Source organism: Bifidobacterium coryneforme, from assembly GCF_000737865.1.
Classification (GTDB): Bacteria; Actinomycetota; Actinomycetes; order Actinomycetales; family Bifidobacteriaceae; genus Bombiscardovia; species Bombiscardovia coryneformis.
The window spans coordinates 1,439,175-1,554,517 of sequence record NZ_CP007287.1 but is presented as its reverse complement, the minus strand read 5'-3'; the positions used below and the strand labels follow the sequence as shown (position 1 = coordinate 1,554,517).

Sequence of the window (115,343 nt, the reverse complement as noted above, 5' to 3'; positions counted from 1 at the left end):
GGGTTGGCCGACCGGAAGGATGCCTGGCCCAATGAACTCTCGGGTGGGCAGCGTCAGCGGGTTGCCATCTGCCGCGCGTTGATTCTCCACCCTGAAATCATGCTCTTCGACGAGGTGACCGCGGCTTTGGACCCGGAGATGGTCCGCGAGGTCCTCCAGGTCATTCTTGAGCTGGCCGACCAGGGATTGACCATGATGATCGTAACCCACGAGATGGCGTTCGCCAGAGGCATCGCCGACCACATCGTCCTCCTGGATGGGGGAAGGCTGGTCGAGGAGTCCGATGACCCCGAACGCTTCTTCACCAATCCGGCCACGGACCGGGCCAGGCAGTTCCTCTCCACCTTTACGTACGAGCGCAGGCGTGGTGACGGGAACGGGGGAGCGGACCGATAAGCAGATGAGCAAGTCGTCAGGCTTGCAGAGCCGGCGATTGCGATTTGAGATTTTCCGGAGGGCAACCTCCGGGAGCCGTCCATGAGGGCGGATGACCAATATGGAAATCAAGGAAAAGAGGGACTATGGCGGCAAAATCGGTGAGCCGGTTGGTTCGAGCAGCGGTGGCGGTCGGAGCTTCGATCGTAATGATGGCCTCGGTTGCGGCCTGCGGTCCGTCCGCATCCGCACCCAGCGACGCGAAGGGTGACGAGGGCAAGTCGGCGGGCACATCCCAGTCGGCACGATCCCTGGATGCCATCAAGAAGTCGGGCAAGCTGAAGGTTGCTGTTTTCTCCGACAAGGCACCCTTCGGGTATGTGGACAAGGATGGGAAGTACCAGGGGTATGACGTGGTTCTTGCGGAGCGGCTTGCCAAGGACCTGGGTGTGGAACCGGAGTACACCTCGGTCGATCCGGCAGCCCGTGTGGATGTCCTGTCCAGCAACAAGGTCGATGTGACCCTGGCCAACTTCACGGTTACGGACGAACGGGCCCGCAAGGTGGATTTCGCCAAGCCCTACATGAAGGTCTTCCTGGGTGTGGTCTCCCCTGAGTCGGCTCCCATCCAGAACGTCGAGGACCTGGAGGGGAAGACCCTGATTATCGCCAAGGGCACCACCGCCGAGCCTTTCTTCGAGAAGAACTACCCCAAGGTGAAGCTCCAGAAGTATGACCAGTACGCCGACGCGTACAGTGCCCTGCAGGACCACCGTGGAGACGCCCTGAGCACCGACAACACCGAGGTCCTGGCCTGGGCCAAGGCCAACAAGGGATTCACGGTCGGCATCACCAAGCTGGGCGACGAGGCCACAATCGCTCCAGCCGTTCAGAAGGGCAACAAGGCCCTCCTTGATTACATCAATGAGGAGATCGCCAAACTGGGGAAGGAGAACTTCTTCCACAAGGACTATGAGAAGACCCTGGCTCCGGTTTACGGTGAGGCAGCCAATCCCGATGACATCGTCATCGAAGGCGGAGTGGGCTGAAGCCTGAAATGACCGGTACCTGTATCCGCCTATAAGAGGATATGAAGGAGCCCGGATACGGAAAGGGCCGGAGATCCCACCCAGATTCATAGGGTGGGACCTCCGGCCCTTTATCGGTGTTGGCTGCTAAGCCGGTCCTGTCAGTATGCGGCCAGGATATCGACCACGAAGATCAGGGTGGAGTTTGCGGGTATGCCCGACTTCTCCTGATCCCCATACCCCAGATCCGGGGGAACGATGACCAGGACCTGTGAGCCTACGGTCTGGCCTGCCAGCCCCTGCTGCCAGCCCTTGACGACCTGATCGAGGCTGAAGTCCGAAGCCTGGCCCCTGTCCCAGGAAGAGTCAAACTGCTTGCCGTCGCTGGCGAGCCAGCCCGTGTAATTGGCGCTGACTGTCTGGTGCTCGCCCACCTTGGCTCCCTTGCCCTTGATCAGGGTCTGGGAGACCAGCGTATTGGTCGGCTTGTAGTTGTTCAGATCCAGGGAGGGCTTGCCTGTATTGCTCAGGCTGATTTTGGGCAGGTCGGCGGGGATGTCCTTGACCTTCTCGCCCTCGGCCCGCTTGAGGTCCTTGGTCTTGGAAACGAAGGTGAGAGCCATGATGTAACTGGACCCCTGGCTGTCCTTGCTGCTGCCCGACTGGCCGCCTTCCTGCTGGTCGTCGATGCCGATGGCGATTGTGGTGTTGATCTTCTGGCCCCGGAAGACGTCATAATAGGCGGGGATCGAGGTCTTGTCGATTACGATGGAGCACTCCGGCTTTTCCTCATCCCAGGTGGAGTTGATTTCCTTGCCGGTCTTGGAATCGATGGCAACGCTCCGGGTGCAGACCCTGTCCCCGTCCTGAATCACATCCCCGTCACCCTCCTGGATGACCTGGTGGGACTGGTTCTCCACCTTGAGGGGGGTGTCAAAGCTGATTTCGGGTTTCGAACCCGGCTTCCCCTTGGCCGAGATACCGCTCATCGTGTCGGAGGCGGACTTGGGGGCATCGGAGCTTGACGAGCAGGCGGAAAGGCCTGCACAGAGGGCCAGAGCGGTCGCAGCACAGACGAACTGGCGGATGGTGTCGCTTTTCCTGTTGAGTTTGGTCATAAGGCCCAAGTCTAGGGGGTAATGGAGATTTTGCCCCATGCAAAAAGGCGATTATAAGTCCATGACTGTAGAATGTCGATGTTATGGAGCAAGAAACTGAAGGAACCGAACGCGCATCCCGGCCTGGTAAGCCGTCGCGACGCAGCACAATCATGCGTGGGGTGATCACGCCGATCTTCGGGTTGCTGGCTGTGACCTGCATTGTGCTGGGTGTCATGAATGCCACGGTATGGAAGCCCTCCCCCCACGTTGACGCGCAGGGCAAGACGGATACTCGATATGTGGTGACCGATCCGGGAGTGCTGCCCTTGGTCGACAATCGCGTCAGTATCCGTGCCACACCTGAGCGGACCAGGGGGAAGGCCCAGGTCTGCATGGCTCTGACCACGGCCCAGGACGCAGCCGGTTGGACGGCAGGCCAGGATGTGACCCGGGTCAAGGGGCTTGATGACTGGGAGACCCTTGACCTCTCACGGGGCAAGACCGCGGCCAAGCAGGCCAAGGATGGCGCTGATGGTGTCGCTTTCGCGGATTCCGATATGTGGCGTCAGGTCAAATGTGGTGGCGCCTCGACGGTGATGACGATCGAGGCCGACAGGCCTGATTTGGTCCTGCTGGTCGATACGCAACCCGGAGCAAGTGCCGACCAGCAGGGGGCCAAGGCCTCCGCAGCCCAATCGGCCGTGAAGCTGCAGCTTTCCTGGGAACGTAGCAAATTGCCCGATTTTGCCATCCCCTTCTACTTCAGTGGCGGCCTTCTGGTCATCATGGCGGTTCTCTCCGCCACGGTCTTTGCCATGGACCCTGCCAAACGTCGTAAGAAGCAGGCTGCATCGGTGAAGGAGCAGGAGCCGGAAGTGACCGTGGCCCAGGCTTTGGGCAGCATGGTGGCACCCGGATTGGGCAAGAAGAGGAAGAGTACAGGCCGGCATCGTCGGCACGCTGTCGAAGGTTCCACCCAGGTGCCCGGCTCGGGTACCGTACCCAATGGGCAGGCGCCGCAGGTGATTGATCCTACAGCCAGGAATATGGTCGCCACTCAGACGACTTCACAGCAGGGCACGGCCAATGTTGAGGGGCAGGGCCAGAGTCAGCCCCAGGGGTGGTCTCAGGTTCCGCCCCAACCAGGGCAAACGGAACGCTCTCAAGGCTTCACCGGCAGTGCTCCGTCCCCCATGGGAGGAGAGAAGGCGGTTGCGGATTCATCTGAGACCACCCAGTCCGAAGCGTTCGAGCCGGGTAGGTCAGTCACCGGTGACCGTGGTGCGGATGACATCTCACAGACCTCGGTCATTTCCCTGGAGGAGATGAGTTCCTATCTGGCCAGGCTGGCAAATGAGGGGAATATCAAGCAGGACGGTGAGGAGCAGTCATGAGCAGGATGCAACGAGTCGTAACCAGGTCCCTGGCGGCGTTCATGTCCTTGGGGTTGCTCTCATCCCTGGCGGCTTGCCAGGGCCAGGTGCCCCAGGTTCAGAAGCCCGGTGCCGCACCCGCGGGTGTCGCCACCAGTGCCCCAAATCTGACGACCAAGCAGGAAGCCGCGATTCGCAAGGACATAGGGCAAGTACTCGACAAGGCCAACGAGTCCAAGGACCCGACTGGCCTGGATGCGCGGGTCACCGGTCCTCAGCTGCAGATCAGAACCAGTGAGCTTGAAATCGCCAGGGCGACAGGAAATCTGAATCCCAAGACGACCATTCCCACAACCATCGCCCAGACCGTTATACCGGGCGATCCGGGGTGGCCGCGTTCGGTCTTCGCCATCACGACGACCACAGAGGATCAGCAGTCTAAGCGCCTCCTGGTCCTCAACCAGGAATCGGCCCATGAGAACTACAAGCTCTGGGGGGTCGCCAGACTCTTCCAGGGGGCCCAGTTGCCCAAGTTCCCAGTGGACACCATCGGTGCCCAGATGGGCACTCCGACCGACGAGGGCCTCAAGGCGACTCCGGCCGAGGCGGTCCGTCGATATGCAGATGTGCTGCAGAATCCTGGCTCCAGCCAGTATGCCAAGGAATTCGCCCAGGATGATTTCCGCACCTCAATGGACACCCTGACCCAGGCCGTTCAGAAGGGGATTGAAGCCAATCGTGGCTCGCAGGAGCAGACCTTCGCGCCTCAGGATGGAGAAATCCGGGTCATGCACTCCTCAGAAGGCGGTGACCTGGTGGTGGCGCAGATCAACTCTGTCTGGACCCGGCGTGCGGGGGAAGGACGGGAGTCCTCTCCGGCATCGGATTCCGAGAAGGCCCTTTTTGGTGACGGAAAGGCCACCAGCACGATGAAGGTCACCTATGTCAACGTCGTAGCCCTGTATATTCCCTCCTCAACCTCCCAGGACCCGATTCGGGCGGTGGGTGCGGAACGAGAGCCCATCAAGGTGGAAGCGGTCTGAACCGGTGAGATTGCGGTGGGTGAAAGACGCCCGGACCGACTAGATTGAGTGGGAGAGACTTGACCGGGGTAGGGGTCGGAAGACTCAAGGAGATACGAACATGGTGAGCAATGACAGGCAGGGTCAGCCCGGTGTTTCACTGGCGGGTGCAGTCGATTTAGGTGCGCTCAAGCACCAGGTGGATGCCCAGCCGGGCCAGACCGGTGGGGCTCCGGCGGCTGGCGGATATGTAGTTGATACCACCGAGGCCAGTTTCCAAGCCATGGTGCAGACCTCCGCCACCTTCCCCATCCTTCTCCTGCTCTGGGTGCCGACCGATGACAGGCTGTTCCCCCTGGCTACCAAGCTCGGGCAGGTGGTCAACGCCCAGGAGGGGAAGATTCAGCTTTCCCGTATCGACATCGCCTCCAATCCGCAGATTGCCCAGACCTTCCAGGTCCAGGGTGCTCCCGCCCTCTTTGCACTACTTGCTGGACGCCCCATGCCCATTCTTGAAGGGCTGCCCACGGATGATGAGCTGACGCAGATTACCGATCAACTCATCCCCCAGGTCATCCAGATGGCTCAGCAGGCTGGTATTACAGGCACTGCGCCATACCAGGAGACCAGCCAGGAGGGATCTTCGTCCGCCGAGGACCATGGCGTACAGGAGCAGGCCATACCGTCATCCCACCAGGAGGCCAACCGATTGGCCCAGGAGGGAGATTATGCGGGTGCCGCCGCAGCCTACGCCAAGGTGATTGAGGCTGATCCCAATGATGACCTGGCGCGGCGTGAACACGCCAAGGCTCTCCTTATGGACCGTTCCTCCGCGGCTGATGTCCGCCAGGTGCGGCAGATGGCGGCTGATGCCCCTGACGACCTGGATGCCCAGTTGGCCGTGGCTGACGTGGACATGATTGGTGGTCAGATTCAGGATGCCTTCGACCGCCTTTTGGACTTTCTCGGTAGCCACCGCGACCAGATGGAGCCGATACGTCAGCGGCTTCTGGAGTACTTCACGATTCCTGAGCCTGCCGACCCCAGGCTGGCCAAGGCGCGTCGTCGGCTTTCGACGATGATGTACTGACGGCTGTTCCCCGGCGGGCCTATTCGTGCCTTTGCTGAGGGCGGGGTCTCCGCATTCAGCAGTTTCTCCGGTGGATTCCGGTAGAAGAGAGGGCACCAAACTCGCAGTTTTGTCTTCCTTGGCCACCGCATTCCTACAGGGTTGCGGTGGCCTCTGGTTTTACAGGTTCCCAGCGGTTGTGTCCGGGTATGGAAAACCCGGTCCCTGCGAACGGTGTCGGGGGACCGGGTCGGGTTGTTGATTACCGCGTTATCGAACTCTTGGAACTCTTGCGTGACCGAAGACGGGCTTGGCAGACAAGCCCGCCAAGCGCTATGGCCAGAGCTGTAAGCACCAGCCCCAGGAGTGCCGGCCCCGTGGATGCCAGGGTACCTGTCCAAGGTCCTCGTGCGATCGTGTCGGGGTTGACGGGAGTCGTTTGACTGACCGGGTTCTCCGGAATCAGGGGGTTAACGGGGGTTGGGGGTATGTCAGGGTTGACCGGCGTATCTGGGTTGACCGGTGTGCTCGGAGTATTGGGTGTGCTAGGTACCACCGGGGTTACCGGTGCTGTCACCGGTAACCACTGAGCGTACACGGTGGTGTCCTGTCCTATTTGCTGGGTGAAGTCCACGGATGTGCCGTTCTGCGCTGCGGTGGACCAGCCTTTGAAGGTGTATCCGGCACGGGTAGGGGCTGTCGGCTCCTTGGGTGCATGGTCGGCACGGACGGTCTGGGATGGCACGGCGCTGCCGCCCTGGCTGTCGAAGGTCAGGGTGTAAAGCGGGGTCCACCGCGCGGTCAATACGATGTCCTTGTTGACCCTTGTGCTGGCGAAGTCGAACGGGACTTCCTTCTGGGTGGTGTTGGTGTCCGTGGAATCGTCTTCTGCGGTGTCGTCGGAATCCGGGAGGTTCCTGGTCAGGGTATCGCCGGGGTTGGTGAGGTTCCTGGTCAGGATGTCTCCCATACCGGTGAAGTTCCGGCTAAGGGTGTCGTCCGAATCATCGGGGGTCTCGTCCGGGGTGGCGGGGTTCACCTTCATGTACCAGCCGTCGAAATCGTGCTTGTACCGGATGGGATCGGGGACCTTGCTTGCCAGATTTCCCGAGTACACCAACTGATCGGGAATCCAGGAAGACGCAGGCTCGGTACCCAGTTCGAAGCGAATCTGGTAGATGTCCCGTGCCGACAGGTCCTCGCGCGGCCGGTCGGTTACGGTTCCTTCGTAGTACCATGCGCCTTCTCGCGAGCTGTCCTCCCAGAAATCGAAGCGGTGGGGTTTGTCCAAGACCGGGACTTCCCAGACCACCTCATAGTTGCTGGCGTCGTAGTGCCCCTGGTTTACTATCCTGCTGATGTCCGACTCCGCGTATCTTCCATCTGGACGAATGGGCAAAGGCAGAGCCAGTTTGGTGCCGGGTAACTCATGCCGGTCTGTAACAATCTCCTGACCGGATATATCGATCGTGGCTGCTGATGACTCGAAAGTCTTGAGAGGGCTTGCATCGGAGATATGGTTATCACTGAGTTCGACGTTTTGCAGTGAGGGCAGGCTGCTGAGGGCCGCCAGCGGCCTGACATCAGTGATCTGATTATTGGAGAGGTCCAATTCTGCGAGCTCTTTCATGTTCGTGAAGGACTCGAATCCGTTCGGACTCTTCAACCCTGCACTATTGATGGAAATCTGCTCCATTTTTTCCAGCTTGGACAGGGGCGAGAAATCGGTGACCACGGGGGACATCGGCATATCCTCGTCAGTCATGACGTACAGCCAGAATGCTGTGGTTTCCGTAAGTGCGGAGAGGGGGCGCAGGTCAACTGCGGGCTTGTCCGTTCGAACCGACTCGTCTTGGGTGTAGTCGTAGTCCAGTGAGATGGTCTTGATGTTTTTGAGGATCTGTATGCCGTTGAGGTTCCATACGTCGTTGAGGGCGACGTCATCGTTGAACTCGCGGTCGATGTCGTCCTGGGTGAGGGTGTCCTGGGGTTCCTTGCCTGCTGCGGCTGCGAGCTGTTCGGCGAGGTTCTCGTCGGGGAAGCACTGGGTGTAGGTCGAGGTTCCGGGTTCGCAGACGACCTTCTCGAGTTCGGGGAGGGGCGTCTTGGTCTCGTCGGGGTCCGGGGTGGTGGTCCCGGTGGATCCGTTCTGGTCGTCGCCGGGGTTGTTGTCGGTGTCGCTGATCCATCGTCCGTACAGGGGGGTGTTCTCCATGACGGGTTTTCCGAAGTCGAAGCGTTCGCCTCCTATCCGGGGGGAGGTGTACCAGCCCACGAAGCGGTATCCGGGGCAGGCGGGGTCTGCCGGCTTTGTGACGGTGCGGCCCTGGGCGACCTGCTGCCCGGTGGTGGGCTGCGGGTCCACCGGCTGGTTAGGGGTGAAGGTGACCAGCCTGGGCTCGGCAGTCACCACCTCCAACTGCACGGAGCCTTCGAAGTAGTGGTCCAGGTCCTCGCCGTAATCGGTTTCGAATCTGAAGGAGCGGGTGCCGCCGGCTGCCGGTGCGGACCAGGTGAGTTCGGTGGCGGCCTGTTCCATGCCTTCCGCCGGCTCGATGTCGATCGGGGTGACGGGTGCCCCGTTTTTGCCGATCGGGAGGGGCATGCTGACGGCCTGGTTGGGGTCGTCCCGCAGGTCCTCACGGCCCAGATATATGGTCTGATCCGATACATCGAGGTCGCTGGGTTGCAGGTCTTTCAGGGGAGACAGGTCGAAAATGTGATTATTCGACAGGCTGATGTACCTGGCGTTGGTGTAGTTCCTCAGGGGCGTGATATCGGAGATTGCGTTATCGCCGAGGTCCAACTCCGTGATGTTCTGTGTCAGAACAGGGTTGCCCAAGGGGGTCAGGTCGATAATACCGCCGTCACCGAGGTTCAGCTCGGTGAGGGCCGTGAGGTTTTCGATGCCCGTCATGTTGGAAACCCCGTAGGCAGAGAGGCGCGTTAACCCGTCCACATCAGCCTGTGTCATGATATCTGTTGGAGTCTTGGCATCGGGCTTGACATGCTCTGCCACCTGTTCCGCCAGTCTACGATCAGGGAAGCAGTCGGCGAAGGTGGAGCTCCCGATTACGCAGCCTGAGGTATCGGCAGGCGCAGGTTCGGTCCCGTTCCCGTCTTCATATCCGAAGGCCGATTTGTTGGTTGCGGTCATTCCGCCGGCCAGGACAGTGGCTAGTGCCACGGCCGCCGCCAGCGGACGTAATTTGATAGAGACTGACATTTGTAATTCCCCTTTTGCCTGTTTCTCTGTTTTGGGGACGCGAAATCTGGGGTTTCGACTCGATTACACGGTCGAACCCACAATTCAACATCCCCTGTTATCCCTGCCTGTCAGAATACACGATTTCGCTAAAGGGCCCTCGCATGAGTCAATCATGTTGTTAAATCCCTCACAAAAGAGTTTTTGTTGGGGTGAGAGGCGGGGAAGTGACTGCTTGCTTCCGGGAGAATATGCGATGGTCTCGGGTTGCACCCCTTGATATACGAAACCCGGTCCCTGCGGACAGTGTCCGGGGGACCGGGTCTTTGGCTCAGGCGAATGCCTGAAGTACCGGGGCTATTCAGCCTGGATCGGATCCTTGTTTAGCGCGGCACCGAGCTCCTTCGTGACCGAGGGCGGGTCCGGCAGACAAGGCCGCAAATGGCTATGGCCAGTGTGGCAAACACCAGCCCCAGGAGAGCTGCACCCGTGGATGCCAAGGTGTCCACATGGGACCCTCGTGGTGCTGGATCAGTCGTTTGGATGATTGGGTTCTCGGGAACCAGGGGATTGCCGGGAGTCGGAGGGCTGATCGGTGTTGTTACCGGTGCCCATTGGGCGTATACGGTGGTGTCCTGTCCTATGTGCTGGGTGAAGTCGACGGGTGTGCCGTTCTGTGCTTCGGTGGACCATCCTTGGAAGGTGTACCCGGCCCGGGTCGGGGCTGTCGGCTCGTTGGGTGTCCGGTCGGCGCGGACGGTCTGGGAGGACACGGCGCTGCCGCCCTGGCTGTCGAAGGTCAGGATATAGAGCGGGGTCCACCGGGCGGTCAGCTCGATGTCCTTCTTGACCCTTGTGCTGGCGAAGTCGAACAGGACCTCATCCGCGGCGGTGCCCGAATCCGCCGAACCGCCGCCTGCGGTGCTGTCGGAGTCGCTGGAGTCGCGGAGGTTCCGGGTCAGGACGTCGCCGGGTTCGGCCAGGTTCCGTGTCAGGACGTCGCCTGTGCCGGAGCGGTTCCAGGGCCAGATCGGCATGTCGTCCTCGTCCTCGTCCGTGGGGTCGGGGGTGTTCTCCATGTACCAGCCGTCGAAGTCGTGCTTGTACCGGATGGGATCGGGGACCTTGCTCGCCAGATTCCCCGAGTACACCAGCTGATCGGGAATCCGTGAGGATGTGGGTGCGGTGCCCAGATCGAAGCGGATCTTGTATATATCCCGCCCGGTCACATCACCAATCGGCCGGTCGCTTACAGTTCCTCCGTGGAACCAACCGCCTTCTCGCTGGCTCCCATCATCGAATGAGTAACTGTGGACTGTATCCTGGACCGGGACATTCCAAACAACCCCATGGTTTTTAGGATCATAGCGGCCTTCAGCTGTAATCGTTCCGATTTGCCGCCTATCAAGGTAGCAGTTCCTGCCGTCCGGAAGCGTGGGCAGGGGCAGGGTCAGTTTGGTGCCGGGGAATTCGTGCCGGCCTACGATGATTTCTTGATCACCTACTAAAACCATGGCGATTGACTTATCCACGAATGGTATGAGAGGACTCGCGTCCAAAATACTGTTGCCGTCGAGGTTGAGCTGCTTCAGTGAGGGCAGGCCGCTGAGGGCCGCCAGCGGACCGGGATCAGTGATCTGATCATAGCTCAGCTCCAATTCCCTGAGCTCTTTCATGTTCGCTAAGGACTCGATTCCGTTCAGGCTTTTCAATCCTGCATTGCTGATGGAGAGGTTCTCCATCTTTTCCATCTTGGACAGGGGCGAGAAATCGGTGACCAGGGGGAAGACAGGCGTGTTCTTGTCGGCTGTGCCGGTCAGCAGGAACGTTGTGGTTTCGGTCAGTGCGGAGAGGGGGCGCAGATCCACCGCAGACTGGCCGTGCGTGTAGTCGTAGTCCAGTGAGATGGTTTTGATGTTTTTGAGGATTTGTATGCCGTTGAGGTTCCATACGTCGTTGAGGGCGACGTCATCGTTGAACTCCCGGTCGATGTCGTCCTGGGTGAGGGTGTCCTGGGGTTCCTTGCCTGCTGCGGCTGCGAGCTGTTCGGCCAGGTCCTCGTCGGGGAAGCACTGGGTGTAGGTCGAGGTTCCGGGTTCGCAGGCGACCTTCTCGAGTTCGGGGAGGGGCGTCTTGGTTTCGTCGGGGTCCGGGGTGGTGGTCCCGGTGGATCCGTTCTGGTCGTCGCCGGGGTTGTTGTCGGTGTCGCTGATCCATCGTCCGTACAGGGGGGTGTTCTCCATGACGGGTTTTCCGAAGTCGAAGCGTTCGCCTCCCACCCTGGGGGAGGTGTACCAGCCGACGAAGCGGTATCCGGGGCAGGCGGGGTCTGCCGGCTTTGTGACGGTGCGGCCCTGGGCGACCTGCTGCCCGGTGGTGGGCTGCGGGTCCACCGGCTGGTTAGGGGTGAAGGTGACCAGCCTGGGCTCGGCAGTCACCACCTCCAACTGCACAGTGCCGCCAAAGCGAGAGAGGCTGTCAAAGTCGCCGAATCTGAAGGAGCGGAGGCCGTTGGCTGCTGGTGCGGACCAGATGAGTTCGGTGGCGGTCTGCTCCATGCCTTCCGCCGGCTCGATGTCGCTTGGGGTGACGGGTTCCCCGTCCTTGTCGATCGGGAGGGGCATGCTGACGGCCTGGTTGGGATCGTCCCGCAGGTCCTCACGACCGAGGAATATATCTTGACCGTACGCTCTCATGGTTCTGGGATGCAGGTCTTTCAAGGGTGACAAATCGAAAATTTGGTTGCCCGACAGGTCTATGTACTCGGCATTGGTGTAGTTCCGCAGGGGAGTGACATCGGAGATTGCGCTAAGAGAGATTTCCAGCTTCGTGATGTTCTGTGTCAGAACAGGGTTGTCCAAGGGGGTCAGGTCGGGAGTAAGGCCATCTTGGATGTGCAGCTCGGTAAGGCCGGTGAGGTTTTCGATGCCCGCCAGGTTGGCAACGTCGTTGGTATAAAGGCGCGTTAGCCCGTCTATATCAGCCTGCGTCAGGATATCCGTTGGATTCTTCCGGGGCGTGATGTACCAGGCCACATCTTCCGCCAGCTCCCGATCGGGGAAGCAGTCGGCGATGGTGGAGGTTCCGATTATGCAGCCTGAGGTGTTGGCAGGAGCGGTCCCGGTCCCTGTCCCGTCTTCATCTCCCAAGGCCGATCTGTTGGTTGCGGTCATCCCACAGGCCAGGACGGCGGCCATTGCCACGGCAGCCGCCAGCGGGCGCATCTTTATGGAGACTGACACTTGTATTTTCCCCTCTTACCGGTTTCCTGTTCCGGGAATGCGAAACCTGGGGTTCCGACTCGATTGCGCAGTCGAACCCGTATTTCACATCCCCATTCCCCCATCTGTCAGAATACACGATTCAGCAAGGCGGCTCGCACGCGGCAATCTTGTCATTGAATCCCTCATAAAGAGCTTCGGCGGGGTCATGCGAGGGTGAAGTACTTCCTGCTTACGAAGGTATGTGCTGGCCTCGGAATGTGCTGCACTCCCCTATATATAGCGAAACCCGGTCCCTGCGGACGGCGTCCGGAGGGACCGGGTCTTTGGCCCAGGCGGCTGCCTCAAATATCGGGGCTTATGCGGTCTGGGTCGGGTCGTCGTTTAGCGCGGCACCGAACTCCTTCGTGACCGAAGGTGAGCCTGGCAACCAAGGCCGCAGAGCACTATGACCAGTGCGCCAAACATCAATCCGAGTAAATCGGAACCCGTGGAGGCGAGGGTACCCAGACGGGACCCTCGTGATGTCGTAATGTACTTCCCGGTAGTCATTTGACTGACCGGAGAGTCAGTGCTGATCTGACTGTTTGGGTCCTCGGAAACCAAGGGATTATCAGGGGTCGGAGGAGTACCTGGGTTGACTGGGGTGTCAGGAGTAGCGGATGCTCCCGGGTTGACCGGTGTATCCGGGGTGGCAGGTGTGTCCGGGTTGACCGGCGTGCTCGGGGTGGCGGGCGTGTCCGGTACCACGGGGGTTACCGGTGCTGTTCCGGGGGTCCACTGGGCGTATACGGTGGTGTCCTGTCCTATCAGTTGGGTGAAGTCCACGGGTGTGCCGTTCTGTGCTGCGGTGGACCAGCCCTGGAAGGTGTATCCGGCCCGGGTCGGGGCTGCCGGCTCCTTGGGAGTCTGGTCGGCGCGGACGGACTGGGAAGACACGGCGCTGCCGCCCTGGCTGTCGAAGGTCAGGGTGTAACGCGGGGTCCACCGGGCGGTCAGTGCAATGTCCTTGTTGACCCTTGTGCTGGCAAAGTCGAACAGGACTTCCTTCGCAGTGGTGCCGGAATCCGCCGAGCCGTCACCCACCGTGGTGCTGGTGTCCGTGGAACCGTCGTCTGCGGTGTCGTCGGAGCCAAGGAGGTTTCTGGTCAGGATGTCGCCCGTGCCGGAGAGGTTCCGGGTCAGGGTGTCATCGGAGTTTGCAGGGGTCTCGTCCGGGGTGGCAGGGGTTTCCTTCATGTACCAACCGTCGAAGTCGTGCTTGTACCGGATGGGATCGGGGACCTTGCTCGCCAGATTCCCTGAGTACACCAGCTGATCGGGTATCCGGGAAAGTGTGGGAGCGGTGCCTAGATCGAAGTGAATCTGGTATATATCCCGCCCGGATACGTCATCAGCAGGCCGGTCGGTTACGATTCCGCTGTAGTCCCACGAGCCTTCTTGATAACCTTCATCCCAGAATTCGTAACTGTGAACCGTGTCCTGGACCGGGACGTCCCAGACCACCTCATAGCTGCTGGGGTTATGGCGGCCCTTATCTGAAATCGAATGGATGTTGTCGTCCTCATTGAAGACGTACTTGCCATCTGGACGAATAGGCAGAGACAGAGCCAAAGTGGTGTCGGGTAATTCGTGCCGACCTACGATGATTACCTGATCAGATATCGAAATGTAGGCAGGAGACTGCTCAAATGGTTTGAGGGGACTCGCATCCAAGATACCGTTCTTTCTGAGGTCGATACCCGACAGTGCGTGCAGGCTGCTGAGGGCTGACAGCGACCTGACATCAGAGATCCGATTATTGGACAGGTCTATGTCTTTGAGCTTGGTCATGCCCGTGAAGGACTCAAATCCGTTCACGTTTTCCAATCCTGCCGTGTTGATAGTGATCGTCTCCATCTTCACCAACTTGGATAGAGGCGTGAAATCAGTGACCAGGGGGAAGGCCGTCGTGTTCTTGTCTGCTGTACCGGTCAGCCGGAACGACGTGATTTCGGTCAGCTCCGAGAGGGGACGCAGATCTACCGGAGACTGGTCTTGTGAGTGCCGATAGTCGTAATCCAAAACAATGGAATCGATGTTCTTCAGAATCTGTATACCGTTCAGGTTCCATACGTCACTTAGGACAATACCATCAGCGAACTCCCTATCAATGTCATCCTGGGTAAGGATGGCTTCAGGGCTCTTCCAGGCTCTGGAAGCAAGCTGCTTGGCAAGATTCTCATCAGGGAAGCACTGGGTGTAGGTCGAGGTTCCGGGTTCGCAGACCACCTTCTCGAGTTCGGGGAGGGGTGTTTGGTTGTCGCCCGCATCGGACCCGTCCGTTGACTCATCCTGGCTGTTGCCGGAGTCATCGGTGTCGCTGATCCACCGTCCGTACAGGGGGGTGTTCTCCACGATGGGTTTTTCGAAATTGAAGCGTTCCCCTCCCACCCTCGGGGAGGTGTACCAGCCGACGAAGCGGTATCCGGGGCAGACCGGATCGGCGGGTTTCGTGGCGGTCAGGCCATGAGCGACCCGTTGTCCGGTGGTGGGCTGCGGGTCCACCGGCTGGAGGGGGGTGAAGGTGACCAGTCTGGGCTCGGCGGTCATCACCTCCAGCTGCACGGAACCTTCAAAGTGGTGGTCCTGATCCTCGCCGTTGTCAAAGTGGAAGGAGCGGGGGCCGCCGGCTGCCGGTGCGGACCAGGTGAGATCGGTGTTGGTCTGTTTCAGACCATCCGCCGGTTCGATATCGAAGGGAGTGACGGGTTCCCCGTCCTTGCCGATCGGAATGGGCATGCTGACGGCCTGATTGGGATTGCCCCGCAGGTCCTGGCGGCCCAGATATATGTGCTGATCCGACACCTTTAAAGTGTGGGGATGCAGGTCTTTTAGGGGCGATAGGTCGGAAATGTGGTTGCATGTCAGGTCTATGTACCAGGCATTCGTGTAGTTCCGGAGGGGCGAGATATCGGTGATTTCATTCTCATCGAGTTCCAACTCCGTGATGTTCTGCGCCAGAACATGGTTATCCAAGGGGGTCAGATCGGTAATACCGCCGATGGAGATGGACAACTTGGTGAGGGCGGTGAGGCTTTCGATGCCTGCCAGGTTGGAGACCCCTTCAACACGGAGATCAGTTAGCCCGTCTACGTCAGCCTGGGTCATGATGTCTTCTGGAGTCTTGGCATCGGGTTCGGTGCTCTCCGCCACTTGTACTGCCAGGTTGTAATCAGGGAAGCAAGAGGCGAAGGTGGAGCTTCCGACTATACAGCTTGAGGTACCGGCACGGGTAGCCTTGTTCTCGTTTCCTTCTTCTCCGAAGGCCGATTCGTTGGTTGCGGCAATTCCGCAGGCCAGAACAGTGGCTACTGCCAGGGCCGCCGCCAGCGGGCGTATCTTTATAGAAACTGACACTTGTAGTATATTCCTTTTCACCGGTTTCACTGTTTAAAGGGTGAGGAACCAGAGGATTCGACTCGATAAGGTTGTTGAACCCACACTTTCAACATCCCTAATTAACCCCGAAAGTAAGAATACACGATTAAACGGAAGGCAAGTTACCCCTGGCAGCCACGCAATCTGGTTCCTTGCATCCGAGTTTGCAGGGACAACGGTTTCGGGTGGTGCCGTGGTCGCTGTTTTCAGTGGCTGTTCGGGTTTCCTTCGGTTCGGTTGTGCCCGAAATTGGTCATGAAGTGGGGGCCATTTTCTGCGAGCTCCCTATCGAAGGTATCCGCCCAGCGGCTGAAGGGTTTGTTGGCCAGGCCGTCGTTGGAGAATCTGGGATCGTCGGTGATCTCCGTCAGGCAGAAGTCGGGGATGGTCAGATCGGTGACGGGGCCGCTGCGTTCCACCTCGGCGACAACAAGCGGCGCATTCTCTCCGCCGAAGACATCCAGGTTCCACCAATCCTCATCGAGCCAGATACCGTAACGGTTCTTGACGATTGGGGATCCGCCTCTGAGCATGAGCTCCTGGGCGATGCCGATGTCGATGGCGCGTTCCGCCTCGTACCGTGTTCCACCGACTGATGGTCCCTTGGCCGTCATGGAGGCTGCGGTGAAATGGCTGCCTGCTTCCAGGAGGGTATGTAGGGCGTCGGTGTGGCTGTTCATATCAAGTGCGTGGTCGTCGGCCTGGAGGCGTATTCGGAGGGCGTAGTTGTCTTCGTGCACGTAGTAGCTCTGCACTATCAGGGTAGGGGTCTCCCCGCTTGTCAGCTTCTCCGGTAGGTTCCGGCAAAAGAAGCGACGCTCAAATTCGAAGTCCTTGTGCTCCTCGTCAAACGGCATTCCTTCATGGTACGTGGTAGCCTCTGACAGCGCCATTCACCGGCGGGATGTGGTCGGATATGGGGAACCCGGTCCCTGCGGATGGTAACCGGGGGACCGGGTTCATCGCCGAGGCGGCGGTCTGATGCCTCGGGACTCTTCAGAGTGGGCTCTGGTCAGAGACTAGCGCGGTACCGAACTCCTGCGTGACCGAAGGTGGGCCTGGCAGACAAGGCCGCACAGCGCTACGATCAGTGCGGCAAACACCAACCCCAGGAAGTCGGAACCTGTGGATGCCAGTATGCCGAACAGGGATCCCGGCACGGGCGTTCCGGGACTTTGGTCACCTTGGTTTCCGGGAGTGATGAGGTTCGCGGGGGTTGGGTTCAGGCGCCAGTGTGCGTACACGGTGGTGTCCTGCCTCAGCGGCTGGGAGAAGTCCGCGGATTCGCCTCCCTTCGATTCGGTGAACCAGCCCAGGAAGGTATGGCCGTCCCAGGTCGGATCTGTCGGTTCGTCGACCGTTTCGCCGTCGGGGACGGTCTGGGAAGGTACGGCACTGCCGCCCTGACTGTCGAAGGTCATGGTGTAGAGCGGGGTCCACCGGGCGGTCAGGACGATGTCTCTGTTGATTCTTGTGTTGTCGAAATCGAACGGGCTCTCCTCCGCAGTGCTGTCTGAGTCACTGGGTCCTTCATCCGTTGTGGTGTCCGAGCCGGTCGGACTTTTGTCATCGCTGCCGGAGTAAAGGAGGTTCCTGGTCAATACATCTCCCGGGTTGGCGAGGTTCCTGGTCAGGGTATTGCCGGAATCAACGAGGGTTCCGTTCGAATTGCCTTGGGAATCAGATTTGTTTCCGTTTGAGGAGTGGTCGGGGGTAAGGGGCTCTCCGTTCAGATACCAGCCGTCGAAGACGTGCTTGAAGCGGACGGGGTCGGATACCTTGTTCGCCAGATTTCCCGCATAAACCAGCTGGTCGGGAATCTGGGCAGGAGAGGTGCTCCCGGTGCCCAGGTCGAATTCGATCTTGTATATGTCTCGCGCCGAAGATTTGTCATCCAGGGGTCGATCCGTCACAGTCCCTTCGAATTCCCATGAGCTCTCCCGGCTTCCCTCCTCCATGAAATCGAAGCTATGGACGCTGTCAACGACCGGAGCGTCCCAAACCACCGCATAATCGCTGCGCTTGTGATAACCGTTGCCACTTATAGAGTCGATATCCTTCTCGGCATATTTGCCATCCGGGCGGATAGGAAGACTCATGGCCATGGCCTCTCCGGGTAGCTCATGTCGGGGTACGATGGCTAGCTGTTGGATGGCAGTAATCTCCGTCCGAAACTTGGAAAGCCCCTCGATAGGGGACATGTCGAAGATGCGATTGCTATCGAGAGAAAGAAACTCCATGTAACGCAGGTTTTTCAGACCGTCCAACGGAGTGACGTCGCTGATATGGTTATCTTCCAGATCTATTTCCCTCAGTTGGGGCATATCTGTAAAAGACTCGAATCCCTTCAGGTCTTTCACGCCGGCCCCGTTGATATAGATCTCTCGTAGCTCTTTCATTTTGGACATAGGTGTGAAGTCAGTGATCAGAGGATCCATTTCTGTTTCCACGTCACCTGAGGCAAACAACTCGAATGACCAAATTTCCGGCAGTTCGGCTAAGGGACGCAAATCCAGTGAGGTCTGGCCTGATTGGGGGGGCTCCTGCTCAGGATAAGCGTAATCCAGCATAATAGCCTCAGCGTTCTTCAGAATCTGTATGCCGTTGAAATCCCAGACGTCGGTCAGGGAAATTTCTCTGAACCGTTTGGCTACATCCTCCTCGGTGAGGACCGCATCAGGTTCCTTGTCAGTTGAAGATGCCAGTTGCTTGGCAAGATCAGGGTCAGGGAAACACTGGCGGTATGTCGAGACTCCGGGTTCGCAGACAATCTTCTCGAGTTCAGGGAGCTGCGTTTGGTTGTCGTCCGGGTCGGGGGTGCTCGGTTCAGGGGGGTTGGATTCGTCGTCGTTGTTGTTGTTGGGGGTATCGCTTACCCACCGTCCATACAGGGCTGTGTTTTCCAAGATGGGTTTTTCGAAGTTAAAGCGAACTCCTCCCATCCCCCGTGCGGATGTGTACCAACCCACGAAGCGGTATCCGGGACAGACGGGATCGGCCGGTTTTGGCACGGTCAGTCCCAGGCCGATCTGCCGCCCGGTCGTAGGTTGTGGGTTTACGGGATGGGAGGGGGTGAAGGTGACCAGTCTGGGTTCAGCGGTCACCACCTCCATCTCCACGGTACCTTCGAACTCGTAACTCTTGTCGTCGCTGGCCTCGCTGAAGGAGAATGACCGGGTGCCGCCGGCTGCCGGTGCTGACCAGGTGAGATCGGTGTCGGTCTGTGTCAGGCCGTCGGTCGGGTTGATTTCACTTATGGCAACTGGTTCGCCATTTCTGCCAAGCGGAAGGGGCATGCTAATGGCCTGATTGGGATTGTCTCGTATGTCCTTGCGGTCCAGATATACGGTCTGTTCCAGTACGTTCAGCTCCTTGGGATGGAGGTCTTTCAAGGGCGAAAGATCGGAAATCCGGTTGTACATCAGATCGATATACTCGGCATTGGTGTAGTTCCGTAAGGGCGAAACATCGGTGATTTCGCTCTCTTCGATTTCCAATCGCTTGATGTTCCGGCTAAGGACTGGATCGTCCAGCGGACTCAGGTCGGAGACAATACCGCCGTCGATGCTCAGATCGACGAGGGAGGTGAGGCTTTGAATGCCTTCCAGACTGGTGACCGCCCAGTCGCGGGAGTAAATAGACACTTTGGTTATCTGGTCCACATCTGCCTGAGTCATTATGTCTGCTGCATGCAGGTCTTTGCGTGGAACCGAAGCCGATACCTGTTGTGCCATGCGGTAGTCGGGGAAACAATCCAAGTAGGTGGAACTCCCCATCACACAGTTGGAGGTGCCGATTCGGGTACTTTCATTCCCGTCTTCTTCGCCGAATGCCATTTTTACGGTTGCGGTCATCCCGCAGCCCAGGAGCATGGCTACGGACAGAACCGCAGCCAGCTGTCGTATTTTCACAGAGACTGACACTTGTAGTATTCCTTTTTCCGGTTTCACCATCGTTTTGGGCGTGGAACCAGGGGATTTGGCTCAATTGCGCAGCCAAATCCAAACCCCAACATCCGTAATAACCCCACTTATCAGGATACACGATTTGGCAAACAAGTTGTTACATTCGTCACATTACAGGTTTCTAAAGTGCAGTGAGGTGAGCCAGTCCAGAAGCGCGGTGACGAATGTGAAGACCGCTTGAGGAGAGAAGGGGGAATCACTACAGTGGAACACAACCCTAGGGAAGAAATCGGGGTTAGGTGGTGACTTCGCGGGATTGTGGATGATGCAACGGCGCGTCTGAGACGATTCTGCGGAGTCCTGTCATAGCATGTCATCCGGTTCTCGTCGGTTTCCTGCGCTGACACACCGCGGGGAAGGTTGTATCGTGCGACACCAGGCCCTACGCTGGGTGCGGTTTTCGGCAAGGTGTCCTAATATGGTTCCTGTTGACCGTTTTTGAACGGTCATAATCGGGTTCGTAGCTCAGTGGATAGAGCGTCTGTCTCCGGAACAGAAGGTCGAGGGTTCGAATCCCTTCGAGCCCACTCCATTCCGTTTTTTATATCGTGTTTCTTTTCAAGCCTGGCTCGGGCATCGCTTTCGACCCTTTGTGTTACGAGCTGGCTTATCGGTGAGCCCATACTTGGTCACTGCCCGACATCCGGATTGCTGGCGGTTTATAGTTGGAGGCAATTCGGCCGGGATTCCCCGGTCGACCACTGGCCCCTGCCCGACCGCCTGCTGGACGGCGCCGGAGGGTCTGCACAGGAGGAGGACGTTCATGGACGAGGGTCTTGAAGAGATTGGCACACCGTATGCGCCCCAGGCCTTGGGTGCCTATAGCCAGGCGGTCAGGGCGAACGGGTTTGTTTTTGTTTCCGGGCAGCTCGGTATCGACCCGGAGACCGGCGATCTGGTGGAGGGTACGGCCGGTGACCAGGCAGCCCAGGCCCTGAAGAACATCAAGAGCATACTTGATGCTGCCGGTACCGGGATGGAAAAGGTGGTCAAGGCTACGGTCTACATGCGGAATGTTGAGGATTTCACCGAGGTCGACAAGGCCTATTCCCGGGTCTTCATCGGCTCCGTACGCCCCGCCCGTGTGGCCTTCGGCAACAATATGATTCCCAAAGGCGCCCTGGTCGAGATAGATGTGATTGCCCTGGCCTGAGTCCGGTCCGGGTTCGACGGCCATCTCGTCGCCAGGACCGTTAGACTTGGGGTCATGAGTCCTGAAGCACTTGCCCGTATCATTTCCTCAACCGCCGTCGAGTTGGCCCAGGCGGATCGCCTGGGTGACCTGGATGCCTCCATGGTCCCAGCCGCCGAAAACCTGGCCGTCATGCGGCCCAAGGACCGTTCCCACGGGGACTGGTCAACCAATATCGCCATGCAGTTGGCCAAGAAGGCCGGTATGAATCCCCGTGATATGGGGCAGACCCTGGCCGAGGCCCTGGCCCAGGCCGACGGAATCTCCGGTGTGGATGTAGCCGGCCCCGGTTTCATCAACATCAGTCTGGACTCGGCTTCGGCCGCCGCTGTGGTCGACACCGTTCTCAGTGAGGGCAGGTCCTATGGGGCCAACAACCATCTACAGGGTCGGACCCTGAACCTGGAATTCGTCTCCGCGAATCCCACCGGCCCCATCCACATCGGTGGAACCCGCTGGGCTGCGGTCGGCGATTCCATGGCCCGGGTCCTGGAGGCCAACGGAGCCAAGGTGGTACGTGAGTATTACTTCAACGACCATGGCACGCAAATCGACCGATTCGCCCGTTCCCTGGTTGCTGCGGCACATCATGAGCCCGTACCTGCCGATGGATACAAGGGTGCCTACATCGATGAGATCGCCCAGAGGGTGGTGGACCAGGCCAAGGCCGATGGACTGGATGTACTGGCTCTGCCCCGGGTCAGGGATGAGGACGGTGCCGAGGGTGACAGCGAGCAGCGCGAGGCCTTCCGCAGTCGGGCCGTTCCGATGATGTTCGACGAGATACGAAGGTCCATGCAGGCCTTCCGCGTTGATTTCGACGTCTGGTTCCACGAGAACAGCCTGTATGAGTCGGGTCAGGTTCAGGAGGCCATCGAAGAACTGCGCACCCGTGATGACATCTATGAGAAGGACGGAGCCACCTGGTTCCGGTCGAGCAGGTATGGCGATGACAAGGACCGCGTGGTTGTCAAATCCGATGGGAACGCCGCCTATGTGGCTGCCGACATCGCCTACTATCTGAATAAGCGCAGGCGGGAGAAGGACCCCTGTGATGAGGCCATCTACATGCTTGGGGCGGACCATCATGGCTACATCGGCAGGATGATGGCCATCTGCGCCGCATTCGGCGATACGCCGGGCGTCAACATGCAGATCCTGATTGGACAGCTGGTCAATGTGCTCAAGGACGGTCAGACCGTGCGGATGAGCAAGCGGGCAGGCAACGTGGTCACCATCGATGACCTGGTCGAGGCCGTCGGGGTGGATGCGGCCCGGTACTCCCTGGCCCGTACCGACTACAACCAGACCGTCGACATCGACCTTGACCTCCTGGCCTCCCATACCAATGAGAACCCGGTCTATTATGTCCAGTACGCCCACGCCCGGTCCAAAAACGTCGACCGGAACGCGGCCGATGCGGGCATCGAATCCGCCAAGGCCGATTTGTCCCTCCTGGACACCGAGGCGGACAACGAGGTTCTGGCCACCCTGGCCCTCTATCCAAATGTTGTGCAGACCGCCGGCGACCAGAAGGCTCCCCACCGGGTGGCCCACTACCTTGAGCAACTGGCGGGTGTGTACCATCGCTGGTACAACCTGGAGCGGGTGGTTCCCATGGAGTTGACCGGGGCGGATGATCCGGCCCGGCAGACGGACAAGAATCCCGAACCGGCCCGCGCCGCTGCCAGACTCAGGCTCAACGATGCGGTCCAGCAGGTCATTGCCAACGGTCTCGACCTCCTGGGTGTCTGCGCGCCGGACAGGATGTGACCCGAACGTCCACAGGGAGAACACGCTGCCAAGGAGGGGGTGCCGTGAGTCAACGGAAAGAAGAGGGGGCGGCCCTGGGTGATATCTGGCCGTCCGCTGTCAGGCGGGATGATGCCGGTGCAGTGGATGTCCGGAGCATCCCGGTAGAGGATCTGGCTGAGCGGTACGGCACCCCGCTCTATCTGATGGACACCTCCTTCATGGCCGACCGGGCCAGGATCTTCAGGGAGACCGCCAGCCGCAGTCTTCCCACAGCCACCACCCAGGTCAGCTACGCAGGCAAGGCCTTCCTGAGCAAGGAAGTCGTCCGGATCATGCTGGACAGGGGCCTCAACATCGATACCTGTACCCTGGGCGAGATGCTGATTGCCAAGGCAGCCGGTGCCCCCGGACGCCGCCTGGTGCTGCACGGCAACAACAAGTCCGATCGGGAGATATCCCTTGCCATAGAGGAGGGGTATGGGAAGATCGTCATCGATGCGGCCGATGAGCCGGAGCGTATAGCGGCCATAGCCCATGGCCTGGGCAGACGGGCCCGGGTCATGCTCAGGGTCACGGTGGGGGTTCATGCCGGTGGGCACGAGTACATCTCCACATCGCATGAGGACCAGAAGTTCGGCGTCCCCATGCTGGCCCCAGGGGCTGATGCCAGCCCGCTTGATCGATTTGGCGCCGGCGACGGGCAGGAATCAATGTCCCGAACAGCTGAGGCTGGCAACGGGGTCTTGTCCGCGAACTCCGCCGACCTTTTCCAAGCAGGTGCCGATAGGGCTCCGATCAATCCGGTCCTGGCCGCCGCCTTGGATACTCTGGCCAACGGTCCCGCCATCAGGGTTCTGAAGGATATCCAGGCCCATGCAGGCGACCTGGAACTGGTGGGAATCCATACCCACATCGGATCACAGATTCACGGTGACTCGGCCTTCGGGCAGGCAGCCAATCGGATGATGTTGCTCAGACGGACCTTCTGGGAGACCGACGGTTTCCTGCTGCCCGAGGTGGATTTGGGTGGCGGTTTCTCCGTTCCCTACCTGCCGGACGAGGATCGGATGGACCTGTCGGGTGCTCTTGGCGACCTGGGTCTGGCCATCGGCAGGATAAACGACCGGCTGGGTATGCCCATGCCCATCATCTCCTTCGAACCTGGCCGGTGGATTGCAGGCCCCAGCGGCATGACCCTGTATCGGGTGGGGGCGGTCAAGCCTGTACCCCTCTCGGACGGGACCGTGCGGACTTACGTGTCAGTGGATGGCGGCATGAGTGACAATATCCGCCCGGCGCTTTACGGGGCGGACTACACGGCTGTTCTGGCCAATAGGAGAGGCAGTTCGGAGACCATTCGCGCCCGGGTGGTCGGCAAGCACTGTGAGTCGGGCGATATCATCGTGCGCGATGTTTCCCTGCCCAAGGACATCCGCCGGGGGGACCTCCTCCTGGTGCCGGTGACCGGGGCCTACGGGCGGACCATGGCCAACAACTACAACCAGGTCCTGATACCGCCGGTCGTGGCGGTGGACGGGGCCGGTGACCACCTGATGCTGCGGGGGCAGGCCATGGAAGACCTGCTCGAACTGGATCAGGGCTAGAATCACACGAGCCGGAAGGCAAGGAGAACGATCATGGATGTTCGCCAGGAGTTTCTGAGGATCATGGACACGCAAAAGCTCATGGCCCTGGCCACCAGTGTCGATGGGCAGCCTGATGTGAGGATGATCGGTTTCGTCTACGACAAGGTCAACAAGGTCATCTACTTCGTCACCTATCCGAAATCGGCGAAAGTGGAGCAGATCAGGCAGAATGACAAGGTGGCTTTCACCACCCTCCCCGCAGAGAGAATCGAGTGTGTGCGGGGCGAGGGAGTGGCCAGGCCCAGTTCCCGGACCCTTGAGGAGGTGGCGCCGGTCCTTGAGGAGAAACGGCCGGGATACATGGAGCACATCAGGCCGGTCCGAGACAGGGTGGCCCTCTTCGAAATCGTCGTCGATGAGGTCAGGGTGGTCCTGTCGGATAAGCAAGACCACTTGCTGCGGGTCTGAGGTTTCGTTCATGACCGCTCCGGACCAGCAGTCTGCGGCTTAGGATGATGGATTCCGGGGGGTGGAATCATCCCCGCAGGTGTCGGATTGATTCTTTAGGATGAGGAATCACAGTACCCGGTGCCTCGGGTGCAAGCTTAAGGAGCGCACATGTCCGCGAAGCCCGAAGTCGAGTCCGATAAACCCATCCGCATAGCCCTTCTGGGGGCCGGAACCGTAGGCTCGCAGACGGCACGCCTGCTGGTAGAGGAATGCGATGACCTGGCCAGCAGGGTCGGGCGCCCACTCGAATTGGTCGGCATTGCCGTGCTGGATCCCTCCAAGGTCACGGCGGATTGGATCGACCGTTCCCTTCTGACCACCGATTCGGAGGGCCTGGTCACCCGGGCCGATATCGTCATCGAGTTGATTGGCGGCATCGAGCCGGCCAGGACCCTCCTTCTCAAGGCCATCGAATCCGGTGCCTCCGTGGTCACGGCCAACAAGGCCCTTCTTGCCCAGCACGGGCCGGAACTCTACCGGGCCGCCCAGGACCATGGTGTGGATATCTACTTCGAGGCGGCCGTTGGTGGTGCCATTCCCATCGTCCGTCCTCTGCGTGAGTCCCTGGTGGGCGACAGGATCACCAGTCTGGTGGGAATCGTCAATGGAACCACCAACTACATTCTCGACGAAATGACCACCAAGGGCCTCCAGTTCGAGGAGGCGCTGAGCGATGCCCAGGCCAAGGGGTTCGCGGAGGCCGATCCCACGGCCGATGTGGACGGTCTGGATGCGGCGGCCAAGGCCGCCATCATGGCCACATTGGCCTTCCATCGGGATGTGAGGATGGATGACGTTCCGGTTGAGGGAATCAGGTCAATCACAGCGGACGACATCGCTGCGGCCAAGGCCGAGCGTCGGGTCATCAAACTTCTTGCCGTGGCGGAGCGGACGGACCAGGGCATCTCCGCCAGGGTCTACCCGGCCCTGATTCCGGACACCCACCCGCTGGCTTCCGTCCGGGACAGCTTCAACGCGGTCTTCGTCACCGCGGAGGCGGCCGACGACCTGATGTTCTACGGACGTGGTGCCGGTGGTGCCCCTACGGCCTCCGCCGTGGTTGGTGATGTGGTCACCGAGGCAAGGCACATAGCCCAGCAGGGGATGGGACCAATCATTCCCATGTACGCCCGGATTCCCATGGCCCCGCTTGAGGCTTCGCGGGCGGCCTTCGCGGTTCGTTTCCTCATCCATGACAAGCCCGGCGTCCTGGCTGCCATCGCCCAGGTCTTCTCCCGGGAGGGAATATCCATCAACGGGGTCAACCAGGACATCAAACCCACCATGCACGATCCGGGCTACAGCGGGGAGATCCAGCAGCTCAGGGTCGTCACTCACCTCTGTGATGAAGTGACCCTGCGCCGAGTGGTCAAGCAGGTTTCCACCTTCGATTCGGTGACCGGTCAGGCATCCGTCCTGCGTGTCTTTGACCAGGATGCCCTCTGATGGGCGCGGACCGTCCCTGCGCGCGGACCGTCCGGATACGGGTGCCGGCGACCAGCGCCAACCTGGGTTCGGGATTCGATACCGTGGGCCTGGCGCTGGATTATCACGACGAGATCGTTTTCACCCGGTCGGACGACCCGGCCGACACGGGTGTCAAGGTCATCATCGAAGGGGAGGGAGAGGACACCCTTCCCAGGGATGAGACCCACCTGGTCGTCTCCGCATTCCGAAAGGCCTGCCAGGTTTTTGGCCTACCTAGGTTCGGCTTCCTCATGACTGCCCGCAATCGAATCCCGCAGGCCAGGGGCCTCGGATCCAGCGCTGAGGCCATCGTGGCCGGAATCAGCGCGGCTGCAGCCTTCGCCCACCCGGGAGGATTCTCCAGGGATGCGGTCTTCGATCTGGCTGCACGGATCGAGGGGCACCCCGACAATGTGGCGCCGGCGGTCTATGGGGGCTTGACCGTCTCCTACGATCTCATCACTGATGAGGGGGTGGGGTCACTGCCCATAGCGGGAGGGACACCCTTGACCCCCGGTTTCCATAGTCTGCGCTACCAGGTTGACCCTGCCATCAGGGCCACGGTCTTTGTGCCCGACTTCCGACTGTCCACCCAGAAGGCCCGACAGGCCCTGCCCGACCGGGTGCCTTACGCCGATGCCATTCACAACCTGTCCAGGGTCGCCCTGATACCGGGAGCATTGAACCCTTCAGGCATGGCCGACATGGGGAGTGGTCAATTCGATGGCCAGGGGAATCTCGCTGCCAGGGCCAACGCGCTCCTGTTCGCGGCCACGCAGGACCGGCTCCACCAGCCTTACCGGGCGGGACTGATGCCACCTGCGACCGATCTGATCGGCCTTTTCCGCCGGCACGGGTATGCCGCGGCGGTCTCGGGTGCCGGTCCCTGTGTCATCGTCCTTCACTACGGGGATGCTTCGGAGGACTTGAAAACCCTGGCCAAGGGTGAGCTCGAATCGGGGCATTGGCAGGTTCTGCAATTGGATGTGGACCGTAATGGGGTCCAGGTGGAGAGTGACGAGGAAGGTGACCTGATTGGCAGTTGAAACCCGGAAACCAATGGCGGCAGTACGAACCGGAGGCAACGGGGAACACGTCCCCTTCATTCTGGCCTCCCAGTCCCCTTCCCGCCAGGCGCTCCTGGTCAAGGCGGGAATCAGCCCGGTGATTCGCAAGTCCCACCTTGACGAGCCCAGGGCCTTGGAGGACGCTGCCCGGTCGCGGGGATTGAAGGCGACGGACCTGTCCATAGAGGACCGGGTCTCTGTTCTGGCAGCAGGCAAGGCGGATCTGATTCTGCATACCCTGCAGTCGGTTGTCGAAACCGAGCATCGGGTCCAGGGAGACCTGGTTGTGGTTCGGCCCCTTGATGGGCAGGCCGCTTGCCCTGCGCAGGTTCGACCCATGCAGCAGGCCGTAAGGTCCTGGTCGGGTATGGCACAGGCCAAGGTTGGCCCCCTGCTGTTGGGATGCGACTCGCTTTTCACCCTGGACGGGCGAATTCTTGGAAAGCCCCACAGGCCGGAGATTGCCATGGAGCGGCTCATGGCCATGCGGGGCCGCACCGGCACATTGGTCACCGGACACTGTCTGATTGATGTGGCTACAGGGCGTCGGGTTCAGGGTGTCAGCCGGGCCAAGGTCTCATTCGGGCACTACGACCAGGCCGACATGGAGGCCTATATCGCCAGTAGAGAGCCCTTGGAGGTGGCTGGTTCCTTTACCTTGGAGGGCCTTGGGGGTGCTTTCATCACCGGAATCGAGGGTGACCCCAGCGGGGTTATGGGGCTGAGCATGCCCACCCTGCGTTCCATGGTCGAGGAATTGGGATTGCACTGGGCCGACCTCTGGGATCCCGTCCTGGTCGGGGCCGAGGAGCCGGTGGAAACCTATGCCGATCCGGCCGGTGTAGTCCCACCCGAGGGGAATGTCCACCAACCGGGAGACGGGTGGGTGAAGTGTGCCTGCGGAAAGCAGCATTGGGGGCTGAATGGGGCGGCCGGTGTTCTCCTGGCCAGGCGTGACAAGCAAACCGGTGCGGTGACCGATGTCCTCCTTCAGCACCGAGCCAAGTGGAGCGCCGAGGGTGGCACCTGGGGTGTGCCGGGCGGGGCCATATCCGATGGGGAGAACCCCCTGGAGGGTGGCCTGCGTGAGAGCTATGAGGAGGCCGATATCCACCCGGAGGATATCCAGGTGGTCGGCTCCCACCGTGAGGATCACGGCCCATGGGGGTACACAACCATCCTGGCCTTCGAACGTCCCGGACATCGGGTGAGTCCGCATATGAACGATGACGAGAGCATTGAATTGGCCTGGGTTCCGGTCGACCAGGTCGATTCGCGTCCCCTCCTGGGTGCCTTTGGCCAGGACTGGCCCAACTTCCGTCGCCGACTCGAAGGGCTGGCTGCCCGGAACTGAACCGGTCCAGGACCCTCTACGGACTCCCGGTCGGTCTCAGCCGAGGGCGATGGCGATCAGGGCGATGACAACCGGCGAGGTTACCGTGCTGACCAGGATTCCATCCCGGGCAAAGGTGGTGCCCACGTTATACCTGGCCGCGTAGTTGTAGACGTTCTGACCGGTGGGCAACGCGGCAAGAACCACGCACCCGTAGAGCTCGGCACCGCGGAAGCCCATGACGAACCAGGCCAGGAAAAAGGCGATGAGGGGCATGACCAGGTTCTTGAGGATGACCACGGTCAGAGTGGCCCGACGGTTGGTTTCCTTGCCGAATGGTCTGGAGCCGCGCAGGGACATACCGAAGGCCATCAGGATCATGGGGACGGCCGAGGCGCCGATCATGTCGATGGGCTTGAAAACGAAGTCGGGGATGACGTAGTGCCCGACACCGGCACTGATGGCCGAGACCAGGATGCCTCCCAAAGAACCGATCAGGATTGGTTGTTTCAACGGCTGCTTGGCGATGGTCTTCAGGGAGAGCCTTCCGGTGGTCGACGCGTCCAGCACGGTCAGGCCGATGGGTGTGAAGATGGCCTGCTGCATGACCAGGATGGGGGCGACCAGGGTGGGATTGCCCAGGATGTAGGTGGCAACCGGCAGACCGATGTTGTTGGAGTTCAGATACAGCGAATTCAGGACTCCGATTGTGGTGTTCGCCGCATCCATATGAAGGGAGACGGCATTGATGATGACGAAGACGAGTCCCACGGCCGCCGCCGAGAAGAAGGCCACAATGATGCTGGGATGGAAGATGACACTGAGCCGTTGCTTGGAGAGGATGGCGAACATCAGGCAGGGGGTGGAGACGAAGAAGGAGAACTTGTTCAGCACCATCTGCGCCGAGGGGCCTCCGATATGGAATCGAGCCGCCACGTAGCCTACGGCGATGACGACACCGATGATGAAGAAGCCTTCCATGGCGCTGAGCAGACCGGGCATCTTTATTGTTCACCAACTCCCAAAATCGTGGTCGTGCGGACGATGGCAGGCAGAGGCTGCGCCACCGGGCACACCTATTCTGCCACCCGGGCACCAGGTTCGTCAGGGATGTTCCACGCACGAGAAGCCATCCAAGGCTTGGAAGCTCATTCCGCCCCGGAGCCATCTGCCTATAGCATGGTCGTATGAATACGATCCCGCAGGATAAGACACCCCACCAGTTCGGTTCACAGGTGGAGGGGCTCCTGGACGGCACCGCAAACCTGCCTCGGCAAGAGGCCCTGGCCCTGATACTGGAGCGGATGGTGGCCACGGCCTCGGTCAGCGATGAGGAGGGCCCTCTGGCGGACGCGGTCCAGTCCGCGCTCGCGACCTGCCCTGGTTGGCGGGTCGACAGGCTGGGAGACACGGTAGTGGCGAGGACCGACCTGGGTAGGGACCACAGGATCGTCATGGCCGGGCATCTGGACACGGTCCCCATCAATGCGAATATGCCTCCGCGGTGGCTGGAGCCCGGGGATTCTGAAATCAGACCCGACGTGGCCGAAGCCCACCCGGATTCCCGGGTACTCTGGGGGAGGGGCACCGCAGATATGAAGGCCTCGGATGCGGTCATGCTCCACCTGGCCGTCACAATCGACAATCCGGACTACGACCTGACCCTGGTCTTCTATGACCATGAAGAGGTGGCGGCCGAGAAGAATGGCCTGGGCAGGGTGGTGTCCGCCCACCCCGACTGGGTTCGAGGAGACTTCGCCATCATCGGTGAGCCGACCAATTGCGGAATCGAAGCGGGCTGCAACGGGACCATGCGCTTCGACGTGGTAACCCACGGGGTGTCCGCCCACTCAGCCAGGGCGTGGATGGGCAGCAATGCCATCCATGCCGCGGCCCCCATCCTGGCGAGGCTTGAGTCCTACCGGCCCCGGACCGTCACCGTGGATGGACTGGACTACCGGGAAGGCCTCAACGCCACAATGATCAGCGGGGGGACCGGAACCAACGTCATACCTGACTCCTGCAGGGTCCACGTCAATTACAGGTTCGCACCCGACAAGAGTCTGGCCGAGGCCAAGGCCCTGATGATGGGTGCCGCTGCGGGGGCGGAACTGGGCAAGGGTGAGCACCGGGCAACCGGAGGGGTCTTTGAGGGGTTCGATATCGAGATGCGCGACGAATCCCCGGCCGCCCGTCCCGGGCTTGCTTCTCCTTGGGCCCGCTCCCTGACGGACCTGATTGCCGGGGTCAATGGATCAACTCCCCGGCCCAAGCTGGGGTGGACCGATGTGGCCAGGTTCTCCGCCCTGGGTATCCCCGCCGTCAACCTGGGTGCCGGGGACCCCCTTCTTGCCCATAAGGCCGATGAACAGGTTCCCCTCGATGATTTGGTTTCACTGGAGTCAATCCTGGTCTCCTGGCTCAAAGAACGCGATTAGTTTAGTTTTGTGTCATACTAGATAGCGGTGGTTCTGCCTGACCACTTGAAGTGTAGGCGTTGATCCCCCTGCTTGGATCCTTCCGAATCCATGCAGGCGATGGTGTCCGCCCACGCCAGGAAGACTTTTTTCGAAGGCGTACCGACCTGCGCACCCCCGGGGTGGGCGGCCACAGTGAGAGTGTGGCGTGACAGGGTGTCGGAGCCGTGAGCGCGGTTCGAGTCAGCGTGCCGCAAGGAGCATAGTGCCCAGGAACAAGAACGAGGACAGTCAGGAAGACTCCTCAGCAAACTCAATGCAGACCAGTCAGCAGGCGTCCGACCAGCCTCAGGCCGAAAAGGGAACAACCCGGCGTCGCCGCAGTGGCAGGCGTGTGGTGCGCGTGGCCGGTGCGGCCGGCGCCCATGTGCCCGTCCAGGTCGAGGCCGATGAGCATGAGGAGGCGACCTCCGACAAGGGGCGTCGTCGCCGTGTCAAGGTCCAGGACGATGGTGGGGATACCCGTTCGGAGTCCGTCTCCCGTCGCCGGTCACGCAGGAATGATCCGGAACAGGAACCGGGCCTGAGCGAATCGCAGGCTTCGGACAGGGATGTGGCCGAAGAGGACGCGGAGGCACCTACCTCCCGGCGCCGTAAGGTGCAGACCAGGTCCCGCAGGTCAGCCCGCACCAAGACCTCGGAATCGACTGAATCCGGTTCCCGCAGCCGTTCCGACGCTGGCCGTGATGTCGAAGACGGGCGGGATGACCGCCAGGAACGTGCTCTGGAGGCCGTGGAATCCCTGACCGGTACCGATCCGGGGGATGATGATCAGGACCGCAAGTCCAGATCGACCAGGTCCCGGTCCCGTTCGTCTCGTTCCGGTTCGTCCCAGTCGGCACCGGCCCGGCCCATGACCTCCCTCCTCTTCCAGGAGCCGGTGATTCCGGTGGTGCAGGATGACGATGACGAGCCCGTCATGGAGGATGACGAAGAACCGGCACCCACCAGGTCATCCCGCAGGTCCAGGAGCCGCCGCTCCCGCAATGCCATCGACCATGAGCCTCTGGCAGAGGACGAGGAGCGTCCTGAATCGGGATCCCGTCGGTCGCGAAGGCTCAACGCCGAGGAGCGTCGTGCCGCCGATGAGGTGGAGCAGATCGAGGAGGACCTCGACCACGAGGGCATCACCTTCATCAACGATGAGGACGAGAGTGAGGAGGAGGTCACCTCCCGCTCTTCCAGGCGACGTCGTCGCGGCAAGAGCGAGCGCACCCATGAGGAGGAATCCGAGAAGTCCGGTTCTCGTCGCAATCGCCGCTCGCGGGACCATGAAAGCGAAGAGGAGGAAGAAGGGGGGCTGACCCGTCGACGCAGGCGGAGGCGCGGCTCCAAGTCTTCCGATTCCGAAGGTGAGGAGACCGGCGGTACCCGGCGCTCCCGCAAGCAGCAGTACATCGACGAAATCACGGATATCGAAGGATCCACCCGCCTGGAGGCCAAGAAGCAGCGTCGGCGCGACAACCGTCGCGAGCGTTCGCGCCAGTCCCAGTTGGTGGAGCAGGACTTCCTGGCCCGCCGTGAGAGTGTCAACCGGCTCATGGTGGTGCGTGAAAAGGAACAGCACACACAGATTTCGGTCATTGAGGACGACATCCTGGTGGAGCACTATGTCTCCGACATACAGGAGGTCTCCACGGTCGGCAACGTCTACCTGGGGCGGGTTCAGAACGTCCTGCCCAGCATGGAGGCGGCCTTTGTCGATATCGGACAGGCCCGCAACGGCGTTCTCTACGCGGGTGAGGTCAACTGGGACACCACCCGTCTGGAGGGGCAGCCCCGACGTATCGAGCTGGCCTTCAAGTCCGGTGATCCGGTCCTGGTCCAGGTCACCAAGGATCCGATCGGGCATAAGGGCGCCCGTCTGACCTCCCAGGTGACCCTGGCCGGACGTTTCCTGGTCCTGGTGCCCTCCGGGGGCATGACCGGCGTCAGCCGCAAGCTGGCCGACCATGAGCGCTCCCGTCTGAAGGGGATCATCTCACGCATCGCCCCCAAGGACATGGGGGTCATCATCCGCACCGCGGCCGATGGTGCCAGCGAGGAGGCCCTGACCAAGGACCTGGAGAACCTCCAACGCCAGTGGGAGGAGATCGAGTCCAAGCGCAAGGAGTTCCTGCACGGCAAGCGGCCCAAGCTCCTTCAGGGCGAACCCGATGTTGCCATCCGTGTGGTGCGGGATATCTTCAACGATGATTTCGCCAGTCTTGTCGTCCAGGGCGATCGGGTCTATGACCGGGTCGAGAACTACCTGGACACCATGGCCCCCGATCTCAGGGACAAGCTGGTGGGGTGGGACCCGTCCGAGCATGAGGGCAAGGACGTGTTCGACAAGTGGGGCATCGACAGCCAGCTGCGCAAGGGAATGGAGCGTCAGGTCTACCTGCCCTCCGGCGGTTCCCTGGTCATCGACCGTACCGAGGCCATGACCACCATCGATGTCAACACAGGACGATTCATCGGCAGGGGCAAATCCTTGGAAGAGACCGTGACCAGGTGCAACCTGGAGGCCTCCGAGGAGATTGCCCGCCAGCTGCGTCTGCGCGACATCGGCGGCATGATCATGATCGACTACGTGGATATGGTCATGCCGGCCAACCGCGACCTGGTGCTTCGCCGTCTGGTGGAGTGCCTGGCCCGGGATCGCACCAAGCACCAGGTGGCCGAGGTCACCTCTCTGGGTCTGGTCCAGATGACCCGCAAGCGGGTGGGCCAGGGCCTGGTCGAAGCCTTCTCCGAGGAGTGCCCCACCTGCCATGGGCGCGGGTTCATCCTCCATGATGAACCGACCATCTCCGCCTCCTACGACGACCCCTATGCCGTCAAGGGCGGGGATCCCTTCGTCAAGACCAATAAGCACAGCCACAATGCGCCGGCCAAGGAGAGCACGACCACCGGTTCCACCCCCGCTGTCAAGGCCAAGCTGGCCAGGATCGCGGCAGCCGCCCAGGCCGCTGCAGACGAGGACGTGCAGGACGATGACGAGATGGAGGCCACGAATCCGCTGGATGTCGGCAAGGAGTCGTAAGCTGAAACCCGTTTTGCGATCGGGTGAACGCATTTGACGATGCAGAGTGTTTGATTATATAGTAGTTAGCTGGTGTTCGGACTGAGGTTGCGGGCACGCTCAGCTTTAGACAAACAGGCAAGGTAGGGTTATGTACGCGATTGTGAAGGCCGGAGGCCATCAGGAGAAGGTCCAGGTCGGTGACCTGATCGAGGTCAACCGTCTGGGCGCCAAGAAGGGCGAGTCGGTCGAGTTCCCGGTCGCGCTGGTCGTCGATGGAGCCAAGGTGACCATGGCCGCCAAGGATCTGGCCAAGATCTCCGTCAAGGGCGAGATTGTGGACGATGAGGCCAAGGGCCCCAAGATCAACATTCAGAAGTTCAAGAACAAGACCGGTGTTGCACGCCGCAAGGGTCACCGTCAGAAGCTGTCCGTGGTCAAGATCACGGCCATTGCCTGATCAGGGTCGAAGAGCTTAGGAAAGGAATCCAGACATGGCACATAAGAAGGGCGCGTCCAGCTCTCGGAACGGGCGCGATTCGAATCCTCAATACCTGGGTGTCAAGAAGTTCGGCGGCGAGGCCGTCGTGGCGGGCAACATCATCGTCCGTCAGCGTGGCACCAAGTTCCACCCCGGTCAGAATGTGGGTCTGGGCAAGGACCACACCCTCTTCGCACTGGTGGATGGCGAGGTCAGGTTTGCCGAGCGTCGTGACCGCAAGGTCGTTGACGTCGTCACGGCCTGAGCTGGCTTCAAGACTTCAGCCGCGCCCGGTAAGGACGCGGCTTTTTTCATTATTCGGACGGCGACCGCTTGGTCGGAGAGCATAGAGGTTGGTTGGAATGAGTGCATTCGTGGATCGTGTCACCGTCCATGTCAAGGGTGGCGACGGCGGGAATGGGGCGTCCTCCATACGTCGTGAGAAGTACAAGCCACTGGCGGGACCCGACGGTGGCGACGGCGGGCATGGTGGATCGGTCATTCTGGAGGCCGATACCAATGCCACCAGCCTTTTGGACTACCGCTTCCTCCCCCACCGCAAGGCCGACTCGGGCACCATGGGTCTCGGCGGCGACAAGGACGGCAGCCGTGGCCAGGACCTGATTCTGCCGGTTCCGGTGGGCACGGTGGTGTTCACCGCCGAAGGTCGCGAGGGCGAAACCAAACATCCAGGCAAACGACTGGCCGACCTGAATCATCCGGGAGACCGGTTCGTTGCCGCCCAGGGCGGCATCGGCGGCCTGGGTAATCGGTCACTGGCCAATAAGGCCCGGCGCGCACCCGGATTCGCCCTCCTGGGTGAACCTGGTCAGGACAGGGACCTGGTCCTGGAACTCAAGTCGATAGCGGATGTGGCCCTGGTGGGCTTCCCCAGTGCCGGCAAGTCCAGCCTGGTGGCAGCCATGAGCTCGGCAAAGCCCAAAATCGCCGATTACCCCTTCACCACCCTGGTTCCCAATCTGGGTGTGGTCCAGGCCGGGGATGAGCGGTTCACCATGGCCGACGTTCCCGGGCTGATACCCGGCGCCTCGCAGGGCAAGGGTCTGGGCCTGGAGTTCCTTCGCCACATTGAGCGAACCGAGATCATCGCCCATGTGATTGACTGCGCCACCCTGGAGTCGGACAGGGACCCGATCAGCGACTACCGCGCTCTGGAGGACGAGCTGGCCAAGTACGCTGATCAGCTGGAGCTGCCCTTGGGGGTTATCCCTATCGAGAAGCGCCCCCGGGTGGTCATTCTCAACAAGGCCGACCTGCCCGAGGCCCGGGAGTTGGCGGAGTTTGTCCGCCCTGAATTCGAGCGCATGGGGTTGAAGGTCTTCGTGGTCTCCACCGCCTCCCACCAAGGGCTCAACGAACTGGGCTACTACCTGGCCGCTCTGGTGGCCCACCTGCGTGGCAAGCTCAAGGCCCAGGCCGCTGAGGAGGAGGCCAGGGTGGTCATTCGCCCCCTGGAAACCCATAAGGGCCGCAGGGGTGATGCCAACGGTGCGTTCACCGTGGAGCGGAAGCAGAACCGCAACGGGGAGCACTGGTTCCAGGTTCGTGGTGAGAAGCCGGAACGCTGGGTCCGTCAGACCAACTTCGACAACGAGGAGGCTGTGGGCTTCCTGGCCGACCGCCTGGCCGGTCTGGGAGTCGAGGACGCACTGCGACGTGAAGGCGCCCGGCCCGGTGATGAGGTCAGGATTGGACCCGGGGATGACGCCATGGCCTTCGATTGGGACCCGACCATCGCAGCCGGTGCCGAGATGTTGGACGGTACTCCCCAGATCGCCCGAGGCAAGGATATTCGCCTGGAGGAGACCGAGGGGCGCACCCGCCGCCGGACCAACAGCCAGCGACGCGAAGAGTACCACCGGATGATGGATGCCCGCCAGGCTGTGCGTGAAGTGATGGATCAGGAGCGGAAGGCCGGTCACTGGGCTGACCCCTCCGTGGCCGACGATCCCCACGATCTGGAAGGGCTCCTGGGTCGGCCTGGAGCCGACGATCGGGCGGACCAGGCCGAGGAAGAGGACTGAGCAGCCATGGCCGCGCCCAGTCAGGATGAAATCCGGGCCAGGGTGGCCCAGGCCTGCACGATAGTGGTCAAGGTGGGTTCCAGCTCATTGACCACCCCCGATGGGCACCTGGACCCCACCCGCCTGGATGCGCTGGTCGGGGCCCTGGCATCGGCCGCCAATGATGGGGCCAGACTGGTCCTGGTGACCTCTGGAGCCATCGCAGCCGGGTTCGGGCCCCTGGGTTTCCGCTCGCGGCCCGATGATGTGGCCACCCAGCAGGCCACCGCCTCGGTGGGCCAGGTACTCCTCATGGCCCGGTACGAGGCCGCCTTTGCCAGACGGGGACTGAAGGTCGGTCAGATTCTGATTACGGCCCGCGATACCACCCTGGCCGTTCAATACCGCAATGCCCGGCGGACCCTCTGCCGCCTGCTTGATTTGGGGGTCATCCCCGTAATCAACGAAAACGATGCTCTTGCCAGCAACGAGATCCGATTCGGTGACAATGACCGCCTTTCGGCGCTGATCGCCAACATCGTCAGTGCCGACGCCCTGGTTCTGCTGACCGATGTGGATGCGCTGTATACCGCTCCTCCGAGTCATCCGGAGGCCAGACGGATCGAATTCGTCCCCGACGTGGACGAGGCCATGAATCAGGTTGATGCGGCTGGGTCCTCCTCGGGCCTGGGCACGGGAGGGATGACCACCAAACTGGATGCCGCCAGAATGGCCGCTTCCTCGGGAATCCCCGTGGTCCTGGCCAGGGCCGACCAGGCCGGGCCGGCCCTGGCCGGGGATCGTGTAGGCACCCTCTTCGCTCCGATACATCGACGGGGGTCCTCGAACAGACTCTGGATTAAATACGCATCCCGCCCTCAGGGGGGGTATGTGGTGGATGCGGGCGCGGTCGAGGCAATTCGTGGTGGTCGTGCCAGTCTCCTGGCAGCGGGAACGGTCAGTGTCAGAGGCGGTTTTTCGGCCGGCGACCCGGTCTGGATATGGGACCGGTCCGGTACCCGGCTGGCAAAGGGGCTCTCAGGATACGACTCCGAGGAGGCGGAGGAGATGCTGGGCATGACCACAGCGGACCTTCGAAGAAGGCAGGGGGCGCATTTCGCCCACCCCTTGGTCCACCGGGATTCCCTGGTCCTTATCTAAGGAAACCGGGGCTTGGGCGGTACGATGGGAACCATGAGCATGGCTGAATGGCAGACCCTAAGCAACCGTATCGATTCCGTAGCGCCCAGTGCCACCTTGGCCGTGGACTCCAAGGCCAAGGCCATGAAGGCCCAGGGAATCGATGTAATCAGCTTCGGGGCGGGCGAGCCCGACTTCCCCACTCCGGACTTCATTGCCCGTGCCGCCTCGCAGGCCTGCCTGGACCCGCGCAATCACCGGTACACACCCACGGCAGGCCTGCCTGAACTTCGTCAGGCCATAGCCGACAAGACTGAACGCGACTCGGGTTATGCCGTGACGCCCGACCAGGTGGTGGTCACCAACGGCGGCAAACAGGCCGTCTACGAGACCTTCCAGATACTGCTCAATCCGGGAGACCAGGTCATCATCCCCGCCCCCTATTGGACCAGCTACCCCGAAATGGTCACCCTGGCCGGTGGGGAGCCGGTACCGGTCCTGAGCGGAGCCGATCAGGGCTACCTTCCCTCCCTGGATGCACTGGAGGCGGCGAGGACCGAGCGAACCAAGGCCATCATCGTCAATACCCCTTCCAACCCCACGGGGGTCGTTTGGGATGATGATCTGGTCAGGGCCATAGGCCAGTGGGCTTTGGAACATCGCATATGGGTCGTCAGTGATGAAATCTACGAGCACCTGACCTACGATGGCGCTCACACTCCTTATCCGGGTGCCTTGGTGCCGGAGCTGCGTGACCAGTTGATTGTCCTGAACGGGGTGGCAAAGACCTACGCCATGACCGGATGGCGTGTCGGGTGGATGGTGGCCCCGACCGCGGTATCCAAGGCGGCAGGCAAGCTCCAGGGGCACATGACCTCCAACGTGGCCAATGTCTCCCAGCGAGCCGCCCTGGCAGCCATTCAGGGTCCCATGGACGCGGTGAAGACCATGGGCAGGGCCTTTGCCCACCGCCGTAAGTCCATCATGGTCGCCCTGAATCAGGTGCCGGGGGTCGAGTGTCCTGAGCCCAAGGGCGCCTTCTATGCCTTCCCTGATGTAACAGGTCTCCTGAACCGTCCGCTTGGGCCTCATGGGACCATCAGCCGGACCTCGTCCGACCTGGCCGCCGCGATCCTGGAGGAGACCCATGTGGCCGCAGTGCCTGGAGAGGCTTTCGGGGCCCCGGGCCATCTGCGTTTCTCCTATGCCCTGTCCGACCAGGATCTGACCGAGGGGATGCGACGGTTCCAGGCGTGGATCGGAGCTTGATTCGGGGTCTTGCCGGTACGATGACGGCACGCGGTTGGACTCAGACCACCCTTTGGGCTAAACTAGCGATTTGGCGGTTTTTCTCCAATAGAGGAGGCGGTTTCGTCTCCTTCGAGTACTGTTGAGAGAAGTTCCGATAGGGAAGTGGCGCAATTGGTAGCGCAACGGTCTCCAAAACCGTAGGTTGTGGGTTCGAGTCCCGCCTTCCCTGCTAAGTGTTGCAGCCGGCAGTGCACGACAGTGAAGGACAGTAGACCATGGCAAAGAAAGAAGACAAGCCAAACTTCTTCATGCGTATCGGTCTGTTCATCAAACAGGTCATCGATGAGATTCGCAAGGTGGTCGCTCCCACCGGGAAAGAGCTCCTGGGCTGGTCCGTGGCGGTCTTCATCTTCGTCCTCCTGCTCATGCTCTTCGTGACTGCTCTGGACTTCGGACTGGGTAAACTGGTCTTCCTCATATTCGGCTGAAGCGAAACAAGGTAGAAGGTGGAGTAATCCATGAGTGATGATCTGACGACTGAGGGTCTGGGCGACGATTTGGCCCAGGAACCGCAGGATACGGTCCCGGCCGTTGCCGAGGGGGAGAGTGCTGCCCCGATTCAGGATCAGCCTGTCGACCAGTCGGCTCAGGATGATGCCGCCCCCGCCACCGACCAGGCCCAGGGTGGCCAGGCCGATGAATCGGCGCCGGAGTCCGCGGACGCGGATACCGCCGATCAGGAGGATGCCGGGCAGAAGGCCGTTGATGAGTTCTCCAAGAAGCTGCGCACGCTCGAAGGCAAGTGGTACGTTCTCCACACCTATTCCGGGTATGAGAAGCGGGTAAAGGCCAACGTCGAGTCCCGTATCGTGTCCTTCGGTCTTGAAGACCAGATCTTCCAGGTTGAGATTCCCATGGAAGAGGTCGAGAAGCACACCGACAAGGGCAAGAAGGTCGTCACCCGCGTCAGGGTTCCCGGGTACGTGCTCATCCGTATGTGGCCTGACGAGAATGCCCGCCGCATCATTCGTGATACCGAAGGTGTCACCGGATTCGTCGGCCCCAGCAAGGAGCCTGCGCCTCTGTCCCGCAAGGAAGTCGTGCGTATGATGGCCCCGATGATTGCCTCCGAGGCCCTGAAGGCTGCAGGCGACAAGCCCGAGGCCGCCAAGAAGCGTACCGTGGAGGTCTCCTACGCCGTGGGCGACCAGGTCACCGTCACCGACGGACCCTTCGCCACCATGGCCGCAGTGGTCTCCGATGTGGAGCCGACCACACAGAAGCTGACCGTACTGGTCTCGATCTTCGGTCGTGACACCCCGGTTGAGTTGGGCTTCGATCAGGTCGAGAAGATCTCCTGACCGTAATATCGGCCACGACCGGTTACGGTCGTCGGTACGTGTCATAATCAACAAGCTTGTGTGCCCCGTAGGGGGTGCATGCGGAAAGAACAAGTTGCGGGAGGAGGCTTAGGCCTCCGACATCACCGCTTCATAGAAAGAAGAACCAGCAATGGCTGCAAAGAAGAAAGTCACCGCGCTGATCAAGGTGCAGATTGAGGCCGGCAAGGCCAATCCTGCCCCGCCGCTGGGTCCTGCACTGGGTTCCCATGGCGTTAATATCATGGACTTCTGCAAGCAGTACAACGATGCCACCAAGGACAAGATGGGTCAGGTCATCCCCTGCATCATCAGCGTCTATGAGGATCGTTCCTTCACCTTCATCACCAAGACCCCGCCGGCTGCGGATCTGCTCCGCAAGGCCGCTGGCGTGGCCAAGGGTGCCGGCAACCCGCTGACCACCAAGGTGGGATCCGTCTCCAAGGCCCAGGTCCGCGAGATTGCCGAGACCAAGATGGAGGATCTCTCGGCTCGCGATATCGAGGCCGGTATGAAGATCATCGAAGGCACCGCCCGTTCCATGGGCATCACCGTCACCGACTGAAATTGTTGTGAGCGGTAGGGCATACGCTTGCCCGCACCGCGACTGCTGATAGGAGAAGCAGATGACCAAGCGTTCCAAGAAGTATCGCGAAGCGGCCGAGAAGGTCGATCGTACCAACCTGTACAGCCCCGAAGAGGGTCTGGCCCTGCTCAAGGGCATGCCCAAGCGTGGGTTTGACGAGACCGTCGAGGCCGTCTACCGGCTGAACGTCGATCCCCGTAAGGCCGATCAGCTGGTCCGTGGCACCGTGAGCCTGCCCAACGGCACCGGCAAGACCGTTCGTGTTCTGGTCTTCGCCCGTGGCCCCCAGGCAACTGCTGCCACCGAGGCCGGTGCCGACGTGGTCGGCGATGACGAGTTGGTGACCAAGGTCGCCGGCGGCTTCCTCGACTTTGATGCCGTGGTGGCCACCCCCGACATGATGGGCAAGGTCGGCCGCCTGGGCCGCGTCCTCGGTCCCCGTGGCCTTATGCCCAACCCCAAGACCGGCACCGTCACCATGGATGTGGCCAAGGCCGTCTCCGAAATCAAGGCCGGACGTATCGAGTTCCGCGTCGACAAGAACGGCAACCTGAGCTTCCCCGTGGGCAAGGTCTCCTTCGACGAGAAGGCCCTGGCCGAGAACTTCCACGCCGTTGATGAGGAAGTCAAGCGCATGAAGCCGGCCACCGTCAAGGGCCGCTACATCACCAAGGCCACCCTGACCACGACCATGGGCCCCGGTGTTCCCCTGGACATCGCCCTGCTCTGAGTCGGGTGCTCGGGGCGTGTCCCCGGCATAGATATCGTAAGGACGGAAGGCTGTACGGCCTTCCGTCCTTTTTGTTGCCCGCCGTGTGTTTTCCGGCTCCGACCTCATCTGCTTCCGGTTGCCGACCGTGCTCGGGTGCTGACACCTGCTGTTTTGCCGAGGACTTCAGAAGGTTCACCACGGTCCTGGTGCCAAGGCGGTTAGTTCCTCCGAGTTCCTTCCCGGTCCGGAGAGCAATCGTCCTGATTGGCTCCGGCAAGGACGTGTCGGCGTTCGCAGGACATGGCCAGTATCAGGAATGGTACGACCATGGCCACAGGAAGCATGTGGCGTTCGAAATTGTTGGCCGGTGCCGTGACCATGACCCCCATGATTAGCAGGAGGGGAAGGAATTCGAGGAGGTGGCGCCATCGCCCGGCGCTCAGCCAGGCGGCAATCAGAATCAGAGCCAGAGTCACCCAGAAATTCCCCTGGGCTATCCAGCCCAGTACGGGTATGCTGGCCCAGGTTCTGGCTGCACCAGTGACACCGTTCCTCCAATCGCGGCACCAGTACTGAATCCAGGTGCTGGACTCCTGGACGTAGGAGTTGTTCAGGTAATACGACATGGCCACATAGGCCGAATCGTTGACGTCGAAGTAGCCGTAGCACTCGGCCATGAGGGCATCCAGGTAGGGAACGGCGTGCCCCTTGGCCAGGTTGAGCCAGGCCTTGTTGAACTTCTTCATCTGGTCGTCCGTGACCGTGCGCCACTTGTAGACAATCAGTTTGGGCTGGTTCCCGGATGACTTGACCCGGTCGGCCTCCCAGGGTGTGTAGTTGGAAGCGGCCGAATCCAGGTCAAGGATGGGGTCCAGATCCTGTCTGGTCTGACTGTCGATGCCAGACGGGTCCACTCTGGCTACTCTGGCCACCTGCTGGAGCTGGATGCTCTTACTCTCTATCGGGTCGCCCTTGATGACGTGCCCGGCCCCTTCCAGGCCACTGACCAGGGCCGTGAAGGCCATCGCGGGCAGGAGGAGGCAGATCAGATAGGTCTTCCAGTACCGGCGGAGCATAATCAAGGCCAGCACAATCTGGGCGATGACAATGTAGATGCCGTACTTGGCGCTGATCAGCATAATCAGGGTACTGACAGCCAGGCCGACAAGTGTTCTGGGGCTGGCGAAGGGGTGGTTGCCGGCCCCGTCCTGCCTGATGGCCTGGTACCAGATGCCGAACCACCAGACGAAGGAGAATGCGAAGAGGGGGGACTTCGTCAGGCTGATTGAGCTGAAGACGTTGAAGGGGCAGATCAGGAAGAAGAGGATGACCAGGGTCCGGGCCAGGGGTCCCGCCCGATAGGCATCGGGGTCCGTCACCGCCGTGTTCATACGGCAGCTGCTGTCGTCCGGGTGCCCTCCTGTGAAGAACCGGTTGGCTGTGACGGAACAGCAGAAGGCCCCGAAAACGAGTTGCAGGCCTGCCAGGAGAACGATTCCCGCATCATATGAACCAGTGAGTCGCTGGGAGGCCAGGGCCGTCATCCCGTAAAAGAAGGTCAGAACCAGGTTGTGCTGGTCGGTCAGGAAGGTCGGCTCGGACGGCCAGAGGTAGTGGCCGATGGGGTAGACGTCCATCTGGGTGAAGGCGTTGCCGCCGTATTGGGGCACGTCACCGCGCAACTGCAGAATCCAGTTGGAGCATTCGGCAATCTGGGCATAGAGGTCGGCTCCGTAGGCTGCCAGCAGGGTCACCAGGGCCCAGGACCATCCGATGACCAGGAGGCACATGATGGGTTTCCATCCCCGGGTCTGCCGCATGATAAAAGACCGGTAGGCCCTGCCTGCGGACCGAAGTCGCTTCCGCTCCGAGAGGGAGGCCCGAAGCTTCCCGATGGCCCTTCCAACGGCTCCATCCGATCTCCTCAACATGGACAGGGGAGACTCACCGCCGTAGAGAAGGTGTCTGACCAAGGCGACGAGGCCCAGGCAAACGGCCAAAGTGCACAGGAGAATCAGGGCATTCTGCCAGCCGAACTCGGCCATGGATCCGCTGCGGCGGTAGATAGGACCCACCGAGGTGCACCAGGCTATCCAGAGACAGATGAGAAAGGCCAGCACCCGGCCCAGAATGGTGCCGGGAGAATTCCGATGGTCACGCAGAGAGTTGGCGCTGGTGCCTGTGTCTGCTGCCAAGTGGTCCCCCTTGTGGATGGAGTGTGTGGTTCGAACCATGCAATTCTACCTTTGGACCACAATCCTGAGATGGTGGTGTCTCCCGTCGGTACGATTTGCTCAAAAGGACACATGATTTGTGAAAAAAGTATCAAATTGAATGACCGGTTTTGTTGATTCCCGGTTTTCGGTGACCGTGCATGACTTATAGTTAGGGATGTGCCTCATCAGAATACCGAGTGGCAACCATCGGCATCGCTGCGCAGTGGTGTTGTGTCTTTTATCGCGGTGCTCGATACCGTTGATTCGACCAATACCCCTCTGGCCCATGCTCTGGGAACCTGTCTGTATTCAGACGCGCGCCAACGGGTGGAGAAGCCGTTTGGGGATGACACGTCCACAACAGACGCGGGGACGGCGAAGGGGTTTGTAGTTCCTGGCACACGAGGGAAAGCCGAAGATACGCCTCGAAAAGATGCCCGCGAGGGCATTGCTACGGCTGAGAGATATGAGGGAAGAGCCGCAAGTAGAGGTACTCGGCGATGGCCCGGCACCGGGCCTTGTAATCCGCCACGTAGTGTGGTTGTTGATGTACAGGTTCGGTGCCGCGGTCGTCTCGACCGTGACAGGGGCAACCAGGCTGGTTGATTCCTTTTCTCCGTAAGTCGTGCCCCTCCCTGCCCCTTCAAGGTGTTCTACATTCAGGGACCGGCTTTTCATGGGGTGGCAGTGATGCGCAAGCACTGCCAGAGCCCGCTCCACTGGCCCATTGAATACCGCCGCTTTCATGAGGACGGTCATGGCTATACCCCCCCCCCATTCGCGTACCCAGAAAGGCTGGTACAATATTCGACGTTGCGAAGGGAAGTGTACGTGGTGACAGGATCTGGGGAATCGTCCCCTGGCCGGGTTCGAGGTTCATCGGGCGAAGTACGGAACTCCAGCTTCGAACTGTTGCGCATCCTTGCCATGTTCATGATCCTCCTGCACCATTATGTAATCCACAACCCTTTTCCCGTCTATGACGAGCCCGCTTCGGTCAACCAGTTCATATATACCTGCTTCATGCCCCTGGGCAAGGTTGGGGTAGACATCTTCTTTGGCATATCAGCCTGGTTCCTCTGTCAAAACCCTGATTTGAGCCCCAGGAAATCCCTGAAGCGCATTTGGGTGCTGGAACGGCAGATGCTCTTCTACAGCCTTCTGTTGATGCTCGGGTTTGTCCTCTTCGACCGCAAGGGCATCTCCCGGTCTCAGATTGTCTACTCCGTCTTCCCCCTGGTTTCGGACCTGTGGTGGTATCCGACCAATTACGCCGTCTTCCTCCTCTTCTACCCGTTTGTGACGGTGGGGCTGCGCAAGATGGGGCAACGTATGCATGGATGCCTGGCGGTGATTCTGCTGGTGGTCTGGGGTCTTGCCTACGGACTGACCCCAAATAACTGCGTTGGTTTCCTGCCTTCTACATTTGTCGGTTTCATCTACCAATATCTGCTTATCTCGTACTATCGGTGGTATTTGAAAAAGGCATCGAAAACCCTGGGCTGGTCCATGGTTGGCCTTGGGTCTGTAGCGATCCTTGGCCTGGTTCTGTTTGGTGATTGGATGCGGACCTTCACCCATGACGGGTTTCCTTGGATGATTCTCGATTACACCAATGGGGAGAGCAAGCTGCCCCTCCTGGTCGTCGCTTTTGGGGCGCTTCTGGTTGCCGATTGCACCCACATCAGGAGTCGGTTGATTAACTACCTCGCAAAAGGCACCTTCGGGGTTTACCTTCTGCATGACTACCCACCGGTCAGGATTCTGCTCTGGGATTGCTTCGATATTCGGAAGATATGGGGGCAAGACGCTGCCGTGGTTTACTCCCTGGCTTTGGTTCTTTTGATTTTCATGGTCTGCCTGGCCATAGATCTTATCCGCGACCATCTATTCGCCCTCACCATCGATCGTCACAAGGGGCGCTGGTTCGATCTCCTGGCCGATCGGATCCAGTCAAGTCATGCCGCACGTAGGTGCAAACAGTATCTGTTGAGTATTCACCGGGGGCAATTCCGAGTAAGTGAAACCTGATTCTGCCACCGCTCGGGTGTGGTAGCACCATCGCCGCCTTTCCCGGTCATATCATGGTGCCCAGATGGGCCGCATCGACGTTCGGCGGCTCTAGGAGAGAGGGGTAGAACATGAATGAGCAAGATGAAAAAGACCAGGTTCGGAATCCGGAAACGGTGCAGAAGGAGACCGTGGTCGTCAAGGAGGAAGTCGAGAAGCATCCCGTCAGTTCCATGGCCATCATCAGCCTGGTGCTGGGCGTGATCAGTCTCCTGGCATCGGTCTTCAAGGAGCTTGACCTGGTGGCCCTGTGTCTTGGTGCCCTGGGTGTGCTCTGCGCCCTAATAGGTTTCTTCACGGCTCGGAGTACAGGGCGGCACCGGGGTAAATCACTGGTTATCGTTGGCTTGGTCCTGAGCCTTCTGGCCATTGTCGTCGCCTTCTTCATGCATGGCGGCATCAACCAGCCCTTCGTGGTTCCCACCATCAAGTTCTGAAGGACCTGATTCGGGGTGGTTCGGCTCAGGGTCGGCGGTCGTCATTTGCATCGCCGAGTGCTCGGTCACCGAACGCCCCGACGAAACCGTATAACTGGATATTGGGTGCGGTGAGCAAAGGCCGGCGCATAGGCCTCGACCTGACACGGATACACAATCGAGGTTCCGCTACGGGCAGCCAGCCGCACCCACGTCTCCCGACGCAGCTCTTGTACAGGCAACGGTTGCACTCTGGTGCATAGCTTGGGCGGGATACTGTTTCTCTCGACAGACGTCAGGAATATCCCGCTGTGAGTAGCCGCCGATGCATTGGTGCAAAGGAATCATGTTGTTTTAGGTTTGCCTGATATAGGGAGCTCAGAGGCACAGGTTATAAAAACGCGAGGGGCAATTCCCAATACCCACAGTTCGAATCAAAATGTGGGTCCAAGTGGAGCGGGCGACGGGAATCGAACCCGCGTAATCAGTTTGGAAGACTGAGGCTCTACCATTGAGCTACGCCCGCAAAGCCGTCGGCTCGTTACAGAGCATACCACATGGCCGGACAGGGGAGGACCTTGTCGTGTTCAGCGGGGCGAAGCTGCGGCGGGTGAGGATGTCTTGATTCTGCTTCTGGTTCGGCCCGTATCCCCGGTTGCGACTGAGGCGGGCGCCACCCGCTGTACTCGATTGCGCAGGTCGGTATAAGCTGTGTGACAGTGAATCTGTAAATGAGCGGGCTTTGGGATACGGGTGGACATGACGGAGCACAATCGGCGAGATGTTGAGACAACCTCGGGGAAGGCGGACCGATCTTCGGTTTCTTCTGCGTCTTCGGCGCCTTCGACCACCATTCCGACCGCCGAACAACGTCGCTTGGCTCACCTGGATGGTCCCGAGTCCAGTAATCCGGCCTCGGCCCACCCCGAGGCCACCATCGCCGAGTCGGAGTACTCCCTGGCGGACATCGAGCGGAAAAAGGCGCGGCCCATACGCTGGGTCATTTTCGCGCTGGCCGTACTCCTGGCAATCATCCTGCCCTATGGATACGGGCGCTCGCTGGCAATCAACCACACGCAGGGGGTCCTGCACTATGCCTCGGTCATGGATCCGCGCGGTATAGCCCTGATTGCCTGGATGGTCACGGTCCTGGCCTTCATGGGGATCGGCATGTCGATCATCGAATCGCAATCCTGGTTCTGGCGGGTGGTCTTTGTGCTGGGGCTGGCCGCCGAACAGCTCATCGCCGGACTCTGCCTCCTGAAGATGAACTTCTGGTACGGTACCTTCGTCATCTACCAGCACCAGGCCGTCCTGGCCAACGCGGCCAATCTCGGCATCATCGCGGCCGGTCTTGGTGTGGCCGTCTTCTCCATCCTCTTCGTCGCCATCCTGGTCTGTGTCAAGAAGGACTCTCCTTGGAACGCCCTGACCCATAGCTGGTCGGCCCTGTCCATGTTCTTCATCATTGAACTGGTCGCCATAGCCGTCGTTCTCTTCGGGGGTATCATCACCGCAGTCTGAGGCGGCTTCGGTTGCGTCTGCCGTACATCGGTGCCGAGTGCTGCTCCCCATGAGGTCGGCGAAGTGTGTATAATTGCTCTTTGGCGTGTTTCGCCCGCGGATTCAGAGCGCTTCGGCATAGGGCCGGTGCACCGCGTAACGGAAGAAACAGAGGAGGAGCCGTGGCTCTTACGACTGAGCAGAAGCAGGCAATCGTCAAGGAATATGCGACGCACGAGGGTGACACGGGTTCTCCCGAGGTTCAGGTGGCCTTGCTGAGCAAGCGCATTGCCGACCTGACCGAGCATCTCAAGGAGCACAAGCACGACCACCATTCGCGTCGTGGCCTCCTGCTCATGGTTGGTCAGCGTCGCCGGTTGCTGGACTACCTCAAGAAGGTTGATATCAACCGCTATCGCTCCCTGGTGGAGCGTCTTGGACTGCGCCACTGAAATACACTTCCGCCCGGGCCTTGGTGCTCGGGCGCTTTTGCATGTTGGAAATGAGGATTGAAAACCGAGATGTGGATGAAGCGGTCCCAGGATGGGATCGTGACCCGGGTAACGGGCTGAGTCCAATCGGGAGCCCCACAGGATGAAACAGTGCTGGACAGGGTCCGGCAGGGGAGTCCCGGTCAGCGCGATCAGGTATATCGCGTACGGCATGCACGAGAACGATGAAGTCAGTTGATAATCAGGTAATAGGAAGTAAACAAAGGAGGAACCCTATGGAGGGTCCCGAAATCACGGCTGTAGAAGCCACGATTGACAATGGTTCATATGGCAGGCGCACGGTGCGCTTCGAGACGGGTCGTCTCGCCCAGCAGGCGGATGGGGCAGTTGCCGCCTACCTCGATGACGATTCGATGGTCCTGTCGACCACCACCGCCGGATCCAGCCCCAAGGAGAACTACGACTTCTTCCCGCTCACCGTCGATGTGGAAGAGAAGATGTACGCCGCAGGCAAGATTCCCGGCTCCTTCTTCCGTCGTGAAGGTCGTCCCTCGACTGAGGCCATCCTGGCCTGCCGGTTGATTGACCGTCCCCTGCGCCCCCTCTTCCCGCATACTCTGCGTAACGAGGTCCAGGTTGTTGAGACCATCCTGGCCCTCAACCCCGAGGATTCATACGATGTGTTGGCTTTGAACGCCGCATCCGCCTCGACCCTCATTTCCGGGCTGCCCTTCGAGGGGCCGGTCTCGGGTCTGCGCCTGGCCCTCATCGACGGCCAGTGGGTGGCCTTCCCCCGCTGGAGCGAGCGTGAGCGCGCGGTCTTCGAGCTGGTTGTGGCCGGTCGTGTGGTCGAGGACGGCGATGTCGCCATCGCCATGATCGAAGCTGGCGCCGGCAAGAACGCCTGGACCCTTATCTATGACGAGGGCCAGATCAAGCCTGATGAGGAGGTCGTGGCCCAGGGTCTGGAAGCCGCCAAGCCCTTCATCAAGGTCCTGTGCGAGGCACAGGGTGAGCTCAAGGCCAAGGCGGCCAAGCCCACCAAGGAGTTCCAGCTCTTCCCCGAATACACCGAAGAGCTCTACACCCGTATCGATCAGATTGCCCACGCTGACCTGGATGAGGCCCTCTCCATCGCGGAGAAGCTGCCCCGTCAGGACCGCATCCATGAAATCAAGGAGAAGGTCCGTGAGGTCCTGGCCAATGAGTTCGTCGAGATGGATGAGGCCGAGAAGGAGAAGGAGCTGGGCAACGCCTTCAAGGAGCTCCAGCGCCAGATCGTCCGTCGCCGTATCCTGACCCAGGATTACCGCATCGACGGCCGCGGCCTGCGCGATATCCGTACCCTGTCCGCCGAGGTGGACGTGGTGCCCCGGGTGCACGGTTCGGCCCTGTTCCAGCGCGGCGAAACCCAGATCCTGGGTGTCACCACCCTGAACATGCTCAAGATGGAGCAGACCATCGACGCCCTGTCGGGTCCCTCCACCAAGCGCTACATGCACAATTACGAGATGCCGCCCTATTCGACCGGTGAGACCGGCCGTGTGGGTTCCCCCAAGCGTCGCGAGGTGGGCCACGGCAACCTGGCCGAGCGTGCCTTGATCCCGGTCCTGCCCAGCCGTGATGACTTCCCCTATGCCATCCGCCAGGTCTCCGAGGCCCTCGGTTCCAACGGATCGACATCCATGGGTTCGGTCTGCGCCTCCACCATGTCCATGCTGGCCGCCGGCGTGCCCCTGAAGGCCCCGGTCGCAGGCATCGCCATGGGTCTGGTCACCGGTGAGGTGGACGGCAGGCCCACCTACAAGACCCTGACCGATATCCTGGGCGCCGAGGATGCCTTCGGCGACATGGACTTCAAGGTTGCTGGCACCTCCGAGTTCATCACCTCCCTCCAGCTGGACACCAAGCTGGACGGCATTCCCGCCGATATCCTAGCCGCTGCCCTGCAGCAGGCCAAGGAGGCCCGCGCCACCATCCTGGACGTGATTGACGAGTGCATCGACGGTCCGGCTGAGATGAGCCCCTACGCACCGCGGATCATCACCACCAAGGTTCCTGTTGACAAGATCGGCGAGGTCATCGGGCCCAAGGGCAAGATGATCAACCAGATCCAGGAGGATACCGGTGCCGATGTCTCCATCGAGGACGACGGTACGGTCTACATCGCCTCCGAGGGTGGCGAGGCAGCGGCCAAGGCCAAGGAGGTCATCGACCAGATCGCCAACCCGCACGTTCCCGAGGCGGGCGAGACCTTCAACGGCAAGGTCGTGAAGACGACCAGCTTTGGCGCCTTTGTCAATCTGACCCCGGGCACGGATGGCCTTCTGCACATCTCGCAGATTCGCAACCTGGCCAATGGTGAGCGCATCGATGCCGTAGAGGACGTGCTCAAGGAGGGCGATACCGTCGAGGTCATCGTCCAGGGAGTGGACGACCGCGGTAAGATCTCTCTGGCCGTTCCAGGATTTGAGGACCAGGAGTCCGGTGCAGGTCGGGACCGCGGTGGCCGTCGCGATCGTGGAGGCCGCTCCGACAGGGGCGAGCGCCGTGAGCGTTCCGACCGCGGTGAGCGTCGCGAACGTCGCGATCATCATGACCACGTCGAGCGCCCCGAGCGCGAAGATGACGACCGGTACCCGTCGCGCAGGGCCTCCAGGCCCGAGCGTGAGGACCGTTACTTCGACGAGGACGACCGCGGGGAAGCCCCCCGTCGCCGCCGTCCCCGCCGTGACGGTGGATTCGAGGGTGACGACTGGTCGGAGGACGAGGATGGTGCCTCCCGTTATGACCGTCGCCGCCGCACCGGGCGTGATGACGAGGAGGAGCGTGGTGAGCGTTCCGGACGCCGCCACTCCGATCGCCGTGAGCGTTCCGACCGTGGAGATCGCGGAGACCGTGGCGGTGAGCGCTCCGGTCGTCGTGAGCACCGTTCCTCGGGTCGTGGTGGATACCGTGGCCGCAGGGAGAACCCCCGCTATGCCGCCGATGAGCATTACGACGAGTACCGTGCCGACCGCGAAGAGCGCTCCGAGCGTCCCCGCCGTCGGGTTCGCAGGGACTTCGATCCCTTCGACAGCGAGGACTGATACAGGCGACTACAGGTCGCTGAGCCCTTCCGAGGGCTAATCGCCTTAGGGTCCCGCCTCCGGGCGGGGCCCTTTTCCATGGTCGGGGCGTTAGAATCGTCTGGACAGGAAAACGGAACATCATATTCAAGCAATACCGAGGAGTGGATGATGGCATCATCGATGAGAGCACTGGGGCCTTTTACGACCACGTCGGTCGGTCTGGGCTGCATGGGTCTTTCCATAGAGGGGAAGCCCGATGAGCAGACCGGAATCGAGACCATCCATACCGCTCTTGACGCAGGATGCCGACAGCTGGATACGGCCTGGGCCTACTATGAGTCGGGCGGCCCGGAGCAAACCAACGAGCGGCTTGTCCGTGCAGCTCTGGAATCCTGGAAGGGACCCCGTGAGGAGGTCCTGGTGGCAACCAAGGTGGGGCACTACCGTAACTTCACCGATGGTAAGCCCACCTGGGCTGTCGATGGCCGCCCCGAGAGCCTGATCAGGCATGCCAAGGAATCGGCCCAGGCGCTGGGTGTCGACACCATCGACCTTCTTTACTTCCACCGTCCCGATCCCCAGGTGCCCTACCGCGAATCCCTGGAGGCCATGGAATCCCTGGTTCAGGAGGGTGTGGCCCGGACACTGGGCGTCTCCAACGCCAACCGTGAGCAGATTGATATGGCCAGGGAAGTGATGGGTGGAGATCTGGTTGCCGTCCAGAACCAGTTCTCTCCCACGTTCACCTCCAGCAGGGATGAGCTGGAGTACGTCTCTGGCCTGGGGCTGGCCTTCGTCTGCTGGAGCCCCCTGGGTGGCTTCCGCAAGGCCAAGGATGAAACAAAATACGATCCCTTCCGCAAGGTGGCCGAGGACCGGGGTGTGTCCTACCAGTCAGTGGTCCTCGCCTGGGAACTGGCAAAGAGTGAGCATGTGTTCGTCATTCCGGGGGCCCATAGGGCGTCCACCATCGTGGATTCCCTGACGGCGGCCCGGCTTGAGCTGAGCCCAGAGGAGCTGGCGGTTCTGGGGTAGTCCGGTCTTCAAATCCGGTGTTGGTTTCCAAGCCTCCAAACGGTTTGGATGACGATAAAAGGAGTGAATCCAGTATGACCAAAGGGGCGGTGGAACCCGGGTTCGAAACGGCCGATCAGTGGTCCGATACCCACGAGGTGGTAGACAGCTCAGCCATTGCCACCCATGATGTGGACGGGGCACCCATCCCGGTCACCATACCCGTCAACCTGGCACCGGGTGTCAAGGTGGTGTACACCACCCGTCTGGGTGGAGTCTCGCGAGGCGGCTATGCATCGCTCAACCTGGGGTCCAAGGGCAATGACGATCCCGCTGCGGTGGAAGCGAACCGCCGTGGCCTGGTCCGGGAGCTGGGGAAGCCGCTTCGCCTGGTCTCCCAGGTCCATTCGGCCCAGGTCGTGGATGCGGATGGACCGAACCCCCTCGATGCCGGCATGGAAGCCTCTCCTGGCGATGCCCAGGTGACAACCCGTACCGACCAGGCACTGGGTGTGTTCGCAGCCGACTGCCTGCCCGTCCTTCTTGCCGACCCGGAGGCAGGCGTCATCGGCGCAGCCCATTGTGGGAGGAAGGGGCTGATGGCCGGGGTCATCGCCTCGGTGGTGGATGGCATGGTGTCCAAGGGGGCGGTCCGGAACAGGATCGTGGCCACCCTGGGTCCCTGCATCTGCCCGGATTGCTATCAGGTCGACGAGGAACTTGCCCACTCCTTCGATCAGCGCTTTCCCGGTACGGCAGGGGTGAGCCGGTTCGGAGGGGCATCCATCGATATCGCCATGGCGGCCCGGATGGATCTTCAGGAGGCCGGTGTTTCCGTGGTGGTCGATTCCGGTCCGCGCGTGGCCGCCGCCACCCACTATCTGAAGGACGACCAGGAATTGGAAGCCATTCGCAAGATGGACGATGGGGCCAAGCAGGCCCGCGACATCCGTGTCGACCAGGCGGGGCATTGGCTCTGCACGGTTGAGAATCCACTCTGGTTCTCGCACCGCCGATCCGTCCTGGCAGGTACCGGGGACGAGGGCCGAATGCTGGCCTTGATCATGCGCGAAGGCTGAGCGTGCATAAGTTCAGTGCAGAAATTCTATCCCCGCTGATTTCATCCACAAGGGCCGATAGCGTGTGACTATGAGCGAGATAAGAGAACCTGAGGATGGAGTGCGTGCGGATGCCCCCCGATCCTCCGCACCGGTCGTGGCAGTGATTTTGGCCGCGGGTCTGGGCGTTCGATTCGATACAGACAATCCCAAGCAGCTGTTCAAGGTGGGCGGCAAGCCGATAGTGGCCTGGTCCATCGAGGCCTTTGAGGCCAATCCGGGCGTCACCGATATCCTGCTGGTTGTCAATGACAAGGTGCGCTCGCCGATTGAAGCGATTGTGGCCGAAAATGCCTACCCCAAGGTCCGGATGGTCATCACGGGGGGTGCGGAGCGTGCTGACAGCACAGAGGCCGCCCTGCAAACCCTGGCCGAGGCCGGTATACCGAGCGATGCCAAGGTGCTGATTCACGATGCGGTCCGTCCCTTCGTCAGCCAGGAGTCCATTACGGGGTGCATCGAGGCCCTGGACGGTTTCAAGGCCGTGACGGTTGCAGTCCCCTCGACCGATACGATCCTCTATGCTCACGACCTGGGTGACCGCAAGGTGGTCCGTGACGTGCCGGACCGGGCTGATATGTTCCGCGCACAGACCCCACAGGCCTTCCGTTTCGATACCCTCCGCCTCGCCTATGCCAAGGCTGCCAGCGATCCTGAGTTCCATCCGACCGATGACACCCGCGTGGTGGTGGACTACCTGCCTGACGTGCCGGTGGCCATCGTAGCCGGCAGTGAGACCAACCTCAAGATCACCCTTGCCTCGGATATCCCCATCGCCGAGTGGATGGCACGCTCCTTCCAAGGGAAGTGAGGGGAGACCAACCCTACCCGACCTGTGTACCATGGATGGCATGGAGCAGATCAAGGTCATCGTCACCGGATACGACCGTTATCAGGGGGTTGATGTCAACCCCTCCTATCTGGTTCCCCAGGCCCTGGTGGACCGTGGCGTGGGTGGGCTGAACCGAGGTGGCACCCGGCTGGAGGATCCCCTTCTGGGAGTGGATCTGGACATCACGGCCGTCACCCTGCCCGTCAGCTTTGCCAAGGCGTGGCCCATACTCCACCAGGCCATTGAGCGGGTGGAGCCCGACCTGGTCATCTCCACCGGATTGAAACGTCACGCCCGTGGCATATCCATGGAGAGGTGTGCGGTCAACGTCAAGGCGGTTGGCGATGACCGTGCCCGCCAGGAGGGAAGCGGACATGGGCTTACCGAGCCCGTCGATCCGGATGGGCCTGCCGCCTATTGGACCCGGCTTCCCCTCCGTGCCATCCTTCAGGAATTCGGCCACTGCGGGATTCCCGCCACGCTGAGCTCGGATGCCGGTACCTACGTCTGCAACGCCCTTTTCTACAACCTGCTGGGGTGGGCCACCAAGCATCCGGAAGTGCTGGCCGGGTTCGTCAGTCTGCCCCTGGCCAATGAAAACGACCGCCAGGGGCTGGGTCTGCCCATCGAACAGCAGATCCGGGCCGTCCAGGAGGTGGTGAGGGAGACCGTGCGGTACTATCGCCAGCCCTCGTCCAGTCCCATCCTTATCGCCTGACCACAGGATCGATGTCCTTGGCGAAAGAGCCAAGCCTGCAGTGAATGCGGCGCCGACCATGCACGGAATGCGGCCGGAACAGAGTAAAGTCAAAAGGGTCCGCCCTTGGCTTCAGCCTGGGCGGGTGCAGGTACGTTTTGGTGGCAAAGAGGAGTGAATCCATGGCCGAAGATCAGTTTCCGGTGGTTCTGCGCGGGTATGACAAGGAACGGGTCGACCAGGCCCTGGCGGTCTCGCGAGAGAACCTTGGCCGCCTCCGTCAGCAAATCAAAGCTGATGATGACCGCATACTGAAGCTTGAGGCTGAGCTTCAGGAGGTCAAGGCCCGCAAGGCCGCAGTCCCTGCGGGAAACTCCTTCGCCTCCCTGGGAGCCAATGCCCAGCAGCTCCTGGCCTCGGCCGAACAGACCAGCACCGAGCTGCTGAACCGGGCCAAGCAGGATGCTGCTTCCACCAGGACCTCTGCCCAGGAGAAGGCCACGACACTGGTCAATGAGGCCAAAATCGACGCCCAGCACATTGTGGATGATGCCGAAGCCAAGGCCAAGGCCATCATCGAAGCCGCCAATGACGAGGCACGGACCGTGGCCACCACGGCCAAGCAGCAGACGGAGCAGGACAAGTCCTCATCTGCCAGGGTGATCGCGGAGCGCAGGCAGGCTCTGGACCTGGAGCTGCAGAACTCTCGCGAGGAGCATGAGAAGCGCCTTGCGACGGAGAAGGCCGCCCATGAGCGTGAGCTGGCCGATGCGAAGGCTGCGGCAACCGAGGAGATTGCCGACAAGCGCCGGAAGAACGACCAGGAGATGTCCAAGCTCAAGGCCGAGGCCAACGACCAGATTCAACAGGCCCTGGCCGAGGCTAACAAGAAGCTGGCCGATGTGCGTGAGCAGGTCTCCCAGACCCTGAATGGTGCCCGTCGCCAGGCCGGGGAGATTACCGACAAGGCCAAGGCGGAAGCCCAACGAATCGTTGATGAGGCCAACGTGACCAGCGCCCAGACCATGGCGAAGGTCCAGTCCGAGGCCGAGCAGATTCGTGCCGATATCTCCAACCAGCAGGATGAGGCCACAGCCAAGGTGAGTGCCCTGTTGAAGAGCCTGGAAGACCGGCGCGAGCAGACCGAGAGGGAATCCCAGGAACTGATAGAACAGGCCAAGGCCGCCCGGAAGGATGCCGACTCCTTCGCCTCCTTCAAGCGGGAGGAGTCCGAGCGGAAGGCCGCCGAGATTTTGGAAGAAGGCAAGGAGCGGGCCCGGGCCGAGGTGGAGAAGCGCCGTGAGGCGGCGCAGTCCGAGCTGGACGGCCTTAAGGAGCAGATAACCAAGCTCCAGCATCGTGAAGCCGCCATTACGGCCCGTGTGGATGAGCTCCGGTCCATCTTTGCCAAGTCCTTCGGCCAGTTCGACGGATTCCACGATGAAGATGCCATCCGGGACCGGGATGACACCCCGGCTCCAAGTGTGCCCGTGGTCAATGCGGTGCCGGTGGAGACGGTTGAACCGCCGGTGATGGATCCGGTCACCCCTGTCGCCCAGTCTGTAACGGAACCGATGGGAGGCAATGAGTCGGCTACCGTCACTCCCGAGACGAGGCCGGAGGTCCAGTCCGTCGACGATTCCGCCGAAGTGCCGATTCCGTCCCAGGTGACGGATGGGGCAACGACTGTAGAAAACGGACACGAGGGCGACTCCGACGCTGTCCTTGAAGGCGACGGGGTGACTGACGGCTTGCCGTCTGTAACGGCCTCATCCCCGAGTATCGATGACCAGGAAACAACCGTGATTCCTCCGATTTCGCAAGCAGGTCCATCTTCCGGGGTTGACCGGTAAGGAACTGGGGAGACGGCTTTTCGACCGGCCCGGCAGGAGGGATTCCTGCCGGGCCGGTTTTCTTTTACCGGGTCCGGGTTTCGCTGCGGTCCCACACCCTGTTCCAGGCATAGAGTCAGTGGTACTACAGGCAAGAGAGGTGGGGCGAAATGAGCAGGGGGCCAGTGCAGGACGATTCATCCGGGAAGGAGTCGGTCCATTCTGATGGATGGTCCGAGTCGGGTGGCGGGTCTCAATCGGGTGCGTATCGGCATTCGGGGAGACGGTATCGGTCGGGAGCGGAGTTCCGGCCGGAAACGTCGGCCCGGTCAGCAGGTCAGGTCGGTTCCGGTTCCTGGATCACCCGGGTCAGGAGAGCCGTCAACGAGCAGGGGTTCTATGCCCTGGTCTATCTGATTCTGGCCAACCTGATCATCTTCGTTCTGAACCTTCCGCAGGTTTCGCGATTCCTGGGGACTGCCGGTGTTCCCGGGCTCAATGATGCAATCAGTGAAGTGCTCCTGTTCCTCTTCCTCCTTGCCACCAGGTTCGACGAGGTGACCGGCAGGCGGGAGGGTGGCGTTGGCTACCATTCATCCAAGGCGCCGGGGGTCCTCTTCCTGGTGGGTGCCTTCATCCTGATGATCTTCTTCGGGAGCCTGGAGACCGGACTGACCGGTCTGGTCGACCGGGGTTCGCATGCACTGGGGTTGGTCTACAGGTCCACCACAGCCCAGATAGAGGCCACCCAGTTCGGCATCTGGGCCCCGCTCGACACGGCCATACTGGTCCCGATCGTCGAAGAGCTCCTCCTTCGCGGCGTGGTCATGGCCAGGCTTAAGTCCTATGGGCGAACCTTTGCCATCGTCACCTCGGCTTTCATCTTCGCCTGTATGCATGGCGACCTGACCCAGGGTGTCTTCACCTTCCTCCTGGGACTCCTCCTGGGCTATGTGGCCATGGAGTACTCCCTGACCTGGTCCATCATTCTCCACGTTGCCAATAACCTGATTCTGGCGGACGGAGTGATGTGGCTGACCCAGGCTCTCCCGACACCAACGGTGGGTATGGTCAACCGGATTATCGCAATATTCGGTCTGGTCGCCGGTCTGGTCGTCCTCCTCATCTGGAGGCGCCCCCTGGTCGAATATGTCAGGACCCACCGCGCAGCGAAGGGAACCTATAAGGGCTGGTTGGCCCTTGGACTGATTCTCCTCGTTCTCCTGGCCCTGGTCAGTGCGGCACAACGCTTCTCCATGGCATGATCCCCGGTCGTTCCTGCCTGAGTCCGGGCCGAATCAGGAGGTGGACCGGATTTCGGCCTGGGCTGACCGGTCCTGTCATGCAGGCTTCCCACTATGCTGGAAAGTGGTGAACGCACATATCGATGAAAGGAATCAGGGATACCCCGTATGACATCAGCATTGACACCCCTTGATCAGTCGCAGTTGAACGACCTGGGCACCGCCTTCGACCAGCGCGAGGCCAACCGTATCGCCATGAACGCCGTCACCCAGGCCGGCATCGACCAGGTGGCCCACAACTATGACCGGTCCCGTCTGGTCCAGCACCGCTTCTCCGTCAGTGTCGACAACGGCAAGGTGACCTCCCAGGCCCACTCCGGTCGCTGCTGGCTCTTCAGCTCCCTGAATGTGGCCCGGTTCGTGGCACGCAAGGCCCTGAACATCGATGCCTCCAGCCCGGCCAACCCCATGGGCGACTTCGAGTTCTCGCAGAACTACGCCATGTACTACGACAAGCTTGAGCGGGTCAACTACTTCCTCCGCGACATGGCCGCCCTGGTCCGTGCCGGGGAGCCGACCGATTCCCAGCTCATGCAGTTCCTCCTGGGTGATGTCATGGGAGATGGCGGCCAGTGGATCATGGCCATGAACATCTACAAGAAGTACGGTGCCGTCCCCAAGCAGTTCTACCCGGAGACCGCCTCCTCCCAGAACACGGGAGAGATGGATCACCAGCTGCGTCGTCTCCTCCATCAGGCCGTGGCCCATATGGTGGCTGACCCCTCCAAGATTGATCAGATCATCGCCGAGACCACCCAGGCCGGGCACCGCATCCTGACCATCCACCTGGGCACCCCGCCCACCAGCTTCGACTGGGAGTGGACCGACAAGGACGGTGTCTTCCACCGCGATGGACGGATCACCCCCCAGGAGTTCTGGAAGAAGTACGTCGATGCCGGGCTCGAGGACTACGTCTGCCTGGTCGACGATCCCCGCCGCGAACACCCCAAGGGGACCAAGATCGGTATCGAGCATCTGGGCAACGTGGCCGGTGGCGACCCCACCGAGTACCTGAACGTGCCCATGGACTTCATGAAGGACTGCGCTCGCAGGCTCATGGCCGAGCAGGGTCTGCCGGTCTGGTTCGGTGCCGACTGCCATCCGATGATGGACCGCAAGGCCGGACAGTGGGCCACCGACCTCTTCGAGTACGGCCGGGTCTACGATGTGGACTTCGACATGGACAAGGAGGAGCGCGTGCGCTTCGGCGATTCCGCCCAGAACCACGCCATGGCCTTCGTGGGTGTCGATGTGGCCGACGACGGCACCACCACCAACCGGTGGAGGGTCGAGAACTCCTGGGGTGGCGATATCGCCAACAAGGGCTACTTCACGATGAGTGATGACTGGTTCACCGAGTACGTGTACGAGGTGGCCGTACCCAAGTCCATGCTGCCTGAGGAGTACCGCAAGGCCTTCGACCAGCCGGCCCTCATGCTGCCGGCCTGGGATCCGATGGGCGCCCTGGCCTGAGCCGATAGAGAACGGCATCCGCCGCCTTCCTGCCCACATAGGGACATGGGGGCGGCGGATTCGTACCTGCCCGGGTACAGTGTGACCAATAGAGAGAAGCCCGATATGTGGTCGGGGAGGAGAACGCGATGGCAGTGATCAAGGGGCCTGGTAGCGGTCAGGACAAGGAGAGGCACAGGCTGGGGGATGAGGCCGTCTATCCAGAGACCGTCGATGTCAACATCAGCCAGCTTGATCCCATCCCGGCTCCGCGTCACTTCATCAAATCCCTGCCCCTGAATGCCGAACAGACGAGGTTGGTACTTGAGTCGCGCCAGGCCATCAAGGATGTTCTCCATGGCCGTGACGACCGGCTCCTGGTGATTGTGGGGCCCTGCTCCATTCATGACCCCAAGGCGGCCCAGGAGTATGCCCGACGTCTGGCGGCAGTGAATCGGGAGCTCAATGACCGTCTGGTCATCGTCATGCGGGTCTACTTCGAGAAGCCGCGTACCACAGTGGGATGGAAGGGTCTCATCAACGACCCCGACCTGGATGGCTCCTTCGATATACGAAAAGGCATCTGGCAGGCGCGGAAGGTCTTGACCGACGTACTGTCCGCCGGTGTTCCCGCGGCCACCGAGTGGCTGGACCCCATCACCCCGCAGTATCTCTGTGATGCGGTGAGCTGGGGGGCCATAGGGGCCAGGAACACGGAAAGCCAGGTCCATCGCGAGCTCGCCTCGGGCATGTCCATGCCAATCGGCTTCAAGAATTCCACGGACGGGAATGTGGATGTGGCCGCGGACTCTTGCTATGCCGCCGCTTTTGACCACCATTTCCTCTCCATCAACCTGGACGGGCATGTCATTTCGGCTGAGACCAAGGGGAACCCGGACTGCCATCTGATTATGCGGGGGTCCTCCAAGGGCCCCAACTATGATCGGGATTCGATTCGCCAGGCCCTGGAAGAGCTGGCCAAGTCCAAGGCAGGTCCCGATGCCTGCCCCGGACTTATGGTTGACGCCGCCCACGGCAACTGCGGCAAGGACCCGGATCGGGAGGTCGGAGTGGTCGAGGATCTGGCTGCCCGCATCGGCGGGGGAGAACGCGGCATCCTGGGCATCATGATGGAGAGTTTCATCGAAGGCGGTCGGCAGGATCCCGCCCCATTGAACCAGCTGGTCTTCGGCAAGTCCGTGACCGATGCCTGCATCGCCTGGGACAGGACCGAGGAGCTTCTGCATACCCTGGCTGATGCCATCGACCGCCGCCGTTCGTCCCGGGAAGGTGGCGTGCATCGTGAGCGGTAAGGACAGGGAAACAAGGGAAACTCCCGCGGATTCACTCAACGGGTTGCAGGATCCACCTCTGCGTAAACCGCGCAAGGCATACGAGGTGGAGCTCCTCCACAAGGCCATTGCTGAGGGGGTGGATCCCCTCAAGTCCGGGGCCGTGCCCCGGTGGGAGGATGAGGTCGGCATCGGGCGCATCGTCAATCGTCGCGTCTTTGAGCTGGACAGATTGCCCTCACCTGCCGAGGTCCTGACCAGGTACCCCCTGGATCGGGACGCCAGGAACCTGGTCATCCGTTCCAGACAGGAGATCAGAGCCTGCCTTCAGGGCGAGGACGACCGTTTCCTGGTCATCATCGGTCCCTGCTCCATTCACGACCCCAAGGCCGCCCTGGACTATGCCAGGCGCTTGGCAGCCATGAAGAACGAGCTCTCCGACCGTCTTCTGATCGTCATGCGGGTCTACTTCGAGAAGCCCAGGACCACCATCGGCTGGAAGGGGCTGATCAACGACCCCGATCTGGACGGGTCCCATCACATTCAGAAGGGACTACTCCTGGCCAGGAAGACGCTCTTGGGTGTCCTCGGGGCCGGTCTGCCCGCAGCTACGGAGTTCCTGGAACCCACGTCGCCCCAGTACATCGCAGATGCGGTGAGTTGGGGAGCCATAGGGGCCAGGAACACCGAGAGCCAGGTGCACCGTCAACTGGCTTCAGGCATGTCCATGCCCATCGGTTTCAAGAACGCCACCGACGGCAGCGTGGATGTTGCCGTTGATTCCTGCTATGCAGCGGCCCAGCGGCACACCTTCTTCGGCATCGACCACGAGGGGCAGGCCGCGGCCGTGGAGACCCTGGGCAACCCCGACTGCCACCTGGTCCTGCGAGGGTCCAAGCACGGACCGAACTATGACAAGGAATCGGTCCGGCTGGCCCTGGGAGCGAGCCGTCGGAAGATGCCTGCCGACAGTGCGGCCACCCACGGTCTGATTATCGATGCATCGCATGGCAACTCAGGCAAGGACGAACATCGTCAGATTGGTGTGATTGAAGAGCTGACCGACCGCATTGCCGCCGGGGAAGAGGGCATCACCGGGCTGATGGCCGAGAGTTTCATCAAGGGGGGCAACCAGCCTGCGGCCCCACTGGACCAGCTGGTGTATGGGCAGTCCGTTACGGACCGGTGCATCTCCTGGCCTGACACCGAGACCCTGCTCAGGCGCCTGGCCCGGGCGGTGGATGAACGACGCAGCCGACAGGGCTGAGAAGTCATACAAGGCGGCCCCTGCGGACCGTCTTGCTGTAGGCTGGACGGGCAGAGACAGTCGTGTAGCGGTGAGGAGACCCAGGATGAGCGAAGAGAACCAGCGGCAGGGTCGCGACCAGGTGGTCGCAATCATTGGTGCCATGGATGAAGAGGTGGCCCTGATTGCCAAGGGGTTGGAGGATCCGATCCATGATGAACGGTCGGGCCAGGCCAGCCTGGACGTGGTCAGGGGGAGTCTGCAGGGTGCCTCGGGCCCCATCCAGGTCGTGGCGACCGTCGGCGGAATGGGCACGGTCAACATCGCGGCTACTACCCAGTACCTGATGGACACCTATCGTCCGGATGCCGTCATCTTCTCCGGCATTGCCGGCAACCTCAACAAGGACCTGCACATCAATGACGTGGTCCTGGGGGGAACCCTGCGGTACCTGGACACCGATATGCGGATGGTGGCCCAGTTCGCTCCCGGGATGGATGAGTTCCATTCCGATCCCCACCTCCTGGATCTGGCCCAGCGGACACTCGATACGATGGGAATCAAACACCTGGTCGGCACCATCGCCACCGGGAACTACTTCGTTGATTCGGCTGAAAAGATCGCCCAGGTCAAGGAGGCGACCGGAGCCGATGCCGTGGAGATGGAGGGGGCCGCTGTCTGCCATGTGGCTGCCCGTAACCATGTGCCGGCACTGGTGATTCGTGCACTGAGCGATAATGCCGATACCGACTATGAGGTCTTCAGGGATTTCGACATCTCGGAGTATGCGGACACGGCTGCCAGGCTGGTCCTGAACATAGCCAAGGGCCTCTGAGTCAGGATTTGCGATGCGGACGGGTCACCGACCCCCGGTCTATCAGCCGGGGGTCGATGTATACGTGCTCGGTCTGCCGCGTCCTGTCGCCCATCCGCTTGGTCAGGAGGCGCAGGGCGGACTGGGCCAGATCGAACTCGGATGATCTCAATACGGTCAGGGGCCTGGTGCTGGGTGTGGTATACCCGTCGATGGAGATCAGGGAGACATCCTGGGGCACATGTTTGCCGCGCTGTTGCAGTGCCTGGGCCACGGCAATCGATAGGTAGTCGGGATGGACCAGGACCGCTGTGGCCCCTGTGCGGATGATGGCGTCGGCAATGTCATTGACGTCATCGGCTTCATAGGCCTCTCGTCCGGTCAGGAGGAAGGCCTCTTCCATCGTGTCTTCCCGGTCCTGCATCATGAGACGCCAGCCCAGTTCTATATCACCGGAGGTGGGGGTGTACCCCAGAGCCAGCCCTATACGGGTATGACCGTGGTCCCTGAAGTGGAGCAGCGCCTTGCGCACACCTACGGGATGGTTGGTATGGACGGAATCGATGAAGTGGTCGCTCCAGAGTGGGGGTTCGCGCTCCAGTACGGTGACGGGGAGGGGGGAGTCGGCCAGCCACCGCCAGGTGGCCTCGGCGATTGCCGGGTTGATGCTGGGCGCCACGATGATGCCGCGCAGATGATCCGTCTTGGACAGTTCGTCCAGGATGCCGGTTTCCGGGTAGTCCTCGTAGGAGGTCTCCCTGGCCACAATATCCATGTTGTACAGGTCCCGCGCAATCTGCCTGATGTGCTCGGTCACCGCAGGCCAGAAGAAGCTGGGCTCGGGGAGCACCACACCGATGGTTCCCCGGCTGGTCTGGCCGGAGCCGATGGCGGGGGCTCCGGAAGAGACCGACATGAGCGATCCAACGCTATACAGATCGTTATCAGGATTGCTCTCCAGCATGGAGTGGGTCGATGCTCCTCCCACCGAGGCGCCGGGTCCTTCCCGTATCGGTTTTTCCTCTGCCTCTGGTGCGGCTTCCGTGGAATTGAGTGAGAGCGCACCTCCGCGGACCCGCCTGATGAGACCGGCCTTGCTGAGTGCATCCAGGTCCCGCCGGATGGTGATTTCCGTAGTCGACATCATCCGGGCAAGGTCGGGCACCCTGACCACGTCATCGCGGAGGAGGAGGTTCAGAATCATGTCCCGGCGCTGGGCCGGCAGCCAACCCTGGGGTGGCGGCGTAGGCAGGCCTGGTTGATTCCCCGGGTTGTCTTGTTGCACGTCGCTGTGTTTGGTCATGTCTGTATACCCACCCTATGGAATCGGCAATACGCCGTCCTCTTCTGGGAGAGTTCTCCTACATGTGAGAGTACACCCGGTAACTAACTGAAACAAACTGCAACAAACCAATAGAGGCACTTTTGTCGCCCATATACTTAAAAACAACTGTTGGAAGTGATGCTAAATCAATGGGGAGTGTTCTTTCCGTTATATTTACGGTCATTTGATAGCAGTAAGGAACCGGTGGGCAGTGCTCGCCTGATTCCTCGGCGGTGTAGCCGAAGGAAAGGAAAAACAATGAAGTTCAATTCAGCATGCAAGGCCTTGGCTGTAGCATCAGCGGCCGCCATGCTCTTGGCCGGTTGTGGTGGGGGATCCGGCACGGATGCCTCCGACAAGAGCGGCGCTGGCTTCGACGAGAACGCCAAAACCACCATCTCCCTTGCGGGTTGGTCACTCGACATGACCCCCGAATTCAAGACACTGGCCGATGGGTTCCACAAGGCCCATCCCAATGTGACAATCAACATCAAGCAGTATTCCGCAGACGATTACGACAAGCAGCTGACCGCTGACATTTCGTCGGGCGCCCAGCCCGATGTATTCCCCGTCAAGACCATGGTCAAGTATGTCACCTATGCGGACTCCCAGGGTCTGGCGGACATCTCCGACATCGCCAAGGGTTTCCAGGGCGACAAGCACATCGACCTGAACGGGTACGACCACGATGGCAAGTACTTTGCCCTGCCGTATCGCAGCGATACCTGGGTGCTCTTCTACAACAAGGACATGTTCCACAAGGCCGGGGTGGAGGAGCCCAGCGCCAAGTGGACCTGGGACGATTACACCAAGGCCGCCAAGGAACTCAAGGAGAAGCTCCCGGAGGCGGGCTATGACGGCAACAGCGTCTACCCCATGTACATGCACAACTGGCAGTCCGTCGTGCAGTCCTTCGCTCTGGCCCAGTCCGGCAAGTCGGCGGACGACACCTTCCTCAAAGGCGATTTCTCCTACATGGAGCCCTACTACAAGAGGGCCTTGGAGTGGCAGGACGAGAAGTACACGATCGACTGGAACACCTCCTTTACCAACAAGGTCCAGTATCAGCCGCAGTTCGGTACTCAGAAGGCTGCCATGATGCCTATGGGCACCTGGTATGCCGCCGTCCTGGTGAATCAGCAGCAGACAGGCGAGGCCGATAAGTTCAGCTGGGGCATGGCCCCTGCTCCGCAGAACCCTGACAAGAAGCTGCCTTCGACCCCGATTACCTATGGCAGCCCCACCAGTCTGGCAATCTCCTCCAAGATTTCCGGGCAGAAACTGGCCGCAGCCAAGGAGTTCGTCAAGTGGGCCGTCGGCCAGGGCGGAGCCGTCGAGTTGGCCAAGATCTCCACCACTCCGGCCTACATCGACGACAAGGTGACCGAGACCTTCTTCTCTCCTGAGGGCATGGCCTCTGACCAGGCCTCCAAGGATGCCTGGAGCAAGCACGACAGGAAGATGGAAGTCCCGGTAAGTGCCGCATCCGACACCATCAACTCCATCCTCAAGGACACCCACTCATCGATTATGACCGGGGCAAAATCCCCGTCCGATGGGCTTAAGGAAGCAAGGCAGAACGTCAAGGATCAGGGCGTATTGGACGAGTAGCGCCCGCGGTGGTGGGGAGGCTCCGGGGAAGCAACAGGCCCTGGAGTCTCCCCGCCATCGGCCTTGTGGTTTGGCCTGGTGAGGGCACGGATGGAATGAGCGTGGCAGGTGATTTTCAAACCCATGACACGGTGACGGCAGTAAGGAGCAGGGACAGATGACGGAAGAAACCGGAGTAATCGGCAGCCGACAGGCGGTTGCGGATCGCAAAACCGGGTCCCAGGGACCCGGCGATGGGCGGCGAGCCCCAAAATCCAGACAGGGCAGGTTCAACGCCAAGGCGATTTCACGAAGGAATCTGCGCAATGGACTGATTTTCATTTCACCGAACTTCATCGGCTTCATCTGCCTGACCCTCCTGCCCACATTGACCCTTTTCTATATAGCCTTCACCAAGTGGTCGGCCTTCGGCAAACCCGTCTTCAACGGGGTAAAGAATTGGGTCAGGCTCTCCCATGACAAGATTTTCATGACCTCGGTATGGAACACCTTCTACTACTCGATAGTCCACATCCCCCTGACCCTGATTCTGGCCTTCGCCCTGGCTGTCCTGCTCAATTCCAAGCTGCGTGGTCGAGCCTTCTTCAGGACGGTGGCATTCTTCCCTTACATCACCTCCCTGGTGGCTGCTGCGCAGGTATGGGGCATGCTCTTCGACCCCAAGTCCGGCCCCATAAATTCCTTCCTCAGGCTGTTCATCAGCAACCCTCCCGGGTGGTTGGGTTCGACGGCCTGGGCCATGCCCGCCGTCATCATTGTGGGCACCTGGCGTGAGGTCGGCTATTATATGATCCTGCTTCTGGCTGGGTTGCAGACCATTCCCTCCGAGCTTTATGAGGCGGCCGAGCTTGACGGTACCAGCGGATGGCAACGCTTCTGGCACGTGACCGTCCCCATGATGCGCCCCACGCTCTTCTTCGTCATGATCACCCTGACCATCGGATCCTTCAAGATTCTCGATCTGACACTGGTCATGACCGATGGCGGTCCCGGCACCAGCACCCTGGTGCTGGCCCAGTACATCTACCGTGTGGCCTTCGAGCGTGGCGACTTCGGTTACGCCTCGGCCGTCTCCCTGGTTCTTTTGGCCATCTGCATGGTGGTCACACTGATTCAGTTCTGGTACAACAACCTGAAGGAGGACTGAGACCATGTCCACCAACACAGTGTCTTCGGCCCTTGCCTCGCCTGCCGTCGAGGAGATTCCCTGGAACAGGAAGAAGGCCTCTCCGGCCAAGATCGCCGGGACCATCATCGGGTATCTGTCCATGGTCGTCGTCTCGGCCTTCGTCCTTCTGCCCTTCTTCTGGATGGTGCTTTCCTCACTGAAGCCCAACAACGAGGTGTATGCCATTCCCATCAAATGGTTCCCATCGGTCTGGCATTGGGAGAACTACGCAACCATCTGGACCAAGTCGGATATGACGACCTGGTTGCTCAACACCGTTTTCTTCGCTGTGATTGTGACCCTCCTGCAGGTCTTTACCGGGTCCTTCGCGGCCTATGGTTTTTCGAAGATTCCCTTCAGAGGGCGCACCACTCTTTTCTTGATTTACATCGCCACCATGGCGGTGCCCTGGCAGGCCTACATGATTCCGCAGTTCAAGCTGGTCTCAGCCGTCGGCCTCTCCGATACCAGGTGGTCCATCATCCTTCTGCAGGCCTTCGGAGCCTTCGGTGTCTTCATGATGAAACAGTTCTACGACACCATACCCGAGGACTTGTCCGAAGCGGCCAGACTGGATGGTCTGAGTGAGTTCGGCATCTACTGGAGGGTCGTCCTGCCCCTGTCCGGCCCATCCCTGGCGGCCCTGGCCATCATCACCTTCACCAACACCTGGAACGACTACATGGGTCCGCTGATCTACCTGCGCTCCCAGAAGCTCTATACGATCCAGCTGGGTCTGAAGCTCTTCATTTCCCAGTACAACGCTGATTTCGCAATGATCATGACGGGTTCGGTCATTTCGGTCCTGCCCATCCTGATTGTCTTCCTCCTTGGGCAGAAACAGTTCATAGCCGGTATCGCCACTTCCGGCATGAAGGGCTGAGCTTCATACGCGGAGACAGCGAATCAAGCAAGGGCGGACCAGAGATTGGGGCATGGCGTGAGCGTTCGTGATAACCGTGACAGTGAGACCGCAGGTTCGAAGGGGCATGCCATGCGTGCCCTCCTGGGGGTGACCAATTCCGTTGCGGTTGTACTGGGTTCGGGGTTCTGCACCCTCATCGGCATGCTCCCCCTGGTTCTGGTCCTGGTGTTCATGCAGAGTCCGGAGTATTACCCTGCCTGCATTCTGGCCTGTGTCCTGAGTGCGCCTGGGCTGGCGGCACTCTTTGCGGTTTTCCGGGATCATCCCGGTCTGGCCTCGTCCTCCACGGCCATCCGGTTTCATGTTCTGGAGACCATGGAAGAGGAGGGGCGGAAGTTGCCCGATTGGATTGCCCGGCCATACGTGGACCAGTCGGTTACATCAGGGTTCTTCACCTATTACTTCAAGGCGTACGCCCGACTGGCCGTCCGTTCCTGGATGGCGTGGCTTCCTCTTGGCATCATCGCCTTCGCCCTGGTATATGATCTGCAGATTGCCGCGGTGGTCTCATGGGGAGGGCTGCTCTGGCCTTTGATTGTGGTCTGCCTGGTCCTTCTGGTGCAGACGGCCTTCGTCTCCCTGGTTCTGGTCGTGGAGTATCCCAAGGCCGTAATTCGGCGCCTCCTGGTCAACGCCCTACTCCTTTCGGTCAGGCGTTTCTACATGTTGCTGGTCTCCATCCTGGCTCTCGCCGGATATGTCTGGGGATTGCTCAGGTCGCCGATTCTGGTTGCCCTCCTGGGTACCGGGCTGATCTGGTATCTGATTTGGGCGGCCGCCCGTTGGCAGGCGCAGCCCTTCTTCCTGCAGATGGCCAAGGAAAGCCGAGACCCCGTAATCGAGTCCATGTACCGGCAGGGTTCCGGGTCCCCGTCCTTCTCTCCCTTGTCCGACTACCGGCAGTAGAGGGGCATCATGCTGTCAGATTCGAATCATGGAGGCGGGGCCGCCCCGGTACCTGACGGTCGAATTCGGATTCTTGTCAATGACCGGGTGAGCCCGGTTGCCTTGGAACCCTATGAGGTTCCCCGGGTCAGATGGCGCCTTGACCCCATGTTGGCTGCGGATGATTCCGCTTGCTCGGCACGGGTCATCGTGGCCGACAGGCCGAATCCCGACATGGGGAACGGCTTTTCCCGAGATTCCGTTTTTACCTGGGAGAGCGGCATCCGTCCGATTGACGAACTCAACGGGGCTGCACTGCCTGAGGTTCCCATGGGACCCTCGGAGCGGTACTGGCTGAGGGTGGAACTGCTGGATGCCCAGGAGCAGGTGGTGTTTCGGTCCAGGGCCGCCACCCTCGGAACCGGCCCCGGTTCCAGATGGTCGGCCCAGGCCATCTGGACCGAGAGAGACGAATCCCCCCAGGCCCAGAACCGGACCCAGAACGAAGGTGGAAACGCTTGGGGTTGGGCCTTTCTGCGTGGCGTGGTCGCATTGCCTGCCAAACCGGTACGGTGGGCGACCCTGAACGCCACGGCCTCGTCGACCAGGCCGGCCAGGCAATTCGTCTACCGACTCTGGATGAACGGTGCCTTCCAGGGGTGTGGACCGGTCTTCCCCCTGGGCGACGAGGCCCGCTACGACGGGTATGACGTAGGCGGGATCCTGCAGCCGGGCGGAGACAACTTCATCGGCGTCATCGCCTATGCAACGTCGGATCAGAGGTTCGCCGCCCAGCTCGATGTCTGTTTCGAAGACGGACAGGTGGAGCACTACGGCACGGACGCCTCCTGGAAGGCCCTGCCGGGTGGTGCCGCCTTCCCGGACAGCGCCTCCATCGGTACCAGGTACTACCGGGCTCCTGCCGAGGATATCGACCTGTCGTTCTATCCCGGGGGTCTTTCGGCGGCCGGCTTCGACGACAGGGACTGGCCGCCCGCCAGGGTGAAGGAGCCATTCGACCACTGCCTGGCTTCACCTGTTGATTCTTTGCAGACCTCCTACCTGCATCCGAAGAATATCCGCCGCACCACGCCGAAAAGCGTGCTTCTGGATTTCGGCTCCGTGGTGATGGGGGGTATACGGTTGCGGGCGACCCTTTCGGGTGGTATGGATCTTCTGATCCGGTATGGGGAGGTTGTTCAGGACGATGACCGGGTCAGATACCAGCTCTCCGCAGGCAATGTGTATGAGGATCGCTGGCGGATGGAGGCGGGGGAGAATGCGGCCGAGACCTGGGGGATTCGCGTCTTCCGGTATGCGGAGCTGGTCTGTGAGGAGTCGGGGCAGGCTTGGGAAGAGCTGGTCTCGGCCGTCGCCGCCGGGCAGGTGGAGGCCGCCGCTCTTCTGACACCGGCGATTGACACCCATGCCGACTTCCGATCCTCCCGGCCTGTCCTTGACAGGGTCTGGAAATTGGGGCGGGACACCGTCACGAGACTCAATGCCAACATATATGTGGACTCTTGGACCAGGGAGCGGGCTCCCTATGAGGCAGATGCTTGGATTCAGCAGCGGGCTCATCAGGCCCTGGATGACGCCCCGTCCATCGGCCGCTACACGGTGGATTATCTGGTGGGAAATCGAACCTGGCCCACCGAGTGGCCCCTGTATTCCATCCTGGCCGTGCACGATGCCTGGATGTCGACCGGCGACCTCGGTCAGATGCGCAGTCGATACCGGCGGCTCTGTAGTCTCCTGCCCTTCAGGTACCTCGACCGGGAGAGCGGCCTGGTGGTCAAGGAACCGGGCCGGTCAAGCCAAATGGACGGGGATCTGGTCGACTGGCCTGAGAGCGAGCGTGACGGGTATCTCTTCGGCAGGGTCAATACGGTGGTCAATGCCCTATCCTCCCGTGCCTTCGCCGATATGGCCGATATGGCCAAGGCCCTGGGCCGCCATGGTGATGCCGTCCTCTTTGCCCGCGTGGCCTCCAGGATGCGTGCCGCCATCAACGATCGTCTCTATGACCCCTCTGCCGGTGCCTACTGGGATGGACTGGATCACGGACCCTCCGGACGTCCCCTGGCCCACCACTCCCTCCACGCCTCGGCCTTCGCCCTGGCCTTTGCGGAACCACCCAGGGGGAGAATCGAACGGGTGGGGGACTTCCTGCGCGGTCGGGGTATGGCGTGCAGCGTTTACGTGGCGGCCGTCTATCTGGATGGCCTTTACCGGTCGGGCCTGGGGGCGGATGCCACTGCTCTGATCAGTGCAACCACAGGCTTACGGACATGGAATCACATGCTCGATCAGGGCAGTGGTGGAACCATGGAGGCCTGGGATCCCTGTCTTAAGCCCAATACCACCTACTCCCACCCCTGGGCCGCATCGCCTGTCTACCTCCTGCCCTCTGGCCTGATGGGAATTCGTCCCTTGGAGCCTGGGTGCCGCTCCCTCGCCTGCATCCCGCAACCCGGTGATCTTGAACAGGCGGCTGTGGTCCTGCCCCTGCCCAGGGGTGACCTGTCGGTGGGTTACCGGACTTCAGGACCGGTACGGACCGCTGGTGGTCGGACCAGCCTCTCCGGCATCCGAATGGAACTCGATCTGCCGCAGGGGTGCCGTGCCCATCTGGTTCTTCCCCCGATGATTGGGGTCGGCGCGGGGCAGGAGGTCGCCGTCACCGTTGATGGGGTCGATACGGTGGTCAAGGCCGAGGGGGATGGAATGGTGCTTGGCCGCACCGTATGCCCGAGGGGTTCCCTTCCCCTGGAGCCGCTGGGGGCGGGAGCCCATACGGTCAGTGCCTGCTCGCCCTTGACTTGACCTGGTCCACCCGGGTGTGTACAGTTTCACTCCGTACACCAAAGACTGTTGGTCGGGGCCGTAAGGTCCCCGAAGTTCGGTGCGCCGAGCCAGCACAGGTTGAGTTTATCGGGTTGTTCTATCCGATTCGTTTATGCTCCGCCTGTGAGTGGGGTATTCCCCTTTCTTCTGCTGGTTCCTTGTGCTGGGCTATGCCATGGTCTACTCAGGAAGGAACGCCATGAAAAGGCCCGAAAAGGAAGAGGTCGTCGCCAGGCTGACGGACAAGTTCCGTGACGCCGACGCGGTGATCCTCACCGAGTACCGCGGGCTCAGTGTTCCGCAGGTCGCCGACCTGCGAAGCAAGCTAGGCCGCGATACTTCCTACTCAGTGGCGAAGAACACGCTCGCCCGTATTGCAGCCGGGGAGGCTGGCATTGAGGGTCTCGATGAGATGCTCGCCGGTCCCTGCGCCATCACCTTCGTCAAGGGTGATTACGTCGAGGCTGCCAAGACGCTGCGTGATTTCGCCAAGGAGAACAAGGCACTGGTCGTCAAGGGTGGTTTCATTGATGGAACCGTCGTCGATGCCGATGCCGTGAAGAAGATCGCGGATCTGGAGTCTCGCGAGGTCCTGCTTTCCAAGATGGCGGGCGCGCTCAAGGGCACCATGTCCAAGGCCGCCAACCTCTTCGTCGCTGTGCCTACCAAGGCCGTGCGCACCTTCGATGCGCTGCGCGAGAAGCAGGAAAAGGCCGCTTGAGTTCAAGGCCCTCGGCCCTGATTCAAGCTGCTGTAAACAAAAGAATGTTCGGTGGCCGGTCAACCAAATACACCGGTTGCCACAAATGAAAGGAAGCCATCATGGCTAAGCTCTCTGCTGATGAGCTCATCGACGCGTTCAAGGAAATGACCCTGGTCGAGCTGTCCGACTTCGTCAAGAAGTTCGAGGATGAGTTCGACGTTGAGGCCGCCGCTCCCGTGGCAGCCGTTGCCGCCGCCCCCGGTGCAGCCGCACCGGCCGAGGAGGAGAAGTCCGAGTTCGACGTCATCCTCTCCAGCGTTGGCGACAAGAAGATCCAGGTCATCAAGGCCGTTCGCGCCATCACCAACCTGGGCCTGGCCGACGCCAAGGCTCTGGTCGACGACACCCCCAAGCCCGTTCTGGAAGGTGCCAAGAAGGAAGACGCCGACAAGGCGAAGTCCCAGCTGGAAGAAGCCGGCGCCACCGTCGAGCTCAAGTGATTGCAGGCTCCTGAAGGAGCTGCTTGAACTGCAAGCCCCGCACCATGGTTCTCCATGGAGCGGGGTTTTTCATATCGCAATGAGGTTTGGCCGGGTCGGAGCGGAGCCGACGAGGGGGAACCTTCATCGATGTAGATGGGGCGTTCGCGACCGTCGTGATGATCTATATCAGCAGTTGATTGTTTCTGACTCAAGTTGAGCAATAGTGATTAAATATGTTACTATGCCTCTGTATCTTGGTTTACTGCCCTGATTCTTCCCGTTCGAGGTCGACGTTAAGAGGAATGCAATGACGCACATGTTCAGCAACCAGTATTGGACCGTGACATCGGGAGACCTGTCGGACCGGCGGCGCCCCCTGGATTCGCCGGGGTTCGCCGATACCCCTGATGGTGCCACGCCGATAGTCATCGACCCGAGTCAACAGCATCAGCCCTGGTTGGGTGCCGGAGCCGCCATCACCGATGCCGCAGCCTCGCTGATCTGGGGATGCCAGTCCAAGGAACAACGCCATGCCATGTTGGACGACATGTTCAATCCCGACAAGGCCGGGTTCTCCTGCATCCGCATTCCCCTGGGGTCCTGCGAACCGTCCTCCCAGCCGTATTACACCTATGACGACATTCCCTACGGGGACCATGACAAGGACCTGAAACACTTCTCCCTGGGTGAAGGGGAACCGGGCGCGCCCGATGCCACCAAGGACTTCAAGTACATCATCCCGGTCGTCAGGGAAATCCTCTCCATCAATCCGGCCGTGCGAATCATCGCCTCCCCCTGGAGCGCCCCGGCCTGGATGAAGAACACGGGGCATCTCTGCCAGGGTGGTCACCTCCGGTTCAATGAGTGGACAGGCAATGGGTATGACCCACTGGAGGATTCGTTTGAGGGGGTCTATGCACGCTACTTCGCCAGGTACGTGGACGAGATGGAGGCCCTGGGCATCCCCATCTGGGCGGTCACGGTCCAGAACGAACCTTCCAACGCGGCTCCCTGGCCCGCCATGACATGGACCCTGGCCCAGCAGGCGGACTTCGCCCACAGATTCCTGCGCCCGGCTCTCGATAGGAGCCACCCTCAGGTCAAAATCTTCATCAACGATGATTCCGCGCACAGCCTGACCGGTCCGGTCGACCGGGACGTCAGCCCGGCCCAGGCTGGATCGATTGACGGCCTGACGCTCCATGTGTATGACGACGACTACACCAAGCTGCCCAACGCCACCAGGGTCTACCCCCAGTGGATCTACGGGATGACCGAGCGCAGGTGCATGCTCAACGAGACGGTCGAGGACGCGGCCCACATCATGTCGGGCGTGATTGGAAACTGGCTTGTCCGGAACGGGGAATCCTTCATCACCCTCTGGAACATGGCACTGGACGAACGGGGCCTGCCCAACCAGATCGGAGCGGATGGCCGCCGTGGCGTCGTCACCATCGACCATGCCACCGGGCGGGTTCGCCGCAACCTCGAGTACTTCATGCTCAGGGCCTTCGGTCAGGATGTGGAACCGGGGTCCAGGGTCATCGAGTCCAGTAACTACACCCCCAACGGATGGAGCGGAGGCCTGGGGTCGGTGGCTTTCATGGCCCCGGACGGGTCCATCAGCGCCCACATCTACAACCCGACAGGTACCCCGATAAGGGCGGCCGTCACTGTGAACGGGTGGGGGAATCGCTGGCAGCTGGTGTCGGTGCCCGCCTGGGGAACGGTGACCATGCACCAGTCGGATGATTCAAGGATCAACAGGTCGTCGGTTCCGGATGATGGGGAGTTCGTCCTGGATATTCCCGCTTCGGGTCTTATGGATGACAAGGCCCCGGGCAAGTCCTGAACGTGACAGAGCGGCAGGGTGGGCCCGGGCAAACCCCAATGGCGGTAGTCGTGGAAATTCGTGAAACGAGGCAAGCATGAAAGAACTGTGGACAATCACATCGGGTGACCTCTCCCAAAGGCGTCGGCCAATGGACTCTCCGGCCACGGTGTCAGATCCGGGTCAGGCCGTCCCGATTCAGGTTGATCCGACCCGGCAGTATCAGCTTTGGGAGGGTGCCGGAGCGGCCCTGACCGATTCCAGTGCCTACCTGTTCATGACCAGTATGGACGCGGGTCAGCGCAGCAGGATACTGACCGAGATGTTCGATCCGGCCCAGGGCGGATTCTCTACCCTCCGCATCTGCATCGGGTCCTGTGACTTTTCGAGCCAGCGTTACTACTCGTATGACGACCTGCCCGATGGCGTGGTGACGGATGCGGCCCTGGATCACTTCTCCATCGGCGAGGGGGAGCCCGGCTCTCCCGATGCCACCAGGGACATGAAGTATGTGGTACCGGTCCTTCAGGAGATCATGGCCATCAACCCCGGCATCCGTATCCTGGCCTCTCCCTGGACGGCTCCGGCGTGGATGAAGACCAGCAACCGACTTGAAGGGTCGGGCCGGTTGCGGCTGGGTGAGTACTGTGGCAACGGGTACCGGAACAAGGACAAAATCGATTACGTCTACGCCCAGTACTTCGTCAGGTTCATCCAGGCCTACCGCGACTTGGGCATCCCGATTGCAGCCGTGACCATGCAGAACGAACCCTCCAACAATCCCTCCTGGCCCATGACCGTCTGGACCCCGGAGGAGCTGACGCGTTGGGGCGTTGACTATCTGCGCCCGGCCCTGGACCACAGTTTCCCCGAGGTCGAGATATTCTTCGGAGATGACGGACTTCGGTTCTTCACCCGGCCTGTCAGTGAGTACATGACCCCGACCGAATCCCTCAGTTTTGCCGGCTTCGCCCTTCATACCTATTCCGGCCTCCCGAAGTGGGTCTTCAACGCAAGCCGTCAGTTCCCCCAGTGGAGGGGCGTCATGAGCGAGCGTCGTTGCATGCTGGATGAGACCGTTGAAGAGGCCAGCCATGTCATGTTCGGCGAAATCGGCACGGGCCTGGTCCGCCAGGGCGTGGGCATGATCGATCTGTGGAACCTGGCCCTGGACGAGCGTGGTCTACCCAGTTGGGCCAAGACCGTAGGCCGCCGTGGCGTCATCACGATTGACTCAGGGACCGGCAAGGTGAAGCGGAACATGGAGTACTTCATGCTGCGCAACTATGGCCAGGATGTGCCGGTGGGGGCGCGCAGGGTTGCCTCCACCTCCTATACCCCTGATGGCCGTAGGGGTGGTCTTGGTTCGGTGGCCTTCGTCCGAGGGTGTGGAGAAATCAGTCTCATCCTCTATAACCCGACCGGAACCCCCGTTCAGGCGGCGGTAGGCATCAATGGGGAGGGGGCCGGATGGCGACTGGTTGAGGTCCCGGCATACGGGACGGTTTCCTACCATCGGGTTCCCGGCGAACGGATCAATGACTCCACTGTTCCTGATGATGAGGAGTTCGAGGTCTACATGACCCCCCACCCCGAGGATGACAGGGATGAGACCGATGTCTGACGGCACTCGGCACTCTTGACCGGCAGTGATCTGCTGCACGGTCGTATCGGTTCCGGCCGACGCCTTTCGGGGTGTCGGCCGGAACCGATTGTACTTCTATCGTCCTTGCCGCAGGGCGTCCCCGGCGTTTGCGGATAAGTCCTGATTTCGTGTAATGGGGCTCTGGGATGGGTGCCCGGCCTGTCGATGATGTGGATGATGTGCCGGTTATCGGTCGATTCATATGGCGGGCGGACCTATTTCAGGATTTCATGACACAATAGCCTTATTACTGTGTGAAGGCGGCTGCAGATTGGGAGGTCCATAGCGTGAGTGACGGTCAGAGACCAAAGCTGGAGTGGATGATTAAGGTCAATGGGGTCGAAGAGACCAGACTGGAACCCGGTCAGAGCTTGGAGATTGGGCGTAAGCCCCTGAGGCCTCTCGGCGATGATGGCAGACGACGCCTTGAGGTTCCCGATGGGACCAAGTCCATGTCCAAACGCCATGCCGTCTTCACCTATGGCAAGGATGGTTCCGCTGTCCTGCGTGACATGGGATCCACCAATGGCTCCTATCTGGTTCAGGGCGATGGTTCCCTGGTCCGGCTGCCCAGCCAGGCCGACTTCCTTCTGCCGGGATCTTCCGTGCGTTTCCAGTTCGGGGATGTGCCGGTGGACTTCGTTCAGGTCGAGGCACAGGTCCGGGCGGAGGACAGCCAGGCCCGCCAGGTGCCTGATCTCTTCTCCTACGCGAATGAGCGGAGGGAACCAGTGGAACCGGATGCCTCCGGTATGTCGGTGGACGACATCCTTGACATGAGGGCGGGCGAACCGACGGGTATTTTCCGTGCCGACGGGGTCCGGAACCGGGTCAGTGCCCTGCATGACATGGCCTTGGGTGCAGGTGATGCCGCAGCCACCCAGTCGCAGATTCCTCCTCAGGGCAACCAGGCGCCAGCACAAGGTGGACAGTCTGCAGGAGTTCCATCACAGCCTCAGCCCGGTGTTGAACCCCAGCCCCAGGCCCGACAGCAGCCACCGGCCCAAAGCCTGCCCGAACCGTCTGAACGGCAGCAGGTGCCCGCCCGATCCGCACAAGGCAATCAGCAGGTGGACGGTCTGCCGGTCCTGGCCCAACCCGGAGGACAGGAAGGAAAGCCCCCGGTCCAGCGCAATCTGTTCGACGATGCCAGAAACGCCCAGGCAGGCGAGGCAGGTACTCCTGCTCCGGCTGAGCAGGGTCAGCCGCAGGTTCGGCCGTATGCAGGTGCCATGCCCCAGTCGCAGGCAGAAGGCCAGTCTCAGCCTCAGGTCCAGCCTCAGGCTCAGGTCCAAGCCCAGCCTCATGCTCAACCTCAGTCCCAGCAGCCGTTGCAAGCCCAGACCCAAGCCGGGATGCAGCCGGCTACCCAGCCTCAGCAGCACCCCACCCAGGTACAGCCTGAAGCCCCAGTCCAGCAGCCCACACAGGAGGGGGCCTTCCAGCCACTCGGCGCAGTCGAACTGGCCCGTATGGCCCAGCAGGAACAGGAAATGGCCGGGGAACGCCAGGAGATTGAGGTCAGTTCGGCAGATGCTGAGCAGACCTACCGGCCTGCATTCGAGCCGGGTTCCGTCTTTGATCGGGTTGCCAAGGGGGAGTATGGCAATCAGGAGGAAGTCATCGAAGTGGATGGGATGAGTTCGGACGACGCCAAGCGCACCTCGGATTTCGCCCTCCAGTTCGAGATGGCCAAACACACCCAGCTGCTGCCCTTCCTGGCCATGAATCCTGCCCTTTATGATGACCTTTACGCCTGGTTGTCCGCCCAGGGCAACGAGGATATCGATGAGGCCCTTCAGGCCAATGAGGGCTATCGCGAGTATCTGAATGCCATCGGGAAGTGAGTCAGGAATGAGCGAACAGATAGTGAACAGTGACGAGATGGCCGAAGAGCAGGGAAGCGTGGGAATGAGCCAGGAAGATCGAAATGGGTCCGACCATGAACCCGAGCGGGAAGAGGCCGGCATGTCTGCCTTGGACCGCATCCGGTCGTGGAGGCAGGACTACCAGAACCAGGCCGGTGTCACCCCCCTGGAGAACATTGGGCAACTGGCTGCACAAATGGATCTGACCCATGCCCATCCCTCGGGAATCGCCCAGCTGTTCGCCAGCGGGCAGGTGCACCTGAATGCCCTCTTCAGGGACAGGGGGATGCTTCGCGCCGCCCATCGACGTCTGGAGCGGGTACTCGACGACCAGGCGGCAAAAGAGCGTATAAGCGGTTGCGCCCAGCTCTCCCTGGTGGTGGGTGTGGCAGCCTGGCAGGGCAAGGCCATGCCCGTCCTCCTTTACCCGGTCTGCATCGAGGAAGGGCGGGAAGGGGCATCCCGGGCCTCCATCCGCTTCACGGGAAAGGTCGACCTGAATCCGGTCTTTATCTCCGCCATGCGGGAGAGGGGGGTCAATCTGGACACCTCCAGGCTCTTCTCCGCCTCGCACTACGAAGGTGGCACCCCAGAGACCTCGTCCCTCTTCAAGGACATGACCGAGCTGATTGCCCCCAAGATCAACGACTTTACGATTGAACGGAAAATCGTTCTTGGATGCTACATCGAGCCCTCCGCCCAGCTGCTGGGGGAGAGCCTGACCATCCTGGACAGGATGGAGGCCGGGCCGACCGGCAATGATCTGCTGGATGCCATGGCGGGAGACCAGGAGGCCTCTGCCAGGCTCAGGGGCGAGTCCGTACCTGAGTACAGTCCTTTCGATGCCGACCCGCACAGTGAATTCGAGGCCGGAGACGTTGATAACCAGGTCAGGTATGCCGCCCAACTGGTTGGCTCGGGCCACAGCGTCCTCCTGGATGAACAGACCGGTCGGGAGAGCGCGGAAGATGCTCTGGCCATCGCAGCCCGCTGTGTCGCGGCGGGGCGGACGGTTCTCTACGTGCCCTGTGTGGTTGAGCAGAAGCGTCGGTTCCAGCACCGGCTTGAGGCCAACGGCATGGCTGATATGGTCCTTGATATGACCGACGGTCAGTTCAGTCAAGCCCTGGATCGACGTCTGATTGATGCTGTGGGCTTCAAGCCCGGTAAGGCGACCGAGCACTTCGACCAGGTGGCCGACGAGTTGGTGGGCGTGCGTACCCGGCTCACCCGGTACCTGGGCGACCTGCACGGTGTGGACACGGGTTGGGGAGTCTCGGCCTACCAGACCATCCAGAACCTTGCCCAGATTGCCAACCTTCCCTCCCACCCCGTGACCAGGGTCCGCCTGAGTGCGGCTACGGCCCACTCCCTCCAGGCGCAGATGGATGTCTGGGCCGAGAAGTTGGAGCGCGCGGCTCAGCTGGGTGAATTCACCATCGGACCCGACGACACCCCCTGGTTCGGGGCCACCCTGACCAGCGAGAATGAGGCCGTGGACGCCTATGCCAGGGTCGTCCGCCTCCTTCAACGGCTTCTGCCCGCCACCCGGGAGCAGGTCAAGTCCACCGTGGAGACCTGCGGTTTCCCGGTGCCTGCCACTGTTCGTGACTGGGGGAAGCAGGTGGTTGTCCTGAAGAACCTGCGTCGGGTCCTCGACGTGTTCCAGCCGGCCATTTTCGAGCGTGATATTCCGGCCATGATCGAGGCCACCAAGTCCAAGGCCGACCGAAAGGCCAACGGAACCAATCTTGGCTTCTGGGAACGCCGTCGACTGGTCAAGGAGGCCAAGAGCCTGCTCAGGCCGGGTGCCCAGGCCGAAGACCTGCATGCGGCACTTCAGGTGGTGGCCAAGCAGGCCGACCAATGGCGCACCTTTGTCCCCCATGGCGGCTGGCCCGTTCTTCCGCCCAAGCTGGATACGATAATCGACACCCAGGATGCCCTGATCCAAGACATGACGGCCCTGGATACGGTCCTGACCACCACGCCCAGCGGCGGCGACCTGGAAATCATGGAATTCAACAAGGTGGAGGAGAGGCTCAAGGCCCTCTTTGATGACCACCTGTCCCTGGATACCCTGCCGGAGCGTTGCTCCCTGGAAGGGGAGTTCAAGGCTGTTGGGCTGGAGGACCTTGTTCAGGACCTCCGCACCCGGCAGGTGGAGCGCGAGGCCGTCCGAGGAGAGCTGGGGCTGGCCTGGTGGACCACGGTCTTCGATGACATCATGCACTCCTCCCAGATCATCTCCAACCAGGATGGCTCGGCCCTGTCCAATGCCGCCGAGCGTTTCAACCAGGTTGATGCACAGCACGTGGCCAGTGTTGGACCCATGGTGGCCCAGGAGAGCGAGAAGCGTCTTTCGGAGCTGCTCTTCTCCCGCACCCAGGAGGCCAACCAGTTCCATACCATGCTGGCCGGGAACCCCGGTGCATCCCTCTCGGCTTTCCAGCAGGCGCATCCCGGCATTCTGGCAGCTACAAAGCCCATCATCATCGCCACCCCTGCAACCCTGGCCACCCGGACCAATCCGACTCAGCTGGCCGATACGGTCATCATCGATGCCGGGGCCCATATGCCATCCATCCAGGTCCTGACCGTCCTGGCCAGGGCCGGACAGGTGGCGGTCATCGCCCATCGTCCGACCATTACCTCGGAGGGTCTCCTCCAGCTGGTCGACCAGCTGGTTCCGGTCCAGGCCCCCGCCCGCCCGTCCAGGCGCAGCCCGATCCTGTCCGGCTTCCTCCAGGAGCATGGGTATGGGACCCTTCCCGCTTCGCTGCCTTGTGAACGATCCTGCGGAAGGGTCAGGCTGACCAGGGTCGAAGGTACCGGTGTGCCTGTCATGGCGACCGGCCTGGTCGAGTCCAACCAGCAGGAGGTGATGGCCGTTGTGGACCTCCTCCGGCAGCGGGCGGCCTCCTTCTCCATCGTGCCTGCCTCATACATCCTGACTGTCGTGACCCTCTCCTCCAACCACCGTTCCAGGTTGGGGGCCGAGTTGAAGGCCGCGGCCGCCAAAGATCAGGCTTTCGGCAAGTTCCTCCGACATGTACGCATCATCGGTATCGATGAGGTATGCGGGGCCAAGGCCACGGATGTGGTGCTGACCCTGGGCTTTGCCAAGACCTCCCATGGTCGTCTCCTGCAGCAATTCGGCGAGCTGGAGGGTGACGGCGGCAGCGGAATGCTCCTGGATGCTCTGGCCTTGGCCGACCGTGACCTGGATATCATCACTGCGTTCGAATCCCAGGACCTGGAGGACGATCGTCTCCACCAGCCTGGCCCCAAGCTCCTGAAGGAGCTCCTGGCCTGGGTTGAGGGCCTGGGTGATGAAGAACCCCAGCCGGGTTCGGCATCCGAATCGACCAACGTCCTCTTCCGCGACCTGGCCCAGCGTCTGCGCTCGCGTGGATTGGATGTTGCGGTCGACTACGGATATGAGGATTCCCCCAGGATTCCGCTGGTGGTTGGTCTCAAGGACAAGCCCTACGCCCTGGCCGTCCTGACCGATAATGTCGAATTCATGCATACCCAGTCCACCCGTGAGCGCCATCGCTTCAACACGGAGGACCTGCAAAGGCTGGGTTGGTCCGTCATGACCGTCTGGAGCGTCTCGACCTTCGTCAATCCGGATAAGGAAGCCGACCGTATCGTTGCCCGCCTGGCGGATATCTACCAGCAGGCCCACTGATGGTGGAAGCGGAAAGTCCTGGTCGTCCCCGCCGACACCGTCGTGTGGTGCGCACGGGGACGGAACGGTTCGATGCCGACAGCACCTTCATGGATTCCACGGATAGGCAGACCGAAGAGGATCGACGGAGCGAGGATGACCGTCGCATCCTGGACGAGCTTCCTCCCCATTGGGGTCTCTTCCCGGCTGAGGGCAAGGACTGAGCATCGGATGGCCGAATCTTTGTCTGCGGGCGCTCTCCGGACCGGGAGTCCGTTTGAGTACTGAAAGTCCCTGCCCGCAACCGGTTGTTCTGGTTGCAGGCAGGGACTCTTTTTGAAATCCGGCCCCCGTCGGGAGCGTTCCCCTCGGGGCTCACCTTGCCATGATTCCAGCCTGTTTGAAATTCACCGGCTGGATTCGGGACGCTCTGCGGCATGCTCACCCTGGTTTTCATCCGTCCGGGTTGCGCGGATGTCGGCGGCAATCTGCTGCAGGAGCTGGAGGGTCTGGTCCTCGGTGGAGGGGGTTCCGGGCTTGTCCTTGACCCCTGAGGCCGCCCTGCTGATCTGCCGCAGCTTGTTGATCGGCAGGATGATGCAGAAATAGACGGCAAGGGCGATGAGGAAGAAGTTCAGCAGGGCCGTGAGCACCGCACCGAAGGATATGGTGGCGTTCCGGTAGGTGATGGTCAGTAGTCCCGACAGGTCCGGCTTGCCGAAGATCATGGCGATCAAGGGGCTGATCAGGTTGTTGACGATGGAGTTGACGATGGTGGTAACGGCGGAGCCCATGACCACACCGACCGCCATGTCGATCATCGACCCCCGGGAGATGAACTGCTTGAACTCTCCCACCACGCCCTTGTTGCTGACCTCGGAGATTTTCCTGGCCGCCTGTGTGGTCTCCTTGACTGCGAAATGATTGATTGAGTCCATGACTTTCCTCCCTATCCTTCACTGTGCTCAAGGCACATGTCTGGATTCCTGTTTTCATTATCGGTGTCATGGCCTCGGGATGGTGCTTATTGTCTTCGGAGGGTGTCGGACCGGGACCCTCGATACCGGCCCCGCTCTTCAGGCGGACGGCCACCAGGGGAGTGTCCGGGTCCATGGAGAGGACCCTCACAGCATCATCGGGTTCCATCGCCATGGTGACAAGGCGAGCCTCCTGCTTGGGCGTGGAGGTGTCCGGGCCGGTGGTTGATGAGGTCTTGGGCTTCGGGGGGAGGTCGAGAATCAGTGCCTGCTGTGATAGGACGCATGGCCCGTCAGAGCCGGAGTCGTCGGTTGCCGAAGTGGGGTGGACGACAAGATTCGAAGGGACTGCTTCCTGTGGCCGACAACCGTGGGGAGCCAGCAGCTTGACCTGGTCGCCCGGGTCCAGGGAGTCGGTGCTGCTGGACAGGTGGAGGCTTACGGAGGTCGTCCCGGGTGGTTCCGGATGACGGCCGGCGACCATAACATCCAGAAGTGGGCGGTCTCGGGTGACGGATACCCGGGTGATTTGGCCCAGGACCTGGTCGGGTGAGGAAAAAGAGCCGGGCAGATCGTAGGAGCCGGTCATGGTTCTGGTCGAGACCATGGATGTGGTGATTATATCGCCGCGGGCTATGTCAGAGGCCGCAACAAGAATCTCCCGGTGTCCCATCAGGCCCATCAATATCTGCAGGAGGGAAAAGACCGCCAGACCCAGGCAAAATGAGGCGCCCAATCGGCGTACCGTATGGAGGCGCCGTCGAACGGCCAGTTGGTTGTCTGTCCGATCGGAAGGGCCGTGTGCCCTGGAGAGATGAAAATCAGCCATGGACCCAGGCTGTCAGGTGATTACCTGATTTGCCGGGTTCCATGGCTGATGTGGTCAAGTATGACGGGGAGTGCTACTTGCCGGAGTCGGAGGACCCCGAGGCCCCATCGGTGCGATAGAAGCCGTGCCCCTTGAACTCGATGGGAACAGCGGAGAAGACCTTGCGGACCTGTTCCTCATTGCACTTGGGGCAGATGGTGATGGGGTCGTCGTCGAAGGACTGCTCCTCCGTGAAGTCGTAACCGCAGTTCTTGCAACGGTAATGATAGGTAGGCACCGTTCGTTCCCTCCGCTGGTAATCGTTCTCTACACGAGTCTGGTCAACACCCACATCCTAGCGGTACTGGCGACCATAGGCGGTGGGTTCTGACTCTTCCGACCCTTATTATGACCCGAAAGCCGCTCGACGTGACCGGCCTGCCGCTGTAAGCGTGAATCCCGTCGGGGTCAGGACGGCATCGACCGGCAGGTCATGGGGCAGGTGGGGGAGAGGATCCGTGACCAGCTCCTCCTCCCAGCAGATGCCCACAACCAGGGCTCCGTCCGTCCGATTCACCAGGGCCCGGTCGTACCAACCGCCGCCCCGACCCAGCCTGGTCCCCAAGGTGTCTATGGAGAGGGCGGGTACCAGAATCAGGCGGGCTCCGGCCAGGCTTTCGGCAGGTAGGCTGACGCCCTCGGGTTCATCGGGCCGCCAGCCGCCGATGGTCTCCATCCGGCTCAGGTCGGTCGGTCCGCTCATGAGGCCCCATCCGACCTCCAAGCCGGTGCCCAGTTTGGGTATGAGGACCTGATAGCCGCAATCCAGGAGGGTCTTGAGGAGGTCGTCCGTAGGAACCTCACCCCGTATGGAAGAGAAAGCGGCGGCCCTCGGGATGTCGCCAAGGACGGCTCCCTCCCTGCCGTGATCTGACGCATCCATCCGGTCGTCTTCTTTCGATGCAACCATCGGGAGAACCGATTCGAGCAACTGCACGGCCAGATTCCGACCAGCCTTAGAGAGTCGGTCGTCGCTGATGTGGTGCCGCTCCGACAAGCGCCTCTTGCGCAGGGCGTTCTTGCAACTCCCATTCTGGTCCATGACCCCACCGTGTGGGGTTTGGGCGCTCGCGCCCATCCTCCCCGTGCTCGGGTCGTTCTCCACTGGCATGGCTTCTCCTATCCGGTGGTTGACGAAACGCGACCGGAGACGTGAGCGGCAACATGACAGTGTGCCGGACCGTCAGGGTCATAAGGACCGTTTTATCAGGAGATTCCCACGATTGGTAGTCCACAGCGGTGGCCGGACGAGGATACCGGTGAGTTCGGGGCGATTTGGCGATCGTTTGGTGAGACCATGGAGATATGTCCGTCCTCCAGTCCTTGCGTGATGCCTGGCATGGCAGTCAGTCCCGTGATCAGACCCGTGCCCTGATTCTCCCCGATCGGCTCACTGCGCCACCGGGGCACGGTGATTTTTGCCTGAGACCCATCCGGGAGAGTGACCAGGAGGAGTGGAACCGGGTGCGGTGGGATAACCGGGACTGGCTTGCGCCTTGGGAATCCGGCGACCCCACGCACGGTCCAGGCATGAGTTACGCCCAATGGATGAGCTCCCTGGAGCGGTCCAGGCGTGAGGGAAGTTCGGCCCTCTTCCTGATGGAGTTTCAGACCAGGCTGGTCGGGCAGGTATCACTTGGGGCAATCTGCTACGGGGCCATGCGAACGGCTGTGGTGGGCTATTGGGTCGCCGAGAAGTGGATCGGTCATGGTTTCGCACCGCTTTCCCTGGCCCTGCTGGCTGACTGGGCCTTCCGGGCCGATACGGGCCCTCATCTGCACCGCATAGAGGTGGCCATTCTGCCGGAGAATCAAAGATCCCTTGCCGTGGCACGTAAGGTGGGTCTGAAGCCTGAGGGGCTGAGAAGGGGATACATGTATGTGAATGGGGCATGGAGGGATCATCTGACCTTCAGTCTTTTGTCGGAGGATTACGATCCGCGGATTCTGGACCGGCTTTAGGGCCGTTCATGATCCGTCCCATTCGTCCAGGAAAGGTCCAGAAGGCCGACACGCCTCGCCTTCCCGGTCTATTTGGGGTATGCCGTCAACTAACGTAGGGCCTTATGGTTTACGAATCGCTCAGCAGCATCGTTATGGTGGTGATTGCGGCGATTCTGGTACTGGCTTGGTTGCCGGGGCGGACCGTAAGAGGTATGAAACGGGCCTCGGAGCACCGTCAGGACAAGCTGTCCACCTCCCTTCACATGGTTGGGGAGCAGGACGGCATGCGGTTCGGTGATGCCGGGCCGCAAACAGCGAAAGGGTTGGTCATGCAGCAGAAGCAGCAGGACAAAGCCTCGCTGGGTGAAGCCCAGCGAATCCGGCGCGTTCGGCAGATGCGCCGGGAGGCGATTCGCAGGCGGCGCATTCTGGTCGTCTCCCTGCTGATGGTGACGGCCCTGGTTGCCGGGTTCTCCTTCCCTATGGAGTACAGCTTCTGGTTCATGCTCATTCCCCTGGCTCTGACGGTCATGGTTCTGATTGCCGGGGCCCATGCATCGGCTCAGGCCCGTGCCTGGGAGGCCAACCTGGCCCGGCGCAAGGCCCTCCAGCGTCGCCAGCGAGCCGCCAGCCTGACGAAAGGTGGCGGCCGTCCTTCCGGCAGGGCCGCCGTGTCTCCGGCTGATGGCGGGGAGCCCGTGGGGTCGCCCTCGGAGATTGCAACGGATGTCCTTGACCAGCAGGAAATCAACCGGACCATTGCCAAGGCCCGCGAGGACAAGCGCGCTGCCCTGAGTGCCCGTAAGCGCAAGACCGAAAATGCGGCGGCGAATACCAGGACCGGCGAGAAGGGTGGAACCAAGGGCGGGAAGACCCCGTCGGCGGATGCCAAGATTGCCGATCGCTCCGAGCGCCGTGGCGGTGTACGGAATGCTGCTGAGAGGAACTCCACTTCAAGTGCCGAGAAAGCAGGGCAGCCTGCCGGGGCCGGGAAAACGGGGAAGGCTGCACGGAAGGCAGGAAAAGGTACGGTCTCTCTTCGAGGACAGCAGGTCAACCTGGAGTCCTTCACTGCTGCTGCTCCTGCTCAGGTATCGGGCGACGCGGGTCAGGATGCCACCCACGAACTGGAGCGGATCAAGCCCTCTCCTGCCCTGGACGCCTTTGAGATGGCCGCATCCCAGGATTTGATTTCCTTCTCCCTGGGTTCACCCCGGAATGGATCGATGCCGGAGTCCGAAGGGCCGCAGAGTCTGGAGATCAAGTCCACAAGGCAGGTCTCCAAGGCCGAGCCGGCCAAGGCGGAAACCCGAGGGAAGAAGGCAGGGAAGCGAAAGAACGCCGACCGTGCAGGCAAGACCGGAACCGGCTCTTCCGAAAAGGGCCGGGTGGATATGCCCAAGGACTTCCATCAGCGTGAGATGGAGGCCGACGTGGAGGTTCCCAAGCAGAGCTCGGACTCGCTCTCCATCGGAGTCGAGGCCATCCTGGCCCGTCGGCAGCCGTCCAGGCAGGACTGAGTGCCCGACCCTGCGGTGACTGTTCACTGTCGGCATTAGCACTCAAGTTGGCAGAGTGCTAATTTCGCGCTACGATGACAGGTAGCGCAAAGGAATGCGTGGTGAGTGTTCGTCAGCCTCTCATCGACGTTCCGGCGTGGGTTTATTGGCTGTTCTCACAGATGTAGGGAGGTCCACAGTGTCGATTGCACTCACACCGTTGGAAGATAAGATCGTCATCAAGCAGGCTGAGGCGGAGACCAAGACCGCTTCGGGTCTGGTGATTCCTGATACCGCCAAGGAGAAGCCCCAGCAGGGCGAAGTCCTGGCTGCCGGTCCCGGACGCCGTGATGACAAGGGGGAGCGTATCCCCATGGATGTCAAGGTTGGCGACAAGGTTCTGTATTCCAAGTACGGCGGCACCGAGGTCACCTATGGTGGTGAGGACTACCTGATCGTGTCCGCGCGCGACGTGCTGGCCATCCTCAAGTAGGCTGGACCTTATCGATTTTTCTGGCCGGGTGTCCTGAGGGGCCCCGGCTTTTTCGTATCCGGGCGCCGTCCGGGTCCGCTATGCGAGCCCTGTGGTGTCGTAAGTGGTCCTGAAGCTTGTGCCCGGCGCATGGCCCGCTACCATGGTGGCCATGGCATACAGACATCGCTCTTCCATTGATGCCCTGCCCGGCTACAGGCAGGGCAAGGCGGCTCCGGTCACCCCGGGACTGACCCCCTATAAGATCTCCAGCAATGAGAACCCCTATCCTCCTCTGGCCGCTGTCAGGGAGGCCGTGTCGGGCCGGGCCCTGGTTCACCTGAACCGCTATCCGGATATGCGTGGGACGGTGCTCGTCGAGCGCCTGGCCCGCCTGCACCAGGTTGCCCCGGAGAACATCCAGCTGGGGTGCGGGTCCACGGAGGTCATCACCCAGCTGGTCAATCTTGTGGCCGGCGAGGGGGATGAGGTGATGTATCCCTGGCGGAGTTTCGAGGCCTATCCCATCATCGTGACCGGTGCCGGAGCCACCTGCGTGCCGGTGCCGTTGAACGGCAGGGGCGGGCACGACATCGAGGCCATGATTGCCTCTCTGACCGACAGAACGCGTCTGGTCATCGTCAATAATCCCAACAATCCTACGGGTACTTCGGTTTCGCAGGAGGAGGCGCTGCGTCTGCTTGAGGCGGTGCCCGATGATGTCCTGGTTCTCTTCGACGAGGCGTATTTCCAGTTCAATGACGATCCCGCCCAGGCCAAGGGGCTGGAACTCATGCGGAATCATCCCAATGTGGTTGTGGCAAGAACCTTTTCCAAGGCCTATGGCTTGGCCGGCCTGCGCATCGGCTACGCTGTGGCACCGGCCGAGGTGGTCCAGGGACTGAGCAAGGTGGCCCTGCCCTTCGGTGTCAGCGACATGGCCCAGGAGGCCGCCATGGTCAGTCTCGATGTGTCCGACCAGCTCCGGGATCGCGTGGAAGGCATCATGAAGGAACGAGCCAAGGTGGTTGCCGCCCTGGAGGGGCAGGGATGGTGGATTCCCCGCTCCCGGGCCAACTACTTCTGGTTGCCCCTGGGTGGGGCCACGGACCAGGCCTATGAGAGCTTCCTTGCCAACGGTCTCGCGGTCAGGGCCTTCCCGAACGAAGGCATACGCATAACCATCGGGGAGGCCGAGGCCAACGACCGGGTCATCCGGGTCTGTGCCGATCTTAAGGAGCAGGGGCTGATCTGAGGATTTGTGGGAGCCGCGGGCGGTCAAGGGAGACCGCCCGGCTCTGTATGCGCTGGCATGGCCCTTTTCTGTCCTTCGCTTTTCCCCCTCTGTTTATGGCTTGTGGAACAGGGGTGCCAGGTCCCGAACAGCCAATCTTTGAGGGGTCGAAGTTTTTGTTAGGTTTCTCACAAGCTGCCATAAACACCCGCTTTTAGGCTTGTGTCCGCTCTTGGGAGCCTATATATTGTGGTTGCCTGCACTGGAGATAACAATATCTAGTGCCTGTACGGCAGTAGCCCTATCCATATCCGTCTGTTGCAGGGTACGTCCAAGGACTGCTGCGGACGAGAACCATATGAGCGGGGGTAGAAGACGTTATGAAAGGTAGGACGGACATGAGTGCGAAAATCGAGACCGAGGCAGCCGGGGCCTATGCGGATGATGCGATGATGAAGGCCTCCATTACCCCGCCCGAGTACCGGGTCAATCCCGAGGGCAGGGTCCGACCGGTCAATTGGAACCACATCACCGATGAGAAGGACCTGGAGGTCTGGAATCGCCTGGTCTCCAACTTCTGGCTCCCCGAAAAGGTTCCTCTGTCCAATGACATTCCCTCCTGGAATGGTCTGACCGAGCATGAGCGGCAGACCACGGTCCGGGTCTTCACCGGTCTGACCATGCTGGATACCACCCAGGCCACCATCGGAGAGCTGGTTCAGATAGATCATGCCCGCACCGAGCAGGAGCAGGCCATCTATACCAATATCGCCTTCATGCAGTCGGTCCATGCCCGGTCCTACTCGTCGGTCTTCTCCACCCTCTGCTCCAGCGACGAGATCGACAGGGCCTATCGCTGGGCCGTGGCCAATGACGTCCTCCAGGAGCGGGTCCATGCGGTCCTGCAGGAGTATGTCAGCGATGATCCGTTGAAGCGCAAGGTGGCTTCCACCATGCTCTCCTCCCTCATGCTCTATGCCGGGTTCTATCTGCCGCTGTATTTCTCCAGTCACGCCAAGCTGATGAACACGGCTGATATGATTCGCCTGATTCTGCGCGACAAGGCCATTCATGGCTACTACTCCGGTTATAAGTTCCAGCGGGGCCTGGAGGATAGGACCGAGGGTGACCGCGTCATGCTGGAGAAGTTCACCAATGACCTTCTCGACAGGCTCTATGACATGGAGATGGTCTACTCGGGCCAGATCTATGAGGGGTTCCCCTTTGTGGACGATGTCTTCGCCTTTGTTCGGTACAACGCCAACAAGGCGCTGATGAACCTGGGCTATCCGGCACGGTTCGGATCGGACCAGACCGCTGTCAGTTCGGAGATTCTGGCCGCACTGTCTCCGTCGGCCAATGAGAATCACGATTTCTTCTCCGGGTCCGGGTCATCCTATGTCATGGGACATTCGGAGTCCACGGATGACGGCGACTGGGATTTCTGAAATATTGCCCGGGATGGGCATCTATGTGAGATGAAGAACAGTTGGCACAATATGTGGTGCTCGTTTTGCGGCGAGTCCCCATATATAGTAGTTGAGGCTTCCTGATTTGAAGGCAGGGAGCACGCAGGTTTTATCCGGGGAGATCCGGAGGCTTCAGGAGGTCATCGTATGTCGGATATGGCGAAACCGGGTCCAGTCGGGCCGGGGGACCAGGGGGAGGTCAGCCCTCCGGAGCTGGCTGCAAAGGGGGACCGTGTAGGGTCGGTGGTCTATTTCTCCTCGGCCTCGCAGAACACGGCCAGATTCATCGCCAATTGCCATCTGGAGGATGAGGGGATTGATGTGTTCCGAATCCCCCTCCGTCCCAAGGATCCTGAGCTCAAGGTGAACCAACCTTACATTCTGGTGGTGCCGACCTATGGTGGCGGTTCGGCCAAGAAGGCGGTCATGCCCCAGATAAAGCGCTTCCTCAACGATCCGCAGAACCGGGCCTGCATCCGTGGGGTCATCGCTTCGGGCAACACCAACTTCGGCGACGCCTTCTGCATGGCCGGTGACATCATCTCACGCAAGTGCCAGGTGCCCTTCCTCTACTATTTCGAACTCATGGGCACCAAGGAAGACGAAGACAAGGTCCGTAAGGGTGTGCTCGACTTCTTCCACAATCATCCTGAATAAAAACAACAAGACACCGATACAGACAAGCCAGGAAAGGACGCAGATGGGCGCCTACGACGATACTTCGCTCAGTTTGGACAAGACGGGGACCCGTGAGGAGCAGGACCATGATCCAGCGCATGACTATCATGCGCTGAACGCCATGCTCAACCTCTATGACGCGTGACGCGGATGGCAGGATCCAATTCAACAAGGACAAGGAGGCCGAGCGCCAGTATGTCACCCACCATGTGGCTGCCAACACCATGGCCTTCCCTTCCACCGCCGAGCGGCTCAGGTATCTGCTGGATAACGAGTACTACGATCGGAAGGTCTTCGAGCGTTACACCCCCGAGTTCCTGGACAGGATCTACGACCACGCAGCCAAAAGCGGATTCGAGTTCGATACCTTCCTGGGTGCCTTCAAGTTCTATACCTCCTATGCGCTGAAGAGCTTTGACGGCAAGCAGTACCTTGAGGACTTTCCCCAGCGTTCAGTGGCCGTGGCCTTGGAGCTGGCGGATGGTGACGAGGATGCGGCAATCAAGTATGCGGATGAGATCATCTCCGGCCGCTTCCAGCCCGCCACGCCCACCTTCCTGAACCTGGGCAAGGCTCAGAGGGGGGAGCCGGTCTCCTGCTTCCTGGTGCGTATCGAAGACAACATGGAGTCCATCTCCCGTGGCGTCAATGCCGCCCTCCAGCTCTCCAAGCGCGGCGGTGGCGTCGCCCTTCTCCTCAGCAATCTGCGCGAGATGGGCGCACCCATCAAGCACATCGAGAACCAGTCCAGCGGCGTGGTGCCGGTCATGAAGCTCCTGGAGGACTCCTTCTCCTACGCCAACCAGCTTGGTGCCCGTCAGGGTGCAGGTGCCGTTTATCTTTCGGCCCACCATCCCGATATCATGCGCTTCCTGGATACCAAGCGTGAGAACGCGGACGAGAAGATTCGCATCAAGTCCCTCGCCCTGGGCGTGGTCATTCCCGACATCACCTTCGAGCTGGCCAAGCAGAGGGCCCCCATGGCCCTCTTCTCCCCCTACGATGTGGAGAGGATCTACGGGAAGCCCTTCGCGGACATCTCCATCAGCGAGCACTACGATGAGATGGTCAAGGACAAGCGAATCCACAAGAAGTACATCGACGCCCGTGACTTCTTCATGACCCTGGCCGAGATCCAGTTCGAGTCCGGCTACCCCTACATCCTCTTTGAGGACACGGTCAACAAGGCCAACCCGATTGACGGGCGCATCACCATGTCGAACCTCTGCTCGGAGATTCTTCAGGTCCAGGAGCCCAGCACCTATACCGAGAACCTTGACTACGACCATGTCGGTCGCGACATTTCCTGCAACCTGGGGTCACTCAACATCGCCAAGGCCATGGATGGTGGTCTGGCCGACACGGTGGAGACCTCGGTGCGGGCCCTGACCTCGGTGGCGGACCATACCAACATCGAGGCCGTCCCCTCCATCAAGCGGGGCAACGATGAGGGTCACGCCATCGGTCTGGGGCAGATGAACCTCCATGGATTCCTGGCCCGTGAGGGAATTCACTACGGGTCCGAGGAGGGGTTGGACTTTACGGACATGTACTTCATGACCGTTGCCTACCACTCCTACAAGGCCTCGCATAGGATTGCCGTCGAGCGGGGGAAGGCCTTCGATTCCTTCCCCAGGTCCGACTATGCCAAGCCGGCCGGGCAGGGGAACTACTTCGATAAGTACACGGATGGCCGCAGGTCCCTGGAACCCAGAACCCAGCGGGTCAAGGATCTCTTCAACCAGTACGGGGTGGAGATTCCCACGGTCGAGGACTGGAAGCAGCTCCAGGCGGACATCCTCAAGGACGGCATCTACAACCAGAACCTCCAGGCCGTTCCCCCCACCGGTTCGATTTCATACATCAACCACTCAACCAGCTCCATCCACCCGATTGCCTCCAAGATCGAGATTCGCAAGGAGGGTAAGATCGGGCGCGTCTACTATCCGGCTCCCTATATGACCAATGAGAACCTTGAGTACTTCGAGGATGCCTATGAGATTGGTTGGCAGAAGATAGTGGATACCTATGCCGAGGCCACCCAGCATGTGGACCAGGGGCTCTCGCTGACCCTCTTCTTCCCTGATACGGCCACCACCCGTGACCTGAACAAGGCCCAGATCTACGCCTGGCGCAAGGGGATCAAGACCCTCTACTACATCCGCATCCGCCAGCAGGCCCTGGAGGGTACCGAGGTCGAAGGCTGCGTCAGCTGCATGCTCTGACCCCTGCGGGTCCGACACACCTCGGACCGCTACCGTGACCGGCTCCGCCCCTTTTGGGACGGGCCGGTCGCCCTCTGTCATGGCCCTGCATGTCGGTTCGTCCGATAGACTGGTCATTCCACCCGATGCCCGCCAGGCCGCGTCCCTGGTCGTCGGAATCAAACGTTGACTTATAGAAGTAGTCAGGGCCGGTTTCAAGCCCGTCCCACCCAATAAAAGGAGCGTCATCATGGTCCCACCTATTTCCATCCCGCGCCAGCCGCTGAAACTGATCGATCGGGTCACCGCCATCAACTGGAACCGCCTGGAGGATGATAAGGACCTGGAGGTCTGGGACCGTCTTACCGGTAACTTCTGGCTGCCCGAGAAGGTTCCGGTCAGCAATGATCTGCCCTCCTGGCAGGCCATGACCGAAGAGGAGCACACGCTGACCATGCGTGTCTTCACCGGCTTGACCCTCCTCGACACCATCCAGGGCACGGTGGGCGCCGTCAGCCTGATCCCTGATGCCCTGACCCCGCACGAGGAGGCTGTCTACACCAACATCTCCTTCATGGAATCGGTGCATGCCAAGTCCTACTCCTCCATCTTCTCCACCCTGGCCTCCACCCCCGAGATCGATGCGGCCTTCCAGTGGAGCGAAGAGAACGAGTTCCTTCAGCGCAAGGCTCAGATCGTTCTGAACTATTACGAGGGTGACAACCCCCTGAAGCGCAAGGTGGCCTCCACCCTGCTGGAGTCCTTCCTCTTCTATTCCGGCTTCTATCTGCCCATGTACTTCTCCAGCCATGCCAAGCTGACCAACACGGCCGACCTGATCCGCCTCATCATCCGGGACGAGGCCGTGCACGGGTATTACATCGGGTACAAGTACCAGAAGGGCCTGGCCAAGGTCTCCGAGTCCGAGCGACAGGTCATGAGCGACTATACCTACGAACTCCTGGGTGACCTCTACGACAACGAGGTGGAGTACACGGAGAGTCTGTACTCGGGTGTGGGCCTGGTCGATGATGTGGAGAAGTTCCTGCGGTACAACGGAAACAAGGCGCTGATGAACCTGGGCTATCCCGCCCTCTTCCCCGCCGACACCACCGATGTGAACCCGGCCATCATCGCCTCGCTGAGCCCCAACGCCGACGAGAACCACGATTTCTTCTCCGGTTCCGGGTCCTCCTATGTCATGGGGAAGGCCGTGGAAACCGACGACGACGATTGGGACTTCTGAGTTCTGAGGATATTGCTCCAAGCAACCTGCGACACGGGGTCTGTTGGACTTGCGAAAAAAAACAAAACGTGTCATTATAGGCAAGTTGTCGTACGGAACCTTGGTTTTAGTGCGGCATGGCGGATTTCCCAAGCGGTCAAAGGGAGCTGACTGTAAATCAGCCGCGTAATGCTTCAGTGGTTCGAATCCACTATCCGCCACGCCTCGGTAGCTCAGTGGCAGAGCACTTCCTTGGTAAGGAAGAGGTCGTGAGTCCGATTCTCACCCGAGGCTCTCTGGCGGGGTAGCTCAGCTGGCTAGAGCGTACGACTCATAATCGTAAGGTCAAGAGTTCGAGTCTCTTCCTCGCTACTGTGGCCGACATACGTCGGTCGTGCAACGACTATAGAGGTGAACCATGGCAAAAGCCGCAGATATCCGTCCTGGCATTACGCTGGCGTGCACCGAGTGCAAGGAGCGTAATTACATTACGACCAAGAACCGTCGTAACACTCCTGACCGTCTGGAGCTCAAGAAGTTCTGCCCGCGTTGCGGCAAGCACACGCTGCATCGCGAGACCCGTTGATTGCATAGCGCTTACGGAAAAGGACCCGGTCATCTGGCCGGGTCCTTTCATATTCTCCCTGGAATGGGATTTGGCGATCCTGGTCGCCTGGCTCAGTCCCAGTCCTGATAGGCCACGGCGAAGGCCTGATCCAGGTCGGCGATCAGATCGTCGGGACTCTCCAGACCCACGGATATTCGAATCAGATCGTCACTCACTCCGGCGCTGAGGCGGCATGGCCCGGGGACCTCGCGGTGGGTGATGCGCGCCGGGTCCACAATCAGGGTCCTGCAGTCACCGATGTTGGGCATGTAGGACAGGAGATGGACCGAGTCCACGATTCGCTTCACCTGCTCATATCCACCCCGGACCTTGAAGGAGAGGATCGTGCCTACTCCCTTGGGCAGCATGGTCGAGGCCAGACGGTCCTGCAGGTCCGCATCGCCCCTGTGCCGGCCCTCGGGAATGCCCGAGTAGTTGACATACTCCACCTGGGGGATGCTCAAGAGGTGACGGGCCAGGGTTTCCGCCGTCCTCACCTGGGTGGTGACCCGTTGGGCCAGGGTCTCCAGCCCAGTCAGCTGCAGGTAGGCCGTGAAGGGGCTCATGACCGCCCCGAAGGTGTGGAGATACTTGGTGTGGACCCTGTTGAGGAAGGCCAGGTTGCCGAAGGCATCGAGGAAACTGACCATGGATCCGCGGCGCTCGTCGCTGATGATCAGCTCAGGCTGGGTCATTTGAGGGTACCGTCCGTTGCCCCAGTCGAACCGTCCGGCATCGATGACCACGCCTCCCAGTGCGTTGCCGTGCCCGGCGACCCCCTTGGTGGTGGAGTGGACGACTATATCAGCCCCGAAGTCAATGGGATTGAGCAGGTATGGGGTGGGGACCGTATTGTCGATGATCAGAGCGACCCCGTGCCGGTGAGCCAGGTCCGCCAGTCCCGGTATGTCGGCTATCGCCGTGGACGGGTTGGATACGGACTCGGCGAAGATGGCCCTGGTGTCATCCCTGATGAGGGATTCCACCGCATCGAGATCGTTGATGTCTTCGACGAAGTCGGTCTCGATGCCGAAGTTGGGGAAGAAGGTCTTCATGGCATCCACCGAGGTTCCGTAGAGGTCGACCGGTGAAATCAGCCTCCCGCCACCTTCGGCCGCACAGAGGAGTGCCGATGATACGGCGGCCATGCCCGAGGCCATGGCCACGGCCCCCTTGCCTCCCTCCAGACTGGACATACGGTCCTCCAGGACCTTGACCGTCGGATTGGACAGGCGTGAGTAGGAGAACCCTTCGATTTCGCCGGCAGCCAGGGCATCGCCCCGGTTGGCGGTGACCATGTCAAAGGCGGCCGACTGGTAGATGGGAACGCTGGCCGAGCCTCCTCCCTGGCTTCGACAGTCGTAGCCGCCATGGACGGCCCTGGTCGCAAATCCTTGGCTCATGGCGGTCAACCCCTCTTCATGTGATGGAAGCACCCATTTCACTCATTTATCAAACCCTCTTCAGATGGCTGCGGCAACGGCACCACCATAGATGTTCCTTATAGGGCGTTATCGAGGGCGTATATTTCGTCAGTCGGACCATCCGGCGGGGGAGTGGCCGCGGATTTGTAGACCGATTGATGTTGCAATCGGCGGCCGTCTACGTGTCTGGAGCCACTCTCCGGTGCGCGATGATACAGTGAAAGACATGCCAGAAGCATCTTCCACCAAGGCCTCCACTCCAACCTTTGCCGATATCACCACCATGGGTGTGGGAGGGCGGATTGCGTCCTTCGTCCAACCCCACGACAGGGTCGGGCTGATCGAAGCGGTGGAGAACGCCGATTCCAATGGTCTGCCGCTCTGTATGATCGGCGGCGGGTCCAACCTCCTGGTTTCGGACAAGGACTTCCCGGGGGTGGTGGTGCGCGATACCCGACAAGGCATCTCGGTTCCTGACGAGGTGGCGCCCCCGGAGGGCGGGGACCCCACAGTCCATATCAATGCTCCGGCCGGGACCAACTGGGATGACCTGGTCTCCTACTGTGTCCGGATGCATCTGATCGGTATCGAGGGACTGTCGGGGATACCCGGAACGGTCGGCGCCTCGGTTGTTCAGAACATCGGTGCCTACGGACAGGAGGTCGGCGGCCTTGTCGACTCTGTCGAGGTCTGGGACCGTCGGGACAAGGTAACCGCCTATCTCAAGGCTGCGGATCTGAACTTCGGCTACAGGACCTCCCTTCTCAAACAGACCATGTATCAGGCCCCGGCCGTTCCCGATGACCACTTCTTCCCGACACCACGGTATGTGGTCCTTTCGGTCACCCTGGTCCTGCGGCACGGTTCGTCCGCTCGGGTGGGCTCAGCCCAGCTGGCCAAGGCCCTGGGTGTGGAACCCGGGTCCTCCCTTCCTTTGGAGCGGATTCGCCAGGCGGTGCTGACCGTCAGGGCAGGCAAGGGGATGCTGGAGGACCCCTATCGCTATCTGACCGACTGGATGGGAGGTTGCCGAAGGGCGTCCGATCTGGAAGAGGCCTTGGCCGCTGTCCAGGGTGACCTCCAAGGTCCACGGGGTGAGCGGGTGCTCCTTGACCGCCACAGTTGCGGCAGCTTCTTCACCAATCCGATCGTCACCCGTGAGGTTGCGGATGCCCTGCCGACGGATGCCCCACGCTATTTCGTCGACACCGTACACGGCGACCCGGCTGCCGGTCCATCCTTGGTCAAAACCTCGGCGGCCTGGCTGATCGACCATTCCGGTTTCCATAGGGGATTCTCTCTCGGGGAGGGGTCTGCTGCCGCCCTGTCCGACATGCACACCCTGGCCCTGACCAACCGGGGAGGGGCCGGGTCCGATGACCTGGTAGCCCTTGCCCGGACCATCCAGGAGGGGGTGGATCGCACCTTCGGCATCCACCTGGTTCCCGAGCCCGTCACTCCTGGCATCAACCTGGCCTGACAGCCCCGGCGAATACTGCGCGTACGGGCGAGAGCCGTGTGGATGCCGATTTCGCGCGGCCCTCGTCTCTCCTTGGTTTTCTCGTGTTTCCCGCCCCTGAGCCTCATGTGCCTGCGGGTCTGATTTCCTCTCCTGCCATAGCTGTCGGGGCAAGCAACAGCTGGCAACTTATTCCTCCGCCATCCTTCGGCCGCATAGCTTGAAAACAGCAGCGGACGTGTCAGGTCGTCCCCGTGTCGGCGCGGGATGTGACGGACCTGTTGGGTCCATCGGTCCTTGGCATGGAGGAATGGTATGGCGGCTTCCCACGACATGGTTGTCAGCGGTGTCCGTCCCGGAAAGGTCCTTCTGGTTGGCGAGAGCATGGGGCTTTTCTCGGCAGGTGAGGAAGGCCCATGCAGTGAAGTGGGGTCCTTCAGGGCATCGGTGGCCGGTGCGGAACTCAACGTTGCGGTCGGCCTGGAACGGCTGGGTCAGCACCCGGTCTATATGACACGCCTCGGTTCCGATCCGATCGGAGATCGGATTCGATGCTTCATGCGCCAGAACGATCTGGATACCTCATTGGTGGGTACGGATGCCTCCCGTTCCACCGGCTTCATGATGAAGTCCAAGGTAGAGCGGGGCGACCCCAAGACCTACTACTTCCGCAAGGGGTCGGCGGCCTCGGCCATCAGCCCCTCCGATATCGGATCCATCGATTGCGCGGGTATCTCCCTGATGCATATGACCGGCATCCTACCGGCCCTTTCCGCCAGCACCATGGAGGCGAGCGAGGCCCTGATGGATATGTCCCGGGCAAACCGGATCTTCATCTCCTTCGATCCGAACGAACGCCCGGCCCTATGGAAGAGCGACGGGCATATGAGACGGACCCTCCTGTCCCTCTGTGCCAAAGCAGACCTGGTCCTGCCTGGCATCTCCGAAGGCAGGCACCTGTTCGGCCTGGACAAGGTCCGCGATATCGGCCAGGCCTTCATCGACAACGGTGCCCGCTACGCGGTCGTCAAGGACGGGCCGGACGGGGCCTACGCGACGGACGGCCACGAAGGGGTCTACGTTCCGGGTTTCAAGGTGGATGCGGTGGTGGACACGGTCGGTGCCGGTGATGGTTTTGCGGCAGGTGTCCTCTCTGCACTCCTGGAGGGCGGGCCCCTGTCGGAGGCTCTGGAGCGCGGGTGTGCCATCGGCGCCATGCAGACCCAGGTGGTCTCCGATAACGAGGGTCTGCCCACAAGGGCCGAACTGGACGACTTCATGGCTCGCCACGAACGGGCGGATGTCGCGGACGGGACGATGGAGCCGGTCTTGGTCGCCCCGGATTGAGACCCCGCAGAGGAATAAGAGACGAATCCGATTCCACTGAAGAAGGAAACAAGCATGAACGATGTCGAAAAGGCGGCCGTTGCGGAAGACGGAACAGGACTGATCGATCTGATTCGCCGGATCAGGGTGGTCCCCCTGGTCACCCTGCATTCGGTCGAGGAGGCGGTCCCTCTGGCCAAGGCTCTGGCGGCCGGTGGGGTGCCCATCGCCGAGATCACCTTCCGCTCCCCGGCGGCCCTTGAAGGGATGAGGGCCATCCACGACCAGGTGCCTGAGGTGACCCTGGTGGCCGGAACCGTGCACACCGTCGACCAGGCCCGCCAGGCGGTCCGGGTCGGTTGCCGTGGAATCGTCTCGCCGGCTTTCAGCGACGCCGTGGTCGACTGGTGCCTGGGGTCCCTGATTCCGGTGCTGCCCGGAACCGCGACCCCGAGCGACATAGAAAAGGCCTATGACCGCGGTCTGCGCTTCACCAAGTTCTTCCCGGCCGAGGCCTACGGCGGCGTCGGAACCCTCAAGGCGCTCTCCGGTCCTTTCGCTGAGATGAGCTTCCTGCCCACGGGGGGAGTGGGGTTGAAGAACGTTCGCGAGTACATGGCCCTACCCAATGTCTTCGCCGTAGGCGGGAGCTTCCCCGTGCCGTCCCCGGCTCAACGCCGGGGCGATTGGAAGGCCGTTACCGAAGCCTGCGTCCAGGCCCGGCAATTGGTGCAGGACTGACGGGAACCATCCTCCTGGGGTTGACCGGACCTGAGTCGTCCCCCCCCCCACACACACAAGACCAGTCGGCAACATCAGGCGCAAGCGGATACTTCCTCAACGGTTGTTCCGGTAGGCATCCCAAACGCCAAGCAGATACTGGATGCCCATGGCACGATCATAGAGGCCGTACCCTGGGCGGGGTCTGCCGGCCTCGGTGTTCTCGCTCCACAAGTGCCGCCCATGGTCGGGGCGGATGTATCCCTGGTAATCAGCCTCGGCGTAAGCCTGCATAATGCCGACGGTGTCCACGTCGCCCTCACTGGCCCGGTGGCCCACCTCGAAGAAAGACCCCTCCTCGTCGGTGAAACGGATGTTGCGGACGTGGCTGAAGTGAATCCTGTCCATGAAGGTCCTGACCGCGTCGACTGCGTCATTCCCCCTCCTGGAGGAGAAGGAACCCAGGCAGAGGCAGAGACCGTTGTAAGGACTGGGATTCAGATCAAGTACCCGCTGGATCCCCTCCTTGCTGGAGACCACGCGCGGCCATCCGAACAGGTCGAAGGCCGGGTCGTCCGGGTGAACGGCCAGCCTGACGTCGTAGCGCTCGCAGGTGGGAATCACGGCATCCAGGAAGTACTTGTAGTTGGCGTACATAAGCTCATGATCCATCCCCTGGTATGCCTCCATCAGCTCGGGGAGATGGGCCAAACGCTCGGGCTCCCAGCCAGGTACGGTCAGGGCCCCGGCTCCTTTGAGGGTCTCGTCGATGATGCCCTGGGGGCTGAGCTGGTCCACCTGGTGCTGGTTGTAGTACAGGGCCGTCGATCCGTCGGGGCAGGGATGGAACATCTCCGTGCGCAGCCAGTCGAAGACCGGCATGAAGTTGTAGGTAACGACCCTGACCCCGGCCTTGCCCAGGTTGGCCACGGTTTCGATGTAGGCATCGATGGCCTGGTCACGGCTCATTCCCAGGACCGTCGACCCGGTCTTGATGGATTCATGGACATTGACCGATTCGACCACATCGGCGTTGAAGGTCTTGGCTATGCCGGCTGCGCGGTCCCTGGCGGAAAGCCCGGTTATCGTGGCCATGGCCTCTTCGATTTCGCCCGGCTGCCAGACCTCCCCGGCCTGCTTGTGGTGGAGGGACCAGACGATGGTTTCCACTCCCGGAATCTGGCGGATGTCATCCAGGCTGATGGTGTCGTTGCCTTCGCCGTACCAGCGGAATCCCATATGCATGTTGCTCTCTCCTTATGGTGGGTCAGGCGGTTCTGACCCTTGTTTCCTGTCCGTGCGACCAGTGGGCCGGGGCCGGAAGGGTTTCGGAATTCACCAGGTGCGTGCGACCTGGTGGAGGGTGCCCGCCACCGCATCCGACCCCTGGCACATGGCGGCCAGGGCGTTGGTGATTTTGCCTGCCAGCGGAGTGGTGTTCAGATCGGTGCCGAAGACGGATATGTCGGCCAGGATGGGCCGGATGATTGTGGACAGGGTCTCTCTCCCTGCAGAGCCGTTCAGGGGGATGCCGGAGAGGATGCCTTGGAGTTCCTTGAGGCGGGGGTCGGGACTGAGTTTGACCGGCCTCCCGGCATCGTCGGTTCCCTGTCCATCCGAACCGACCAGGAGCCGCAGCCAGGCGGCGATGATCAGGGGGATGGCTTCCAGGGCGCTTGCATCCAAACCATCGGTGCATAGGTACTTGCTGATGGTGTTTCCGTACCTGACCGGCATCTTCTGGGAGGTGTCGGTGCATATACGGGCGGGCGTATCGGGCAGACCGGGATTGGGTATCCTGACCTCGATTACCTGGCGGAGGAATTCCTTGGGGGAGAAGATGCCCGGGTCTTCGACCACCGGGAGTCCTTCCACATACCCCAGCCGGGTGACCAGGGCCTTGAGGTCCGGGTCGGCGATGGTCTCCGACATGGTCGGATACCCCAGGAGCATCCCGAAGACGGCCAGTGCCGTGTGGAGCGGGTTCAGGCAGGTGGTGACCTTCATCTGGTCGGCGGCGTTGACCGTATCCTTGTTGGTCATGTAGACCCCGGCCTTCTCCAGGGGCGGTCGGCCTGCGGGGAAGTCGTCTTCAACCACCCAGTACCAGGTCTCCTCGGTGTTGGCATAGGGGGCCATGGCGGTCCCTCCTCTGGTTCGGAAGGGTGACATGTCGGCCATGCCCATGGCCTCAAGCCTTCGTCCCACCTCCTGGTCGGGGTTGGGGGTGATCCTGTCAATCATGGTCAGGGGGAAGGTTATCCTCATGTCGTCATCGAGGTAGCCCCCGAAGTCCCGCCCGGCCAGTCCTCTACTGATCCACTCGTCGGCCATTCGCCTGACCGCCTGTCCGAACCTCTCCCCATTCCGAGAGAAGTTGTCGGTGCTGACCAGGGCCAGGGGGAAGGCTCCGGCCTGGTAACGCTCAAGGAGGAGGGCCGTGATGACTCCGATGGCGCTCTTGGCCTTGGTCGGACCCCCCTCGAATTCGGGGGCGATCCAGGGCAGTGCATGCCCCTTGGAATCCACCAGTGCATAGCCCTTCTCGGTGATGGTCGTGGTGACCATCTGCAGGCCGGGATCGCGGAAGACCTGCCTGAGGTCCTGGAAGGATTCGGGGTTCTCTCCCAGAGGGTAGGTGCCCGCCACGGAAGCGATTAGGGCGGCATCCATGGACCCGTCCGCCCTCAGGATGACCTGGAGAAAACGGTTGTCGAAGGGGGTGTAGGCCTGGTCGATGATGGACGGGTCGAAGGACTCGGCCACCAGGATTCCCCGATCGGTGGCGCCCAGGTCCAGGAGCCTCTGGGCGATTGGGGCGTGAACGGCCCTGAAGAGGTTGCCGGCCCCGAAATGGACCCAGACGGGTGACTGGTTGGTGGCCTGGCGCATTGAGGTGGTATCGAATGCAGGCAGGGTTACTCCGGCTTCCTGCCAGGCCGCGGTCTCGCTGTTCATGTCGTCGTCCAGGTGAAGCATCGGCGCCTTCCTTTGCTCAAAGAACCTTCCGTTGGAGCCGGACGTCGCCGTCTTGACCCCTGTCCTACCGAAGAAACCTATCAAGTCGATCCGCGCATGTTCACGGAGTTGCCGTTTGTTTCCCATGATGGTCGTTTCGGTTGCCATGGATAGGGCTGCGGCATTTATACTTGGATGCAGGAAGACTCGAAGACGCTGGCGTGCATTTCGGGCACCAGGGGCAGGCGCGGGAAGGCTGATTGGGACAGATGAAGACCGAAGCGGGTTCGGAGAAGGGCTCCTCCAAGGTCACCATATATGATGTGGCCCGTCAGGCCGGTGTATCACCCTCGACCGTTTCACGCACCTTTTCCCGCCCGGATCGGGTCAGCATCTCAACGGCACAGAGGGTTCAGCAAGTCGCTGATGCCCTGGGCTACCACAGCGATATGGTTGACAGCCGTTCGGGCTCCCAGGGTAGGGGGCTGGTGGCGGTCATCGTGCCCGACCTGGGCAACCAGTTCTTTACCGGAGTCATCCGCAACATCCAGGACGAGTGCGAGCGCTTCCGCTTCGAGACCATGATCCTGGAAACCAGGGAATCCATCACCAAGGAGCGCCGTATCGTCGATACCGTGGCACCTGTGGTCTCCGGAATCATCCTGGTTTCCCCGAGGATGCCGGACGCCATGATACGCAAGTGCGCACAGTTGCGCCCCCTGGTCAGTGTCAACCGTGACGTCCGGGGTGTCTGCAGCATCAGCATCGACGTTTCCAAGGGGGCGTGCCAGGCGGTGGACCACCTGCACACCTTGGGTTATCGAAGTCTGACCTACTTGGACGGGCCGGCGGCCTCATGGTCGGGAGGCATCCGCTGGCGGCAGATATTCAGCGAGTGCGATGCCAAGGGGATAACCGTCAAGCGCTCGATGCCCTGTGCCCCGACCTTCTACGGTGGCTATTCCTTCGCCGAAAAATATCTGGATGACCCGACGGGCGCGGTCATCGCCCACAACGACCTGATGGCGATCGGGCTGATCGTGGCCCTGAGGAGGCTTGGCTGCGAGTGCCCCCGGGATGTTTCGGTCATCGGGTTCGACAATGACACCATGTCCATGGTGAGCACACCGCCCCTGACCACCATCCACATGTCCCTGTCCGCCCTGGGGCGGGGGGCGGCCGATCTTCTCATGAGCCGTCTGGCAGGGGCCGCCTCATCCACGCCCACGCCCACTCCTACAGTCCCTGCCCACCTGATTATCCGGCAGAGTACCGGCGCCAAGTCGGATAAGTCCTAGGGGCGGGGCAGGAACCAGGGCCGGAATACGGCTGGGAGCGGCCCTGGCAAATCATGGCAACTCCACACCCAAGGTCGTCCGGGCACCGATAGGCTGACAGGTGGTATACGAGAGTTTTGTTCCTTGACGGCTCCAATCGCCCATATGGTCTGTACGGCCGGTTTTCAGGCAGCCGGGGAACTGGAACGCCGGACCTGCCATTTTCGACTAAGGAGTTTGTAGTGGCTTTCCTGGATGATGACTACCTGCTCGGGACGCAGTTGTCCCGGGAGCTGTTCCATGACGTGGCCGAGGACCTGCCCCTGGTGGACTATCACTGCCATCTGCGTGCCAAGGAGATCTATGAGGACCCCCATTTCGACAATATCGTCGATGCCTGGCTGACCGATGGACACAATTACGGCGATCACTACAAGTGGCGGTTGGAGCGGGCAAACGGGGTGCCGGAACGTCTGATTACCGGAGACGGCGATCCCTGGGATAAGTTCCTGGCCTACGCCCGCACCATGGAGCAGGCTGTGGGCAGTCCCGTCTATATCTGGACCCACATGGAACTGCGCCGGTACTTCGGCATTTCAGAGCCCTTGACCGTCGGGACCGCCCGGTCCATCTTCGAACGGACCAACGAACAACTGGCCGATCCGGGCTTCTCGCGTAGGGCCCTCCTGCGCAGGATGAAGGCCAAGGTCATCTGCACCACCGACTCCCCCGAGGACAGTCTGGAATACCATGAGCGGTTCGGCGATGAGGGGGAGTCCTTCAGGATGGTACCGGCCTTCCGCCCGGATGAGGCCCTGAATCCGGTCAGCAGCAGGTATGGGAGATGGGTCGGCACCATGGAGTCGGTCTGCGGAAGGTCCATGAACAGCTTCGGTGACCTGGTCGATGCCCTGCGGGAAAGGGTGGACTACTTCCATGAGCACGGTTCCCGGCTGGCTGACCACGGTGTGGATGCGGTGGAGTTCGCCCCGGCCACGGGCGAGGAGCTGGACGTCATCTTCAACAAGGTCAAGGCGGGCCGGGAGCTCGACGGGCGTGAACGGGCCCAGTACCGTGCCGCCCTCCTTCTTGAGCTGATGCGAGTCTACAAGAACAAGGGCTGGACCATGCAGATCCACCTTCACGCAAGCCGCAACAACAACTCCGAGGCCTTTCGGAGGCTGGGCGCCGATACGGGGTACGATGCCATGGCCGATGGTGCGGTGGCTGCACCCTTGGTGGGCCTTCTTGACCAGGCGCAGAGTTCGGGAGTACTGCCCAAGACCATCATCTATTCCCTCAATCCCAATGACTACATGGCCATAGCCACCGACCTTGGTTGCTTCGGCGGCGAAGACCGTGGTCAGCTTCAGCTGGGCAACGCCTGGTGGTTCAACGACACAATCACCGGGATGCGCCGTCAACTGGAGGTCGTGGCCGAGACCTCCCTCCTGGGCAATTCCGTAGGGATGACCACGGACTCCCGTAGTTTCCTCTCCTTCCCCAGGCACGAGCTCTTCCGCAGGGTGCTCTGCGGTCTTCTGGGTGACTGGGCCGCCCAGGGCATCGTACCCGACGACAAGGGGTATCTGGCCCCTCTGGTTCGTGCGGTCTCCTACGAGAATGCCCTGGCGCTCTTCGACGACTGACCGGGACCGCAACGGTTGCTCGTCCTTGAGGCCCGAGAGCCGGAAAACCACCCCGGGCAGGGATGGCGATAGGCCGGTTACAGGGGATTTACGGTTTCGTGGTGAACGATTCCTCTCCCGGAATGGCCTGTCGTTCAGGACCGGTCTTATGCCTCGAATGGACTTTTGCTTGCGCCCTGCCCCCTGGGGGTACTATCCGGTAGTGAACAAGGTCCCTGGTTGCGGGTCCCCATCTCCTATGGTGACGGGCCGGGGCCACTGGCGTGCACCGTGAGTCACGATTGGAAGAACGATGGAACTTTTCAGGAAAAAGTCGGTTGAGCAGACCCTTGCCGAAACCGGGGAGGAGGGACGCTCCCTGAAACGAACCCTGTCCACCTGGGACCTGGCCATCATGGCGGTGGCCGTGGCGGTCGGTGCGGGTATCTTCTCGGTGGGTGCCCAGGCGGCGGCCTTCCATGCCGGTCCAGCCGTCATCATCTCCTTTGTCATCGCGGGTGTCGTCTGTGCCTCTGCCGTCATGTGCTATGCGGAGTTCGCCTCGATGATTCCCGTATCGGGGTCCGCCTATACCTTCACCTACACCACAATCGGCGAGCTGGTGGCCTGGATCATCGGCTGGGATCTGATCCTGGAAATGCTGATGGCCGCCTCGGTCATCTCCAAGTACTGGGGTGTCTACCTGAACGATTTCATCCACCTGATGGGTGGGGAATCCTTCTCCACCAGTTTCCATCTTGGTTCCTTCGAGATTGATCTGGCTCCTCTGGTGGTCGTGACCCTCTTCACGGTTCTCCTCGTTTTGGGCACCAAGTTGTCGGCACGGTTCGACGGGGCCCTGACCGTCCTGAAGATCGGCATCGTGGTCTTCGTCATCGTCGTCGGCTTCTTCTACATCAAGGCCGAGAATTACCATCCCTTCATCCCGCCTGCCGAACCCGCAGCCGACGTGCCTGGAGCCACGGTCTCGGGCATCATGGGCCAGCCCCTCTGGCAGTGGGCATCGGGCATGCAACCGACCATCTACGGCATATCCGGCATCCTCTCCGGGGCTGCCCTGGTCTTCTTCGCCTTCGTGGGCTTCGATATCGTGGCCACCACGTCCGAGGAGGCCAAGGAACCGCACAAGACCATCCCCAGGGGCATCGGTCTGGGCATGCTGATTGTCATCGTCCTCTACATCCTGGTCGCCATCGTCACCACGGGCATGGTCTCCTATAAGGACCTGGCCCAATCCAAGAGCCCCTCACTGGCCACCGGCTTCGAGATGGTGGGAGCCTCCTGGGCAGCCAAGATCATCTCCTTCGGCATCGTCATCGGACTGACTACCGTGGTCATGGTCCTCCTGCTGGGATTGACCCGTATCGTCTTCGCCATGAGCCGTGATGGTCTCCTGCCCAGGTCCTTCTCCAAGACAGGCAAGCACGGCACCCCCGCCCGCATCCAGATTGCCGGGGGCATCCTGGTTGCCATTGTGGCCTCCTGCTTCCAGATCGATGTCCTCTCCGACATGGTCAACATCGGCACCCTTTCCGCCTTCCTCCTGGTGGCCATCTCCCTGCCGATCATGCGCAAGCGCCGCCCCGACCTGCCACGGTCATTCAAGATGCCTGGGAATCCCTGGGTCCCCATCCTGATTGCCCTGGCCTGCCTGTGGCTCATGCTCAATCTGACGGTTCTGACCTGGATTCGTTTCGTGGTCTGGCTGGCCTGCGGCTTTGCCATCTACTTCTGCTACTCCTATAGGCACTCCCGCCTGGGTCAGCACCGCTTGTCCGGCGAAGTCCCCGAGTCCACCTTGGCGGGCATCGAGGATTAGGGTCCCAGACCGGAGGTAGACTGAACCCAGTTATTCAGGAGGTTTACCTATGACGTACGTCATCGCCCAGCCCTGTGTTGATGTCAGGGACAAGGCATGCGTGGACGAATGCCCGGTCGACTGCATCTACGAGGGAGTGCGCTCGCTCTACATCAACCCGAATGAGTGTGTTGACTGTGGTGCCTGTGAACCCGTCTGCCCGGTTGAGGCTATTTTCTACGAGGATGATCTTCCTGACGAGTGGGCCTGGTACAAGGATGCCGCCAATGACTTCTTCGCCGAGGTCGGAGACGCCGGCGGGGCTGCTGCGGCCGGGGCCTACGATCACGATCCCGAAAAGGTGGCGGCTCTGCCTCCTCAGAAGTGAGGCCAACCGGGTCGCAAGGCCCGTTCCGTAATCTACATTCCAGGGGGTTCCGTGGGTTTTCAGACCTTTTCATCTCCCTACGACTGGTCGCGCATAGATCGCTACCGCCGGATTGCATCGGCTGTGCCCGGAGGCGTGGCCGATCTCTCGGTCGGGTCTCCTGTGGATCCTGTTCCGGACTCCGTCCAGGACGCCCTGGCCCGTTCCGCAGACGGAAAAGATGCCCACGGATACCCCGCAACCATCGGCAGTCCTGTACTTCGCCAGGCCTTGAAGGACTGGTTCAGGAGTGAGCGCGGCGTCGATCTGGACTCCTGCGGGGCATCCCTTTTGCCTACGGTCGGGTCCAAGGAGGCCGTCTCCCTCATGGCCTCGCTCCTCCACCTGGGGGAGGGGGACGTGGTGGTCCAACCCGCAGTCTCCTACCCGACCTACGCCATAGGTACCCAATTATCCGGTGCTCGCGTGGTCACGGTGGACGACCCGGCCGATGTGGAATCCTGGGTGTCCATCCCCGGGGTCAGGGCCATCTGGGTCAACTCCCCGTCCAATCCGACCGGTGCTGTGCTCGATGCCGAGGATCTTGCCGCCATTGTCCGCGCGGCCCGCTCCATCGGTGCCGTCGTGCTGAGTGACGAGTGCTATGCCCTCCTGACCTGGACTCCTGGGGGTCCGGCAGGGGAACCTGCCCCCTGCATCCTCGATCCTGAGGTCTGCCAGGGGTCTGCTGATGGTCTGATATGCCTCTATTCCTTGTCCAAGCAGTCCAACATGGCCGGCTACCGCTCCGCCTTCATGGCGGGCGATCCGAATCTGCTCGGACCGATGACCACCTACCGCAAGCAGATCGGGATGATTATCAGCGGCCCTGTTCAGGCGGCCATGGTCGCGGCTTTGGCCGACCGGCAGGAGGTCCGTATTCAGCGTGACAGGTATTTCCGCCGCCTCAGTATCCTGGTCGATGCCCTGCGGTCATTCGGGTATCAGGCGACCATGCCCCAGGGTGGCCTCTACCTTTGGGTCAGGTCCCGTGGCGGGGATTGCTGGGAGGATATGGAGACCCTGGCGAGTCTGGGTATCCTGCCCAGCCCGGGGGAGTTCTATGGGGATTCCTCCCATCTGCGCCTCTCCACGACTGTCAGTGATGCCGTCATGGACCAGGTGGCGGACCGGCTCGGCAGCTGACATGGGCCTGGTCATTGGTTCATCGAGGGCCACGATTGCAGGCAATGGTTGATGTGGCTGGCTGTCTGCTTGAATGTTGTATTCCTCCGGACCGCTACACGCCCAGGTGCACCGACCGCCTGCCATACCGGTTCCGGATCGTGTCGATGGCAGCTTCGGCGTTGTCCATTCTCTTGGCGCTCTTGTGGTCGTCCTCCTCGAGTACATCCTCCAAGGACGGCTGAATCGGGGTCTCTTTGACCTTGCTCAGTCCTGAAGCACTTACGCCCGCCAACCGAATCAATCGAGGAAGGGGAGTGGTCATCGGCGCCAGGTCGGGGATGCCCAGCATCCGTTTGAGGAGCTCAACCGCCCTGGGATAGATGCGAGTGGCCGTACTGACGGGGGTCTGAAGGGTCCTGGCCTTGGTCATATAGCGCAGATCGTCGAAGCGCAGTTTGACGGTGATGGTCCGGGCGACCAGGTCCTGGGCTCTGAGACTGGTCGCCACCTCGTCGCTGCATGTCCGCAGGAGACCACAGACCTGCTCCATGCTGGTCGTGTCATGCATGAAGGTCCGCTCGGCGCCGATGGACTTCTCGGGTGGACGGTGACGCACCTTGCTCTGATCGAGACCGTGGGAGGAAAGGTAGAGCATTCTTCCCGAGATTTTCGACCCGGTAGCCCTGGTCAGGTCGTGCTCGCTCATTTTGGCCAGGTCCGCCACGTCCTTGACGCCCCAGGCATTGAGTCGCTTCTCCAGGGCTGGTCCGATTCCGGGAATCCCCCGCAGGGGCATGAGCTGGACGAAATCGGCCTGCCGGTCCTTTGGGATGAGCAGCATCCCATCGGGTTTGGCATTGGTTGAGGCCATTTTGGCCACCAGCTTGTTGGATGCGATGCCTACGGAACAGGTCACGTTGAAGTTCTCGGCCACGGTGCTTCGGATCCATCGGGCGATGTTCGTCGGCGAGCCCCATCTCATCAGGGCGCCCGAAACATCCATGAAGCACTCATCCACCGAAACCTGTTCGATCCGGTCGGTGATGCGTGAGAATACGGTCTTGAAGATCTCATGGGAGATGTAATGGTAATAGGCCATATCAACGGGGAGGAAGATTCCCTGTGGGCAGAGCTTGCGTGCCCTGCTGACGGCCATGGCCGAGTTTATCCCGTAGACGCGGGCCTCATAGCTGGCGGCTGATACGACGGATCGTGTGCCGGTGCCGATGATGACCGGTTTTCCCTTGAGTTCCGGATACCGGGCCACCTCGCAGGAGGCATAGAAGGCATCCATATCAATATGCAGTACCGTGCACACGGTCTCGTCGTGTCCCCAGTCCTTCTTGGCGGCCGCCAGCCTTGGTGCAGTACTCATGGCTCCATGATAGGCAAAGTTCAGTGATAACACCCGATAAAAGACCCCGTGTATGGGGTGAAAGCCCAGCCCTGGAAGAATCCGGCGAGTCCCATCTTGGAGAGATGGTATTCTAGTGATTTGTTCTGGCCTTATCCGAATCTCTTTTCGGATCCGGTGATAGGGTTGGATGCAGGGAGACGTGCCTGAGTGGCCGAAAGGGGCACCCTGCTAAGGTGTTGACTGCGCAAGCGGTCCAGGAGTTCGAATCTCCTCGTCTCCGCATGATTGCCGGGAACCGTCCGAGAATGACGGTTCCCGGTTTTCCATATTCAGGCCTATCGCCATGGGGCATGCGAACCCGGGAATCAGGTCAGCGGAACAGGGCTTTGTACCGTCTCCAGTTCAGTTGGAGGAGCTCCTCCTTGGAGGAGATTGCTTAGGCTCCTGCCGAATTCCTCGGTCTGGTCGAGGGGAATGTCGTATGTCAGGGTCACGTTGTCTGTGAATGCCTCTTCTGCGACGGATCCCCCAACGGACTCCACAAGACGGAGCAGGGGGCCGTGGTCGGGGTAGGCGACGGATATTCGGTACCTGCGTGAGGTCACTATCCTGGCCGGATGGGCAGCCTTCAGAGCCAGGGAGGCGGCCGAGGAGTAGGCGCGTATCAATCCGCCCGAACCCAGGAGTATGCCGCCGAAGTACCTGGTTACGGTCACCACGCAGTCGGTAAGGTTCTGGCGGCGCATCACCTCCAGGATGGGCTTGCCTGCCGTGCCTGACGGTTCGCCGTCGTCACTCAGGCGCTCGCTGGTGTGGCCTTCCGGGCCCCAGACGGCACAGTGGCAGACATGCCTGGCCTTGGGATTGGCTCTGCGGACCTGCTCCACGAAGTCCAGGGCCTCATCCTGGTTCCCGATGTGGCAGGCGCTGCCGATGAACTCGGACTTTCTGTCGACCAGGGACCCCATGGAGGGGTTGTCGGATGGGTCCAGGATGGTCTGCATGGTGGTCCCTTCCTCCGGCGGTCCGCTTCTGAGAGTTCTGGCTATATGGTAGGCGGGGGTGGGGGACCACCGCTCTCCTCGGGGGAACACCCTATGACCGGGCCGCGGAATCGTAGATCGTTCCCGCAATTTGCAGGTGTGTCCAGGAAATCACGGAGTGGACTTAAGCTGGCACCATGACCAATCCCCAGGAACAGCCGGAATCGGAATCCCCGGCCCAGACAGGTACCGACCAGGGGGAGGACCGCAATTCCCATGAGGCGCTGACGGTCTTCTATGAGCGGTTGAGGCACTCCACGGACTCCGAAGAGCTGCATGAATTTGCCCGCCGTCCCCTGCCCGACCGCTCGGACCAGGCGGCATTCTCCCGATTCACGGCCCTGCTGGAGGCTGTCGCAGGTAATGACCACACGCCGGTCGATGACAGGGTCTTCCTGGCTGAGACCATGCCCTTCCCGAATATCCTGGTCAAGCTCTCCAAGGATGCCGACCCGAAAGTGCGCCAGGCGGTTGCGTCCAACAGGGACGACAAGAACTGGTTGGTGGGCATCCTGACCAAGGATGAGAACCCCCAGGTCAGGGCCGCCGCTCTTACCAATCCGATGGCCTCCTGGAAGATGCGGTTGGAGGGGGCCCAGGCTTCGACGACCGATGCGGACACCCTTGATTACCTGGGTGGCCTGGGAACAAGCACCGAAGAGGGTGCCCCCTTGATTCTGGCCTCCATGGTGCGCAGGGCGGTGGCCCTGAACCCCAACACCCCTATGGAGACCGTGAAGACCCTGGCACAGGATGATCGGGTTGAGGTTGCCAATGCGGCGCAGAAGCGGCTGGACCAGTAATCTTCGACTCGCGTTTTGACGAACAGCCGTCAGGCGTTACAATTGTGGATTGTTGTGTTTCCCTAAGGGGTCCTCAAAGCGCTTTTCCCACTCGCCGTCTAGGACTTTCAGGGAGCCCACGGATAATATGGCCTCTCATCGGTATGGCATCATGCCGGGTGGGAAGCCCGAAACACAATGCAAGGAAAAGGTTGAATCGTGAAGACTTTCACCCCGAAACCAGCCGATCTGACTCATGACTGGTATATCGTCGACGCCACCGATGTGGTGCTTGGTCGTCTGGCTGCGCAGGTGGCCGACCTTCTGCGTGGCAAGAACAAGCCCACGTTCGCACCCCATGCCGATTCAGGCAACAACGTCATCGTCATCAATGCGGCCAAGGTCGCTCTGACCGGCGACAAGAGCGGCAAGGTGCTCTACACCCACTCCGGTCGTCCCGGCGGTCTGCGTCGCGACTCCTACGGCGAGCTGCTCCAGCACAACCCTGAGCGCATCATCACCACTGCCGTCAAGGGCATGCTTCCCAAGAACAAGCTGTCCAGGGCCCAGCTGACCCGTCTGCGCGTCTTTGCAGGTGAGGAGCACCCCCACACCTCGCAACAGCCCGTTCCCTACGAGATTCACCAGACCTCCCAGCAGGCCAAGTAGAACCAGAGGAGATAGATCACCATGGCTGAAAACAACAACAGCTCCGCGGTTCTCGAGTCTGAGGAGACCGCAGCTTACACTTCGGAGACCAACGCCGGTGCAGGTACCGGTACCTCCGCCATCGAGCCCGGATATGGCACCGGCCGCCGCAAGGAGGCTGTCGCCCGTGTACGTCTGGTTCCCGGCTCCGGCAAGTGGACCATCAATGGGCACACCCTGGAGGAGTACTTCCCCAGCCGTCTGCACCAGCGCGAGGTCAACTCGCCGATCGTTCTGCTCAAGCTTGAGAACAAGTTCGACATCATCGTCCGCGTTGACGGCGGCGGCGTGACCGGCCAGGCGGGCGCAATCCGACTGGGTGTGGCCCGTGCCCTGAACGCCATCGACCGTGATGCCAACCGCCCGGCCCTGAAGAAGGCCGGATTCCTGACCCGCGATGCCCGTGTCGTGGAGCGCAAGAAGGCCGGTCTGCACAAGGCTCGCCGTGCACCTCAGTTCTCCAAGCGCTGACCTTCGGTCAACACTGCAATCCCCGTGGTCTTCGGACCCGGGGATTTTTCATATCCTGTCCGCTCCAGTCTGAGCCGGGGAGGCTTGTTGCATGTCGCCAGCAAAAGCGAACGTGAAAATTAACGAAACCTGTTCTGTATTGACCAGAAAAAGAACGAATATCCACACGACACGCGACAAGTGAACGTCGCCGCGCACACAATCGGGTTTGGTAGCCCCTCTTCGCTATATTGTGACCTTGGTCACTATGCCGGGTTTGAGTGTTCACCCGGTAGGCACCGGATCATCCGGTTTTCGTATGTCTGACAACTGCTCATCAAGGGAGGGCAAGTGGTCTCGGAAAAGAACAATGCGCACATCAATAAGGGGGCTTCCGCAAAGCAGGGAGAAGCTGTGGTGGTCAGCCCCGACAAGGAGGTTGATGTTCTGGTCACCAGGGCTCAAGCGGCTCTGAAGAAATTCGAGGAGCTCGATCAGGCCCAAGTCGACCGCATCGTCGCCAAGGCCTCGATAGCAGCCCTCAACAAGCACCTGGTCCTGGCCAAGATGGCCGTCGAGGAGACGGGGCGTGGTCTGGTCGAGGACAAGGCCACCAAGAACATCTTCGCCTGCGAGCATGTGACCAACCACCTGGCCAAGCAGCGCACGGTGGGCATCATCAACGAGAATGATGTGGACGGCATTGTTGAAGTGGCTGAGCCCGTTGGTGTCGTGGCCGGTGTCACCCCGGTGACCAATCCGACCTCCACCGCCATATTCAAGTCTCTGATCGCCCTGAAGACCAGGTGCCCGATTGTCTTCGGCTTCCATCCCTTCGCTCAGAAGTGCTCGGTCGAGGCCGCCAGGATCGTTCGTGACGCAGCCATCGAGGCAGGTGCTCCGGAGGACTGCATTCAGTGGATCGAACACCCCTCGGTCGACGCCACCGGTGCCTTGATGAAACACCCGGGTGTGGCCACCATCCTGGCCACCGGCGGTCCGGGCATGGTCAAGGCCGCCTATTCCTCGGGCAAGCCTGCTCTGGGTGTCGGGGCCGGGAACGCCCCCGCCTATATCGATAAGGATGTATGCGTTCCCAGGGCCGTCAATGATCTGATCCTCTCCAAGCACTTTGATTACGGCATGATCTGCGCCACCGAGCAGGCCATCATCGCCCACCAGGACGTCTACGACCGGGTGATCGACGAGATGAAGCGCCGCCGTGCCTACTTCGTCAACAGGGAGGAGAAGGCCAAGCTGGAGCAGTACATGTTCGGTGTCACTGCCTATGCCGGCAAGGATGCCCCCGCCCCCAAGCTGAATTCCGTGGTGCCCGGGAAGTCTCCCCAGTTCATCGCCCACCAGGCAGGCTTTGAGATTCCCGAGGATGCGACCATCCTGGCTGCCGAATGCCAGGAGGTCGGTGGAATGGAGCCCCTGACCCTGGAGAAGCTGGCTCCGGTCCAGGCTGTTCTCAAGGCCCGCAACAAGGAGGACGCCTTCGCCAAGTGCGAGCAGATGCTCCGCCACGGTGCCGGACATACGGCCGCCATCCACACCGACAACGAGAAGCTGGTCCGCGAGTATGGTCTGCGCATGCACGCCTGCCGAATCATCTGGAACC

General features: G+C 61.0%; 88 protein-coding genes, 7 tRNA genes and 2 pseudogenes (2 of these 97 cut by a window edge). 78 read left to right on the top strand and 19 right to left on the bottom strand.

The window, feature by feature from the left end; translation table 11 throughout:
• Positions 1–396, top strand: partial view of an amino acid ABC transporter ATP-binding protein gene (locus bcor_RS06295; RefSeq protein ID WP_051875818.1) — the 3' end only. It extends 489 nt beyond the left edge of the window; the window shows 396 of its 885 coding nt (coding positions 490–885); its start codon lies off the left edge, out of view; the stop codon is at positions 394–396.
• A gap of 125 nt (positions 397–521) precedes the next feature.
• Positions 522–1,424 carry a cysteine ABC transporter substrate-binding protein gene (locus bcor_RS06290; protein WP_033491221.1) on the top strand — a complete coding sequence of 301 codons (903 nt, stop codon included), beginning with the start codon at positions 522–524 and terminating at the stop codon, positions 1,422–1,424.
• A gap of 140 nt (positions 1,425–1,564) precedes the next feature.
• Here the strand turns inward: bcor_RS06290 and bcor_RS06285 are convergent, their stop codons facing one another.
• Positions 1,565–2,521, bottom strand: coding sequence for an FKBP-type peptidyl-prolyl cis-trans isomerase (locus tag bcor_RS06285; RefSeq protein WP_081870385.1), 957 nt, complete (start codon positions 2,519–2,521; stop codon positions 1,565–1,567).
• A gap of 83 nt (positions 2,522–2,604) precedes the next feature.
• Between bcor_RS06285 and bcor_RS06280 the strand changes: the two genes are divergently transcribed.
• The 3 genes from bcor_RS06280 (at position 2,605) to bcor_RS06270 (ending at position 5,988) form a co-directional block, all read left to right on the top strand.
• Complete coding sequence (locus bcor_RS06280; RefSeq protein WP_148301994.1) at positions 2,605–3,897, top strand: hypothetical protein; 1,293 nt, start codon at positions 2,605–2,607, stop codon at positions 3,895–3,897.
• Positions 3,898–3,902: 5 nt separating this feature from the next.
• Entirely contained in the window at positions 3,903–4,919 is a 1,017-nt protein-coding gene (locus bcor_RS06275) for a DUF8094 domain-containing protein (protein ID WP_033491308.1), read from the top strand.
• Between the two features lie 100 nt (positions 4,920–5,019).
• Entirely contained in the window at positions 5,020–5,988 is a 969-nt protein-coding gene (locus tag bcor_RS06270; RefSeq protein WP_033498386.1) for a tetratricopeptide repeat protein, read from the top strand.
• A 241-nt stretch (positions 5,989–6,229) separates the two neighbouring features.
• Here the strand turns inward: bcor_RS06270 and bcor_RS06265 are convergent, their stop codons facing one another.
• From bcor_RS06265 to bcor_RS06245, 5 genes are all read right to left on the bottom strand, one after another.
• Complete coding sequence (locus bcor_RS06265) at positions 6,230–9,193, bottom strand: InlB B-repeat-containing protein (protein WP_038459311.1); 2,964 nt, start codon at positions 9,191–9,193, stop codon at positions 6,230–6,232.
• A gap of 362 nt (positions 9,194–9,555) precedes the next feature.
• Positions 9,556–12,414, bottom strand: coding sequence for an InlB B-repeat-containing protein (locus bcor_RS06260; RefSeq protein ID WP_038459308.1), 2,859 nt, complete (start codon positions 12,412–12,414; stop codon positions 9,556–9,558).
• 363 nt (positions 12,415–12,777) lie between these two features.
• Entirely contained in the window at positions 12,778–15,792 is a 3,015-nt protein-coding gene (locus bcor_RS07715; RefSeq protein WP_038459305.1) for an InlB B-repeat-containing protein, read from the bottom strand.
• A 227-nt stretch (positions 15,793–16,019) separates the two neighbouring features.
• Positions 16,020–16,670, bottom strand: coding sequence for a CYTH domain-containing protein (locus tag bcor_RS06250; protein ID WP_033497557.1), 651 nt, complete (start codon positions 16,668–16,670; stop codon positions 16,020–16,022).
• A gap of 162 nt (positions 16,671–16,832) precedes the next feature.
• On the bottom strand, positions 16,833–19,736 hold the full coding sequence (locus bcor_RS06245; RefSeq protein ID WP_038459302.1) for an InlB B-repeat-containing protein: 2,904 nt from the start codon (positions 19,734–19,736) through the stop codon (positions 16,833–16,835).
• Between the two features lie 496 nt (positions 19,737–20,232).
• Between bcor_RS06245 and bcor_RS06240 the strand changes: the two genes are divergently transcribed.
• The 8 genes from bcor_RS06240 (at position 20,233) to bcor_RS06205 (ending at position 28,709) form a co-directional block, all read left to right on the top strand.
• Positions 20,233–20,305, top strand: a tRNA-Arg gene (locus tag bcor_RS06240).
• 236 nt (positions 20,306–20,541) lie between these two features.
• Complete coding sequence (locus tag bcor_RS06235; protein ID WP_033497561.1) at positions 20,542–20,931, top strand: Rid family detoxifying hydrolase; 390 nt, start codon at positions 20,542–20,544, stop codon at positions 20,929–20,931.
• Between the two features lie 54 nt (positions 20,932–20,985).
• Entirely contained in the window at positions 20,986–22,743 is a 1,758-nt protein-coding gene (argS, locus tag bcor_RS06230; RefSeq protein WP_033497563.1) for an arginine--tRNA ligase, read from the top strand.
• Between the two features lie 44 nt (positions 22,744–22,787).
• On the top strand, positions 22,788–24,329 hold the full coding sequence (locus bcor_RS06225) for a diaminopimelate decarboxylase family protein (RefSeq protein ID WP_420796634.1): 1,542 nt from the start codon (positions 22,788–22,790) through the stop codon (positions 24,327–24,329).
• A gap of 33 nt (positions 24,330–24,362) precedes the next feature.
• Positions 24,363–24,779, top strand: a complete 417-nt coding sequence (locus bcor_RS06220) for a pyridoxamine 5'-phosphate oxidase family protein (protein WP_033497565.1) — start codon at positions 24,363–24,365, stop codon at positions 24,777–24,779.
• 150 nt (positions 24,780–24,929) lie between these two features.
• The gene (locus tag bcor_RS06215; protein ID WP_033497567.1) at positions 24,930–26,267 is read left to right on the top strand and encodes a homoserine dehydrogenase; all 1,338 of its coding nucleotides are present in this window, start codon (positions 24,930–24,932) and stop codon (positions 26,265–26,267) included.
• Positions 26,267–27,334, top strand: coding sequence for a homoserine kinase (locus bcor_RS06210; protein WP_033497569.1), 1,068 nt, complete (start codon positions 26,267–26,269; stop codon positions 27,332–27,334). Before bcor_RS06215 ends, bcor_RS06210 begins: the two co-directional genes overlap by 1 nt.
• 13 nt (positions 27,335–27,347) lie before the next feature.
• Complete coding sequence (locus bcor_RS06205; RefSeq protein ID WP_051875728.1) at positions 27,348–28,709, top strand: Maf family nucleotide pyrophosphatase; 1,362 nt, start codon at positions 27,348–27,350, stop codon at positions 28,707–28,709.
• Between the two features lie 36 nt (positions 28,710–28,745).
• Here bcor_RS06205 and bcor_RS06200 read toward each other — a convergent pair whose 3' ends face one another.
• Positions 28,746–29,690 carry an AEC family transporter gene (locus bcor_RS06200; protein ID WP_033497571.1) on the bottom strand — a complete coding sequence of 315 codons (945 nt, stop codon included), beginning with the start codon at positions 29,688–29,690 and terminating at the stop codon, positions 28,746–28,748.
• A 185-nt stretch (positions 29,691–29,875) separates the two neighbouring features.
• Here bcor_RS06200 and dapE point away from each other — a divergent pair, with 185 nt between their 5' ends.
• The 12 genes from dapE (at position 29,876) to rplA (ending at position 41,763) form a co-directional block, all read left to right on the top strand.
• Entirely contained in the window at positions 29,876–31,126 is a 1,251-nt protein-coding gene (gene dapE, locus bcor_RS06195; RefSeq protein WP_081870383.1) for a succinyl-diaminopimelate desuccinylase, read from the top strand.
• Positions 31,127–31,421: 295 nt separating this feature from the next.
• Positions 31,422–34,193, top strand: coding sequence for an Rne/Rng family ribonuclease (locus bcor_RS06190; protein ID WP_081870421.1), 2,772 nt, complete (start codon positions 31,422–31,424; stop codon positions 34,191–34,193).
• Between the two features lie 130 nt (positions 34,194–34,323).
• A complete protein-coding gene (gene rplU, locus bcor_RS06185; RefSeq protein WP_033490732.1) occupies positions 34,324–34,632 on the top strand; it encodes a 50S ribosomal protein L21 in 309 nt (102 codons plus the stop codon).
• A 34-nt stretch (positions 34,633–34,666) separates the two neighbouring features.
• Positions 34,667–34,918, top strand: a complete 252-nt coding sequence (rpmA, locus tag bcor_RS06180) for a 50S ribosomal protein L27 (protein ID WP_033490730.1) — start codon at positions 34,667–34,669, stop codon at positions 34,916–34,918.
• A gap of 97 nt (positions 34,919–35,015) precedes the next feature.
• On the top strand, positions 35,016–36,698 hold the full coding sequence (obgE, locus tag bcor_RS06175) for a GTPase ObgE (protein ID WP_033497573.1): 1,683 nt from the start codon (positions 35,016–35,018) through the stop codon (positions 36,696–36,698).
• Between the two features lie 6 nt (positions 36,699–36,704).
• Entirely contained in the window at positions 36,705–37,838 is a 1,134-nt protein-coding gene (gene proB / locus bcor_RS06170) for a glutamate 5-kinase (protein ID WP_033497575.1), read from the top strand.
• 39 nt (positions 37,839–37,877) lie between these two features.
• A complete protein-coding gene (locus bcor_RS06165) occupies positions 37,878–39,086 on the top strand; it encodes a pyridoxal phosphate-dependent aminotransferase (protein ID WP_033497820.1) in 1,209 nt (402 codons plus the stop codon).
• Between the two features lie 138 nt (positions 39,087–39,224).
• Positions 39,225–39,297 (top strand) — tRNA-Trp (locus tag bcor_RS06160).
• Between the two features lie 46 nt (positions 39,298–39,343).
• Positions 39,344–39,556: a preprotein translocase subunit SecE gene (secE, locus tag bcor_RS06155; protein WP_033490724.1), complete on the top strand. Its 213-nt coding sequence runs from the start codon at positions 39,344–39,346 to the stop codon at positions 39,554–39,556.
• 30 nt (positions 39,557–39,586) lie between these two features.
• Positions 39,587–40,429 carry a transcription termination/antitermination protein NusG gene (nusG, locus tag bcor_RS06150; RefSeq protein ID WP_033490723.1) on the top strand — a complete coding sequence of 281 codons (843 nt, stop codon included), beginning with the start codon at positions 39,587–39,589 and terminating at the stop codon, positions 40,427–40,429.
• A gap of 151 nt (positions 40,430–40,580) precedes the next feature.
• A complete protein-coding gene (gene rplK / locus bcor_RS06145; protein WP_033497577.1) occupies positions 40,581–41,012 on the top strand; it encodes a 50S ribosomal protein L11 in 432 nt (143 codons plus the stop codon).
• A 61-nt stretch (positions 41,013–41,073) separates the two neighbouring features.
• Entirely contained in the window at positions 41,074–41,763 is a 690-nt protein-coding gene (gene rplA, locus bcor_RS06140; RefSeq protein ID WP_033490719.1) for a 50S ribosomal protein L1, read from the top strand.
• Positions 41,764–41,963: 200 nt separating this feature from the next.
• Here rplA and bcor_RS06135 read toward each other — a convergent pair whose 3' ends face one another.
• The gene (locus bcor_RS06135) at positions 41,964–43,940 is read right to left on the bottom strand and encodes a DUF6020 family protein (RefSeq protein ID WP_148303977.1); all 1,977 of its coding nucleotides are present in this window, start codon (positions 43,938–43,940) and stop codon (positions 41,964–41,966) included.
• A gap of 711 nt (positions 43,941–44,651) precedes the next feature.
• On the opposite strand from bcor_RS06135, the gene bcor_RS07320 reads away from it, so the two are divergent.
• Positions 44,652–45,992: an acyltransferase family protein gene (locus tag bcor_RS07320; RefSeq protein ID WP_081870382.1), complete on the top strand. Its 1,341-nt coding sequence runs from the start codon at positions 44,652–44,654 to the stop codon at positions 45,990–45,992.
• A 110-nt stretch (positions 45,993–46,102) separates the two neighbouring features.
• Positions 46,103–46,468, top strand: coding sequence for a hypothetical protein (locus tag bcor_RS06125; protein WP_033497580.1), 366 nt, complete (start codon positions 46,103–46,105; stop codon positions 46,466–46,468).
• A 431-nt stretch (positions 46,469–46,899) separates the two neighbouring features.
• On the opposite strand, the gene bcor_RS06120 is transcribed toward bcor_RS06125, so the two are convergent.
• Positions 46,900–46,973, bottom strand: a tRNA-Gly gene (locus tag bcor_RS06120).
• 233 nt (positions 46,974–47,206) lie between these two features.
• Between bcor_RS06120 and bcor_RS06115 the strand changes: the two genes are divergently transcribed.
• From bcor_RS06115 to mtnN, 13 genes are all read left to right on the top strand, one after another.
• Entirely contained in the window at positions 47,207–47,971 is a 765-nt protein-coding gene (locus bcor_RS06115) for a hypothetical protein (RefSeq protein ID WP_179943876.1), read from the top strand.
• Between the two features lie 161 nt (positions 47,972–48,132).
• Positions 48,133–48,402, top strand: a complete 270-nt coding sequence (rpsO, locus tag bcor_RS06110) for a 30S ribosomal protein S15 (protein WP_033490713.1) — start codon at positions 48,133–48,135, stop codon at positions 48,400–48,402.
• 275 nt (positions 48,403–48,677) lie between these two features.
• Complete coding sequence (locus tag bcor_RS06105; RefSeq protein WP_033497582.1) at positions 48,678–51,491, top strand: polyribonucleotide nucleotidyltransferase; 2,814 nt, start codon at positions 48,678–48,680, stop codon at positions 51,489–51,491.
• 150 nt (positions 51,492–51,641) lie between these two features.
• The gene (locus bcor_RS06100; protein WP_081870420.1) at positions 51,642–52,508 is read left to right on the top strand and encodes an aldo/keto reductase; all 867 of its coding nucleotides are present in this window, start codon (positions 51,642–51,644) and stop codon (positions 52,506–52,508) included.
• Between the two features lie 74 nt (positions 52,509–52,582).
• Positions 52,583–53,566, top strand: coding sequence for a purine nucleoside phosphorylase YfiH/LACC1 family protein (locus tag bcor_RS06095; protein WP_051875725.1), 984 nt, complete (start codon positions 52,583–52,585; stop codon positions 53,564–53,566).
• Between the two features lie 70 nt (positions 53,567–53,636).
• A complete protein-coding gene (locus bcor_RS06090; RefSeq protein ID WP_051875724.1) occupies positions 53,637–54,416 on the top strand; it encodes an IspD/TarI family cytidylyltransferase in 780 nt (259 codons plus the stop codon).
• Positions 54,417–54,456: 40 nt separating this feature from the next.
• Entirely contained in the window at positions 54,457–55,155 is a 699-nt protein-coding gene (locus bcor_RS06085; RefSeq protein WP_033497584.1) for a pyroglutamyl-peptidase I, read from the top strand.
• Positions 55,156–55,316: 161 nt separating this feature from the next.
• Positions 55,317–56,987 (top strand): coiled-coil domain-containing protein, encoded by a 1,671-nt coding sequence (locus bcor_RS06080; protein ID WP_179943875.1) that lies wholly within the window; start codon positions 55,317–55,319, stop codon positions 56,985–56,987.
• 149 nt (positions 56,988–57,136) lie between these two features.
• Positions 57,137–58,231, top strand: a complete 1,095-nt coding sequence (locus tag bcor_RS07315; protein WP_081870381.1) for a CPBP family intramembrane glutamic endopeptidase — start codon at positions 57,137–57,139, stop codon at positions 58,229–58,231.
• 147 nt (positions 58,232–58,378) lie between these two features.
• Positions 58,379–59,743, top strand: a complete 1,365-nt coding sequence (locus bcor_RS06070; protein WP_033490711.1) for a C1 family peptidase — start codon at positions 58,379–58,381, stop codon at positions 59,741–59,743.
• Between the two features lie 128 nt (positions 59,744–59,871).
• Complete coding sequence (locus bcor_RS06065) at positions 59,872–61,035, top strand: 3-deoxy-7-phosphoheptulonate synthase (RefSeq protein WP_033490710.1); 1,164 nt, start codon at positions 59,872–59,874, stop codon at positions 61,033–61,035.
• A gap of 43 nt (positions 61,036–61,078) precedes the next feature.
• Positions 61,079–62,281, top strand: coding sequence for a 3-deoxy-7-phosphoheptulonate synthase (locus bcor_RS06060; RefSeq protein ID WP_051875817.1), 1,203 nt, complete (start codon positions 61,079–61,081; stop codon positions 62,279–62,281).
• An 85-nt stretch (positions 62,282–62,366) separates the two neighbouring features.
• Positions 62,367–63,095 carry a 5'-methylthioadenosine/S-adenosylhomocysteine nucleosidase gene (mtnN, locus tag bcor_RS06055; protein WP_051875722.1) on the top strand — a complete coding sequence of 243 codons (729 nt, stop codon included), beginning with the start codon at positions 62,367–62,369 and terminating at the stop codon, positions 63,093–63,095.
• Position 63,096: 1 nt separating this feature from the next.
• Here mtnN and bcor_RS06050 read toward each other — a convergent pair whose 3' ends face one another.
• Positions 63,097–64,377 (bottom strand): substrate-binding domain-containing protein, encoded by a 1,281-nt coding sequence (locus tag bcor_RS06050; RefSeq protein WP_081870379.1) that lies wholly within the window; start codon positions 64,375–64,377, stop codon positions 63,097–63,099.
• A gap of 279 nt (positions 64,378–64,656) precedes the next feature.
• Here bcor_RS06050 and bcor_RS06045 point away from each other — a divergent pair, with 279 nt between their 5' ends.
• From bcor_RS06045 to bcor_RS05990, 12 genes are all read left to right on the top strand, one after another.
• Positions 64,657–66,009: an ABC transporter substrate-binding protein gene (locus bcor_RS06045; protein ID WP_033490707.1), complete on the top strand. Its 1,353-nt coding sequence runs from the start codon at positions 64,657–64,659 to the stop codon at positions 66,007–66,009.
• Positions 66,010–66,166: 157 nt separating this feature from the next.
• Entirely contained in the window at positions 66,167–67,156 is a 990-nt protein-coding gene (locus bcor_RS06040) for a carbohydrate ABC transporter permease (RefSeq protein ID WP_033490706.1), read from the top strand.
• A gap of 4 nt (positions 67,157–67,160) precedes the next feature.
• Complete coding sequence (locus bcor_RS06035; RefSeq protein WP_033490705.1) at positions 67,161–68,060, top strand: carbohydrate ABC transporter permease; 900 nt, start codon at positions 67,161–67,163, stop codon at positions 68,058–68,060.
• A gap of 57 nt (positions 68,061–68,117) precedes the next feature.
• Positions 68,118–69,008 carry a YesL family protein gene (locus bcor_RS06030; RefSeq protein ID WP_148301992.1) on the top strand — a complete coding sequence of 297 codons (891 nt, stop codon included), beginning with the start codon at positions 68,118–68,120 and terminating at the stop codon, positions 69,006–69,008.
• A gap of 9 nt (positions 69,009–69,017) precedes the next feature.
• Positions 69,018–71,813 carry a family 78 glycoside hydrolase catalytic domain gene (locus bcor_RS06025; RefSeq protein ID WP_051875721.1) on the top strand — a complete coding sequence of 932 codons (2,796 nt, stop codon included), beginning with the start codon at positions 69,018–69,020 and terminating at the stop codon, positions 71,811–71,813.
• Positions 71,814–72,033: 220 nt separating this feature from the next.
• Complete coding sequence (gene rplJ, locus bcor_RS06020; RefSeq protein ID WP_033490702.1) at positions 72,034–72,555, top strand: 50S ribosomal protein L10; 522 nt, start codon at positions 72,034–72,036, stop codon at positions 72,553–72,555.
• 101 nt (positions 72,556–72,656) lie between these two features.
• Positions 72,657–73,037 carry a 50S ribosomal protein L7/L12 gene (gene rplL / locus bcor_RS06015; RefSeq protein WP_033490701.1) on the top strand — a complete coding sequence of 127 codons (381 nt, stop codon included), beginning with the start codon at positions 72,657–72,659 and terminating at the stop codon, positions 73,035–73,037.
• 298 nt (positions 73,038–73,335) lie between these two features.
• Positions 73,336–74,871 carry a glycoside hydrolase family 30 protein gene (locus bcor_RS06010; protein ID WP_238548546.1) on the top strand — a complete coding sequence of 512 codons (1,536 nt, stop codon included), beginning with the start codon at positions 73,336–73,338 and terminating at the stop codon, positions 74,869–74,871.
• A 130-nt stretch (positions 74,872–75,001) separates the two neighbouring features.
• Entirely contained in the window at positions 75,002–76,474 is a 1,473-nt protein-coding gene (locus bcor_RS06005) for a glycoside hydrolase family 30 protein (protein ID WP_238548545.1), read from the top strand.
• A 341-nt stretch (positions 76,475–76,815) separates the two neighbouring features.
• Entirely contained in the window at positions 76,816–78,342 is a 1,527-nt protein-coding gene (locus bcor_RS06000; RefSeq protein WP_033497593.1) for an FHA domain-containing protein, read from the top strand.
• A 7-nt stretch (positions 78,343–78,349) separates the two neighbouring features.
• Positions 78,350–82,057 (top strand): helicase, encoded by a 3,708-nt coding sequence (locus bcor_RS05995; protein ID WP_420796633.1) that lies wholly within the window; start codon positions 78,350–78,352, stop codon positions 82,055–82,057.
• Positions 82,057–82,260, top strand: a complete 204-nt coding sequence (locus tag bcor_RS05990; protein ID WP_033490697.1) for a hypothetical protein — start codon at positions 82,057–82,059, stop codon at positions 82,258–82,260. Before bcor_RS05995 ends, bcor_RS05990 begins: the two co-directional genes overlap by 1 nt.
• Before the next feature lie 183 nt (positions 82,261–82,443).
• Here bcor_RS05990 and mscL read toward each other — a convergent pair whose 3' ends face one another.
• On the bottom strand, positions 82,444–82,974 hold the full coding sequence (gene mscL / locus bcor_RS05985) for a large conductance mechanosensitive channel protein MscL (protein ID WP_033497594.1): 531 nt from the start codon (positions 82,972–82,974) through the stop codon (positions 82,444–82,446).
• A 364-nt stretch (positions 82,975–83,338) separates the two neighbouring features.
• On the opposite strand from mscL, the gene bcor_RS05980 reads away from it, so the two are divergent.
• On the top strand, positions 83,339–83,566 hold the full coding sequence (locus bcor_RS05980) for a hypothetical protein (RefSeq protein WP_033497598.1): 228 nt from the start codon (positions 83,339–83,341) through the stop codon (positions 83,564–83,566).
• On the opposite strand, the pseudogene bcor_RS07750 reads toward bcor_RS05980, so the two are convergent.
• The 3 genes and pseudogenes from bcor_RS07750 to bcor_RS07310 form a co-directional block, all read right to left on the bottom strand.
• A pseudogene (locus bcor_RS07750) lies at positions 83,552–83,620 on the bottom strand (hypothetical protein); the annotation flags it as partial. The gene bcor_RS05980 and the pseudogene bcor_RS07750 overlap by 15 nt on opposite strands.
• 295 nt (positions 83,621–83,915) lie before the next feature.
• The gene (locus bcor_RS05975) at positions 83,916–84,119 is read right to left on the bottom strand and encodes an FmdB family zinc ribbon protein (RefSeq protein WP_033490694.1); all 204 of its coding nucleotides are present in this window, start codon (positions 84,117–84,119) and stop codon (positions 83,916–83,918) included.
• A gap of 108 nt (positions 84,120–84,227) precedes the next feature.
• Entirely contained in the window at positions 84,228–84,992 is a 765-nt protein-coding gene (locus bcor_RS07310; RefSeq protein WP_081870378.1) for a 5-formyltetrahydrofolate cyclo-ligase, read from the bottom strand.
• 194 nt (positions 84,993–85,186) lie between these two features.
• Between bcor_RS07310 and bcor_RS05965 the strand changes: the two genes are divergently transcribed.
• From bcor_RS05965 to rpmG, 12 genes and pseudogenes are all read left to right on the top strand, one after another.
• The gene (locus tag bcor_RS05965; protein ID WP_033497600.1) at positions 85,187–85,843 is read left to right on the top strand and encodes a GNAT family N-acetyltransferase; all 657 of its coding nucleotides are present in this window, start codon (positions 85,187–85,189) and stop codon (positions 85,841–85,843) included.
• A 104-nt stretch (positions 85,844–85,947) separates the two neighbouring features.
• The gene (locus bcor_RS05960) at positions 85,948–87,345 is read left to right on the top strand and encodes a hypothetical protein (RefSeq protein WP_148303976.1); all 1,398 of its coding nucleotides are present in this window, start codon (positions 85,948–85,950) and stop codon (positions 87,343–87,345) included.
• A 178-nt stretch (positions 87,346–87,523) separates the two neighbouring features.
• Positions 87,524–87,817, top strand: coding sequence for a co-chaperone GroES (groES, locus tag bcor_RS05955; RefSeq protein ID WP_033490691.1), 294 nt, complete (start codon positions 87,524–87,526; stop codon positions 87,815–87,817).
• Between the two features lie 151 nt (positions 87,818–87,968).
• Positions 87,969–89,051, top strand: coding sequence for a histidinol-phosphate transaminase (locus tag bcor_RS05950; protein WP_033497842.1), 1,083 nt, complete (start codon positions 87,969–87,971; stop codon positions 89,049–89,051).
• A 431-nt stretch (positions 89,052–89,482) separates the two neighbouring features.
• A complete protein-coding gene (gene nrdF, locus bcor_RS05945; protein ID WP_051875816.1) occupies positions 89,483–90,478 on the top strand; it encodes a class 1b ribonucleoside-diphosphate reductase subunit beta in 996 nt (331 codons plus the stop codon).
• A gap of 177 nt (positions 90,479–90,655) precedes the next feature.
• Positions 90,656–91,156: a class Ib ribonucleoside-diphosphate reductase assembly flavoprotein NrdI gene (nrdI, locus tag bcor_RS05940; RefSeq protein WP_045921885.1), complete on the top strand. Its 501-nt coding sequence runs from the start codon at positions 90,656–90,658 to the stop codon at positions 91,154–91,156.
• A gap of 43 nt (positions 91,157–91,199) precedes the next feature.
• Positions 91,200–93,402, top strand: a pseudogene (nrdE, locus tag bcor_RS05935) (class 1b ribonucleoside-diphosphate reductase subunit alpha).
• Positions 93,403–93,631: 229 nt separating this feature from the next.
• Positions 93,632–94,627: a class 1b ribonucleoside-diphosphate reductase subunit beta gene (nrdF, locus tag bcor_RS05930; protein ID WP_033490689.1), complete on the top strand. Its 996-nt coding sequence runs from the start codon at positions 93,632–93,634 to the stop codon at positions 94,625–94,627.
• A gap of 118 nt (positions 94,628–94,745) precedes the next feature.
• Positions 94,746–94,827, top strand: a tRNA-Tyr gene (locus tag bcor_RS05925).
• A gap of 1 nt (position 94,828) precedes the next feature.
• Positions 94,829–94,900, top strand: a tRNA-Thr gene (locus bcor_RS05920).
• A gap of 4 nt (positions 94,901–94,904) precedes the next feature.
• Positions 94,905–94,978, top strand: a tRNA-Met gene (locus bcor_RS05915).
• Between the two features lie 46 nt (positions 94,979–95,024).
• Positions 95,025–95,192: a 50S ribosomal protein L33 gene (gene rpmG, locus bcor_RS07435; RefSeq protein ID WP_081830819.1), complete on the top strand. Its 168-nt coding sequence runs from the start codon at positions 95,025–95,027 to the stop codon at positions 95,190–95,192.
• 92 nt (positions 95,193–95,284) lie between these two features.
• On the opposite strand, the gene bcor_RS05910 is transcribed toward rpmG, so the two are convergent.
• Positions 95,285–96,616 carry an O-acetylhomoserine aminocarboxypropyltransferase/cysteine synthase family protein gene (locus bcor_RS05910; protein ID WP_033497844.1) on the bottom strand — a complete coding sequence of 444 codons (1,332 nt, stop codon included), beginning with the start codon at positions 96,614–96,616 and terminating at the stop codon, positions 95,285–95,287.
• Positions 96,617–96,863: 247 nt separating this feature from the next.
• On the opposite strand from bcor_RS05910, the gene bcor_RS05905 reads away from it, so the two are divergent.
• The 3 genes from bcor_RS05905 (at position 96,864) to eda (ending at position 100,163) form a co-directional block, all read left to right on the top strand.
• Positions 96,864–98,117, top strand: a complete 1,254-nt coding sequence (locus bcor_RS05905) for an FAD-binding protein (protein ID WP_051875815.1) — start codon at positions 96,864–96,866, stop codon at positions 98,115–98,117.
• Positions 98,118–98,411: 294 nt separating this feature from the next.
• On the top strand, positions 98,412–99,443 hold the full coding sequence (locus bcor_RS05900) for a sugar kinase (protein WP_051875719.1): 1,032 nt from the start codon (positions 98,412–98,414) through the stop codon (positions 99,441–99,443).
• 54 nt (positions 99,444–99,497) lie between these two features.
• Complete coding sequence (gene eda, locus bcor_RS05895; protein ID WP_051875718.1) at positions 99,498–100,163, top strand: bifunctional 4-hydroxy-2-oxoglutarate aldolase/2-dehydro-3-deoxy-phosphogluconate aldolase; 666 nt, start codon at positions 99,498–99,500, stop codon at positions 100,161–100,163.
• Positions 100,164–100,259: 96 nt separating this feature from the next.
• Here the strand turns inward: eda and bcor_RS05890 are convergent, their stop codons facing one another.
• Both bcor_RS05890 and bcor_RS05885 read right to left on the bottom strand, forming a co-directional pair.
• Positions 100,260–101,387, bottom strand: a complete 1,128-nt coding sequence (locus tag bcor_RS05890) for a mannonate dehydratase (protein WP_033497604.1) — start codon at positions 101,385–101,387, stop codon at positions 100,260–100,262.
• 90 nt (positions 101,388–101,477) lie between these two features.
• Positions 101,478–103,121, bottom strand: a complete 1,644-nt coding sequence (locus bcor_RS05885; RefSeq protein WP_033497606.1) for a mannitol dehydrogenase family protein — start codon at positions 103,119–103,121, stop codon at positions 101,478–101,480.
• 248 nt (positions 103,122–103,369) lie between these two features.
• On the opposite strand from bcor_RS05885, the gene bcor_RS05880 reads away from it, so the two are divergent.
• The 5 genes from bcor_RS05880 (at position 103,370) to dapC (ending at position 109,397) form a co-directional block, all read left to right on the top strand.
• Positions 103,370–104,398, top strand: coding sequence for a LacI family DNA-binding transcriptional regulator (locus tag bcor_RS05880; protein ID WP_051875717.1), 1,029 nt, complete (start codon positions 103,370–103,372; stop codon positions 104,396–104,398).
• A 221-nt stretch (positions 104,399–104,619) separates the two neighbouring features.
• Positions 104,620–106,026: a glucuronate isomerase gene (gene uxaC, locus bcor_RS05875; protein ID WP_033497608.1), complete on the top strand. Its 1,407-nt coding sequence runs from the start codon at positions 104,620–104,622 to the stop codon at positions 106,024–106,026.
• A 292-nt stretch (positions 106,027–106,318) separates the two neighbouring features.
• Positions 106,319–107,845, top strand: a complete 1,527-nt coding sequence (locus bcor_RS05870; RefSeq protein ID WP_033490683.1) for an amino acid permease — start codon at positions 106,319–106,321, stop codon at positions 107,843–107,845.
• Between the two features lie 49 nt (positions 107,846–107,894).
• Positions 107,895–108,212, top strand: coding sequence for a ferredoxin (gene fdxA, locus bcor_RS05865; protein ID WP_033490682.1), 318 nt, complete (start codon positions 107,895–107,897; stop codon positions 108,210–108,212).
• A gap of 51 nt (positions 108,213–108,263) precedes the next feature.
• Positions 108,264–109,397 (top strand): succinyldiaminopimelate transaminase, encoded by a 1,134-nt coding sequence (gene dapC, locus bcor_RS05860; protein ID WP_033497611.1) that lies wholly within the window; start codon positions 108,264–108,266, stop codon positions 109,395–109,397.
• A 94-nt stretch (positions 109,398–109,491) separates the two neighbouring features.
• Here dapC and dinB read toward each other — a convergent pair whose 3' ends face one another.
• Positions 109,492–110,754: a DNA polymerase IV gene (gene dinB / locus bcor_RS05855; protein ID WP_033497613.1), complete on the bottom strand. Its 1,263-nt coding sequence runs from the start codon at positions 110,752–110,754 to the stop codon at positions 109,492–109,494.
• A 175-nt stretch (positions 110,755–110,929) separates the two neighbouring features.
• Between dinB and bcor_RS05850 the strand changes: the two genes are divergently transcribed.
• Positions 110,930–111,016 (top strand) — tRNA-Ser (locus bcor_RS05850).
• An 85-nt stretch (positions 111,017–111,101) separates the two neighbouring features.
• Here the strand turns inward: bcor_RS05850 and bcor_RS05845 are convergent.
• A complete protein-coding gene (locus bcor_RS05845; protein WP_033497615.1) occupies positions 111,102–111,740 on the bottom strand; it encodes an IMPACT family protein in 639 nt (212 codons plus the stop codon).
• A 176-nt stretch (positions 111,741–111,916) separates the two neighbouring features.
• Between bcor_RS05845 and bcor_RS05840 the strand changes: the two genes are divergently transcribed.
• The 4 genes from bcor_RS05840 to adhE form a co-directional block, all read left to right on the top strand.
• Positions 111,917–112,582: an AbrB family transcriptional regulator gene (locus bcor_RS05840; RefSeq protein WP_033490676.1), complete on the top strand. Its 666-nt coding sequence runs from the start codon at positions 111,917–111,919 to the stop codon at positions 112,580–112,582.
• A gap of 198 nt (positions 112,583–112,780) precedes the next feature.
• Positions 112,781–113,230 (top strand): 50S ribosomal protein L13, encoded by a 450-nt coding sequence (gene rplM, locus bcor_RS05835; protein WP_033490674.1) that lies wholly within the window; start codon positions 112,781–112,783, stop codon positions 113,228–113,230.
• Between the two features lie 21 nt (positions 113,231–113,251).
• Positions 113,252–113,740, top strand: a complete 489-nt coding sequence (gene rpsI / locus bcor_RS05830; RefSeq protein WP_033490672.1) for a 30S ribosomal protein S9 — start codon at positions 113,252–113,254, stop codon at positions 113,738–113,740.
• Between the two features lie 357 nt (positions 113,741–114,097).
• On the top strand, positions 114,098–115,343 hold the start of the coding sequence (gene adhE, locus bcor_RS05825) for a bifunctional acetaldehyde-CoA/alcohol dehydrogenase (RefSeq protein WP_033497882.1). 1,478 nt of this gene lie beyond the right edge of the window; only the first 1,246 of its 2,724 coding nucleotides appear in the window; the start codon lies at positions 114,098–114,100; its stop codon lies off the right edge, out of view.

Excerpts from the sequence above, each read along its gene's own strand:
- bcor_RS06290 (WP_033491221.1), top strand. The coding sequence starts at position 522 with ATGGCGGCAAAATCGGTGAGCCGGTTGGTTCGAGCAGCGGTGGCGGTC.
- bcor_RS06285 (WP_081870385.1), bottom strand. The coding sequence starts at position 2,521 with ATGACCAAACTCAACAGGAAAAGCGACACCATCCGCCAGTTCGTCTGT.
- bcor_RS06280 (WP_148301994.1), top strand. The coding sequence starts at position 2,605 with ATGGAGCAAGAAACTGAAGGAACCGAACGCGCATCCCGGCCTGGTAAG.
- bcor_RS06275 (WP_033491308.1), top strand. The coding sequence starts at position 3,903 with ATGCAACGAGTCGTAACCAGGTCCCTGGCGGCGTTCATGTCCTTGGGG.
- bcor_RS06270 (WP_033498386.1), top strand. The coding sequence starts at position 5,020 with ATGGTGAGCAATGACAGGCAGGGTCAGCCCGGTGTTTCACTGGCGGGT.
- bcor_RS06265 (WP_038459311.1), bottom strand. The coding sequence starts at position 9,193 with ATGTCAGTCTCTATCAAATTACGTCCGCTGGCGGCGGCCGTGGCACTA.
- bcor_RS06250 (WP_033497557.1), bottom strand. The coding sequence starts at position 16,670 with ATGCCGTTTGACGAGGAGCACAAGGACTTCGAATTTGAGCGTCGCTTC.
- bcor_RS06235 (WP_033497561.1), top strand. The coding sequence starts at position 20,542 with ATGGACGAGGGTCTTGAAGAGATTGGCACACCGTATGCGCCCCAGGCC.
- argS (WP_033497563.1), top strand. The coding sequence starts at position 20,986 with ATGAGTCCTGAAGCACTTGCCCGTATCATTTCCTCAACCGCCGTCGAG.
- bcor_RS06220 (WP_033497565.1), top strand. The coding sequence starts at position 24,363 with ATGGATGTTCGCCAGGAGTTTCTGAGGATCATGGACACGCAAAAGCTC.
- bcor_RS06215 (WP_033497567.1), top strand. The coding sequence starts at position 24,930 with ATGTCCGCGAAGCCCGAAGTCGAGTCCGATAAACCCATCCGCATAGCC.
- bcor_RS06210 (WP_033497569.1), top strand. The coding sequence starts at position 26,267 with ATGGGCGCGGACCGTCCCTGCGCGCGGACCGTCCGGATACGGGTGCCG.
- bcor_RS06205 (WP_051875728.1), top strand. The coding sequence starts at position 27,348 with ATGGCGGCAGTACGAACCGGAGGCAACGGGGAACACGTCCCCTTCATT.
- bcor_RS06200 (WP_033497571.1), bottom strand. The coding sequence starts at position 29,690 with ATGCCCGGTCTGCTCAGCGCCATGGAAGGCTTCTTCATCATCGGTGTC.
- dapE (WP_081870383.1), top strand. The coding sequence starts at position 29,876 with ATGAATACGATCCCGCAGGATAAGACACCCCACCAGTTCGGTTCACAG.
- bcor_RS06190 (WP_081870421.1), top strand. The coding sequence starts at position 31,422 with ATGCAGACCAGTCAGCAGGCGTCCGACCAGCCTCAGGCCGAAAAGGGA.
- rplU (WP_033490732.1), top strand. The coding sequence starts at position 34,324 with ATGTACGCGATTGTGAAGGCCGGAGGCCATCAGGAGAAGGTCCAGGTC.
- rpmA (WP_033490730.1), top strand. The coding sequence starts at position 34,667 with ATGGCACATAAGAAGGGCGCGTCCAGCTCTCGGAACGGGCGCGATTCG.
- obgE (WP_033497573.1), top strand. The coding sequence starts at position 35,016 with ATGAGTGCATTCGTGGATCGTGTCACCGTCCATGTCAAGGGTGGCGAC.
- proB (WP_033497575.1), top strand. The coding sequence starts at position 36,705 with ATGGCCGCGCCCAGTCAGGATGAAATCCGGGCCAGGGTGGCCCAGGCC.
- bcor_RS06165 (WP_033497820.1), top strand. The coding sequence starts at position 37,878 with ATGGCTGAATGGCAGACCCTAAGCAACCGTATCGATTCCGTAGCGCCC.
- secE (WP_033490724.1), top strand. The coding sequence starts at position 39,344 with ATGGCAAAGAAAGAAGACAAGCCAAACTTCTTCATGCGTATCGGTCTG.
- nusG (WP_033490723.1), top strand. The coding sequence starts at position 39,587 with ATGAGTGATGATCTGACGACTGAGGGTCTGGGCGACGATTTGGCCCAG.
- rplK (WP_033497577.1), top strand. The coding sequence starts at position 40,581 with ATGGCTGCAAAGAAGAAAGTCACCGCGCTGATCAAGGTGCAGATTGAG.
- rplA (WP_033490719.1), top strand. The coding sequence starts at position 41,074 with ATGACCAAGCGTTCCAAGAAGTATCGCGAAGCGGCCGAGAAGGTCGAT.
- bcor_RS07320 (WP_081870382.1), top strand. The coding sequence starts at position 44,652 with ATGCGCAAGCACTGCCAGAGCCCGCTCCACTGGCCCATTGAATACCGC.
- bcor_RS06125 (WP_033497580.1), top strand. The coding sequence starts at position 46,103 with ATGAATGAGCAAGATGAAAAAGACCAGGTTCGGAATCCGGAAACGGTG.
- bcor_RS06115 (WP_179943876.1), top strand. The coding sequence starts at position 47,207 with ATGACGGAGCACAATCGGCGAGATGTTGAGACAACCTCGGGGAAGGCG.
- bcor_RS06105 (WP_033497582.1), top strand. The coding sequence starts at position 48,678 with ATGGAGGGTCCCGAAATCACGGCTGTAGAAGCCACGATTGACAATGGT.
- bcor_RS06100 (WP_081870420.1), top strand. The coding sequence starts at position 51,642 with ATGGCATCATCGATGAGAGCACTGGGGCCTTTTACGACCACGTCGGTC.
- bcor_RS06095 (WP_051875725.1), top strand. The coding sequence starts at position 52,583 with ATGACCAAAGGGGCGGTGGAACCCGGGTTCGAAACGGCCGATCAGTGG.
- bcor_RS06090 (WP_051875724.1), top strand. The coding sequence starts at position 53,637 with ATGAGCGAGATAAGAGAACCTGAGGATGGAGTGCGTGCGGATGCCCCC.
- bcor_RS06085 (WP_033497584.1), top strand. The coding sequence starts at position 54,457 with ATGGAGCAGATCAAGGTCATCGTCACCGGATACGACCGTTATCAGGGG.
- bcor_RS06080 (WP_179943875.1), top strand. The coding sequence starts at position 55,317 with ATGGCCGAAGATCAGTTTCCGGTGGTTCTGCGCGGGTATGACAAGGAA.
- bcor_RS07315 (WP_081870381.1), top strand. The coding sequence starts at position 57,137 with ATGAGCAGGGGGCCAGTGCAGGACGATTCATCCGGGAAGGAGTCGGTC.
- bcor_RS06070 (WP_033490711.1), top strand. The coding sequence starts at position 58,379 with ATGACATCAGCATTGACACCCCTTGATCAGTCGCAGTTGAACGACCTG.
- bcor_RS06065 (WP_033490710.1), top strand. The coding sequence starts at position 59,872 with ATGGCAGTGATCAAGGGGCCTGGTAGCGGTCAGGACAAGGAGAGGCAC.
- mtnN (WP_051875722.1), top strand. The coding sequence starts at position 62,367 with ATGAGCGAAGAGAACCAGCGGCAGGGTCGCGACCAGGTGGTCGCAATC.
- bcor_RS06050 (WP_081870379.1), bottom strand. The coding sequence starts at position 64,377 with ATGACCAAACACAGCGACGTGCAACAAGACAACCCGGGGAATCAACCA.
- bcor_RS06045 (WP_033490707.1), top strand. The coding sequence starts at position 64,657 with ATGAAGTTCAATTCAGCATGCAAGGCCTTGGCTGTAGCATCAGCGGCC.
- bcor_RS06040 (WP_033490706.1), top strand. The coding sequence starts at position 66,167 with ATGACGGAAGAAACCGGAGTAATCGGCAGCCGACAGGCGGTTGCGGAT.
- bcor_RS06035 (WP_033490705.1), top strand. The coding sequence starts at position 67,161 with ATGTCCACCAACACAGTGTCTTCGGCCCTTGCCTCGCCTGCCGTCGAG.
- bcor_RS06025 (WP_051875721.1), top strand. The coding sequence starts at position 69,018 with ATGCTGTCAGATTCGAATCATGGAGGCGGGGCCGCCCCGGTACCTGAC.
- rplJ (WP_033490702.1), top strand. The coding sequence starts at position 72,034 with ATGAAAAGGCCCGAAAAGGAAGAGGTCGTCGCCAGGCTGACGGACAAG.
- rplL (WP_033490701.1), top strand. The coding sequence starts at position 72,657 with ATGGCTAAGCTCTCTGCTGATGAGCTCATCGACGCGTTCAAGGAAATG.
- bcor_RS06010 (WP_238548546.1), top strand. The coding sequence starts at position 73,336 with ATGTTCAGCAACCAGTATTGGACCGTGACATCGGGAGACCTGTCGGAC.
- bcor_RS06005 (WP_238548545.1), top strand. The coding sequence starts at position 75,002 with ATGGACTCTCCGGCCACGGTGTCAGATCCGGGTCAGGCCGTCCCGATT.
- bcor_RS06000 (WP_033497593.1), top strand. The coding sequence starts at position 76,816 with ATGATTAAGGTCAATGGGGTCGAAGAGACCAGACTGGAACCCGGTCAG.
- bcor_RS05995 (WP_420796633.1), top strand. The coding sequence starts at position 78,350 with ATGAGCGAACAGATAGTGAACAGTGACGAGATGGCCGAAGAGCAGGGA.
- bcor_RS05990 (WP_033490697.1), top strand. The coding sequence starts at position 82,057 with ATGGTGGAAGCGGAAAGTCCTGGTCGTCCCCGCCGACACCGTCGTGTG.
- mscL (WP_033497594.1), bottom strand. The coding sequence starts at position 82,974 with ATGGACTCAATCAATCATTTCGCAGTCAAGGAGACCACACAGGCGGCC.
- bcor_RS07310 (WP_081870378.1), bottom strand. The coding sequence starts at position 84,992 with ATGCCAGTGGAGAACGACCCGAGCACGGGGAGGATGGGCGCGAGCGCC.
- bcor_RS05965 (WP_033497600.1), top strand. The coding sequence starts at position 85,187 with ATGTCCGTCCTCCAGTCCTTGCGTGATGCCTGGCATGGCAGTCAGTCC.
- bcor_RS05960 (WP_148303976.1), top strand. The coding sequence starts at position 85,948 with ATGGTTTACGAATCGCTCAGCAGCATCGTTATGGTGGTGATTGCGGCG.
- bcor_RS05950 (WP_033497842.1), top strand. The coding sequence starts at position 87,969 with ATGGCATACAGACATCGCTCTTCCATTGATGCCCTGCCCGGCTACAGG.
- nrdF (WP_051875816.1), top strand. The coding sequence starts at position 89,483 with ATGAAGGCCTCCATTACCCCGCCCGAGTACCGGGTCAATCCCGAGGGC.
- nrdI (WP_045921885.1), top strand. The coding sequence starts at position 90,656 with ATGGCGAAACCGGGTCCAGTCGGGCCGGGGGACCAGGGGGAGGTCAGC.
- nrdF (WP_033490689.1), top strand. The coding sequence starts at position 93,632 with ATGGTCCCACCTATTTCCATCCCGCGCCAGCCGCTGAAACTGATCGAT.
- rpmG (WP_081830819.1), top strand. The coding sequence starts at position 95,025 with ATGGCAAAAGCCGCAGATATCCGTCCTGGCATTACGCTGGCGTGCACC.
- bcor_RS05910 (WP_033497844.1), bottom strand. The coding sequence starts at position 96,616 with ATGAGCCAAGGATTTGCGACCAGGGCCGTCCATGGCGGCTACGACTGT.
- bcor_RS05905 (WP_051875815.1), top strand. The coding sequence starts at position 96,864 with ATGCCAGAAGCATCTTCCACCAAGGCCTCCACTCCAACCTTTGCCGAT.
- bcor_RS05900 (WP_051875719.1), top strand. The coding sequence starts at position 98,412 with ATGGCGGCTTCCCACGACATGGTTGTCAGCGGTGTCCGTCCCGGAAAG.
- eda (WP_051875718.1), top strand. The coding sequence starts at position 99,498 with ATGAACGATGTCGAAAAGGCGGCCGTTGCGGAAGACGGAACAGGACTG.
- bcor_RS05890 (WP_033497604.1), bottom strand. The coding sequence starts at position 101,387 with ATGCATATGGGATTCCGCTGGTACGGCGAAGGCAACGACACCATCAGC.
- bcor_RS05885 (WP_033497606.1), bottom strand. The coding sequence starts at position 103,121 with ATGCTTCACCTGGACGACGACATGAACAGCGAGACCGCGGCCTGGCAG.
- bcor_RS05880 (WP_051875717.1), top strand. The coding sequence starts at position 103,370 with ATGAAGACCGAAGCGGGTTCGGAGAAGGGCTCCTCCAAGGTCACCATA.
- bcor_RS05870 (WP_033490683.1), top strand. The coding sequence starts at position 106,319 with ATGGAACTTTTCAGGAAAAAGTCGGTTGAGCAGACCCTTGCCGAAACC.
- fdxA (WP_033490682.1), top strand. The coding sequence starts at position 107,895 with ATGACGTACGTCATCGCCCAGCCCTGTGTTGATGTCAGGGACAAGGCA.
- dinB (WP_033497613.1), bottom strand. The coding sequence starts at position 110,754 with ATGAGTACTGCACCAAGGCTGGCGGCCGCCAAGAAGGACTGGGGACAC.
- bcor_RS05845 (WP_033497615.1), bottom strand. The coding sequence starts at position 111,740 with ATGCAGACCATCCTGGACCCATCCGACAACCCCTCCATGGGGTCCCTG.
- bcor_RS05840 (WP_033490676.1), top strand. The coding sequence starts at position 111,917 with ATGACCAATCCCCAGGAACAGCCGGAATCGGAATCCCCGGCCCAGACA.
- rpsI (WP_033490672.1), top strand. The coding sequence starts at position 113,252 with ATGGCTGAAAACAACAACAGCTCCGCGGTTCTCGAGTCTGAGGAGACC.